This window comes from Streptomyces sp. TAA040, assembly GCF_000424845.1.
Genome location: NZ_AUKR01000002.1, coordinates 172,521 through 287,863, shown reverse-complemented (window position 1 = coordinate 287,863; position 115,343 = coordinate 172,521). Strand labels below are relative to the sequence as shown.

Sequence of the window (115,343 nt, the reverse complement as noted above, 5' to 3'; positions counted from 1 at the left end):
GGCCGCCGCCGCCTTGCGGCGCGCCTCCTCCTGGGCCTCCGCCACCAGCCGGTCCGCCTGCTCCGCGGCGTCGCCGAGTTTCTTCGCGACGTCCTTGCGGGCCTCGTCCCTGATCCCGTCGGCCTCCGCCCTGACCTGCTCGGCGGCGTCCCGGGCGGAGGTCTGCAACCGGTCCGACTCGGTTATGGCCTCCCCGACCGTGCGCTCCGCGAGGGCCTTGGCGGCGTCCGTCTCCTCCTCCGCGTCCCGGCGGAGCTTCGCCGCGTCCTGCTCGGCGGCGGCGCGCAGACCGGCGATCTCCCGCTCGGCCTGCTCGTGCAGTCCGGCCACCGAGTCCCGCACCTGCTGGGCGTGGTCCTCCGCGGCGGACACCAGCTCCGCGGACCGCTGCTCGGCCTCCTCGACCAGCCGGGCCGCCTCGGTCTGGGCCTCCTCCACCCGGCGACGGGCGGACGCCAGCAGCTCCTCGCTCTGCTCGCGGGCCTGGGTGCGCTCCCGGTGCGCCTCCTCGCGGGCGTCCGCCAGCAGGTCGTCCGCCTCCCGGCGGCGCCTGGCGGCCTCCTCCTGCGCGGCCGACAGCGCCTCGGCCGCCTCCGTCCCGGTCCGCTCCGCGGCGGCCGCCGCCTCCGCGCGCAACCGGTCGGCGGCCTCCTGGGCGTCCACGCGCAGCCGCTCCGCCTCCGCGGCGGCCTCGCTGCGCAGCCGGACGGCCACCGCCTCGCCCTCGGTACGGGCCTGCGAGGCGTCCGAGGCGGCCTCGTCCCGCTGCCGCTCGGCCTCCTCCTCGGCCTGCTGCTGGAGGGTGCGGATCCGCTCGGCCGACTCGGTGCGCAGCCGCTCCGCATCGGTGCGGGCATCCTCGCGCAGTCGCTCGGCCCCGGTACGGGCCGCGGTGAGCTGCTCCTCGGCGTCGGCGACGCGGGCGGCGGCCTCCTCGTGCAGCCGGCGCAGCTCCTCGGCAGCCTCCGTCCGGTGCTCCTCGGCCTGCTCCTCGGCCTCCTCGCGCAGTCGGCGTCCGGCCTCCTCCGCCTCCAGGCGGGTGCGCTCGGCCTGCTCCTCCGCCTCCGTGCGCAGCTCCTCGGCCGACGCCTGCGCCCGCTCCAGGGTCTCGTCCGCCTGGCGGCGCAGCGAGGTGGCCCGCTCGATCGCCTCCGTCCGGACCCGCTCGCCCTCCTCCGCGGCGGAGTTGCGGTTCTCCTCGGCGTCCGCCTTGGCCTGGTTCAGCAGCTCCTCGGCCCGGCCGGCGGCCTCCTCGATCTGCTGGACGGCGTCCTTGCGGGCCTCGGCCCGGATACGCTCGCCCTCCTCGACCGCCTCGGCGCGGAGCTGCTCGGCCTCGCCGCGCAGGCGACGGGCCTCCTCCTGGAGCTCGACGGTCTTGGCCCGGTACTCCTTGGTGTCGTCCTGGGCCGTGCCCTTGAGCTGCTCGGCGGTGTCGTGCGCCTCCGCCCGCAGCCGGTCGGACTCCTCCTCGGCCGCCTTGCGGAGACGCTCGGCCTCCTCGGTGGCGGCCCTGGTGGTGGCCCGTGCCTCCTCCGAGGCCTTGCTGACCATCTCCTCGGCGCTGCGGGCCGCTTCCGCGAGCTGGGCGGCGGTCTCCTCCGCCGACTTCGCCCGGGCGGTCTCCCGTGCCTCCGCGAGGATCCGCTCCGCCTCGGCGCGCGCGTCCGCGACCTTCTGCTCGGACTCCTCCTTCGAGGACTCCGTCTGCTTGGTGGCCTCGCCCACCATCCGGGCGATCTCGGTCTTCGCGGTGCGCTGCCGCTGCTCGTTCGCCGACTCGGCGTCCGCCAGCCGCTTGGCCGCGGCCTCCTTGGCCTCCTCGACCAGCTTGTCGGCCTCGGCGCGGGCCTCGCGGAGCGCCGTGTCGGCCTCCGACATCCGCTCCTCGGCCCGGCGGGCGAGCGCCGCCGCCTCCCGGCGGGCGGACTCCGACTCCGAGGCGGTGCTCGTCCGGAGCCGCTCGGCGTGGTCGGTTGCCTCCTGCGCCTGGTTCGACGCGGCGCTCAGCAGCCGCTCGGCGTCTGCGCGGGCGCGGCGCAGCAGCGACTCGGCCTCTGCCCTCGCCGCCTCCGCCTCGGCGTGCAACCGCTCCCGGGACTGCTCGGTGATCCGCTGCGCCTCGGTCCTGGCGGCATGCAGCGCCTGCTCGGCCTCGGCACGGGACTCGTCCATCAGCCGCCGGGCCTGGGACTCCGCCCGGGAGCGCAGCTGCTCCGCCCAGGCGACGTTCTCGTTGACGTGCGACTCCACGGTGGAGCGCCGTTCGGCCAGCTCCTGGTCGAGCTGCTGGCGCCGCCGGACAGCCTCGGCGTGCAGCTCGGCCTCCAGCCGGGACTGCGCCTCGGCCTGGTCCTGGTGCAGCCGCTGTGACTGGTTGCGGACGTCGCGCAGTTCCCGCTCGGCGTCGGCGCGCAACTGCTCGGCCTGCTGCTGGGCGTTCCTGAGCAACTGCTCGGCCTGCCCGGAGAGGCCGTCGTACCCGGCCGGGCGCGAGGCGAGACTGCGGCGCGCCTCGTGCAATTTGGCGCGCAGAACCTCGACCTGGTAGCCGAGGTCGTCGGCGTGGTCGACGGCCTTGTCCCGCTCCTTCTTCAGCCGATCCATCTCGGCTTCGAAGCGCGACAGGTGATCGTCAGCCTCGTAGCGGTCGTAGCCCCGCACTGCGCGGTCCCATCCGTCCCTTGGTCGACAAGGTGAGCTGAAATCTTCCGATGAGCGGCCCCGGAGAGGACGCCCCGACGAAATGGTGTCAGATCATCGGCGGTGTACGGAACGGGACCTGGCCGGCCCGCGACCGGCCGCCGCTCGGCCACTCTACCGATGTTCTCGCCGAACGGGCGCGCCGATCCGCCTGTTGGTGCCGGTCCCACCGCCTCCGCGCGACGAGGGCGGGACCGTCGAGGCGGGCGGGATCAGTGCGTCTGCCCGGTTGCGGGGGCCGAGGTGACCAGCTCGGTGAGCACTCCGTGACAGTCCTTGGGGTGCAGAAAGGTGATCCGGGAGCCCATCGAGCCGGTGCGCGGCTCGTCGTAGAGGACGCGTACGCCGCGCTCACCGATCGCGGCGGCATCCCCGTCCACGTCCGCCGTACCGAAGGCGATGTGGTGCACGCCCTCGCCGTTCTTCGCCAGCCACTTGGCGACCGTGGAGTGCTCGTCGACCGGCTCCAGGAGCTGAATCCAGGACGAGCCGCCGTCGTCGGTCCCGTTGGTCCTGAGCATGGCCTCCCGGACGCCCTGCTCCTCGTTGACCTCGGTGTGGAACACCTCGAAGCCGTAGGTGTCGCGGTAGAAACCGGCGGTGCGGTCCAGGTCGAAGCAGGCGATCCCGATGTGGTCGATTCGCGTCAGCATGGGACCAGGACACCCCGCCGTGCCCGGTTACGCAACGTGCGCACGGTCACACTCCCGGACCGGTGACCGCGTCGCCTACCGCTCAGTACGCTGGCGGTGCACCCTGATTAACCCTCGTTCACATCCTTCTCCGAAGGGGTCGCAGCATGACTGGCACGACCGGCACCACCTCAGTGATCGTCGCGGGCGCGCGCACGCCCGTGGGGCGTCTCCTCGGTTCGCTCGCGCCGTTCGGAGGCGCCGATCTCGGCGGCTTCGCGATCAGGGCCGCGATGGACCGGGCCGGGATCGCCGGCGACCAGGTCCAGTACGTGATCATGGGCCAGGTGCTCCAGGCCGGGGCAGGGCAGATCCCGGCGCGTCAGGCGGCCGTGAAGGCCGGCATCCCGATGAACGTACCGGCGCTGACCGTCAACAAGGTCTGCCTCTCCGGACTCGACGCGATCGCCCTGGCCGACCAGCTCATCCGGGCGGGCGAGTTCGACGTGGTGGTGGCGGGCGGCCAGGAGTCGATGACCAACGCCCCGCACCTGCTCCCCAAGTCCCGGGCGGGCTACAAGTACGGCGCGGTCGAGATGCTCGACGCGATGGCGCACGACGGGCTCACCGACTCCTTCGAAGGAGTGGCGATGGGCGAGTCCACCGAGAAGCACAACACCCGGCTGGGCATCGGCCGGGCCGAGCAGGACGAGATCGCCGCCGCCTCGCACCAGCGGGCCGCCGCCGCGCAGAAGAACGGCCTCTTCGAAGCCGAGATCACCCCGGTGGAGATCCCGCAGCGCAAGGGCGAGCCGGTGGTCTTCAGCCAGGACGAGGGCATCCGCGGCGAGACCACCGCCGAGTCGCTCGGCAGGCTCCGTCCGGCCTTCGCCAAGGACGGGACCATTACCGCGGGCAGTGCCTCGCAGATCTCGGACGGCGCGGCGGCCGTGGTGGTGATGAGCCGGGCGAAGGCCGAGGAGCTCGGTCTGGAGTGGATCGCCGAGATCGGGGCCCACGGAAACGTGGCCGGCCCCGACAACTCGCTCCAGTCCCAGCCGTCCCACGCGATCGAGCACGCTCTGAAGAAGGACGGCCTCGCGGTGGCGGACCTCGACCTCGTCGAGATCAACGAGGCCTTCGCCGCTGTCGCGGTCCAGTCGATGAAGGACCTCGGCCTGACCTCCGAGAAGGTGAACGTCAACGGGGGCGCCATCGCGCTGGGCCACCCCATCGGCATGTCCGGAGCCCGTATCGTGCTGCACCTCGCGCTGGAGCTGCGGCGCCGGGGCGGCGGCACCGGGGCCGCAGCGCTCTGCGGGGGCGGCGGCCAGGGCGACGCGCTCGTCCTGCGGGTGCCCGGCAGGTGATTTGGCCGTCCGGGGCCCGGGGGCGGCGCGGGGTGCGGCTCGCGCCGCCCCCGGGCGGTGCCGGGCGGTGGGAAGCGCGGCACGGGCAGCACAGCGGAACCGGACCGCCGGTGAACGGCGGTCCGACGTACGAGGAGCGCGGAAGCAGATGACGGTGGACGTCCCCCAGTTGGTGGAGCAGGCCCGTCAGGGCGGTCCCCGGGCGGTCGCCCGGCTGATCTCGCTGGTCGAGGGGGGCGCCCCGGAACTGCGCGAGGTGATGGCGGCCCTGGCGCCGCTGGCGGGCGGCGCCTACGTGGTGGGTCTGACCGGTTCGCCCGGGGTCGGCAAGTCCACCACCACCTCGGCCCTGGTCAGCGCCTTCCGCAGGCGCGGGAAGCGGGTCGGGGTGCTGGCCGTCGACCCGTCCTCGCCGTTCTCCGGCGGGGCGCTCCTGGGTGACCGGGTGCGGATGTCGGAGCACGCCTCCGACCCGGGCGTCTACATCCGCTCGATGGCCACGCGCGGCCATCTCGGCGGACTCGCCCGGGCGGCGCCGCAGGCGATCCGCGTGCTGGACGCGGCCGGCTGCGAGGTCGTCCTGGTCGAGACGGTCGGTGTCGGGCAGTCCGAGGTGGAGATCGCCGCCCAGGCCGACACCTCCGTGGTGCTGCTCGCCCCCGGCATGGGCGACGGCATCCAGGCCGCCAAGGCCGGAATCCTGGAGATCGGTGACCTGTACGTGGTCAACAAGGCGGACCGGGACGGTGCGGACGCCACCGTCCGGGAGCTGCGCCACATGCTCGGCCTCGGTGCCGCGAGGGGCCCGGACGACTGGCGGCCGTCCGTCGTCCGCACGGTCGCCAGCCGGTCCGAAGGGCTCGACGAGCTGGTGGCGGCACTGGAGAAGCACCGGAGCTGGATGGAGGAGCGCGGCGCGCTGACCGAACGCCGCGTCCGGAGGGCGGCCCGCGAGGTGGAGACCCTCGCGGTGACCGCCCTCCGGGAGCGCATCGCGGACCTCAGCGGCGACCGTCGGGTGGGGGAGCTGGCCCGCCGCATCGTCGCCGGGACGACCGACCCCTACGCGGCGGCGGACGAGTTGGTCGCCGGCGTCACCGAGAGCTGACTGACCTCAGCGGTCGTCGTGTTCGTCGCCGTCGTCCCCGTGCTCGTCCCGGTCGTCGTCCCCGTCCCGGTCGTCGCGGTCGTCGTCGCCGAGCACCGCGATCCTGCCGGAAGCCAGGTCGACGCGCAGCTCGCGGTCGTCGTCCTGGCCGTCGAACTCCACCTTCCAAGTGGTGCCGCGGTCGTCGAGCTCGATCTCCTCGATCGGACCGTCCGCCTTCCCCGCTGCCAGCCGGGCCGCGTCGCCGGCACCGTTCGAGGCCCCCGTGAGCAGCTTACGCACGTACTCCGCGTCCCGGCGGTCGTCATCGTCGTCGCGTTCGGCGCGGTTCGCGACGACCTCGCCGCTCGACCTGTCGATCTCTACCAGCCGCCAGCCGCCGTCCTTGCCGACGACGTCCACCTCCCACACCCGGCCGTCGTCCTCGCGCTCCAGCCCCGCGACCACTCCCGGCGCCTCCTCCAGGGCCCGCTGCACGGCCTGCGCGGCGCTCACCCGGTCCTCGACCGAACCGCTTCCGGCCCCGTCGTCGTCCGTGTCGTCGTCCCTGTCCGCGGCGCTCGCCGCCCGGAGGGTGCTCGGGGTGCCGCGGGCGCTGTCGTCCTCGGCCAGCGCCGTCCCGGCGACGACACCGCCCGCGATCACGCCGGCCGCGGCGAGGGTCGCGATGATCAGGTTGCGCTGCATGGGGTCCTCCCCTGTCGTCGTGCTGCCGGCCGGTTCTCCGGCCGGACGACCCCCACTCTCGCCAACCGTGGCTGAAGGCCTGCTGAAGCTTCCTGAAGACCTCTTCAGGAAGCTTCTGCCAGGCTTCGTCCCATGCGCATGCTGATCGTGGAGGACGAGCGGAGGCTCGCCGTCTCCCTCGCCCGGGGCCTCACCGCCGAGGGCTTCGCCGTGGACGTGGTGCACGACGGCCTGGAAGGGCTGCACATGGCCACCGAGAACCCGTACGACCTGGTCGTCCTCGACATCATGCTGCCGGGGATGAACGGCTACCGCATCTGCTCCGCGCTGCGCGCGGCCGGCGACGAGACGCCGATCCTGATGCTGACCGCCAAGGACGGCGAGTACGACGAGGCCGAGGGGCTGGACACCGGGGCCGACGACTACCTGACCAAACCGTTCTCCTACGTGGTCCTGCTTGCCCGGGTCCGCGCGCTGCTGCGGAGGCGGGGGAGCGGTGCCGCTCCGGTGCTGCGGCTGGGCGACCTCACCGTGGACCGGGCGGCGCACCGGGTGGAGCGCCGGGAACGGGCCGTCCAGCTCACCGCGAAAGAGTTCGCGGTCCTGGAGCACCTCGCCGTGCGGGCCGGCGAGGTCGTGTCCAAGTCGGACGTGCTGGAGCACGTCTGGGACTTCGCCTACGACGGCGATCCCAACATCGTGGAGGTGTACGTCAGCGCGCTCCGGCGCAAGCTGGGGCCGGACCTGATCGCCACAGTGCGCGGCGCCGGCTACCGACTGGTGGTCTCCGGTGGCTAGCGCCCGGCCGTCCCGGAGGGCGTTCGGCTCCGTCACGGCACGGGCGACGCTCGGCGCCACCGCGGTGGTGGCGCTGGCCCTGCTGGTCGCCGGGGCCGCGGTGCTCTCGCTCCTCCAGTCCAACCTGCTCCGCGAGGTGGAGCTGCGGGCCGAGGTCCGGGCCCGGGACGTCGCCGGGCAGATCGCCACCGACGTCGGCTTCGACGAGCTGTCCTCGGACGGGCCGGTCCAGGTGGTGGACGCCGAGGGCAGGGTCAGGGCCGTCAGCGAGGACCTGGAGTCGCTGACGGGCACCTCGACTGGCGCGGTCGTCCCCGTCCCCGCACCGTCCCCCACGCCGACACCGTCCCCGGGCGCCGGGAGCCCCACCGCGTCCCCGCCCGGCGGCGACCGGGACGAGGACGACGGCGACGACGAGGACGACGGCGACGACGAGGACGACGGCGACGACGAGAACGGCGACGACGACGAGGGTGACGACCGCTCCGGCATCGGGGTGGCGGGCCCCGGGGCGGTGGCGGGCATCGGCCCGGGCGAGGTCGGCGACCGGATCGACTTCCGGGACGGCACGGCCGTGGTGGACGGCGAGGAGCGGGACTACCGCTTCGCCGTCGCGACGGCGAGGACCCCGCGGGGCGAGGCGCTCACGGTGTACGCGGGAGCCGAGCTGGCCGTCGAGCAGGCTGCCGTCGGTACGGTCCGCACGGCGCTGCTGATCGGGTCGCCGATGCTGCTGCTCGTGGTGGCCGGCACCACCTGGCGGGTGACGCGGCGCGCGCTGCGCCCGGTGGAGGGGATCCGGCAGGAGATGGCCGAGATCACCCGCTCCGCCGACCTCTCCCGGCGGGTGCCGGAACCGGCCGCCGCCGACGAGGTGGGCAGGCTGGCCCGCACCACGAACGAGACGCTGGGTGTCCTGGAGGCCTCGGTCGAGCACCAGCGACGGTTCGTCGCCGACGCCTCGCACGAACTGCGCAGTCCGATCGCCTCGCTCCGCACCCAGTTGGAGGTCGGGGCGGCGCACCCCGAGCTGCTGGATGTCCCCGGGGCGGTGCAGGACACCGTCCGCCTCCAGGTCCTGGCGGCCGACCTGCTTCTCCTCGCCCGGCTGGATGCCGGCGAGGGCACCGCGGACCGGAGGGTGGAGCTGTCCGCCCTGGTCGGCGAGGAGGCGGCCCGCCGCGGTACGGACCGGGTCCCGGTGACGACGGCTCCGCTGGCGGCCGCGGAGACGACCGGCTCGTCCGGGCAGCTCGCCAGGGTGCTGGCGAACCTGCTGGACAACGCGCAGCGCCACGCGCAGAGCCGGGTGCGGATCTCGGTGCGCGGTCCGGCCGGGGGCCGGGTGGTGCTGGAGGTCGCCGACGACGGGGCCGGGGTGCCCGAGGAGGAGTGGGAGCGGATCTTCGAGCGGTTCGTGCGGCTGGACGACGCGCGGAGCCGGGACGACGGCGGTGCGGGGCTGGGGCTGGCGATCGCCCGCGAGGTGGCACGGCGGCACGGCGGCGAGCTGCGGGTCGGCCGTGCGCCGGAGGGCGGGGCCCTGTTCGTGCTGAGCCTGCCCGCCGCGGGCCGGGGCGGCGGGTCGCCGGAGCCGGGCGGCGCGGCGGGCGGGCCGGGCCCGGGGTGAGGCATGTGTCCGCCTCCCCGGTGCCGTCTGCCCGGGGTCCGCGCTCCCCGGGCAGGGCCGCGGGTCAGACGCGGCCGCGCTGGACGCGCAGATGGTCGGCGATCGGGGCGAGGGAGGCGCGCAGCTCCTCGAGCGCCTGCGGGGTCAGCATGTCGATGAAGTGCCGACGGACCGAGGCCACGTGGTGCGGGGCGATCTCCCGCATGGTGGTCCAGCCGTGCTCGGTCAGGACGGCGAACAGCCCCCGCTTGTCGGTGTCGCAGTGCTCCCGGCGGACCAGCCCGGCGTTCTCCATCCGGGTGATCTGGTGGGACAGGCGGCTCTTGGACTGGAGCGTGGCGCCGGCCAGGTCGCTCATCCGCATGCGGTGTTCGTCCGACTCCGAGAGGTTCACCAGGATCTCGTAGTCGTTCATGGTCAGCCCGTAGGGGTGCAGGTCCCTCTCCATCTGGTGCATCAGCAGGCGGTTGACGTCCAGGTGGGTGCGCCAGGCCCTTTGTTCGGTGTCGGTGAGCCAGCGGGTGCCCTCATCGGTGTCCATGGCACCGACTTTACCGAGCCCACGAGGGTGACCCGCCGGGCACTCCCTGTTGCTGCGGCACGTGGGCGGACTGCTGCTCGGCGAGCAGGTGCTCGGAGGACTGGAGCAGTACCGTGCCCGCTCCGGTGAACTCGAACTGGTGCTCCTCGCCGGAGGCGCCGCCGAGGCCGGTGAGGGCCCGCACGCCGCCGAGCACGCCGCGCAGGTACTGGTGGTCGTAGTGGTGGCAGGGGGACGGGCAGTCCGCCCAGCCGACCAGTGCCTGCGGGTCCACCCGGATCGGCGGTTCGACGAAGTGCACGGGCCCGTTGGAGGCGGCGACGAAGGTGCCGGTGCCGATCAGAGTGAGGAAGCCCGGGATGATCGACTGCTTCAGCGACAGGCCCGGATCGAAGGCGAGCAGGTTGCCGGACCTGATGGTGAGGTTGCCGTCGTCGAGGTCGTAGGAGTTGATGTCGAAGGCGCGGTCGGCGAGGAGCAACTTGCCCTTGCCCTGGGCGACCACCCAGCCGGCCGCGTGCAGCGGCGAGTGGAAGCTGCTCGCGACGAGTGCGTCGAGCGGTCCGTGGCCGACGCCGTTGAAGGTGATCTGCCCGTAGTAGGCGATCATCTTGCCCTTCTGGAGGAACCACTCGCCGTCCAGGGCCACGCTGAACGCGTAGGAGTTGGCGTTGTCGTTGTCCGGCAGGGTGTGGGAGTCGAAGACGACGGGAGCGTTCACGGGTCACTGCCTCCGGGCTTCACGAGGAACGGTGTGCTTCGGGCGGCCGCGGGGCGCGGCCGCCGGGTGGCGGCTCACAGCTTCTCCTCGCTGGCCTGTACGTAGACGGTGCCCTGCCCGGAGAGCTCCAGCTGGAACGCCTCGCCCGAGCCGCGGCCCACCATGTCCCGCCAGCCCAGGGCGCTGGAGAGCCGGTTGCGCAGGGTGCCGCGGTGGCCGACGTAGGCCTGCGGATCGACGTGCACCGGCCGGTTCGGGCCCACCGCGAGCTCCATGACGTCGCCGTGCGCGAGGACGGCGACCGACCCCCGGCCCTCCAGCGTGGTGGTGAAGAGCCCCTGCCCGGTGGCCTGGCCGCGGACCATCCCCCTCACCCCGCCCTGGGAGCCGAGGAAGACGGTGCCCTGCTGCAGCGAGCCCTCGAAGGCCAGCAGCCGGTCGGACTCGACGTGGAGCATGTCTCCGGCCAGGTCGATGAGGTGCACCTCGTGGCCGCCGTGGCCGAACATGACGGTGCCGTGGCCCTCGACCGTCATCAGCGGGGCGGCCTCGCCCCTGACCCTGCGGCCGATCGCGGACATCACGCCGCCCTGCCCGCCCATCAGGTCGGGGGTGAACGCGACCTCGCCGCGGTGGGCCAGCATCGCGCCGCGCTGGCTGTACACCCGCTGTCCGGGGACCACCTGCGCCTCGATCATCTTGGAGGTGATCCTGGTGAACGGCATCAGACCTGCCCTCCGACGGTGTTGCGCTCGCTGGGCTGCACGTAGACGAGCCCCTCGCCCTCGAAGCGGATCTGGAACGCCTCGCCCGAGCCCTCGCCGACGAAGGTGCGGAAGGTCACCCCGCTCTGGAACTGCTGGGTGAGCCGTCCGGTGTGCGCGACGTACGCGCCCGGGTCGACCTGGAGCGGGGCCTGCGCGGTCACCCGCAGGGCCAGGGCCGGGCCGGCGGACGTGATCGCCGCGGTACCGGTGCCCTCCACCGTGGTGGTGAAGAGACCGTTGCCCTGGGAGGCGCCGCGCAGCCCGGTGAAGGTGGTCCCGGTGCGCAGCCCGCCGTCGGTGCAGAGCAGGTTGCTCGCCTCCACGTGCAGTGTGTCGCCGGACACGGCCACCAGGCTGATGTCGCTCGCCCGGTCGGCCAGGTAGCAGGTTCCGTGCCCTTTCACCTCCATGACCTCCATCTGCTCACCGGTGAGGCGCCGGGTGACCATGCCGCGCAGGCCGTCCCCGCCGCCGGTCAGCTTCCTGAAGGCCATCTCGCCCTCGTAGGCGACCATCGACCCGTTCTTCGCCCGGACGGAGTCACCGGCGAGATCGACGGCGAGCACCTTGCTGCCCTTGCTGCCCTGAAATCTGAAGTCCGCCACGGCACCGAACTTACCCCGGTCGGGTGATTCCCCGGGAGGCTGCCACAATGGCGGTGCTTGTGCATTCCTTCACACATCCGAGGATGTCGTTGTGGACCTAAAGACCGCTTCCGCCCTCCGCCGGCTGCGGCTGATCTCCGCTCCCGAGGCCGTCTCCTTCCTGCTGCTGCTCGTCTGCTCGGTGCTGAAGCGCACGACCGAGTTCAACGCCGTGCCGGTGGTCGGCATGATCCACGGTGTGCTCTTCGTGCTCTACGTGTTGTTCTGGGCGGACGCGTGGAACCGTGCGAAGTGGCCGCTGCCGCGTGCCGCGCTGTACTTCGCGCTGTCCGTCGTGCCCGCCGGTGGCTTCTTCGCCGAGCGCATGCTCCGGCGCGAGTCGGAGTCCGGCGTGATCGCCGCCAGGGCGCGCCAGGAGGGCGTGGTGAGGTCGTGATCGTCGCCTTCTCCGTCACTCCGCTCGGCGTCGGCGAGGACGTGGCCGACCACGTCGCCGAGGCGGTCCGCGTGGTGCGCGAGTCCGGGCTGCCGCACCGCACGGACGCGATGTTCACCTCTCTGGAAGGCGGCTGGGAGGAGTGCATGGACGTGGTCCGCCGGGCGGTGGCCGCCGTCGAGGAACGGGCGCCGCGGGTCTCCCTCGTCCTGAAGGCGGACATCCGACCGGGAGTCACGGATGGACTAAGCAGCAAGGTCGAGGCCGTGGAGCGCCGACTCGCCTGACACCTGGTGATCGGGCCGTCCACGGCGCCGTGTTGCGTCCGTTCGGGGTCCCTCTCCGGTCGACACGGAGCGATATGTCATTTCTGCTGTGACATATCTGCTTTGTCCGACTGAGTGGAGGGACCCGTGCGGCCGGTGGCTTACGACTACGAGACCTACAGCCGTCTCGCCGGACCGCTCACCGAGCCGGACCAGCAGCCCTACCGAGTCCAGTACCGCAGCCTGCTCTCCACCGAGCCCCACCGGGTGCGCGCCGCGGTGCTGATGACCGCGGCGCCGCTGCTCTCAATGGTGCTGCTGCTCTGGCTGGTCTGGCCGACGCACTGGACGGACCGCTCCGGCGCCCCGGTCTGGCTGCTCGCCGCCGACTGGGTGATGCTCGCCTGCATCGGGCTGATCGAGCTCTTCCGGCTGGTGAACGTCGTCTCGGTGGCACACGCCACCATGGTCGCCAGGGACCCGGTGCCGGTACGGCCCGAACAGGGCACCCGGGTGGCCTTCCTGACCACCTACGTGCCGGGCAAGGAACCCCTCGGGATGGTCCGGGCGACCCTGGAGGCCGCCGTCGGGATTCGGCACGACGGCACGATGCACGTCTGGCTCCTCGACGAGGGGGACGACGCCTCGGCCCGGGCGCTCTGCGCGGAACTGGGCGTGCACCACTTCACCCGCCACGAGGTGCCGGAGTGGAACCGCGAGAGCGGCGTGCACCGCACCCGCTCCAAGCACGGCAACTACAACGCCTGGCTGGCTGCCCACGGCGGCGGCTACGACTTCTTCGCCTCGGTGGACACCGACCACGTCCCGCTGCCCGGCTACCTGGAGCGGATGCTCGGCTACTTCCGCGACCCGGACGTCGCCTTCGTCGTCGGCCCGCAGGTCTACGGCAACTACACCACCGCGGTCACCAAGTCCGCCGAGAGCCAGCAGTTCCTCTTCCACGCGCTGATCCAGCGGGCCGGCAACCGGTACGGCTCGCCCATGTTCGTCGGTACCAACAACGCCGTCCGGATCAGCGCCGTCCGCCAGATCGGCGGGCTGGTGGACTCGATCACCGAGGACATGGCCACCGGCTTCGAACTGCACCGCACCCGCAACCGGGCCACCGGCAACCGCTGGCGGTCCGTCTACACCCCGGACGTGCTGGCCGTCGGTGAGGGCCCGGAGTGCTGGACCGACTTCTTCAGCCAGCAGATGCGCTGGTCGCGCGGGACCTACGAGACCGTGCTCCGGCAGTACTGGCGCGGGCCGCACCGCTTCTCGCCGGGCACGCTCCTCAACTACTCGCTGATGCTCGTCTACTACCCGATGAGCGCCGTCACCTGGATGCTCGGCGCCTTGAGCTGCACGCTGTTCCTCTGGCTCGGCGCCTCGGGAACCCAGGTGTCCGCCGGCGTGTGGCTGATGCTCTACAGCGACGTCGCCGCCCTGCAGATCGGGCTGTACCTGTGGAACCGGCGGCACAACGTCTCGCCGCACGAGCCCGAGGGCTCCGGCGGCGTGGCCGGCATGGCCATGTCGGCCATCTGCGCGCCGATCTACGCCCGTTCGCTGGTCGCCGCCGTGTTCCGTCGGGCCTGCCGGTTCGTCGTCACCCCCAAGGGTGGCACCGCCAGTCCGGACCGGCTGAGCACCTTCCGCATCCACCTGTTCTGGATCGGGGCACTGGGCAGCGGCCTGGTCGCCTCGTTCGCCCTGGGCCACACCCACGTGGCCATGCGGACCTGGACCGTGCTGGCGCTGGTGATCTCACTGGCTCCGGTCACGATCTGGGGCTGCACCGAGTTCCGTGCCAGGCGCCGCGACCGGGTGCCGCGCACCGAACCGGAACCCACCCTCGCCGTCACCTCCAGCGGGAGCTGATCCATGCCGTACCGCCCCAGCACGCGCCTCAAGAAGACCCTGATGGGAACGGGTGTCACCCTCGTGCTCGCCGGGCTCAACGCCCCGGCCACGCTGGGCTTCGCCAAGGAGAAGATCCACGACTACCGAATAGCGCAGCCCGGCTACCGGGCCCAGTACGGTTCCTGGCAGGTGGTGGACCCGCCCCAGGAGTACCGGACCAACTCGATCCACGCCGCGCTGCTCCGGACCGGCAAGGTGCTGCTCATCGCCGGTTCCGGCAACGACGAGGAGCAGTTCGACGCGGGCACCTTCAACACCGTGCTCTGGGACCCCGCGGACAACTCCTTCTCCCGCATAGCCACCCCCGAGGACCTCTTCTGCGCCGGGCACTCGCAACTGGCCGACGGCAACCTCCTGGTGGCCGGTGGCACCGCCCGGTACGAGAAGCTCGGCGGGCAGGTCGAGCGGGCCGGCGGCGGCATGATCGTGAAGAACGAGAACCCCGACCGGCCGCACACCTTCCCCGAGGGCACCCGCTTCCGCTCCCCGGCCGGTGTCGAGTACACCTCCGCCTTCCCCGCACTGGTGCCGCGGGCCACCAAGACCAGCGACGAGGAGACCGGCGAGGTGACCGTCACCGCCGGTGAGACCCGGGTCTTCGTGGAGGCGGTGGAGAAGGGCGACGGCGCGGTGTCCGACGAGCCCGCGCAGTACGAGATCCTCGGCCTCAGAGGGAAGAACGCCGACAACCTCTACGGGCTCGCCGAGAAGCTCACCCTCGACAATCAGGACTTCCAGGGCATCAAGGAGTCCTACGAGTTCGACCCGGTCGCCGAGAAGTACCTGCCCGTGGACCCGATGGCCGAGGCGCGCTGGTACCCGACGCTCGTCACCCTCCCGGACGGCAAGGTGCTCTCCGTCTCCGGCCTCGACGAGATCGGGGAGGTCCTCCAGGGGCAGAACGAGATCTACGACCCGGAGACGAAGAAGTGGAGCGAGGGCCCGACCCGCTACTTCCCGACCTACCCGTCGCTCTTCCTCACCGAGGGCGGGAAGCTCTTCTACTCCGGCTCCAACGCCGGCTACGGGCCGGCGGACAAGGGCCGGGACCCGGGGATCTGGGACCTGGCCAAGAACACCTTCGACAAGATCGACGGGATGACCGACACCGACCAGCTGGAGACCTCCAGCTCGCTCCTGCTGCCGCCCGCTCAGGACCAGAAGGTGATGGTGCTCGGCGGTGGAGGAGTCGGCGAGTCCGAGAAGTCGACCGCCCGGACGGCCGTCGTCGACCTGAACGAGGAAAACCCTGCCTTCCGGAACGGCCCCCCGCTGCCGCAGGGCACGCGGTACCTCAACAGCGTGATCCTGCCGGACGACACCGTGTTCACCACGGGCGGTTCGGAGAACTACCGGGGACGCAGCGACAGCGACATCCTCAAGGCGCAGTTCTACGACCCCGAGCGCAACGAGTTCCGCCCGGCCGCCGACCCGGAGGTGCCGCGCAACTACCACGCGGAGGCGCTGCTCCTCCCGGACGGCCGGGTCGCGACGTTCGGCTCCGACCCGCTGTTCGGCGACAAGGCGAACACCCGGCTGGGCACCTTCGAGAAGCGGATCGAGATCTACACCCCGCCGTACCTGGAGGGGGAGCGCGGCGAGAACCGGCCGGTGATCGGTGACGGGCCGGACCAGCTGCGGCGCGGAGGGGAGGCCGTCTACGCCACCGAGCAGGCCGGCCGGGTCGCCGGCGCCCGGCTGATGCGGCCCAGCGCGGTCACCCACGTGACGGACGTCGAGCAGCGCTCGATCGAGCTGGACGTCCGGCGGGGCGACGGGCAGGTGACGGTCGGCGTCCCGGAGGACCGCTCGCTCACCCCGCCCGGCTGGTACATGCTCTTCCTCCTCGACGAGGAGGGCACGCCCTCGGAGGCGAAGTGGGTGCGGCTGTCCTGACCCGGCGCCCCGGCGCCGCTGCGTACTCCGGCGGTCCGGCGGTCCCTCGCGGGCCGCCGGACCGCCGACGTGTGGGACCGCGCCGGGTCAGCGGAGGTCGTTGCGGGCCAGACCGAGCGCGTACCCCGGCCGCCACTCGCCGGCCTGCGGACCGCCCCGGGACTCCCCGTCGGACTTCGCTGGGGCGCTTGACCCGCAGATACGCGTCCACCAGCCGCTTCGCCGGTCCGGGTGGTCGGCGCCGCTACCAGCGCCCGTCCCGGTGGGTTGCACCACCCGTCCCCGCGCCCGGTCAGCGGACCGTTGCCGTTGTGGCTGGTGTCGACCACGTCGTGCTTGCCGCCCCGTGCCGCCGACAGCCGGTTCCCGCAGGCCACCACCGTGGCGTCCGGCTGGAAACTGCTCACGTTGAGGGCGAAGCCGTCCGCCCGGGCCACGCCGGACCGGGTGAGCGGCTCCGCCAGCTCTCCCGGGCCGCTGATCTGGCTCGGGTTCCCCGCGCCGAGATACGTCTTCGTGTGCGGCTGGGCCCTCAGCCGGTCCACCGCCGCGGAGAGCAGCCACTGCCGCTCGGCCGCGTACCCGGCGGGAGTGCAGTTGTCGACGAGGTGCGGCGATGCGCCCGCCAGGCTCGCACGTCGGTCGCCAGGAGCGGCGGCGGGACATGGTCCGGCCGCCCGGATCGGCCAAACTTCGAGACGGGGCTGACCGGCATGTGGCCGGCCGGTATGGTCGGCGCCGTGCCGAAGCCGCTCAGTCTCCCGTTCGACCCGATCGCGCGCGCCGACGAACTCTGGAAGCAGCGATGGGGGCCGGCGCCCTCGATGGGCGCCATCACCTCCATCATGCGTGCCCATCAGATCCTGCTGTCCAAGGTCGACGCCGTGGTCAAGCCGTACGGCCTCACCTTCGCCCGGTACGAGGCCCTCGTGCTGCTCACCTTCGCCAAGGCGGGCGAGCTGCCCATGTCGAAGATCGGCGAGCGGCTGATGGTCCACCCCACCTCGGTGACGAACACGGTGGACCGGCTGGTGCGCTCCGGGCTGGTCGCCAAGCACCCCAACCCGAACGACGGGCGCGGGACCCTCGCGGTCATCACGGACCGGGGCCGCGAGGTGTGCGAGGACGCCACCCGGGACCTGATGGCGGTCGACTTCGGTCTCGACGTCTACGACGCGGAGGAGTGCCGGGAGATCTTCGCCCTGCTGCGGCCCCTGCGGGTGGCCGCCGAGGACTTCCGGGAGGGCTGAACGCCGGGCCCGGGGCGCCGGTGGGGTGCGACGGCGGTCCGGTTACGCTCGTGAGCCATGAAGTCCAATGTGCTCACCCGGTACCGGGTGATGGCTTACGTGACCGCCGTGTGGCTGCTCGTGTTCACCGGGTTCATCGTCTCCAAGTACGCGTTCGGGGTCGGGGACACCACGGTCGTCTCGCAGATCCACGGCGTCCTCTTCATCGTCTACGTGGTCTTCGCCTTCGATCTGGGCTCCAAGGCGCGTTGGCCGTTCGGCAAGCTGCTGTGGGTGCTGGCCGCCGGCTGCATCCCGGTCGCCGCCTTCTTCGTGGAGCGCAGGATCTCGGCCGAGGTCAAGCCGCTGGTCGAGCACGACGAGCACGACGAGCCCGCCCAGACCTGACGTCCGCGGACTCCGGTCCGCACGGCCGGGGCCCGCGCGCCGGGGCCCCGGCCGTGCGGGGCAGACCTGCCCCCCTGGTAAATAGTTGGACGTCCTAGTAAATTCGGGGGTATGGACGCTGACGCCATCGCAGAGGGCCGCCGACGGTGGCAGGCCCGGTACGACGCCGCACGCAAGCGGGACGCCGACTTCACCACGCTGAGCGGTGATCCGGTCGAGCCGGTCTACGGTCCGCGCCCCGGCGACACCTACGAGGGCTTCGAGCGGATCGGCTGGCCGGGGGAGTACCCGTTCACCCGGGGTCTGCACCCCACCGGATACCGGGGGCGCACCTGGACGATCCGCCAGTTCGCGGGCTTCGGCAACGCCGCGCAGACCAACGAGCGCTACAAGATGATCCTGGAGGCGGGCGGCGGCGGCCTGTCGGTCGCCTTCGACATGCCGACCCTGATGGGCCGTGACTCCGACGACCCGCGCGCGCTGGGCGAGGTCGGGCACTGCGGAGTCGCCATCGACTCGGCCGCCGACATGGAGGCGCTCTTCGCGGGCATCCCGCTGGGCGAGGTCACCACCTCCATGACCATCAGCGGCCCCGCGGTCCCGGTCTTCTGCATGTACCTGGTCGCCGCCGAACGGCAGGGCGTCGACCCGGCCGTGCTGAACGGCACCCTCCAGACCGACATCTTCAAGGAGTACATCGCTCAGAAGGAGTGGCTCTTCCAGCCCGAGCCGCACCTGCGGCTGATCGGCGACCTGATGGAGCACTGCGCCCGGGGCATCCCGGCGTACAAGCCGCTCTCCGTCTCCGGCTACCACATCAGGGAGGCCGGCTCCACGGCCGCCCAGGAGCTGGCCTACACGCTTGCCGACGGCTTCGGCTACGTCGAGCTGGGCCTCAGCCGCGGCCTCTCGGTGGACGAGTTCGCGTCCGGCCTCTCCTTCTTCTTCGACGCCCACCTCGACTTCTTCGAGGAGATCGCGAAGTTCCGCGCAGCCCGGCGGATCTGGGCCCGCTGGATGCGCGAGGTCTACGGCGCGAAGAGCGACAAGGCCCAGTGGCTGCGCTTCCACACCCAGACGGCCGGGGTCTCGCTGACCGCGCAGCAGCCGTACAACAACGTGGTGCGCACCGCCGTCGAGGCGCTGTCCGCCGTCCTGGGCGGCACCAACTCGCTGCACACCAACGCCCTTGACGAGACCCTCGCCCTGCCCTCCGAGCAGGCCGCCGAGATCGCGCTGCGCACCCAGCAGGTGCTGATGGAGGAGACGGGGATCACCAACGTCGCCGACCCGCTCGGCGGCTCCTGGTATGTCGAGCAGCTCACCGACCGGATCGAGGCGGACGCCGAGCGGATCTTCGAGCAGATCAGGGAACGCGGCGCCCGGGCGCAACCGGACGGCCGCCACCCGATCGGGCCGATCACCTCCGGCATCCTGCGAGGCATCGAGGACGGCTGGTTCACCGGCGAGATCGCCGAGGCCGCCTTCCAGTACCAGCGGGCGCTGGAGAAGGACGAGAAGCGGGTGGTGGGCGTCAACTGCCACACCGGCTCGGTCACCGGCGACCTGGAGATCCTGCGGGTGAGCCACGAGGTCGAGCGGGATCAGGTGCAGGCGCTGGGCGCGCGCCGGGCCTACCGTGACGACGCCGCGGTGCGCGCGGGTCTGACGAGGCTCGTCGAGGCGGCCCGGGACGACTCGAACATGATCGAGCCGATGCTGGCGGCGGTACGTGCGGAGGCGACGCTGGGCGAGATCTGCGACGCGCTCCGGGACGAATGGGGTGTCTACACCGAGCCGCCCGGCTTCTGACCGCCGCCCCCGCCCTCGCTGCCGTCCCCGTCGTCCCGGTCGCTGTCCCCGCCGTCCCCGTCGTCGGGGACGCGGTCGTGGTCCGGCGGGGCGGGGCGCGGTGGCGGGGCGGAGAGGGCGGGCAGTCCGCCGAGCAGCAGGGTGGCGAAGCGGCGGGTCCAGTCCTCGTCCACGGAGCGGGCGCTCACCAGTGAGCGGTGCACGACCGCCCCGGCGATCACGTCGAAGATGAGGTCCACCGTCCGCGCCGCCTCCTGCGGGTCCCCCGTGTCGGGTGGCAGCTCGCCGCGCTGCTGGGCCCGTCGCCGTCCGGTGAGCACCAGCCGCTTCTGCCGGTCGACAATCGCCACCCGGATCCGCTGCCGCAGGGCGGGGTCGGCGGTGGCCTCCGCGACCACCGCCATCAGCGAGGTCTTGGTCTCCGGGCGGGCCAGCAGTGCCGCGAAGGAGAGCACCACGCCTTCCACGTCGCTGCGCAGGCTCCCCTGGTCGGGCAATTCGAGCGCGTCGAAGAGGACGGCGACGGCGTCCACGACGAGTTCGCTCTTGCCGGGCCAGCGGCGGTAGAGCGTGGTCCTCGCCACGCCGGCCCGCACCGCGATGTCCGCCAGGGACAGCTTGGACCAGCCGATCTCCACCAGTGCCGAGCGAGTGGCGTCGAGGATCGCCGCATCGGCGGCGGCGCTGCGGGGGCGTGCCATCCGGGTGACTGTAGCCGGGATTCCGGGTTACGCTACGACACGTATCGGAATCACGCCGGAGGACGCCGGTGACCATGGCACCGATGCGGCAACCACAGGCCGGGTGGGGACCCGGCACACAACACCGCGCGGAGGGGGGAGACTGGTCCCATGCAGCCACGCAATATGTCCATGAGCGGAGTGGTCGACCTCGCCGCGGTGAAGGCGGCCGGGGAGGCCAAGCAGAAGGCGGAGGAGACCCGCGCCCAGCGGGCCGCCTCCGGTGATGAAGGAGGGGGCGTCGCCCTCTCCGGCCTGGTGATCGACGTCGACGAGGCCGGTTTCGAGCAGGACGTGCTCCAGCGCTCCGCCGAGGTGCCCGTCGTCATCGACTTCTGGGCGGAGTGGTGCGAGCCCTGCAAGCAGCTCGGGCCCGCACTGGAGCGCCTGACCCAGGAGTACGCGGGCCGGGTGCTGCTCGCCCGGATCGATGTCGATCACAACCAGGCGCTGTTCCAGCAGTTCGGTGTCCAGGGGATTCCCGCGGTCTTCGCGGTGATCGCGGGGCAGGCGCTGCCGCTGTTCCAGGGGGCCGCGCCCGAGGCGCAGATCCGCCAGGTCTTCGACCAGCTCGTTCAGGTCGCCGAGGAGCGCTACGGCATCGTCGGCATCCCGGTGGACCCGGACGCCGAGGCCCCGGAGCCGCAGGCCGCACCCGAGCCGCCGGAGGACCCGGCGCTCGCCGCCGCCCACGCGGCGCTGGACGCGGGGGATCTCGGCGGTGCCGTGCAGGCGTACCGCAACGTGCTGTCCGACAACCCCGCCAACGAGGAGGCCAGGCTCGGTCTCGCCCAGGCGGAGCTGCTCGACCGCGTGCAGGGCCTGGACGCCGCGCGGGTCCGCCAGGAGGCGGCCGACGCCCCGGCGGACGTTCCGGCGCAGCTCCGTGCCGCCGACCTGGACCTGGTCGGCGGCCATGTCGAGGACGCCTTCCTGCGGCTGATCGACGTGGTCCGGCGGACGGCGGGGGACGACCGGGAGAAGGCGCGGTTGCGCCTCCTGGAGCTGTTCGAGGTGATCGGCCCGGAGGACCCGCGAGTCGTGGCGGCCCGCGGTTCACTCGCCCGGGTGCTCTTCTGACCCCGGCCCCCTCCCGGGCTCCTTCGGGGACGGCCGCCTCCCGGACGGTCGCTTGACATGACGAATAACAGCGGCCGCGTTTTGCCAAAACTTGGCAATCGCGGCCGCTGCTACTTGCGGTAAGTGACCGCTTCCCCCTTCCTCCCCGGTCGTACCGGTTTGGTCCGCTTCCGGGGCGACCCCGGGCCGTCACGGCGGGTAGGCATGCGCCGACGCGCCTCGTGTCGCGGTCACCTTCTCGTTACTCGCAAGTAATGAACCCCTTGTGCCACCCGGGGTGGATGCAGCACGATCAGGCTCGCTCGGTCCTTTTCCGCCGCCCGGCAACCAGTCGGCGTCCAGCGGGACGGGAACCCCACCGGGCGACCCGGAGAGCACGCGTTCCCCGGTTCATCGGGCAGGGGGGTACTCGTCGCGGCGAGGCCTGTCCAGCCGGTCGCGCGAGAGCGCGGTCAGTGGTTGTCGCTCGGAGGTGATCGCCGGCAGTCCGGACGTGCTCTGCTCGTCCCGCGCGCTGGCGGCGCTCTCCCTTCCCGAGGACGTAGCACTTCTCCCATCCCCGCTCCGGTCGGTTCACCTCACACCCGCCCCGGGCCGGAGATGTACGTCCGAGAAGGAGGAAGTCATGGAGTCAGTGGCTCGTGGCGGAACCAGATGGAAGCGGTTCGCCGTCGTCATGGTTCCGAGTGTGGCCGCGACCGCGGCAGTGGGCATCGCTGTCGCCCAGGGGGCGTTGGCCGCGTCGTTCAGCGTCTCGGGCCAGCAGGCCAAGGTGGCCGTCGACCGGCTCGACGGCACCGGGTTCGTCCAGTACGGAGCCATCGAGAAGCAGCACGGGGGGAAGACCATCCCGGTCGCCGTGTCGGCGTTCCGGGATGCCGAGATCACCAACCTCTGCCAGTCGGTGGTCGTCCCGGTGCCCGGTTTCGGCGACGTGTCACTGATGCTGAAGGCGGGGCAGGGCAGCACGAAGGTCGAGGCGAAGAACCTCTACATCGACCTCGACCAGCTCGACGCGGACGCCACCTTCCGCAACATCGACATCGGTGTCGCGGCCGGGGACTCCTCGAAGGGCCCCGGGGTCAAGGAGGGCGACCAGACACTGCCCGGGTCGTTCGCCCAGCAGGCCGACTCGGCCACGCTGCTCAACGTCCGCCAGCGGGCCTGGGCCACCAGCGCGGGCACCTTCAAGCTCTCCGGTCTCAAGCTCAACGTGACCAAGGGCAAGAACGAGTGCTTCTGACGCATTGACGGGGGGAGCGGGGCGGGTCTCCGCTCCCCCGCGAAGCACACGGGGAACACCACACGAACAGTTCGGTCCGAGGGAGCTGCTGCATGAGTGCCGAGTCGCTGGGAGCGCGTGCGCGCGTCGGCCACTGGCGTGTCACCTTCCGCCACTGGCGCTGGCAGCGCCCGTTCTGGTCGGGGCTGCTGACACTGCTGGCCGGAATCCCCATCGTCTACATCCCGTACGCCGACCCCTCCCTGGAGGAGCTGTCCTTCCGGCTGGCCACCACCACCGGCTCCGGCTCGCTGATCATCGGCGTGCTGCTGGTCGTGCTGGGCCTGACCCAGTGGTTCCAGCCGCACGGCCGGGTCTTCGCCGGAGTGGCGGCGATCCTGCTGGCACTGGTCTCCCTGGTGGTCTCCAACTTCGGCGGGTACCTGATCGGTTTCCTGCTGGCCCTGATCGGCGGCGCCCTCGGCACCGCCTGGGCGCCCGGCACCCCTGGAGGCGGGCCGGCCCCGGTCTCGGCGCGCGCCGGCCTCGGTGCGGGGACCCGTCCGCTGCCCGGCTCGTTCGAGGGTCCCGGCCCGGTGACGCGGTTCGGGCCTGGCTCCGCCGATGAAACCGCCGGGCCCGGGGGCGCCGGTTCCGAGGGCACCGCGCCGGACGCGGAGCCCGGGTACGCCGGCCCGCGGACATCCGGCGGCCGGCCGACCGAACCCGCCGGGACGGCGGACGGCGAGCCGGGCCGGGTGGGCGGAGGAAGCCGTGCCGGGTGACCAGCGCCCCCGAACCGGGCCGCGGCACGCGGCGCCCCGCAAAACGCTGCTGACCCGACTGCACGTGCCGAGCGGACGGGCCGTCACGCTCGCCGCGATGCCGTCCGCGATGCTGGTGGGCATCGGGCTGATGCCGCAACTGGCCGCCGCCAAGCCCGTCCCGGACATCCCGTTCCGGGAGGGCCCCTGCGTCTCGGCCGCCGACAGGGACGCCGAGGAGGACGCCGAAGCCGGGCGCCCCGACGGCGGCGGCGACGAGGACGCAGGGGAGTCCGCGGACCCCTCATCCGAGGGCGACGACCCCTCGGACGGGGACGCCCGGGACGCCCCCTTTGGACCCGAGCCGTCGGACGGTGCGGACGCCCCCTCCGACGGAGGCGGGCAGGAGGACTCCGGCGGAGGGACCGGGCCGTCCCCTCGCCCGTCGAAGTCCGGGCCCTCCGGCTCCGAGGCCTCCGGCCCCGGCGGGGAGCCGGACGCCTCGCCGGGGCCCTCGGGGCCCTCGGAGTCGCGCGATCCGCTCGGCCCGCTGGGCCTCGGGGACGCTCTCCGGGACCTGCTGACCCCGGGGGACCGGGGCGGGCAGGACGCCGAGGGCTCCGCGGACGGTGGGGAGGGCGCGGACGTCCCCGACGGCGCGGACGTCCCCGACAGCGGCTCCTCCGCGGACGCGGAGCGGGACGGCGGGGCGGCCGAGGACGGGGGCACCGGCCGGGCCGCGGGTGACTCCGGAAGCGGGGCCGAGGACGGCGTAGGCGGTGCCGAGGAGCCCGCACCGGGGACCGGCGGCACCGGTGAGACCGCGCCGGGGGGTGGTGGCGCCGAAACCCCGCAGCAGGACGCGCAGGAGCCCGGGGACGCCGGTGCGTCCGAGGACGCCGGGGACGCCGAGGGGGCGGAGGGCGACGGCAAGGAGCCCTACCCCTGCCCGGACTTCGACGCGGAGGCGTTCGAAGGCGCCGGGTCCGAGGAGACGGCCGCGCTGGTCCCGGACACGCCGTGGCGGCTGGAGTCCTCGAAGCTCACCCTGGTCGGGCTCAGGTACCACGGCATCGTCCAGGTGCGGACCTGGAACGGCACCGAGAAGCGGGTCCTGAAGTTCACCTCGGAGTCGGTGGACATCAAGGACCTGCACCAACTGGTCGACGGGCCCGGCGGCACCACCCAGCACGTCGAGGCCGAGGAGGGCAGTACGTCCACCATCCGCGGCGGCACGGTGACGATGTACACCGAGCAGCTGACGGGCTCTCTGTTCGGGCTGATACCGATCACCTTCAGCCCGCGCACCCCGCCCCCGCTGGACGTGCCGTTCGCCTTCTTCACCGGCGTCGAGGTCGTCCAGGCCGGGCAGTTCGGCGGCACCCTGACGATCCCGGGCATGAGCATCAGCAACAGCGGGTGATGACCCCTGCCGGCGGCGGACAGCACCGGCACCGGCGAAGGGGCCCGGGGGCTTCCCCCGGGCCCCTTCGCCACGAGGGCGCCGCGTCCGTGCTGCCCTGGTCAGCCGTCCTGACCGAGGTGGAGCACCCGCACCATGTTGGTGGTGCCCACCACGCCGGGGGGCGAGCCGGCCGTCATGATCATGGTGTCGTTCTTGTTCCAGCGCTGGAGCTTCAGCAGCTCCTTGTCGACCAGGTCGACCATCGCGTCGGTGTTCTGCGCGTGCGGAACCACGAAGGTCTCCACGCCCCAGGTCAGGGTGAGCTGGTTGCGGGTGAGCGGGTCCTCGGTGAAGGCCAGGATCGACTGCTGCGTGCGGTAGCGGGAGAGCCGCCGCGCGGTGTCGCCGGACTCGGTGAACGCGACGAGCGCCTCCGCGCCGAGGAAGTCCGCCATCTCGCACGCGGCACGGGCCACCGACCCCCCCTGGGTACGTGGCTTCTTGCCCGGCACCAGCGGCTGCAGTCCGCGCGAGAGCAGCTCCTTCTCGGCCGCCTCGACGATCTTCGACATCGTCTTGACCGTCTCGATCGGGTACTGGCCGACCGAGGACTCCGCGGAGAGCATCACCGCGTCGGTGCCGTCCAGGATCGCGTTGGCCACGTCGGAGGCCTCGGCGCGGGTCGGCCGCGAGTTGGTGATCATCGACTCCATCATCTGGGTCGCCACGATCACCGGCTTGGCGTTGCGGCGGCAGAGCTCGATCAGCCGCTTCTGTACCATCGGCACCTGCTCCAGCGGGTACTCCACGGCCAGGTCCCCGCGGGCGACCATCACGCCGTCGAAGGCGAGGACGATCTCCTCCATGTTGTCGACCGCCTGGGGCTTCTCCACCTTGGCGATGACCGGTACCCGGCGGCCGACCTCGTCCATCACCCGGTGCACGTCGCGCACGTCCGCGGCGTTCCGCACGAAGGACAGCGCCACCATGTCGCAGCCCATGGCCAGGGCGAACTTCAGGTCGTCGACGTCCTTCTCGGACAGCGCGGGCACGTTCACCGCCGCGCCGGGGAGGTTGATGCCCTTGTGGTCGGAGATGACCCCGCCCTCGATGACGATGGTCCGCACCTGCGGGCCGTCCACCTCGACCACCTGGAGCGCGACGTTGCCGTCGTTGATCAGGATCGGGTCGCCCTTGGCGACGTCCCCGGCCAGGCCCTTGTAGGTGGTGCCGCAGATGGCCCGGTCGCCGGCGACGTCCTCGGTGGTGATGGTGAACTCCTCACCGCGGACCAGTTCCACCGGTCCCTCGGCGAAGGTCTCCAGCCGGATCTTCGGACCCTGGAGATCGGCCAGAACGCCGACGGCACGCCCCGTCTCCTCGGCGGCCTTGCGGAGGCGGCCGTACCGTTCCTCGTGCTCGGGCTGACTGCCGTGGCTCATGTTGAAACGGGCCACGTTCATACCGGCCTTGATCAGCGTCTTGAGCTGATCGGAGGAGTCGACGGCGGGGCCCAGGGTGCAGACGATTTTCGAACGGCGCATGAAAACGATCCTATCGGGTTTGTTCAGACGCAAAACGTACTGGGGTGACGCGGCTCACCGGTCAGGAGGCGACCAGGGCGTAGGCCTGCGCGGCGATCTCCAACTCCTCGTCGGTCGGCACCACCGCCACGGCGACCCGGGCGTACTCCGGGGAGATCAGCCGGGCCTCCTCGGAGACCGTCTCGTTGAGACCGGCGTCCACCGCCAGGCCCAGTTCCGCCAGCCCCTCCACGGCGGCCTGCCGCACCGGCGCGGAGTTCTCCCCGACGCCCGCGGTGAAGGCCACCGCGTCCACCCGGCCCAGCACCGCGCTGTAGGCGCCGATGTACTTCTTCAGCCGGTGGACGTAGATGTCGAACGCCAGCCGGGCCCGCTCGTCACCCTCGCCGATCCGGCGGACGATCTCCCTCATGTCGTTGTCCCCGCACAGCCCGACCAGGCCGCTGCGCTTGTTCAGCAGGGTGTCGATCTCGTCCGTCGACATCCCGGCGACCCGCCCGAGGTGGAAGACCACGGCCGGGTCCACGTCGCCGGAGCGGGTGCCCATGACCAGGCCCTCCAGCGGGGTCAGCCCCATGGAGGTGTCCACGCAGACGCCCCCGCGGACCGCGGAGGCCGAGGCGCCGTTGCCCAGGTGCAGCACGATGACGTTCACCTCGGCCGGTTCACGGTGCAGCAGCGCAGCGGTCCGCCGGGAGGCGTAGGAGTGCGAGGTGCCGTGGAACCCGTAGCGGCGGACCCGGTGCGCGTCGGCGGTCTCGACGTCGATGGCGTAGCGGGCGGCGTGCTCCGGCATCGTGGTGTGGAAGGCGGTGTCGAAGACCGCCACCTGCGGCACGTCCGGGTTGAGCTGGCGTGCGGTCCGGATGCCGCTGAGGTTCACCGGGTTGTGCAGCGGTGCCACCGGGACGAGCCGTTCGATCTCGGCCAGCACGGCGTCGTCCACCACGGTCGGCTCGGTGAACTGCTGCCCGCCGTGCACCACCCGGTGCCCGATCGCGGCCAGCTCCGGGGAGTCCAGCCCGATCCCGTCGGCGGCCAGCTCCTCGGCGACCGCCTTCAGCGCCGCCTCGTGGTCCGGTACCGGTTCCGAGCGCTCCCGCCGGTCGCCGTCCCCGGGGAGGTGCACCACCCGTCCGGTCTCCTCGCCGATGCGTTCCACCAGGCCCTCGGCGAGCCGGGCCCGGTCCCGCATCTCCAGCAGCTGGTACTTCACCGAGGACGATCCGGAGTTGATGACGAGTACGTGCGTGCCTGGCATGCTCAGGCGCCCCTTTCCTGGGCCTGGATGGCGGTGATCGCCACGGTGTTCACGATGTCCTGGACCAGCGCGCCCCGCGAGAGGTCGTTGACCGGCTTGCGGAGCCCCTGGAGGACCGGGCCGACGGCTACCGCGCCGGCCGAGCGCTGGACGGCCTTGTAGGTGTTGTTGCCGGTGTTCAGATCGGGGAAGACGAGCACGCTGGCCCGTCCGGCCACCTTCGAGTCCGGCAGCTTCGTCGCCGCGACGGACGGCTCCACCGCTGCGTCGTACTGGATCGGGCCGTCCACCAGCAGGTCGGGCCGGCGCGCGCGGACCAGCTCGGTGGCCCGCCGGACCTTGTCGACGTCCGCGCCAGAACCCGAGGAGCCGGTCGAGTAGGAGAGCATCGCGATCCGCGGCTCGACCCCGAACCGCGCGGCGGTGGTGGCCGACTGGACGGCGATGTCGGCGAGCTGCTCGGCGTCCGGGTCCGGGTTGACCGCGCAGTCGCCGTAGACCAGCACCCGGTCGGCCAGGCACATGAAGAACACCGAGGAGACGATCGACGCGTCCGGCTTGGTCTTGATGATCTCGAACGCCGGCCGGATGGTCGCCGCGGTGGAGTGCTCCGCGCCGGAGACCATGCCGTCCGCGATGCCCTCCTGCACCATCAGGGTGCCGAAGTAGGACACGTCGGCCACCACGTCGTGCGCCAGCTCGTAGGTGACGCCGCGGTGCGCCCGCAGGCGCGCGTACAGCTCGGCGAACCGCTCGCGCAGCGGCGAGGTCGCCGGGTCGACGACCCGGACGGTGGCGCCGGTGCCCTCCGGGATCTCGTCCGGTGCCAGCAGGTCGAGGTGCACTCCCAGGTCCGCGGCCCGCCGACGGACGCGGGCGTCCTCGCCGAGCAGCGTGAGATCGCAGATGTTGCGCCGCAGCAGCACCTCGGCCGCCCGCAGCACCCGTTCCTCGGTCCCCTCCGGCAGCACCACGTGGCGCCGGGCCGCGCGCGACCGCTCGACCAGCTCGTGCTCGAACATCATCGGGGTGACCCGGCCGGTGCGCACCACCGACAGCCGCTCGCTCAACAGTCCGGTGTCGACGTGCGCCTCGAACAGGCCCAGCGCGATCTCGGCCTTGCGCGGGTTGGCGGCGTTCAGCTTGCCCCGGAGGGTGAACAGCTCGCCCGCGGTCGGGAACGATCCGCCCGGCACCGCCAGCACCGGGGTGCCCGGAGCGAGGCGGGTGGCCAGCCGCATCGTCTCCGCACCGGGCCGCTCGTCCAGGGTGAGCAGCACACCGGCGATCGGTGGGGCTCCGGCGGAGTGCGCGGCCAGCGCGCCGATGATCAGATCGGCCCGGTCTCCCGGTGTCACCACCAGACAGCCCTCGGTGAGCGCGGGGAGGAACGTCGGCAGCATCGCGCCGCCGAACACGAAGTCCCGGCAGTCGCGGGCCAGCCCCGCCGGATCGCCCAGCAGTATGTCCGCCCCCAGCTCGTCCACGATCTGCTGGACGGTGGGCGCGGAGAGCGCGGGCTCCTCCGGCAGGACGTATACCGGCTCCGGCAGGTGCCGACCCAGTGCCCGCGCCGCCTCGACGGTGTGCCCGTCCCGCACCCGGTTGACGACGGTGGCGATCACCTCGCAGCCCAGCGAGGTGAAGGCGTGGTGCGCGTTGCGCACCTCCGCGACCACCACGTCCGCACTGCGGTCGAGGCCGGCCACGACGGGCAGGACGGCGGCGCCCAGCTCGTTCGCCAGCCGGGCGTTGAGCGCCAGCTCGGCCGGCAGCCCGGTGTCCGCGTAGTCGGTGCCCAGCACCAGCACCGTCTCGTAGTCGGCGGCGAGCCGGTGGAAGCGGTCCACCAGCACCGACACCAGCTCGTCGGTGCCCTGCTCGGCCTGGAGCGCGGCGGCCTCGTCGTATCCCAGGCCCACCATGGCGCCACGCGGCTGGGCCAGCCGGTAGCGGCTGCGCAGCAGGTCGAGCACCGGGTCCGGGCCGTCGTGGGCGAGTGGCCGGAAGACACCCACCCGGTCGACGCGTCGGGTCAGCAGCTCCATGACTCCCAGCTCGACCACCTGCCGGCCGTCGCCCCGGCCGATGCCGGTTACGTACACGCTGCGTGTCACGCGTGTGCCCGCCTTTCGTTCCTCGTCCGCGCCCGTCGTCTGTCCTGCGTCCTGCGTCCTGCGGCTGTCGTCCTGCCTGCCGCGACTGCCGCCCTACGTGCCCCGACCGTCGTCCTGCGTGCCGCGCACCGCGTTCCCGGTCCGCCGGTCCCGGGAGGGGCGGTGGCCGTCCGCGGCGCCGGTCCTCCGATTCCCGTGCCGCTGCCCGGGTACGCGCCCTGCTGCCGGGCGCCGACGCCGCCGCCCGGCTCCCGGGTGCCCCGGAGAGCGGCACGGAAATCAGCCCGGTCCGCACTCTTGACAGTACCCGCGACCCTGGATACGCGGTGCGGGGCGCCAGTGGACGGTCGGTACTGGCCGTGTTCAAGACATGAAACAATCCCCCCGCCCAGTCGGAACGTCCCCGATCAGGAGTAGCGATCAGCATGCGTATCGGAGTCCTCACCGCCGGGGGCGACTGCCCCGGCCTGAACGCCGTCATCCGATCGGTCGTCCACCGTGCGGTCGTGGACCGGGGGGACGAGGTCATCGGTTTCGAGGACGGGTTCAAGGGGCTGCTCGACGGCCGGTACCGCGAGCTGGACCTGAACTCGGTCAGCGGCATCCTGGCCCGCGGCGGCACCATCCTCGGTTCGGCGCGGCTGGAGCGCGACCGGCTCCGCGAGGCGTGCGACAACAGCGAGGAGCTGATGGGCCGGCTCGGGATCGACGCGCTCGTCCCGATCGGCGGCGAGGGCACCCTGACGGCCGCCACCATGCTCTCCGAGGCGGGACTGCCGGTCGTCGGGGTGCCGAAGACGATCGACAACGACATCTCCGCCACCGACCGCACCTTCGGCTTCGACACCGCCGTCGGTGTCGCCACCGAGGCGATGGACCGGCTGAAGACCACCGCCGAGTCGCACCAGCGGGTCATGGTCGTCGAGGTCATGGGACGGCACGCCGGCTGGATCGCGCTGGAGGCCGGCATGGCCGGCGGCGCGCACGGCATCTGCCTCCCGGAGCGCCCGTTCGAGATCGACGACCTGTGCAAGATGGTCGAGGAGCGCTTCTCCCGCGGGAAGAAGTTCGCGGTGATCTGCGTCGCCGAGGGCGCCCGGCCCACCGAGGGCTCGATGTCCTACGAGAAGGGCATCATCGACCAGTACGGCCACGAGCGCTTCATCGGCATCGGCAACCGGCTGGCCGGCGAGGTCGAGCGGCGGGTCGGCACCGAGGCCCGCCCGGTCATCCTCGGCCACGTCCAGCGCGGCGGCACCCCCACCGCCTACGACCGGGTGCTCGCCACCCGCTTCGGCTGGCACGCCGTCGAGGCGGCGCACCGCGGCGACTTCGGCCGGATGACGGCGCTGCGCGGCACCGACATCGAGATGGTGCCGCTCGCGGACGCGACTCGCGAGCTGAAGACCGTCCCGCAGTACCGGATGGACGAGACCGAGGCCGTCTTCTGACGGTCCCGCCCCGGGCCCGCGGCCCGGGAAGCGCCTCCGGCACTCAGGCGCCGGTGCGGCTGCCCCAGTGGTACAGGTGCTCGGGGCGGCCCTGGCCCCCGTAGCGCAGTGCCCGGTCCACCAGACCGCGCTCCGCGAGGTGCTCCAGATAGCGCCGGGCCGTCACCCGGGAGGCGCCGATGAGGTCGCCGACCCGGCTGGCGGACAACCCCTTGGGCGCCGCCTGCCGCAGGTGGTCGACGACCGCCTCCAGGGTCCGGTTGCTCATGCCCTTCGGCAGCGGGCCGCCGACACTGCCGCGCAGCGCGGCGAAGGCCCGGTCCACGTCCTGCTGCGCGGTGGCGTCGCCGTGGAGCACGAGGTGGCGCCGGTAGTCGGCGTAGCGCTCCAGTTTGTCGCGGAACGCCGCGAAGGTGAACGGCTTCAGCAGGTACTGCACCACGCCGTGCGCCACCACCGAGCGGACGATGTCCACGTCGCGCGCCGAGGTCACCGCGATCACGTCGGTGAAGTCGCCGCGGGCCCGCAGGGCCCGGCAGACGTCCAGACCGTTCATGTCCGGGAGGTAGAAGTCCAGCAGGATCAGGTCCACCGGCTGCCGCTCCAGGAAGTCGGGGACGGCCGCGCCCCGGTGCACCACCCCGGCCACCGCGAAACCCGGCACCCGCGCCGTGAACTGGGCGTGGGCGTCGGCGATGCGGGGGTCGTCCTCGACCACCAGTGTCTCGATCATCAGCGGGTCAGCTCTCCGGTCCACCTCGGTGCGGGCGCAGCCGCACGGTGAAGACGGCTCCGTCCTCGTCCGACACGTCGACGTCGCCGCCGTGGCGGTTGATCACCTGCTGCACCAGGGCCAGGCCGAGGCCCCGGCCCTGGGCGGACTCGGCCTGCTTCGTCGACCAGCCGCGGGTGAACATCGCGTTCAGCCGGCTGCTGTCCACACCTTGCCCCGAATCCGCCACGCGCACCAGCAGCACACCGTCGGAATCCGTGCGGACCGTCACCGCCACCCGGCGCGGCGGGTCGCCCGCGAGGGACGCGTCAATCGCGTTGTCCACCAGGTTGCCGACCAGGGTTACCAGGTCCCGCGCGGCGAACACGGTCTCGGCGACGGCGGTGTCCTCGGTGACGGTCAGCTCCACGCCCTTCTCTGCCGCCTGCGCGGCCTTGCCGAGCAGCAGAGCCGCCAGCGCGGGCTCCTCCACCTCGTCGGTCAGCCGGTCGGCGAGCTGCTGGGCGCTGGCCAGCCCCTCGGTTGCGAACTCCACGGCCTCGGCGGGACGGCCCAGCTCGATCAGGGTCACCACGGTGTGCAGCCGGTTCGAGGACTCGTGGGCCTGCGAGCGCAACGCCTCGGCGAACCCCCGGACCGAGTCCAGCTCACCCGCCAGTGCCTCCAGGTCCGTGTGGTCGCGCAGGGTGGTGACCGCGCCGAGCGGCCGCCCGTCCTTCGCGATGCGCTCCTGGTTGACCACCAGCACCCGGTCGCCGTACACGCACAGCTCGTCGTGCACCGGCTCGCCGGAGGCCAGCACGGTCCCCAGCGGGTCGTCGAGGTCCAGTTCCCGCACCGCGCGGCCCTCCGGGTGCGGCGGCAGTCCCAGCAACCGGGCCGCCTCGTGGTTGACGAGCGTCAGCCGGCCCTGCCGGTCCACGATGAGCAGCCCCTCGTGGACGTTGCGCAGCACGGCGTCGTGGCTCTCGTAGAGCCGGCTGATCTCGGCCGCGCCCAGCCCCAGCGTCTGCCGCCGCAGCCGCCGGCTGATCGCCCAGGATCCGGTCGCCGCCAGCACCAGCGCGCCGGTGGAGGTCAGTGCCACCGGTGCCAGCCGTCGCCGCACCTCGTCCCCGATCTGCTCCTGGAGGATGCCGATGGCGACCAGGCCGAGGACCCGGCCGTTCGACGCCTCGACCGGGGCGACCGCGCGGGCGGAGGGGCCGAGGGTCCCCTCGTACGTCTCGGTGAACGTCTCGCCGCGCAGGGCCGGGCGGATGGTGCCGATGAACCTCTCGCCCAGCTCGTCCGGGTTCGGGTGCGAGTAGCGGGTCCGGTCGGTGCCCATGAAGACGACGAAGTCGGTGCCGGTGGCCTCGCGGACGGCTTCGGCCAGCGGTTGGAGCACGGCCGAGGGTTTCTCTTCGGAGTAGGTGCGCTGCACCTCGGGCAGCTCGGCCAGCCCCGCCGCGAGGGTCCGCACCCGCCGCTCCGCGTCGGACTGGCTGTCGCGCCGCGCCTCCAGGACCACCAGCAGGGCTCCGGACCCGACCAGCAGCAGGATCACCGCGAGCTGAAGCACGAAGAGTTGCCGCGCCAGGCTCAGCCGATAGTGCATGGCAGGGATTCTCGCAGGTCAGGGCCGGAGCCGTGGAAGACCGCCCGGACGGTGGGGCGTCCGGGCGGACGGGGCCGTCCGGACGGGATGCGGGACGGGCGGGTCAGAACTCGATGCCGAGCGCCCATCCGCCGAGCAGCATCACCGTGCCGGTGATCAGCACCATGCCGATGATGTTCAGCCACAGTCCGGCCCGGACCATCTGCGGCATCGTCACGTACCCGGTGCCGAACACGATCGCGTTGGGCGGTGTGCCGACCGGCAGCATGAAGCTGCAGGTGGCGGCGAGCGCGGCCGGTGCGAGCAGCAGCAGCGGGTCGAGGCCGATGCCCACCGCCACGCCGCCGAGCACCGGCAGGAAGGTGGAGGCGGTGGCGGTGTTGCTGGTCAGTTCGGTGAGAAGCAGGATGATCAGGCAGACTGCGGCGATCAGGGCCACGGTGGGCAGTGAGCCCAGCCCGCTCATCCGGGTACCGATCCAGTCGCTCAGCTCGGTGTCCTGCACTGCCCTGGCCAGGCTCAGCCCGCCGCCGAACAGCAGCAGCACGCCCCACGGGATGCCGGCCTGGGCGGTGCGCCAGTCCATCGTCTGGAGCACGCGCCGCTTGAGCGAGACGGGGATGAGGAACAGGGCGACGACCGCGGTGATGGCGACCGCCTCGTCGGTGAGGTTCGCGGCGAAGGGCAGCACCGAGGTCAGTGCGGACCAGCCGGTGATCGGCTCCTTGAACACCCACAGCAGGGCGGCCGACACGAAGACGACGAGTACGTTCCACTCACCCCGGGACATCCGGCCGAGCTTGTCGATCTCCTCCTGGATGACCTTCCTCCCGCCGGCCACGTCGGTGAGTCTGGTCGGGTAGGCCACCCTGGTGAGGAACAGCCAGGCGATCACCAGGAAGACCGCGGCGAGCGGGACGCCGACCTTCATCCAGTCGGCGAAGGCGATGGTGATGCCGTAGTTCTGCTCGACGAAGCCGCTCATGATCAGGTTCGGTGGGCTGCCGATGAGCGTCCCGAGGCCGCCGATGGTCGCGGCGTAGGCGATGGCCAGCATCAGGCCTGTGGCGAAGTTCTTGGTGTCCTTGTCCTCCGCCAGGTCCGAGACCGGGCCGCCCTCGGTGACGACGGCCTCCGGGCCGGCGCTCTCGGTGCCTTCCCCGTCCGCGCCCTTGGCCCCGCCGGACTGCCGGGCGAGGACCAGGGCCAGCACACTCGTGCCGATCGGCAGCATCATCAGCGTGGTCGCGGTGTTGCTCACCCACATGCTGAGGAAGGCGGTCGCGACCATCACACCGAGGATCAGCTGCCTGGGCTTGGTGCCGATCGCCCGCATGGTGAGCAGGGCGATGCGCCGGTGCAGGTTCCACTTCTGCATCGCCAGCGCGATCACGAAGCCGCCCAGGAACAGGAAGACGGTCGGGTGCGCGTACGGCGCCGTCGCCTCGTCGATCGCCAGGACACCGAGCAGCGGGAAGGCGACGATGGGAACCAGCGAGGTCACCGCCAGCGGCAGCGCCTCGGTCATCCACCAGACCGCGACCAGCACCACCACGGCGGCGGTCGTGCGGGCGCCGGTGGACAGCGCGTCGTCCTGCGGCAGCAGGAAGTACGTGAGGAGCGCCAACGCAGGACCGAGCGCCCGGCCGATCCACACGCGGCGCGAGGACAGAAGCGTCTCGTCCGCTCCTGGTCGCTGCCCGGCCGAGGACTTCGCTCTCTCCTCGGACTGCTGGGTGTCCGTCGCCATGACCTTCCCTCCGAAACCTTGCGGCTACTTCGCTGTAACCGGTGTGGTGGGGAATGTGGCACGGCTCACCATCGCTGTCGCGCTTTTGTTCTTAACGGTCGCGGACGCGCGGCGCGTCCGGGGCGGCCACCGCTCGCGGCGGCCGCCCCGGACGGCGCCGGGCCTCCTCACTCCCGGTCGGAGGCGTCCAGCCGGAAGCCCAGTTTCATGCCGACCTGGAAGTGCGCGACCTGACCGTCCTCGATGTGCCCGCGGACCTGGGTCACCTCGAACCAGTCCAGTCCGCGCAGCGTCTCCGAGGCGCGGCCGACGCCGTTGCGGATCGCGGCGTCGACGCCCTCGTGCGAGGTGCCGACGATCTCCGTCACCCGGTAGGTGTGCTCGCTCACGGGGTGCCTCCCTGGTATGTGCGGTGCTGTGCGGCTCGGTGCCGTGCGGGTGGTGCTCCGGCGGTGCGGGGCCCGGGGAACCGGACCGCCCGGGGCGCGGACGGTCCGGTTCCACGGTGCCCCGGCTCCGCCGCTTCCGCACCCCGCGGGGCGCGGAAGCGGCGGCGGGCGGTTGCTTCCGGGCGCGGCACCCGGGCGGGCGGGTCAGGCCTGCCGGAGCCAGAGCGTGGCCAGCGGAGGCAGCGTCAGGGCGATCGAGGACGGACGGCCGTGGGCGCCGACCGGTTCCGCCGCCACCGGCTCGCGGTTGCCGACGTCGCTGCCGCCGTATGCCAGCGCGTCGGTGTTCAGCACCTCCCGCCAGGACGCGGCTCCGGGCGAGGAGGCCGGCACCCCGAACCGGTAGTCGTGCCGGACCACCGGCGAGAAGTTGCTCACCGCCAGCAGCGGGGAGCCGTCCGCGCCGTACCGCAGGAAGGCGAAGACGTTGTCCTCGGCGGCGTCGCCGCAGACCCAGGCGAAGCCGCCCGGGTCGGTGTCCCGCTCCCACAGGGCGGGGGTGCCGGTGTAGCGGCGGTTGAGGTCCCGTACCAGGTCGCGTACCCCGCGGTGGTCCGCCGCCGCGGAGTACGAGGGGTCCAGCAGCCACCAGTCGGGCCCGTGCGTCTCCGCCCACTCGGCACCCTGAGCGAACTCCTGTCCCATGAAGAGCAGTTGCTTGCCGGGATGGGCCCACATGAAGCCCAGGTAGGCCCGGTGGTTGGCGCGCTGCTGCCACCAGTCGCCCGGCATCTTCGAGACCAGCGCCCGCTTGCCGTGCACCACCTCGTCGTGCGAGATGGGCAGGACGTAGTTCTCGGAGTGGGCGTACACCATCGAGAAGGTCATCTCCCCGTGGTGGTACCTGCGGTGCACCGGCTCCTTGGCCATGTACTCCAGCGAGTCGTGCATCCAGCCCATGTTCCACTTCAGGCCGAAGCCCAGGCCGCCGAAGCCGCCGGGGCCGACGTGGTGGGTCGCGCGGGTGACGCCGTCCCAGGCGGTGGACTCCTCGGCGATGGTGACGACTCCGGGGCAGCGGCGGTAGACCGTCGCGTTCATCTCCTGGAGGAAGGCCACCGCGTCCGGGTTCTCCCGGCCGCCGTGCTCGTTCGGGCTCCACTGGCCGTCCTCGCGGGAGTAGTCCAGGTAGAGCATCGAGGCGACGGCGTCCACCCGCAGGCCGTCGATGTGGAACTCCTCGCACCAGTACACCGCGTTGGCTACCAGGAAGTTCCGCACCTCCTTGCGGCCGTAGTCGAACTCCAGTGTCCCCCAGTCCGGGTGCTCGGCCCGCTGCGGGTCGGGGTGCTCGTACAGCGGGGAGCCGTCGAAGCGGGCCAGCGCCCACTCGTCCTTCGGGAAGTGCGCCGGGACCCAGTCGACCAGCACCCCGATCCCCGCCCGGTGCAGGGACTCCACCAGGAACCGGAAGTCGTCCGGGCTGCCGAGCCGGGCCGTCGGCGCGTACAGGCCGGTGACCTGGTAACCCCACGAGCCGCCGAACGGGTGCTCGGCCACCGGCATCAGCTCCACATGGGTGAAGCCAAGCTCCTTCACGTAGGCGGGCAGCTGCTCGGCGAGTTCCCGGTACCCCAGCCCGGGGCGCCAGGACGCCAGGTGCACCTCGTAGACGGAGAACGGTGCCGCGTGCACCGGCCGTGCACTGCGGTCGGCCATCCACGCGTCGTCCTGCCACCGGTGGGTGGAGGTGTGCACCATCGAGGCGGTGGCAGGGGGGCACTCGCCGCGCCGCGCCATCGGGTCGGCCCGCATCGAGTGCCCGCCGTCGGCCCGGCACACGTCGAACTTGTAGAGCGCGCCGTCGCCGACGCCGGGCAGGAACAGCTCCCACACCCCGCTGGAGCCCAGCGAGCGCATCGGGCAGGCGGTGCCGTCCCAGTGGTTGAAGTCCCCGGCGATCCGCACGCCCAGCGCCTGCGGGGCCCAGACGGTGAACCGGGTACCGGCCACGCCCTCGTGGACCATGGGCCGGGCGCCGAGCGCGTGCCAGAGCTGCTCGTGCCGGCCCTCGCCGATGAGGTGCAGGTCCGTCTCGCCCAGCGCGGGCAGCAGCCGGTAGGCGTCGTCCGTCTCCAGCACGTCGTCCGGGCCGTAGCGCACCCGCAGCCGGTGGGGCGGGACGGCGTCCAGCGGCAGCACGCCGCCGAACAGCCCGTCGGCCTCGCTCAGCAGCGCGGCCCGCCCGCCGTCCGGCAGCAGCACCTCGACGGATTCCGCATAGGGCCGCAGGGCCCGGAACAGTACGCCGTCCGGGCCGGGGTGGGCGCCGAGGATGCTGTGCGGGTCGTGGTGCTCGCCGTGCAGCAGCCGGCGGCGCTCGACGGCGTCCAGCGGCGCCGCCGGACGCGCCTGGCGGGTCTCGGGGGCAGCGGCCCTGCGCGGTCCGGGCGCGGTGGCGCGCGGGGGCGACGCGGGGACGGAGGGGCGGAAGGTTTCCGGTACCTCGGAACGGGCGGTCACGGGACGGTACTCCCTGGGGTCGGGGGTGGTGCCGGTGCGGCGGACGGACGGCGGCTGCGGACAGCCGCGGAGGATCGGCGGACGGGGGCGCCGGACGGCGGCCGCGCGGCCGGGCCGCAGGGGCAGGCGCGGGCGGTCGGACGGGGCCGGGGGCGCGGCCTCATCCGCGGGTGGCGAGCCGCTGGGCGGCGGCCAGCGGGATCGGCAGCCAGTCCGGCCGGTGCCGGGCCTCGTACAGCACCTCGTAGACGGCCTTGTCCGTCTCGTAGGCGCGCAGCAGCGCGGCCTGCTCGCGCGGGTCGCTCCCGGCCGCCTCGGCGTATCCCGCGCAGTACGCGGCCCGGTTGGCGGCCGCCCAGCGGCGGGCCTGGGCCCCTGTCCCGCGCTGGCAGGCGGCGTAGTCGAAGGAGCGCAGCATTCCGGCGACGTCGCGCAGTGCCGGTTGCGGGCGGCGGCGTTCGGCGAGCGGCTTCGCCGGCTCGCCCTCGAAGTCGATCAGCGACCAGCCGCCCGGCAGGCCGGGGCCGGTCGGACCGAACAGGGCCTGGCCCAGGTGCAGGTCGCCGTGGACGCGCTGCACCGGGCAGCTCCCGCCGTCCCGGGCCAGGGCGGCCACCGCGTTGAACGCCTGCTCCAGTCCGGCGCGGCAGGAGCGCAACTGCGGGACGGCGGCCGCGACCGCCGCCAGCCGCTCCGTCATCCGCCCCGCCTCCTCGGCCAGGGGCGCCCCGCGCAGTTCCGCGGTGGGCAGCGCCTCGGCCAGTGCGGTGTGCACCTCGGCGGTGGCGCGGCCCAGGCCCCGGGAGCCGGCCGTGAAGTCCGATCCGTCGCGGAGTGCGGACAGGGCCAGCTCCCAGCCGTCGCCGGTGCCGGGCAGGAACGGCTGCAGGACGCCGAGTGTGACGGGGACGGGGTCGGCGGTCTCGAACCAGGCCAGCGGCGCGGGCACCCGGGTACTGCCGGTGCGGGCGAGCGCCAGGGGCAGTTCGAGGTCCGGGTTGGGCCCCGGGCTCACCCGCCGGAAGAGTTTGAGGATGCAGGAGTCCCCGTAGACCACAGAGGAGTTGGACTGCTCCGCCCGGAGCGGACGGGGCCGCAGGCCGGAGCCGATGGTGCCGCCCGGCTCGCGGACGAACCGCAGGGCGCCGAGCCGGCCGGGCGCGCGGAGGCGTTCCAGCAGCACGCCGGTCAGCCGGCCGTCGGGTACCGCGTCGTAGAGCGAAAGGCCGCGCAGCGGGCCGGCCGCCACCCGGCCGAGCAGCGCCGGGGCGAGCGCGGGCGGCAGCACCTCTCGCACCCCGAGCAGGAGTTGGTAGCAGTCGCTGCCCGACCCCTGCCGGGTGCGCACCAGCAGGTGCAGCAGGCCCGGCGTTCCGTCGCCGGAGCAGGGCAGCAGTTCGGTGGCCGAGGCGAGGGCCAGGCCGTCGAGCGGGCGGCCCTTCCCCGCGTACCAGCGCTGCCCGGGCAGCCACTGGCGCAGCAGCGGGGCGAGCGCACGCATCAGAGCGGGCTCCGCCGTTTCGGCGACGGCGACGCGGGGTGCGGAACCTTCCGGCGTGGCGGTCATGACGTCCTTCCCCCGGGCACACGAAAAGTACGCAGAGTGTCCCGGAATGCGGCAACGGCTGTCCGGCTGTGCGGGACGTGTTGAGGGGAGATCGACCGTGCGGCGGTGCTTCACTGGGCCACACGGGTGGTGCTGAGCAGTGCGGGCCGCGCGAGTGCTTCTAAGCGTGCCCGCCGAGGTCCGGTGGTAACCGGCCGGACCGCGGCGGGCACCCCCGTCGGGCTATCCGAGGGGTCTGACCGCCGTCGGCGGCTGCGGCACCGCCTCCTTGCGCAGCCGGAACCAGTAGAAGCCGTGCCCGGCGAGCGTGAGCAGATAGGGCAGCTCCCCGATGGCGGGGAAGCGCACCCCGCCGATCAGTTCCACCGGGTGCCTCCCCTGCCAGGGCGCCAGTTCCAGTTCGGTGGGCTGCGGGAAGCGCGAGAAGTTGTTCACGCACATCACCAGGTCGTCACCGCCGTCCGGCAGTCTGACCTCCCGCAGGAAGGCCAGCACCGCCGGGTTCGACGAGGACAGCTCGGTGTACTCGCCGAGTCCGAAGGCCGGGTTCTGCTTGCGGATCTCGATCATCCGACGGGTCCAGTGCAGCAACGAGGAGGGGGAACTCATCGCCGCCTCCACGTTGGTGACCTGGTAGCCGTGCACCGGGTCCATGATCGCCGGCAGGAACAGCCGCCCCGGGTCGCACGACGAGAAGCCGGCGTTGCGGTCCGGCGTCCACTGCATCGGGGTGCGCACCGCGTCCCGGTCGCCGAGCCAGATGTTGTCGCCCATGCCGATCTCGTCCCCGTAGTAGAGGATCGGGGAGCCGGGCAGCGACATCAGCAGCGCGGTGAACAGCTCGATCTGGTTGCGGTCGTTGTCCAGCAGGGTGGCCAGCCGCCGGCGGATGCCGATGTTGGCCCGCATCCGCGGGTCCTTGGCGTACTCCGCGTACATGTAGTCGCGTTCCTCGTCGGTGACCATCTCCAGGGTCAGCTCGTCGTGGTTGCGCAGGAAGACGCCCCACTGGCAGCCGGACGGGATGGCCGGAGTCTTGGCCAGGATCTCCGAGACGGGGTAGCGCGACTCCCGGCGCACCGCCATGAAGATCCGCGGCATGACCGGGAAGTGGAAGGCCATGTGGCACTCGTCGCCGCCCTTGGCGTAGTCGCCGAAGTAGTCGACGACGTCCTCCGGCCACTGGTTGGCCTCGGCCAGCAGGACGGTGTCCGGGTAGTGGGCGTCGATCTCCGACCTGACCCGTTTGAGGAAGTCGTGCGAACGCGGCAGGTTCTCGCAGTTGGTGCCCTCCTCGGCGTACAGGTACGGGACCGCGTCCAGCCGGAACCCGTCGATGCCGAGGTCGAGCCAGAAGCGCAGGGCGGAGATCATCTCCTCCTGGACCCGGGGGTTCTCGTAGTTGAGGTCCGGCTGGTGCGAGAAGAACCGGTGGAAGTAGTACTGCTTGCGGACCGGGTCGAAGGTCCAGTTGGACTGCTCGGTGTCCACGAAGATGATCCGCGCGTCGGCGTAGCGCGTGTCCTCGTCGTCCCAGACGTAGAAGTCGCCGTAGGGGCCCCCGGGGTCCTTCCGGGACTGCTGGAACCACTCGTGCTGGTCACTCGTGTGGTTCATGACCATGTCGATGATGACCCGGATGCCGCGCTGGTGGGCGGCGTCCACGAACTCCACGAAGTCGGCGAGGTCGCCGAACTCCGGGAGCACCGAGCTGTAGTCGGCGACGTCGTAGCCGCCGTCGCGGAGCGGTGACTTGAAGAAGGGCGGCAGCCAGAGGCAGTCCACCCCCAGCCACTGCAGGTAGTCGAGCTTGGCGGTGAGGCCTTTCAGATCGCCGACACCGTCGCCGTTGCTGTCCTGGAACGAACGCACCAGGACTTCGTAGAAGACGGCCCGCTTGAACCATTCAGGATCGCGGTCCTTGGCGGGCGTGTCCTCGAAGGTGTCGGGGACGGGCTCATTGACGCTCATCAAAGGGTGACCCTCCGGTCGGTGAGGACGGTCGCAGGGTCAAGACGTGCGCCGGGGCCGGAACATCGGCTCTGCCGGACTCCAGGCGCACGTAGTTGTCCCTGCCCCAGTGGTAGGTCTCGCCGGTGAGCTCGTCGCGCACCGGAAAGGGTTCGGCGCCACTTTCCTGCGCAGGGGTCAGCCCCGACGCCTGTAGTGCCGCCATGTCCAACGACACCGTCGCCTCGTGGGTGTGGTGGGGGTCCAGGTTCACGACCACCAGCACTGAGTCGGGGTACGGCACGTTGCTGCGCTTGGAGTAGGCGATGATCTGCTCGTTGTCGGTGCGGTGGAAGTGCAGCCCCCGTAGCTGCTGGAGCGCCGGATGCCGACGGCGCAACCTGTTGAGGGTGGTGATCAGCGGAGTGAGGGACCGACCCTCGCGGTCCGCGGCCTCCCAGTCCCGGGGACGGAGCTGGTACTTCTCCGAGTCCAGGTACTCCTCGCTGTCCGGGCGCACCGGGGTGGACTCGAAGAGTTCGTAGCCCGCGTAGACGCCCCAGGCGGGCGACAGGGTCGCCGCCAGCACCGCCCGGACCCCGAAGGCGGCCCGGCCGCCCTCCTGCAGGTAGGCGTGCAGGATGTCCGGCGTATTGACGAAGAAGTTGGGACGCATGTACGAGGCCGTCTCACCGGAGAGCTCGGTGAGGTACTCCGTCAGCTCCTGCTTGGTGTTGCGCCAGGTGAAGTAGGTGTAGGACTGCTGGAAGCCCACCTGGGCCAGGGTCCGCATCATCGCGGGGCGGGTGAAGGCCTCGGCCAGGAAGAGGACGTCGGGATCGCTCCGGTTGACGTCGGCGATCACCTTCTCCCAGAACACCACCGGTTTGGTGTGCGGGTTGTCGACGCGGAAGATCCGCACGCCCTTGGACATCCACAGCCGCAGCACCCGCAGCGTCTCCGCCACCAGGCCGGCGAACGCGCGCGGATCGCTGTCGAAGTCGATCGGGTAGATGTCCTGGTACTTCTTCGGCGGGTTCTCCGCGTAGGCGATGGTCCCGTCGGCGCGCGTGCGGAACCAGTTCGGATGCTCTTTCACCCAAGGGTGGTCGGGGGAGCACTGGAGCGCGAAGTCGAGCGCCACCTCCATCCGCAGCGCACGGGCCCGTTCGATGAAGTGGGCGAAGTCGGCGAAGGTGCCGAGCTCCGGGTGGATCGTGTCGTGCCCGCCGTCCGCCGAGCCGATCGCCCACGGCGAGCCGACGTCGGACGGGTCCGCGGAGAGCGTGTTGTTGGGGCCCTTGCGGTACGCCTCGCCGATCGGGTGGATCGGCGGCAGGTACACCACGTCGAATCCCATCGCCGCCACGGCCGGCAGCCGTTCGGCGGCCGTGCGCAGGGTCCCTGGGACGAGCCGCCCTGCGTCGTCGGTCCGCGCGCCCTCGGAGCGGGGGAAGAGTTCGTACCAGGAGCCGAACAGGGCTCGCCGCCGCTCCACGTTGAGCGGCAGCGCCTTGGAGGCGCTGACGAGTTCGCGCAGCGGGTGGCGGTCCAGCACCTCCCGCACCTGCGGGGTGAGGGCGGCGGCGAGCCGGGCGGCGACCGGGCGGTCGGTGGCACGCAGCGCGTCCACCACCTCCAGCACCACCGCCCGGCCCTCGCTCTTGGGCACGTCGGCGGCGGCCCGCTCGTGCAGGGCCGCCCCCTCGGTGAGGGTCAACTCGGTGTCCACGTCCGCGGGGAGCTTCACCGAGGCGTGCTGCCGCCAGGTGGCCAGCGGATCGCTCCAGGCCTCCACCGAAAAGGTCCACCGTCCCTCCACCTCGGGGGTGATCTCCGCGACCCAGCGGTCGGTGCCGGGGGCGGCCTCGTGCATCGGGATCCAGGGGCCGCCGCGGCCCGTCGGGTCGCGCAGCACCACGTTCGCGGCCACCGCGTCGTGCCCCTCCCGGAAAACCGTGGCGGAGACCTCGAAGGTCTCACCCACCACGGCTTTCGCGGCTCGCCGTCCACAGTCGACGAGCGGCTGGACGTCCAGGACGGGGATTCGACCGATCATGGGCTCACCTGGGGTTGGTACCGGGGGTTTCCTTCTTTGTATCCGCTCCGCCGGCTGATGGCTGGTTGCGGGCATGACCGCTCCTGTCCGGGTTCACTCGGCTGGGGGTCTCGCGAGGGCGCAGGAACGGAGCCTGCCCATCCGCCGGGGGCGCTTATTCCGGCATCAGGTGAACTACTCGTACGTAGCTGCGACGTCACGCGGGCGGGCGATATCCGTTCCCGGGACGCCCGGGCGCGCCGCTCGGCCGTCCGGGGTGCGCATATCCCGTAGTAGTACGACGAATGAGCACCATGCTGCCCTGTCCGCCTGCCCCCGAGGCGCTGAGCGAAGCCCCGATCCCCGCGAAGAGGGCGGCGCGGAGGGGCGCGCGTGAGAATTCCGAAACTTTCCGGAAGTGCGCCGGAATCGCGGCCGTACGGCGGAGGGGGAACCGTGCGCGGGTGAATGGCGGGCGTGCGGTCCGGCGACTGGCAGCCGAACAAAGCAGGTGACCGGTAAACCCGTCGAACCGGAAAGCGGATGAGCCGAAGAACCTCCGGATCGGAGAAGACCGGGCAAGGGGAAACCACGAAAGATCGAAAACGCGCGGAAAACGCCGAGGGATCGGCGAAGACCCCCGGAGAACGGCCGGACGCCGCTACCTTCGTGGGGTGAAGGCCATTCGTCGCTTTTCGGTGCGTCCCGTCCTGCCCGAGTCCCTACGACCGCTCAGCGACCTGGCGCGCAACCTGCGCTGGTCCTGGCACCCCGAGACCCGCGAGCTGTTCCGGTACGTCGACCCCGCCGGCTGGCAGGCCTGCGGCGCTGACCCACTGCAACTGCTCGGCACCCTCTCGGCCGACCGCCTCGCGGAACTCGCCCGCGACCGCGGGTTCCAGCGGCGGCTCGCCGTCGCCGCCGGCGACCTGCACGACTACCTGACCGAACCGCGCTGGTATCAGCAGGCGGAGGGGCCGCTGCCGGAGGCGGTCGCCTACTTCTCCCCGGAGTTCGGCATCACCGCCGCGCTGCCCCAGTACTCCGGCGGGCTGGGCATCCTCGCCGGCGACCACCTCAAGGCCGCCAGCGACCTCGGCGCCCCGCTGATCGGCGTCGGACTCCTCTACCGGCACGGCTACTTCCGCCAGTCGCTCTCCCGGGACGGCTGGCAGCAGGAGCGCTACCCGGTCCTCGACCCGGACGAACTCCCCCTGGAACTGCTCCGGGAGCCCGACGGCACCCCCGCCCAGGTGGTCCTCACCCTGCCCGGGGGCCGCGCGCTGCGCGCCCGGATCTGGCGCGCCGCCGTCGGCCGCGTCCCCCTGCTGCTCCTCGACTCCGACGTCGAGGAGAACGGCAGCGCCGAACGGAACGTCACCGACCGTCTCTACGGCGGTGGACGCGAGCAGCGCCTCCTTCAGGAGATGCTGCTCGGCATCGGCGGGGTCCGCGCCGTGCGCGCCCACTGCCGCCTCGGCGGCCACCCCGCCCCCGAGGTCTTCCACACCAACGAGGGGCACGCCGGATTCCTCGGACTGGAGCGGATCAGGGAGCTCGGGGCCGAGGGCGTCGGCTTCGACGCCGCGCTGGAGTCCGTACGGGCCGGCACGGTGTTCACCACCCACACCCCGGTGCCCGCCGGCATCGACCGCTTCGACCGCGACCTCGTGGCCCGGTACTTCGGAGAGGAGGGCGAGCTGCCCGGCGTCCCCGTCGACCAGGTGCTCGAACTCGGCCGGGAGACCTACCCGGGCGGCGCGCCGGAGCTGTTCAACATGGCCGTGATGGGCATGCGGCTCGCCCGGCGCGCCAACGGCGTGTCCACACTGCACGGCCAGGTCAGCCGGCAGATGTTCGCCGGCCTCTGGCCCGGCTTCGACCCGGAGGAGGTGCCCGTCACCTCCGTCACCAACGGGGTGCACGCCCCCACCTGGGTCGCTCCCGAGATCACCGCGCGCACCCCGCGCCTGCCGGACGGCGAACTGGGGGAACTGCGCCGCACCCTGCGCGAGCAACTGGTCCAGGAGGTACGGCAGCGGCTGCACGACTCCTGGCGGCAGCGCGGCGCGGCCCGCGCCGAGCTGGGCTGGGTCGACCAGGTCCTCGACCCCGACGTGCTCACGGTGGGTTTCGCCCGGCGGGTGCCGTCCTACAAGCGGCTCACCCTGATGCTGCACGATCGGAAGCGGCTGACCGAACTGCTGCTCCACCCCGAGCGCCCGATCCAGCTCGTCGTCGCCGGCAAGGCCCACCCGGCCGACGACGGAGGCAAGCGGCTCATCCAGGAACTCGTCCGGTTCGCCGACGACCCGAAGGTGCGGCACCGGATCGTCTTCCTGCCGGACTACGGGATGGGCATGGCCCAGAAGCTCTACCCGGGCTGCGACGTCTGGCTGAACAACCCGCTGCGCCCGCTGGAGGCCTGCGGCACCAGCGGGATGAAGTCCGCGCTCAACGGCGGCCTGAACCTCTCGGTGCTCGACGGCTGGTGGGACGAGTGGTACGAGCCGGACTTCGGCTGGCCCATCCCCACCGCGGACGGCTCCGCCGCCGACGAGGAGCGCCGGGACGCCATCGAGGCCGCCGCCCTCTACGAGGCGCTGGAGCAACAGGTGGCCCCCTGCTTCTACGACCGTCCGGAGCGCTGGCTGGACATGATCCGGCAGACCCTGCGCCGCCTCGGCCCCCGGGTGCTCGCGGACCGGATGGTGGGAGAGTACGTGCAGCGGCTCTATGCGCCGGCCGCCCGCGCCCACCGGGAACTCGGACCGGAGTCTGCCGCCGAGCTGGCCCGCTGGAAGGCCCGTGTCCGGGAGCAGTGGCCGCAGGTCGCGGTCGACCACGTGGAGGCCGCGGGACCGGCCACCGACTCGCTCGAACTCGGGGCGGCGCTCTCCCTGCGGGTACGGGTGCGCCTCGGCTCGCTGGAGCCCTCCGAGGTGGAGGTGCAGGCCGTCGCCGGACGGGTGGACCCCTCCGACACCCTCACCGACCCGGTGCAGGTGCCGCTCAAGACCACCGGCGGGCGGGACCTGGAGGGGCGCTGGCTCTTCGAGGGCCCGCTGGCGCTGGACCGCACCGGTCCGTTCGGGTACACCGTGCGGGTGCTGCCCGCCCACCGGCTGCTGTCCGACGGCACCGAGCTGGGACTGGCCGCCGTACCCGCGGAGAGCGGCGCCGCCGACGAGGCCGCCGGCGTCCTGCTGCGCTGACGCCGCCCGCGTCTTGTGCCCGCCCCCGCCGGGGGCGGGCACGGAATGCGGGGCGCCCGCCCGGGCCGGGGCGCCCCCCGTGCCCGGCGGGGCCCGGCGTCAGCGCACGCTCTGCCGCCAGGCCTCGTGCAGACGGGCGAACTCCCCGGACCGCGCCACCAGCTCCTGCGGGGTGCCGTCCTCGACGACCCGCCCGTCCGCCATCACCAGCACCCGGTCGGCGATCTCCACCGTCGACAGCCGGTGCGCGATGACGACCGCCGTCCGGCCGCGCAGCACGGTGTGCATGGCCTCCTGGACCGTCCGCTCGCCCGGGACGTCCAGTGAGGAGGTCGCCTCGTCCAGGATCAGCACCGCCGGGTCGGCCAGCAGCGCCCGGGCGAAGGAGACCAACTGCCGCTGCCCGGCCGAGATCCGGCCGCCCCGCTTGCGGACGTCGGTGTCGTAGCCGTCGGGCAGCGCGGCGATGAAGTCGTGGGCCCCGATCGCCTTCGCTGCCTGCTCCACGTCCGCACGCTCGGCGTCCGGTCGGCCGATCGCGATGTTCTCGGCGACCGTGCCGGAGAACAGGAACGCCTCCTGAGTGACCATCACCACCCCGCGACGCAGGTCGGTCGACGACAGCTCGCGCAGGTCCGTGCCGTCCAGCAGCACCCGGCCGGAGCTCGGATCGTAGAAGCGGGCCAGCAGCTTGGCCAGGGTGGACTTGCCCGCTCCGGTGGCGCCGACCACCGCCACCGTCTGCCCTGCGGGGATCCGCAGCGAGAACCGGGGGAGCACCTCGTCGCCGGTGCGGTAGGTGAACCGCACCTCGTCGAAGAGCACCTCGCGACCGGGACGGCGCGGCGCACGCTCCGGCAGCTCCCGCGGCTCGGCGGCCTCCGGAACCCCCGGCTCCTGAGCCAGCAGGCCGGCGATCTTCTCCAGCGAGGCGGACGCCGACTGATAGGAGTTCAGGAACATGCCCAGCCGGTCGATCGGGTCGTAGAGCCGGCGCAGATAGAGCACCGACGCGGCCAGCGCCCCGAGCCCGAGCCCGCCGTCCGCCACCCCGTACGCGCCCCACAGCACGATGCCCGCCACCGCCGCGTTGGCGGTGAGCCGGGAGGCCACCACATAGCGGGCCATCTCCAGGATGGAGTCGCCGTTCACCCGCAGATGGCGGCGGTTCAGCTCGCCGAAGTCCGCGTCGTTCGCGCGCTCCCGGCGGAAGGACTTCACCGGGCGGATGCCGTTCATCGTCTCCGCGAACTTCACGATCACCGCGGCGATGGCGGTGGACCGCTTGCGGTAGACCCGCATCGACCGGCGGCGGAAGTTGCGCACCAGGGCCAGCAGCGGCACGAAGGAGGCGATCGCCGCCGCGCCGAGCCCGAGATCCAGGTAGAGCAGCATCGCCGAGATGTAGAACACCGAGAGGGCGACCGTCAGCAGCTCCTGGAGGCCCTCGTCCAGCAGTTCGCGCAGCGCCTCCACGTCGGTGGTCGCCCGCGAGATCAGCCGGCCCGAGGTGTAGCGGTCGTGGAAGTCGACGCTGAGCACCTGGGCGTGCCGGTGAATCCTGCTGCGCAGCTCCAGCAGCACGTGCTGGCTCAGCCAGGCGGCCAGCCGGACGAAGCAGTACTGGAGCGTGCCCCCGAGCAGCGCGCACCCCAGATAGGCGCCCGCCACGAGCAGCAGCGGGCCCCAGTCGTCCGCCCGCAGCGCGGGTACGCCGCGGTCGATGGCGTAGGCGACCAGCAGGGGGCCGACCTGCACCACCGCCTGCTGGAGCAGCAGCGCGAGCGCCGCGATGCCCACCCGCGGGCGGTGGGGGCGCAGCAGCGAGCCCAGCAGCCGCCGCGGGGCGTCGGGCGGCGCGGGCAGGGCGTCCCGGTCGAAGGCGTCCGTCGCTCCACCCGTCGGCTCCCCGGCCGGCGGGGCGGCTCCCGCGGTGCCGCGCGGGGCGGCCGCGGGGGCCCTGGCGCCGGGGCCCCCGGCGCGGTCCTTCGGACCGGACGGGTCGGTCGTGGTGGTCACCGCTCCTCCTCGTGGGCGTCACCGGACATCAGGTGCCGGTACTCGGCGCTCTCCCGCAGGAGTTCGTGGTGCGAGCCGACGGCGGTGATGCGGCCCCCCGACAGCATCGCCACCCGGTCGGCCAGCAGCACCGTCGACGGCCGGTGCGCGATCACCAGCGCGGTCGTCGTCGTCAGCACCTCGCGCAGGGCGGCCTCCACCCGCGCCTCGGTGTTCACGTCCAGCGCCGACAGCGGGTCGTCGAGCACCAGGAACCGCGGTCGGCCCACCACCGCGCGGGCCAGCGCCAGACGCTGCCGCTGTCCGCCGGACAGGCTCAGCCCCTGCTCGCCGACCTGGGTGTCCACGCCGTGCGGCAGCGCGGACACGAAGCCGTCCGCCTGGGCGATCCGCAGCGCCCGGTGGAGGTCCTCCTCCTCGGCGCCCGCCGCGCCCATCAGGACGTTCTCCCGGACCGTCGCGGAGAACAGGGTCGGTTCCTCGAAGGCGACCGCGACCTTCGCGCGCAGCGCGTCGGTGCTCAGCGTGGCGATGTCGGCGCCGTCCAGCACGATCCGGCCGCCGGTCGTCGGGTGGAGCCGCGGCACCAGGGCGCTGAGGGTCGTCTTGCCGCTGCCGGTGGCTCCGACCAGCGCCATCGACTCGCCCGGCGCGATGTGCAGGTCCACGCCGTCCAGCACCGGCGGTGCGTCCGCCGGGGCGTCCGGGTACCGGAACCGGACCGAGTCGAACCGCAGGCCCCTGCCGTTGCCCGCGCCGTCCCGGGCCACCGGGGGTGCGGCCGGCCCGGCGTCGAGCGGGGTGTCCCGGGGCGCGGGGGCGTCCAGCACCTCGAAGTACCGGTCGGTGGCCGTCGCCGCCTCGTTGCTCATCGCCAGCAGGAAGCCGATGGACTCCACCGGCCACCGCAGGGCGAGCGCCGTGGTCAGGAAGGCGACCAGGGTTCCGGCCGACAGCTCGCCGTCCGCGACCTGCACCGTGCCCAGCACCAGGGCGGCGCCCAGCGCCAGCTCCGGCAGTGTCACGATCAGCGCCCAGATGCCCGCGAGCAGCCGGGCCTTGCGCAGCTCGGTGCCGAGCAGCCTCCCTGACAGGGCGCGGAACGCCCGCGTCTGGCTGCGGTGCCGGCCGAACCCCTTGATGATGCGGACGCCGAGCACGGCCTCCTCGATCACGGTCGTGAGGTCGCCGAGCTGGTCCTGCGCCTTCCTGGCCACCAGGGCGTAGCGCTGCTCGAAGAGCGAGCACAGCAGCACCAGCGGGAGCACCGGTAGCAGCACCACGAGGCCCAGCGTCCACGCCTGCGACAGCAGGATCACACAGCCGACGACGATCGTCACGCCGCTGACGACCAGGAAGGTCAGCGGGAAGGCGAGGAACATCCGGAGCAGCTGGAGGTCGGTGGTGGCGCGGGAGAGGAGCTGACCGCTGGCCCACCGGTCGTGGAACGCCACCGGCAGCCGTTGCAGGTGGCGGTACAGCGCGCCGCGCATGGCCGCCTCCACCCCGGCCAGCGGGCGGGCGACCAGCCACCGGCGCAGGCCGAACAGGGCGGCCTCGGCGATCCCGACGGCCAGCAGCACCCCGCCGCCCAGCCACACCCCGCCGGTGTCCCGGGCGGCGACGGGGCCGTCCACCAGCCACTTCAGCACGAGCGGGATGAGCAGCCCCGTGCAGGAGGCCAGGACGGCGACGAAGGCGGCGGAGAACAGCCGGACGCGGACCGGCCGCACGAACGGCCACAGGCGCAGCAGCGAGCGCACCGCCGAACGCTCCCCGCCGGGGCCTTCGGACGCGGCGCCGGACGGGCCCCCGGCCGGGGTGTCGGACGGGTCGGGCGCTTCGGCGGGCGGCCGGACGGCGGGTTCGGCGGGGGGTTCGGTGACGGCACTCATCAGCACCGAGACTACGGTTCGCCACTGACAGAGTTCACCGGGTTCTTCGACGTAGGTCCCCGGACCGAGAGCCGCCCCCGCGCGGCCCGGGGACGCCCTTCCCCCGGCGCGCGCCGGGGCACGCCCCTGCGGCGGTCATGCCGCTGCCCCGCCCCGGTCGGCGCGCCACAGCAGGACGCAGCGCGGCGGCACCGGGACGGTGTCCCCGGCCCGGTGCACCGTGCCGGGCGCCTCGCCCTGGTCCTCGCGAGAGGTGTCCACGACCAGCTCGTAGCCGTCCGCCCACGGCCCTCCCGGCAGAAGGAAGGAGAGGGGCGCGTTCCCGGCGTGCAGCAGCACCAGGAAGCTGTCGTCGGTCACCGGGCGGCCCACGGCGTCGCGCTGCGGGATGTCGCCGCCGGAGAGGTAGAGCGCGAGCGTGCTGCCGGGGGTGTACCAGTCGGCCTCCGCCATCTCCCGGCCGTCGGCGGTGAACCAGGCCAGGTCGCGGAGCCCGTCGCTCCCGTTGGGGCGGCCGGAGAAGAAGGCCCGCCGACGCAGCACCGGATGGGCGCGGCGCAGCCGCACCAGGCGGGCGGTCAGCTCGAACAGGGCCTGCCAGGCCGGGTCCTCCAGCAGCGACCAGTCCACCCAACCGGTCTCGTTGTCCTGGCAGTAGGCGTTGTTGTTGCCGTGCTGGGTGCGCCCCATCTCGTCCCCGGCGACGAGCATCGGCACACCCGTGGACAGCAGCAGCGTGGTCAGCAGGTTGCGCAGCTGGCGCCGCCGCAGCGCGTTCACCTCCGGCTCCGCGGTCTCGCCCTCGGCGCCGCAGTTCCAGGAGCGGTTGTCGTCGGTGCCGTCCCGGTTCTCCTCGCCGTTCGCCTCGTTGTGCTTCTCCTGGTAGCTGACCAGGTCGCGCAGGCTGAAGCCGTCGTGCGCCGTCACGAAGTTGATCGAGGCGTAGGGGCGCCTGCCGCCCCGGGCGTAGAGGTCGCTGGAGCCGGCCAGCCGGTAGCCGAGGTCGCGGACGTCGGGCAGCGCGCCGCGCCAGTAGTCGCGCACCGCGTCCCGGTAGCGGTCGTTCCACTCCGTCCACAGCGGGGGAAACGCGCCCACCTGGTAGCCGTCGGAGCCGACGTCCCAGGGTTCGGCGATCAGCTTGACCCGGCGCAGCACCGGGTCCTGGGCGATCACCGCGAGGAACGGGGACAGCATGTCCACGTCGTGCATGGAACGGGCCAGCGCGGCGGCGAGGTCGAAGCGGAACCCGTCCACACCCATCTCCTGCACCCAGTGGCGCAGCGAGTCGGTGATCAGCCGGAGCACCTGCGGCTGCACGACGTGGAGCGTGTTGCCGCAGCCGGTGTAGTCGGCGTAGCGGCGCGGGTCCTCGCCGAGGCGGTAGTAGCCGCGGTTGTCGATGCCGCGCAGCGACAGGGTGGGGCCCAGCTCGCCGCCCTCGGCGGTGTGGTTGTAGACGACGTCCAGGATCACCTCGATGCCGGCGGCGTGCAGGGCGCGGACCATCCTCTTGAACTCGCCGACCTGCCGGCCGCGGGTCCCGGTGGCGGCGTAGCCCGCGTGCGGGGCGAAGTAGCCGACGGAGCTGTAGCCCCAGTGGTTGCGCAGCCCGCGGCGCAGCAGGTGGTCCTCGTGGGCGAACTGGTGCACCGGGAGCAGCTCCACCGCGGTGACGCCCAGCCGGGTCAGGTGCTCGACGGCGGCCGGGTGCGCCAGTCCGGCGTACGTCCCGCGCAGTTCCTCGGGCACTCCCGGGTGCCGCATCGTGAAGCCGCGGACGTGCAGTTCGTACAGGACCGTGTCGGCCCACGGGGTCTTGGGCCGCCGGTCCTCGCGCCAGTCGTCGTCCGGCGGGTCGTCGGGGCCGCCGGCGGCGTCGCCCTCGTGGACGACGACGCCCTTCGGCACGCAGCGGGCCGAGTCGCGGTCGTCGCGGACCGTGTCGGCGAGCTCCTGCTGGGGCCAGTCGCGGACGTGGCCGTAGACCTCGGGCGGCAACGCGAACTCGCCGTCCACGGCACGCGCGTACGGGTCCAGCAGCAGCTTGGCCGGGTTCCAGCGGGCGCCCGACCACGGGTCCCAGCGGCCGTGCACCCGGTAGCCGTAGCGCTGGCCGGGACGGACGCCGGGGAGGAAGCCGTGCCAGATCTCGTGCGTGAGCTCGGCCAGCGGATACCGCGTCTCGGTGTCCTCCTCGTCGAAGAGGCAGACCTCCACGGCCTCCGCTCCGCCGGCCCACAGGGCGAAGTTGGTGCCCGCCGTCCCCTCGGGCCCGGCGCGGTAGCGGGCCCCCAGCGGTTGCGGGCTGCCCGGCCACACCGGGACGGCGGACGGGGAGCGGTCCGGCGCGCGGGGGGAGGGACGGCCGGCGCTCCGGGCGGGTGCGCCGGGCGCCGCCCGCGCCCGGTGCGCGGCGGCGCCGCGGGCGGCGCCACCGCCCGCGGGCTCCGGCGGGAGGCCGGTGAGCGGCCCGGCGGGGTCCGTCACGGGTGCACCGCCGGACGGGGGAGCGGCAGGCTGCGAGGATGCGGCGGGGCTGGGCAGGGCATGGGTCAGCCTCCTGCGGCTCGCTGGGCGGTTCCGGGCCGGGGCCGCCGTCGGACGGGAGGCCCTGGGGCGTCCGGCGTCCCGTGCCGTGCGCCGCCGTCACCGTTCTCGGGGGATTCTTCCCGCCCGGCCGTTCTCCTCACACGCCCGAGCGGCTCGTTCGCCGGTCACGGGAGCGTCCCGGGGCGCACGCCGACATCGACGCCCGCCGGTCGGCGTTCCCAACCGCCCCCGTCCTCGGCCCTCTTGCCGGGCGTTGCCGGCTCCCGCAGACCGCCGCCGGCCGAAGCGGCGAGCACGGACGCGCGGTTCCGCGCGCGGCCGTTCGGGTGAACCCCCGCCGGCCGCGTCGGCGCCGCTGGTAGGGGAAGGAACGGTGACATTCCCGGGGAGCCCACCGGGAGGACTCTGTGGGTTTCCGACCGGGACGATGCAGGTGACGCGGGCAACGGGACGTGCCGCACGCGGGCAGCGCGCGGAGACACCACCGCGCTGCTGGGCACGGCCCTGCTGGTCACCGCGTGCAGTGGCGGCGGGGGCCCTGCCGCGCAGGGCGACGGCGCGGACGGCGCCCGGGAGGCGAGGGGCGGCGCCTCGCGGGCAGCGGGGCGAGGTTAACGGGCGTTACCCTGCCGCCATGACTGTGAACCTTGAGGTAGCCGACGGCGTCGGGACCATCCGGCTGGACCGCCCGCCGATGAACGCGCTCGACATCGCCACCCAGGACGGCCTGCGCGACCTCGCCGCCGAGGTGGCGCACCGCGACGACGTGCGGGCCGTCGTGCTCTACGGCGGGGAGAAGGTGTTCGCCGCCGGAGCGGACATCAAGGAGATGCGCGCGATGGACCACGCCGCCATGGTGGGCAGGTCCCGCGGGCTCCAGGAGGCCTTCACCGCGGTGGCCCGGATCCCGAAACCGGTCGTCGCCGCGGTGGCCGGCTACGCGCTCGGCGGCGGCTGCGAACTCGCCCTGTGCGCCGACATCCGGATCGCCGGGGAGAACGCCAGACTCGGGCAGCCGGAGATCCTGCTCGGGCTGATCCCGGGAGCCGGCGGCACCCAGCGGCTGGCCCGGCTGATCGGGCCCTCCCGGGCGAAGGACCTCATCTTCACCGGCCGGCAGGTCAAGGCGGAGGAGGCGCTCGCCCTGGGCCTGGTGGACCGCGTGGTCCCGGCCGCCGAGGTGTACGCGCAGGCGCACGCCTGGGCCGCGCAGCTCGCCGCCGGCCCGGCGCTCGCGCTGCGGGCGGCGAAGGAGGCCGTCGACCACGGCCTGGAGACCGACATCGACACCGGTCTCGCGATCGAGCGCACGTGGTTCGCCGGGCTGTTCGCGACCGAGGACCGGGAGACCGGGATGCGCAGCTTCGTCGAGGACGGCCCCGGCAAGGCCGTCTTCCGCTGATCCCGTCCCGCCGGCCCCGCCCGTCCGTCCCCGCGGCGGGGACGGGGCGGCGGGGACCGGTCACAGGAAGTGCCGGAGCGGGTAGACGGCCGCCTCCTTGGCCCGCTGCACCAGCGAACGCCGCTTCCAGCGTCCCGGCTTGATGTGCACGCTCGCCGTCAGGTCCTCGTCGAAATGCCGGTCCAGCTCGGCGGTGAGCCCCTCGTCCAGCACGGTGAGCATCACCTCCTCGTCGTGGCCCAGGGAGCGCCGGTTGAAGTTCGTCGAGCCGACCAGGGAGGCGACTCCGTCGACGGTGATCACCTTCGCGTGCATCATCGTCGGCTGGTACTGGTAGATCCTCACCCCGCAGGCGAGGAGCTCCTCGTAGTGCTGCTGACCGGCGATCAGGCACACCCGCTTGTCGGTGTGCGGTCCGGGCAGCAGGATCTCCACCCGCACCCCGCGGCGTGCCGCCGCGCACAGCAGCTCGACGAAGTAGGTGTCGGGCGCGAAGTAGGCCGTGGCCAGCCGAAACCTTTCCTCGGCCGATTTCAGTACCACCCGGATCAGCGTCTGCATGTCCTGCCAGCCGAAGCTGGCCGAGCCGCGCACCACCTGGATCACGGCGTCGCCCGGGGACTCGTGCTCGACGAACCGGTCGCGCTCGTCGAAGAGCGCGTCGTCGCACTCGGCCCAGTTCTGCGCGAACGCGGCCGCGATGCCGTCCACCGCCGGGCCGCGCACCTCCACGTGGGTGTCCCGCCACTCGTTCTCGTTGCGGGCGTCGCCGCACCACTCCTCGGCGATGCCCACCCCGCCGGTGAACGCCACCCGCTCGTCGATCAGGAGCACCTTGCGGTGGCAGCGGTGGTTCTGCTTGAGGGGGGAGAGGTGGAGCGGCTTGCGGAACCAGGCGATGTGCACGCCCGCGCGCTCCATGGCCGCCAACTGGTCCTTCTCGATCGGTCTGCTTCCGAACCCGTCCAGCAGCAGCCGCACCCGGAGCCCGGCCTGCGCCCGTTCCGCGAGCGCGTCGGCGAACTGGGCGGCTATGTCGCCCTTCCAGTACACGAAGGTCATCATGTCCACGGTGTGCTCGGCGGACCGGATGCGGTCGAGCATCGCCGCGAAGATCTCGTCGCCGTTCCGCAGTACGTCGACGCTGTTGCCCTCGGTCGCGGCGATGCCGATGAGGCGCTCCAGCCGGCGCCGTATCCGCATGGCGCGCTCCGCCATCATCGGGGAGGACACCGGTCCGGTCGCCTCGGTGCGGTCGGCGGAGACGGCCGACCCGGTCGGGTCCTGGGTACTGGTCACGTGATCACCTGGCCGGCGGTTGCTCGACGGATACGAGCCGCGCGGACCCGTCCGGCGCGAGTCGGCGCAGCGTGCCGACTGTACCCGCACGGCCCCGGCGCACCCCGGGGCCGCCCGGCCCGGCGGCCCCGGGGTGCTTCCGGTCGCGGCCGGTGCCGCGGCCGGAAGCGGGGAGCAGGTCGCGAGCGACGGCGCGACCGGAAGCACCTCCGGGTGCTGGTGCCCGGCGGCAGCGGCGGCCGGCACCGGTGTCGCCGGAAGCAGTGGCGGCAGTGGTGATCGGCCGTCCCGTCGGCGGGGGCGCACTCGTTCGGGTGTCCGCGCGGCGTCCGGACGCCTTAGCCCAGCCTTAACGCAGCCTTAAGCGGTGACCGGCCCCTCGTCACTGGTGATCATTCGAGTACGGGATGTCATCGCAGGTGGGCGCGACGGAATCGAACGGCGGCTGCCGTCGGCATATGCGGCGACCCCGCTCGGTAGTCGTCCGCGGGCCCGAGCAATTGCACCGGACCGCCCACGGAGTGGGCGAAATCACGTCATGATGGAGCCATGGCGGGACTGGGAGACACGGCATCGCGGTTGCCTGCGCGCGGGGGAGCGGCGGCGGGAAGTGCCCTTGATCTGGTCGGCGACCCGAGTCTGGACGAGGTCCGCCTCCCCAACCGTCCCGAGTCCGCCGCCACCGCCCGCCGCCTCACCGAGGCCGTGTTCCGGGACAACTGGCGGCTGCCGGCCCAGCGCACCGAGTACGGAGTGTTACTCGTGTCCGAGCTCGTGGGCAACGCCGTCCGGCACACCGGGGCCCACACGTTCGGTCTGCGGATGTTCCGCCGCCGGGACCGGGTGCGGATCGAGGTCCGCGATCCGTCGCGCGGACTGCCCTGCCTGATGCCGGTGCAGGAGATGGACACCAGCGGCCGGGGCCTGTGGCTCGTGGAACGCCTGTCCGACCGCTGGGGCGTGGACCTCCTGCCCCGCGGCAAGACCACCTGGTTCGAGATGCGCACCACCGACCAGTGAGCGCGGCCCCTGCCGTCCGGTCCTTCCGGCGCGCCACCGCCCGGTGGGCCCGCCGCGACGCCGACGGCGCACCCGGACACAATGGCCGGGTGGACTACGCGGACCTGCTGACGCAATCGATGGCCGCCGCCCGGCCGGTGCTCGGCCGGGGCCAGCCGGCCGACTACATCCCCGCACTCGCCTGCGCCGACCCCTATGACTTCGGGATGGCGCTGGCGACCGTCGACGGCGAGGTGCACGGGGTCGGCGAGTGGCGCACGTCGTTCTCGGTCCAGAGCATCTCCAAGCTGTTCGCCCTGTCCCTCGCGCTCGCCCACGGCGGCACCACCCTGTGGCAGCGGGTGGCGCGCGAGCCGTCCGGCAACCCCTTCAACTCCCTGTTGCAGCTCGAATCCGAGCAGGGGGTCCCGCGGAACCCCTTCATCAACGCCGGTGCACTGGTGGTGACGGACGCGCTGCTCTCCCTGACCGGCGACGCCAAGGGCGCCGTGCTGGAACTGCTGCGGCAGGAGTCGGGGAACGAGGGCATCGCCGTCGACCCCGCCGTCGCCGCGTCGGAGGCGCGGCACGGGCACCGCAACGCGGCGCTGGCGCACTTCATGGCCTCCTTCGGGAACCTGCACAACCCGGTCGAGGACGTGCTGGCCCACTACTTCGGTCAGTGCTCGATCGCCGCCGACTGCCGCGACCTCGCGATGGCGGGCAGTCTCCTCGCCCGTCACGGCCTGCGGGCGGACGGCACCCGGCTGCTCGGGCGCGGAGACGCCAAGCGGATCAACGCCGTGCTGCTCACCTGCGGCACCTACGACGCCGCGGGCGAGTTCGCGTACCGGGTCGGGGTGCCGGGCAAGAGCGGCGTGGGCGGCGGCATTCTGGCCATCGTGCCGGGCCGCGGCGCGGTGTGCGCCTGGAGCCCCGGGCTGGACCCGGTGGGGAACTCGGTCGGGGCGATGGCCGCGCTGGAGGACTTCACGCACCGCTCCGACTGGTCGGTGTTCTGACGGCTCCCACTGAGAGCCCGCGGCGGGGTCCGGGGCGGCGGGCGTCCTGCGGCTGCGGGGCAACTCACCTAGCGCACCCGGCGCTGCCCCGCGCTCGCCCGGCGGCGCCGGTCGTTGCAGAGCAGGCACTTGCCCCACCCCGGCGGCAGCGGGTCGTCCGGGTCGTTCCAGAGCGGGTCGACGGCGCCGCGCGGGTGCTCCCGGCAGCCCGTGTCACCGCCGTGCTCGCCCTCCAGCGCGCGGACGCTGCTCAGCGCGCGGACGAGTGCTTCCGACAGTCCGGTCAACTCCTCCGTCGAGGGCGCCTCCTCCAGTGCGAAGGCGATATCGGAAGCGGTGTGCAGCGCGGACCGCAGTTCGCGGACGTCGGTGTGACTCATGCTGCCGAAGCCTACGCGTCGACGCCTGCCGCTCCCGGTGTCCGATATACGGAAACACGGTCTTCTCCACCGAACGCCTTTCGGTCAAGTTGGTCCGCGGTCATGACATGTTCACGTCCGTCCTGTCAGGCTTCCCACGGACGGCGTGCGGCGCCCCCCACCGCAACCTGCGGCACGCCGCCCTCCCCACCTCTGGTTCTGCCCGTCCGGCCGGTCCGGAGGCCGCCCGTCCCGGTGCCCTCCCCGTGGACCTGAGCCCCGAGCAGCGCGCGGACCTGATCCGCGCCGCGGAGGCGGACACCGCCGAGGCTGCCGAGCAACTCGGCCTGGGTGCCGAGGAGAAGCTGAAGGTCCGGGGACGTGGTCAAGAACGCCGACGGCGGCACCCACACCCGCTACGAGCGGACGTACGACGGACTGCCGGTGCTCGGCGGCGACCGCGTTGGCCAGCGGGCGAAGGACGGCACCACCCGGCGGGTGATTAGGGCCACCGCGGCCGAGATCGCCGTGGAGTCCACCCGGGCAACCGGCGTCCGAGAAGCCCGCGACGGCGAAGAGCAAGGGGAGCGTGGCACCGCGCACGGTGGTCTGGGCCGCCGTTGGCGATCCCGGACAACGGGCCCGCGGTGACCTCCGCCATCCCGGTCGGCGGGCTCTCCGGCAACGCGCCCTCGGACCTGAGGGTGGGCGTGGACATCGTGCACACCTACCGCGGCGACCTCGTCATCGACCTGATCGGCCCCAGCGGCACGAGCCACCGGCTCAAGAGCGCCGGCGGCGACTCCACCCCCGACGTCCACGAGACCTGGACCGTGAACGCCTCCGCCGAACCCGCCAACGGCACCTGGCGACTGCGGGTCCAGGACACCCACGCCCGCGACACCGGCCGCATCGACGCCTGGAGGCTCACCTTCCGAACCCCGCCCCGCCCCACCGGGCCGGGACATCCCGTCCGTCCCGCACCGCGCGGGCCCGTACCCCGGGAAGCCGTCCACCGGACGGGCCCGAGGTACGGGCCCGTCCGGTGCGGAATCCCCGGCTCCGCGGCCCCGCGCGGACGTGCGTCCGAAGCCGCCCGTGCCCGGACCGACCGTTCGCCGCATCGGGCGACCGCTCGTCGTGGGCTTCGGCAACCGCCGGACCCCGCGCCGCCGCCGTGGTAGCAAGGGCGTGCACGCGTACCGTTCGCGGACGGCCGGTGCGGCGCCCGCGCGAGGGCGGCAGCGCTTCGGCCGACCGCCGTCCTGCTGCTGACCGCTGAACGCGGTCGGGTCGCACAGTGGCGACTGCGACGGCTCGGAGACCGGGGCGATCCCCCACGGTCCGGGCCGGAACGGCGGAGCGGTTCCACCCGGGAATACCACCGTTGTTGACACAGTCCGCCCCGAGCGGTTGCTTCTCCAGCAGCATGGGCTTCTTCCGGCTCAACGGCCGTCGGAGGCTCGCTGGTCGACGGCGTCGGACGGCGAGGAGTCATTGGCTTGTCCCAGTACGGACCCCACTCGGGCAGCTCACCGGGCGAATCGGCCTTCCCCCGGCTGCCCGACGCCGAGCTGACCCAGTTCGTCCGGGCCGGCCCCGCCACCGCCCGCGGCGCGGCGGCCGACGAACTGCGCCGCCGCCACCTCCCGGCGGTCAGCCGCTACGCGGCCATCACCTCCCGCAGCGACTCCTCCGCACGAGAGCTCACCGAACGTGCCTTCGCGCTGGCCTTCCAGGAGGAGCGCCACGGCTCCGGGGAATGCGCCTGGCGGCTGCCTCTGCTGCTCGGCGTGCAGCGCGTGGCGGCGAGCTGGTCGGCCGCCGGCCGGGCCACCGAACTCGTCCCCGCGTTCGCCCACTGGATCGACGGCGTGCGGGCCGCCGGCTCCGGAGCGCCCCGGTTCGACGCGCTCAGTCCCATGCTCCGCGGCCTGCGCCGCCTGCCGCCGCGGAGCCGGATCGTCCTCTGGCACCACTTCGTCGAGCGCGACCCCGACGAGGTGGTGGGGCTGCTGCTGCGCACCGAACCGGACGCGGTGCCGGGTCTGGCGGAGAGCGCGCAGGACGCCCTGCGCGCCGCCTGCAGCCGGGCGCACCTGGCCGATAGCGGCAGCGAGGAGTGCCGCGCGTTCGGCCGGATCACCGAAGCCGTCGCGCGGTCCAACGGCACCCGCCACAGCGCCGACCTGGACCGTCACCTGGTCGGCTGCCCCACCTGCGCGGTAGTGCTCGACGACCTGCGGCGGCTCACGGAGAGCCCGCACACCGCGATGGCAGAGGGGCTGCTGCTCTGGGGCGCCCAGGAGTACGCCTCGCCCCTGCCGCCCCGCGGCGCACGCATCCGCATACCCGAGCGGCCCCGCCGCGCGCCGCTGGCCGCGGCGCCGGCATGCGCCGCACCCGGCCCCGAGCCGGTGCGCAGGACGCGCACCCACGCCGTGGCCAGACGCCCGCTGTCGGCACTCGCCCTGCCGCTCGGTGTCGCCGTCCTGGCGCTGTCCGCTCTCGGCACCACAGTCGCCCTGGTCAGCGGCGACGGCGACGGATCCGCTCCGGAACCCCCGCCGGTGACCGCCACGGTCACCGTCCCCGCGTCCCCCGACCCGCCCCCGGCCGACCCCTCGCCGGGCGAGCGGGACGGCACGTCCGTCCCCGCGCCCGGACCGACCGGCTCCGACTCCGACCGGGACTCGGCCGCGCACCCCGGCCCCCCGCAGGGCGACGCCTTCGGCCCGTTCGTCAACGCCGGTACGGACCTCTGCCTGGATGTCGACGGCCGGATCCCGGAGCAGCACCGGGACGTGGTGCTGCGGACCTGCGCGCCGGTGAGCACCCAGAAGTGGCTCCTGGACCACCGCGGCCTGCTGCGCAGCTACGCCGACCCCGACTTCTGCCTGGGCTCGCGCGGCGACACCGACAGCGGCTTCGGCCTCCACGCCTGCACGTCGGCGGCCGAGGAGCGGAACGAGGACGGGAACGAGGAAGAGAGCGAGGACGGGAGCGGCGCCGAGGACGGGGACGACACGGACCGGCCGGACGGGAACCTGCGGTTCGAGCTGGCCTCCGACGGATCGCTCCGTCCGTTCACCGAGCCCGGCTCCGCGGTCACGCCGGAGTCGCACGAGCCCGGCAGCCCGCTGCGCCTCGCCCGCGCCGACGGCGACAGCGACCAGCGCTGGCACGCCGGTCCCACCACCACCGGCACGACCACCGGCACCACCACCGCCGACTGAGCCCGCCCGGGTGCCCCGCGGTTCGGAGCGACGGCCGGCCGTCGTCCCGGCCGGGGGCGTGAGAACGCGTCGTCGGCGACCTGCCGCGCCGGGGCCGGAAGCATCAGCCACCGGAGTCCGGGCGCCCACGCTCAAAAGACGGTTCGCTGGGGGCACGTCCCTCAGCGCTCTCCACCGGGTTCCGGGAGCCATCCTGTCGCGTTGAAGCGGGCGGTGCAGCGGCCGAACAGTTCCCGGTCGAACGCGGGGCGCGACACGTCCGTCGTGGCGAGCGCGGCGTCGGTGGCTGCGGGGTCGAAGGTGAGGCCGCCCTCCGACCCGCCGCCGGTCAGTTCTGCGGCCAGCGTGCCGAGAAGCGGGAACGCCGCGTTGCCCGGGTCCGCGCCGATCCGGTCCAGCCATGCCTGCGGGGAGACCTCCGGAAGGTGGTGCCCCATGGCACGCAGCCAGTCCAGCGCCGTCTCCAGGCGCAGCAACCGACCTGCGGCGAGGTGGAAGGTCGGGTCGGCAGCCGCCGGGAGCAGGGACAGCGCCACCACGGCGTCGGCGACGTAGTCCACCGGTGCCAGGTCGAAGGCGGCGTCCACCCGGGAGGGCGCAGCCTGGGCCTGGATGCAGCCCTTGAGTATCAGCCACAGGTAGTCACCCTGCTGGCAGGCGCCGGTGCGGCTGTGCGCGGCGACACGGGTCGGTCGGTACACCGTGACGGGCAGTCCCCGTCGGCGGGCTTCTTCGACGAGCCCTTCGGCCACCCACTTGCTCCGGGTGTATCCGTGCTCCAGGGCCTCGGGCGGTCCCGTCGGGTGCTCCGGGCCGACCGGGGGCGCGTCCGTGCCCGCGTACACGCCCACGGTGGAGACGTGGTGGGTCGGGACGGTGCGGTGGCGCGCGGCCAGGCGGAGGATCTCGGTGGTGCCGCCGACGGTCGCTAAAGGGACTTTCACGTCTGCCCCAGGGAGGGTTCAGGGACTTCCCGCCGCGTAAGCAGGGAAGGCCCCGACCGCGCTGAAAGGTACGAACGCGCTGGTCAGGGCCTGTTTCCCTAGCACTCGATGATGTTCACCGCGAGGCCGCCGCGCGCGGTCTCCTTGTACTTGACGCTCATGTCGGCGCCGGTCTCCTTCATGGTCTTGATCGCCTTGTCGAGCGACACATGGTGCCGGCCGTCGCCGCGCAACGACATCCGGGCGGCGGTGACGGCCTTGACCGCGGCCATCCCGTTCCGCTCGATGCACGGGATCTGCACCAGGCCGCCGACGGGGTCGCAGGTGAGCCCCAGGTTGTGCTCGATGCCGATCTCGGCCGCGTTCTCCATCTGCTCGGGCGAGGCGCCCAGCACCTCGGCCAGCGCACCGGCGGCCATCGAGCAGGCCGAGCCGACCTCGCCCTGGCAGCCGACCTCGGCACCGGAGATGGAGGCGTTCTCCTTGAAGAGCATGCCGATCGCGCCCGCGGCGAGGAGGAAGCGCACCACGCCGTCCTCGTCCGCACCGGGCACGAAGTTGACGTAGTAGTGCAGCACCGCGGGGATGATGCCCGCGGCGCCGTTGGTGGGTGCGGTGACCACCCGGCCGCCGGCGGCGTTCTCCTCGTTGACGGCCATCGCGTAGAGCGTGGTCCACTCCATCGCGTGCGCCAGGTCGTTGCCCTCGGCGCGCAGTTGGCGGGCCGAACCGGCGGCCCTCCTGCGGACCCTCAGTCCGCCGGGGAGGTGGCCCTCCTGGCGCAGACCGCGGGCGACGCAGTCCTGCATGACCTGCCAGATCTCCAGCAGCCCGGCGCGGATCTCCTCCTCGGAGCGCCAGGCCTTCTCGTTCTCCAGCATCAGTGCGGAGATCGACAGCCCGGTCTCCCGGGTCAGCCGCAGCAGCTCGTCGCCGGTGCGGAAGGAGTGCGTCAGCGGGGTGTCGTCCAGCTTGATGCGGTCCTCGCCGACGGCGTCCTCGTCCACGACGAAGCCGCCGCCCACCGAGTAGTAGGTCTTCTCCAGCAGCGGACGGCCGTCCTCGTCGCAGGCGAGGAGCGTCATGCCGTTGGCGTGGTAGGGCAGCGAGCGGCGACGGTGCAGGACCAGGTCCCCGTCCGCGTCGAAGTCGATCTCGTGGGTGTCGCCGATCTCGGCGGCGAGCAGCCGGAGCCTGCGGGTGGCGCGGATGCGGGCGACGTCCTCGTCGGCCCGGGCGACGTCCACGGAGCGGGGGGCGTTGCCCTCCAGACCGAGGAGGACGGCCTTGGGCGTTCCGTGACCGTGCCCGGTGGCGCCCAGGGAGCCGAACAGCTCCGCGCGCACCGAGGCGGTCTGGGCCAGGACGCCTTCGTTCTTGAGGCGGACCGCGAACATGCGGGCCGCGCGCATCGGGCCGACGGTGTGCGAACTCGACGGGCCGATGCCGATGGAGAAGAGGTCGAAGACGGAGATGGCCACGGCGGCGACTCCTTTGTCTGCTCGTGGGTGGAGCGTAGGTGCCGGAAGGGGGCGCCCGGATCGCGGGCGGGGCGCACGGCCGCGCGTGCGGCCGGCGCCGGGGGAGCGGCCGGCGCCGGGGGAGCGGCCGGTGCCGGGGGAGCGGCCGGTGCCGGGGGAGCGGCCGGTGCCGGGGGAGCGGCCGGTGCCGGGGTGCCCGCGCGGGTGGACGGGCGCCCCGGCCGTGGTGTCCGCGGGAAGGTCCGCGGAGCCGGGCTCGGAGCCGCGTGCCGGAGCGGGGTCGCCGCCCCGGCGGGCTCGTGCGTCGGCCGGGTGTTCCGGGCTAGGAGCCCAGGCCGGGGTAGAGCGGGTGCTTCTCGGCGAGCGCGGTGACCCGGGCGGCCAGCTCCTTCGCCTTGTCCTCGTCGAAGCCGGGCAGCAGCGCCTCGGCGATGATGTCGGCGACCTCGGTGAAGTCCTCGGCGGTGAAACCGCGGGTGGCGAGTGCGGGCGTGCCGATGCGCAGGCCGGAGGTCACCATCGGCGGGCGCGGGTCGTTCGGCACGGCGTTCCGGTTGACGGTGATGCCGACCTCGTGCAGCCGGTCCTCCGCCTGCTGCCCGTCCAGCTCGCTGTTGCGCAGGTCGACGAGGACCAGGTGGACTTCGGTGCCGCCGGACAGCACGGAGACACCCGCGTCGACCGCGTCCTGGCGGGTGAGCCGCTCGGCGAGCAGTTCGGCGCCGGCCAGCGTCCGCTGCTGGCGCTCCTTGAACTCCTCGCCGGCCGCGATCTTGAAGGAGACCGCCTTCGCCGCGATGACGTGCTCCAGCGGACCGCCCTGCTGCCCGGGGAAGACCGCGGAGTTGATCTTCTTCGCGTACTCCTGTTTCGACAGGATGACGCCGCCCCGCGGGCCGCCCAGCGTCTTGTGGGTCGTGGTGGTGACCACGTCCGCGTACGGGACGGGGTTGGGGTGCAGCCCGGCGGCGACCAGGCCGGCGAAGTGCGCCATGTCCACCATCAGCAGCGCGCCGACCTCGTCGGCGATCGCGCGGAACGCGGCGAAGTCCAGCTGACGCGGGTAGGCCGACCAGCCGGCGATGATCAGTTGCGGACGGTGCTCGCGGGCCAGGCGCGCGACCTCCTCCATGTCGACCAGGTTCGACTGCTCGTCCACGTGGTAGGACACCACGTTGTAGAGCTTGCCGGAGAAGTTGATCCGCATGCCGTGGGTGAGGTGGCCGCCGTGGGCCAGGTCCAGGCCCATGATGGTGTCGCCCGGCTTGAGCAGGGCGAACATCGCGGCGGCGTTCGCCGAGGCACCGGAGTGCGGCTGCACGTTCGCTGCCTCGGCGCCGAACAGCGCCTTGACCCGGTCCCGCGCGATGTTCTCGATGACGTCGACGTGTTCGCAGCCGCCGTAGTAGCGGCGGCCCGGGTAGCCCTCGGCGTACTTGTTGGTGAGCACCGAACCCTGCGCCTCCAGGGAGGCGACCGGCGCGAAGTTCTCCGACGCGATCATTTCGAGTGTGGACTGCTGGCGGTGGAGCTCGGCGTCGACGGCGGCGGCGACGTCCGGGTCCACCTCGTGCAGGGAACCGTTCAGAAGCGACATCAGATTCCGATCCGATCGTGGTGTGCTGGAGGGTATGGGCTCAGTTGCCGGTGAAGGCGGCGTACTCGTCGGCGGAGAGCAGGTCGGCAGGCTCGCCGTCCGCCTTGACCTTGAACAGCCAGCCGCCCTCGAAGGGGGCGGAGTTGACCAGCGCCGGATCGTCCACGACGTCCTGGTTGATCTCGGTGATCTCGCCGGTGACCGGTGCGTACAGGTCGCTGACGGACTTGGTGGACTCGAGTTCACCGCAGGTCTCGCCCGAGGTGACCGAGTCGCCGACCTCGGGGAGCTGGACGTAGACGACGTCGCCGAGTGCGGAGGCCGCGTGCTCGGTGATGCCGACCGTCGACACACCGTCCTCGGCGGCCGACACCCACTCGTGCTCCTTGCTGTAGCGCAGATGCTGGGGGTTGCTCATGACTGAATTCTCCCGGATGAAGGGTGGGGGCTGTGAAACGGGTCTTGACAGGTGGGACGGGACGTCCGCTGCGGACGGCGGGCCCCGCGCGTCCGGACGCGCCGGGGCACCGGCCGCGGCGGGCCGGGGGTGCCTCAGCGGGCCCGCTTGTAGAAGGGCAGCGGGACGATCCGGTACGGCTCGTGGCTGCCGCGGATGTCGACCGCGACCGAAGCGCCCCCGGCGTCCGCGTCGTCGTGCCCGGCACGCGCGGCGTCCAGGTAGGCCATCGCGATCGGCTTGCCGAGGGTGGGGGAGGGGGCGCCCGAGGTGACCTCGCCGATCACCGTGCCGGCCGCGTCCACCACGGGGTAGCCCGCCCGGGGCACCCGTCGGCCCTCGGCGACCAGGCCGACCAGCTTGCGCGGCGGCGCGGTCGCGGCCTGCTCGGCGGCGGCCTCCAGAGCCTCCCGGCCGACGAACCTGCCCTCGTTGGTGGTCTTCTCGAACTTGACCACCCGGCCCATGCCCGCGTCGAACGGGGTGGTCGCGCGGGTCAGCTCGTTGCCGTAGAGCGGCATCCCCGCCTCCAGCCGCAGCGTGTCCCGGCAGGACAGCCCGCAGGGCACCAGCCCGGCCTCGCGGCCCGCCTCGGTGAGCGCCAGCCACAGCTTCCCGGCGTCCTCCGGCGCCACGAACAGCTCGAAGCCGTCCTCGCCGGTGTAGCCGGTGCGGGCGATCAGCGCGTCCACCCCGGCGACGGCGCCGGGGAGCCCGGCGTAGTACTTCAGCCCGTCCAGGTCCGCGTCGGTGAGGCTGCCGAGCACGGCGGCCGAACGCGGGCCCTGCACGGCGAGGAGGGCGCAGGCGTCCCGGTCGTCCCGGACAGCGGCGTCGAAGCCGGCCTGCCGGTCGGTCAGCGCGTCCAGGACCGTCTGCGCGTTGCCGGCGTTGGCCACGACCATGTACGTGTCCGCGGCGAGCCGGTAGACGATCAGGTCGTCCAGGATGCCGCCGCGCTCGTCGCAGATCATCGTGTAGCGGGCGCGTCCGACGGCGACCGCCGACAGGTTGCCCACCAGCGCGTGGTCGAGCAGCTCGGCCGCCTGCGGGCCGGTGACGGTGATCTCCCCCATGTGCGAGAGGTCGAACAGGCCGGCACGGGTGCGGACGGCGCGGTGCTCGTCGCGCTCGCTGCCGTAGCGCAGCGGCATGTCCCAGCCGGCGAAGTCGGTCATCGTCGCGCCGAGTGCGCGGTGCAGCGGGTCCAGAGCGGTACGGCGGGGGTTCTCGGGCATCTGTGGCTCCCAGGCAGGGGCGGACATGTCCTCCCCATCTGTCATCGGAACCTGAGAGGTTCGCCACAAGCCCGCGAGGGCCGTGGTTTGCACCTTGGGTGGGGCCGGAACGATCCGGCCCGCTTTTCAGATATGCCTCGCCTGCGCGGTACGGGGCCTGAGAGATTCAAGGGAGGACTTGCTCCTTCGGCGCCCTGCACCCGGTGCTCCGGGGGCTTCGGGACTCTCCCGCGCTGGTTCAAGCGGCCGTTATGGAGTTGGCGGCCTCATCATGACATGGGCGGCCGCTTCGGGGGGAGCCCGGACGGGGAACGGTTGCGGCAGGGGTCGGAGGGGCTATGACGGGAACCGAGGGGGCCGGCGTGATCCGGTACGAGACGACCGGTACGGCGGCGGACACGGCGGCGGAGCTCTTACTGCCGGGGCAGGCACCGCCGCCGGCGGTGGAGGGACAGCCGGGCGGACGGATGCTGCTGCCCGCCGGTGGGCCGCCCGCCGCCGACGGGGAGGGGCCGTGGCGCGCAGCCGCGCAGGAGGAGGCGAGCGCGCCGCCGGAGCCGGAGCGCGCGCGGGTGCTCGACCTGCGCGGCACCGCGGTCGCCGGCCCCGGGACCCTGCGCTGGCCGGCGGGCGACCGGGTGGTCGTCTCCGGGCTGCCCGGCAGCGGGAAGTCCACCCTGATGCGGCGGATGGCCGTGGAGTGCGGCGCGGTGGCGCGGATCGACTCGCAGGACGCCCGGGAGTGGTGGGCCGATCGGCTGCCCCCGCTGCTGCCCTACGCCTGCTACCGGCCGCTCGTCCGGGTCACGCACTACTGGCGGTTGTGGCGGGCCCTGCGGACGACCGGCAGCGTGCTGGTCCACGACTGCGGATCGCTGCCCTGGGTGCGCCGCTGGCTGGGGCGGGAGGCGCGGCGGCGCGGACTGCGTCTGCACCTGCTGGTGCTGGACGTCCCGCCGGTGCTGGCACTGGCCGGGCAGACCCAACGCGGCCGGACGGTTTCCGGGTGGGCCTTCGGCCGCCACCGCCGGGCCGTGGCCCGGCTGCTGGGACAGCTCGAAGCCGGACGGTTGCCGACCGGTTGCAGCTCCGCGGTGCTGCTCGACCGGGCGGTGGCCGCCGGGGTCCACACGGCGACCTGCACCGGTCCCGGCCGCCCCGCGGCCTGCTGCCGCTGAGCCCCGGACCGGTGGCGGCCACCCGACCGCCCGTCGCGTGGGCGACCGGCCCCGGCCGCCCCGGCCGTGCGGCCGGGACCCGGCCGTCCGGTCCAGAGCGCGTGACCGCCCGGACGGGCGCCGAGGTGCGGCGGCCCGTCCGGGCGGCGGTTCGTGAGCGGAGCGGTCCGGGTCAGCTCGGCGGTCCGGGCAGTCCGGTCGTCGGCAGGCCCGTGCCGGGGAGGTCGGGCACGTCCGGCGCCGGCAGGTCGCCGTCGAGCAGGGTTTCGAGCAGCAGCGCCACCACGGCAGCGATCGTCTCGTTGGCAGCCCCGACGACCTCGGTGGGGTCACCGGAGGCGACCGCCTCCAGCAGTGCGTCCACCGCGGCCTGCAGGTCCTCGGCCGCTTCGGCAGCGAGAGCCGCCGGGTCGGGGGCCGCGGCCCGGTCGCCGGCCTCCGGTGCCTCGGTGGCGAGCTTCCCGATGGCCTCGGTGAGCGCCGCCTCGTGTTCGGCGGCGTCGGCCGCCGGCAGGAGGCCGTCCTCGGCGGTGAGGACGGCCAGCAGCTCGGTGACCGGGGCGAGTACGCCGTCCATGCCGTCGAGCGTGGTCACTTGAGAGGCGAGCGCCTCGACGTCGGGGAGGGCGGCCCGAGCGGGCGGCGCCGCCTGCTCGGGGGCGGCCACGGCGGTACCGGCCGGGCCACCGGGCATCGCCGCCGAGGCCGCTCCGGCGGCGCCGAGGGTGAGTGCACCGGCCATCGTGGCGGCTACTGCGGTGGATACGACCGATTTCCTGCGCATGAGGGGATGTTCCTCCGATAAGCGGGTGATGTGGACGCTCCTCACTCTTCGCCCGGCATGCACCTGACGCAACCGGGCGGTCGCCGGGCGTGTGCATTCGGGTGACCGCGACGCCCGGCGGAGCACCGGGCGCGGGCGCCGCTAGGGTTTCTGCCATGACAGGTCCCCAGCATCCGCAGCACCCGCAGAACTACGGCCCCGGGCACGGCGGTGGCTGGCCGGGAAACGAACTGGAGGAGGCGCTGGCCGCCTCGGTGAACGTGCCCGGCGCCGGCGGGCGGCTGATGGAGGTGCTCGGGCGCAGCAGCGTCTGGGTGCCGCTGCCCGAGGGCGGCGGTCCGGACAGCCCCAGCATCGACCTGCCCACCGTGCAGTGGGAGGGCCGCCCGCACGTGCCGGTGTACAGCTCGGAGCAGCAGTTCCTCCAGTGCGTGCAGGTGCCGATGTCCTTCGCGGTGGTGCCGGTCGGCGAGTTCGCGCGCGGACTGCCCCCGCAGGTGGGGATGGTGGTCAACCCGGAGGGCGCGGTGGGCGCCCCGCTTCCGCCCGAGGCCGTGGCCGAACTCTGCCGGGAGGGCGCTGGCGGCGGCCTGCCCGGCGCGCCGACCGGCGCCCGGATGCGGCTGTTCGAGCCGGACTGGCAGGACGACCCGGTCGACTTCCTGGCGGCCGCTGCCGGTGAGTTCGCGACCGTCCCGCCCGTCCGTACCGCCCGGCGCGGACTGGCGAGCGCGGAGGGCGATCCCCCCGCGCTCTTCGTCGGCGTCGAACTGGAGTGGATGGGCGACGACGTGCGCCAGTCCGCGCACGACGCGCTGGCCAGGGCGCTGGGACGCGCCCCGGTGAAGTGGCCCGTGCAACTGGTCCTGCTGGACGCCGCGCAGGACCCGGTCGTGGAGTGGATGCGGCAGTGCCTGCGGCCGTTCTACGTCAAGGAGTCATGAGCACCTGTACCCGGACGGACACGAGTACCCGCCGAGGTCCCGCGGGCGGCTCGTAAGCTGGTTGGATGGCAGGGGGCGCATGCCGGTGCCCCCTGCGGTGGGCGAAGTGGCGAGAGGTGGACCGGGTGAGCGCGGGTGAGAGCGTCGAGCAGCTTCTGCGCCAGGTGTCACCGGGACGGTACGACGTCTATGAGGAACTGCTGCACCGGCTCGCGGACAGCCGCGTCTGGATGCTGCTGTGGCACGGGCGCTCCGGCGACCCGGACGCCCAGTACGGCAACATGGAGGTCGCCGGGCACGGTTACGCACCGTGCGTGACCTCGGCGCAGGAACTCGCCGCCTCCGGCTGGGACCGGGCGCACGAGACGGTCACCGGACGGGACGTCGCCGCGGCGCTGTACCCGGACCGCTGGGGCCTGTGGCTTGACCCGCACGCCCCGGGCGGCGGGCTCGGCATTCCCTGGCTGGACCTGCGCCGGGTGTGCGGCGGCCTGGAGCGGTTGCCCGCCGGCCCCCTGCGGATCAGTGAGCCGGCCCTGGAGATCCCGCAGTTCTACGCCCAGCTCGCCCACAACGCCCAGCGCACGCCCGCGATCCGCAGCCTGCGCAGGGCCTGGGTGCAGCCGGCCCTCGGTGTCGCCTACCTGGTGATCGGGCTGGACCTCTACGACGACGGCGACCGGTCGGTGGAGTCGGTCCGCGCGATGATGCACCAGTCGGTGGGGGCCGTCCCGGAGGGGCTGCCCGTCTCGACGGTCGCGATGTCCGACGCGTACGACCCGGTGGCGATGTGGCTGCGCGCCAACTCGCGGCCGTTCTTCGACCGTGACGCACACGGTGCCGCACCGGCCGCGGTGCCCGGCCACGGCTACGGCTACCCCCGGCCGTACTGACGTCACTGCAGGTAGCCGCCTTGCGATGTCCGAATGTTGGGTAATGCCCAACTAAAGCCCAACTCAAACCGGCGTCCGGGTCTCAGGTCGGTATCACCGACATGCGGACGGTTCTCACCGCTCTAAATGCACAGTAATGTGCGGGCGACCATATGTCGGAACCACCACTGCCCCCTGAGGTGGACATGCGAATGAAAAGATCCCGTGTCGTTCAGACGGTCGCGGCCGCCCTCGCGGTTGGCGTGATCGCCACTGGATGCAGCAGCGAGCGGGACGAGGAGAGCGCCGGCAGCGGTGCCAAGCCCTTCGTCTTCGGCGCTGCCGGCGACCCGGCTTCACTCGACCCGTCGATCGCGAGTGACGGCGAGACCTACCGCGTCACGCGCCAGGCCTTCGAGGCGCTGCTGACGCACGAGCCGGGCGGCACCGAGATCGTCGGCGGCCTGGCCGAGGAATGGTCGAGCAACGACGCCGGCACCGAGTGGACCTTCAACCTGCGCAAGGGGGTCAAGTTCCACGACGGCGAGGAGTTCAACGCCGAGGCGGTCTGCACCAACTACGATCGCTGGTACAACTGGGAGGGCACCTACCAGCTGGACGCCCTCTCCTACTACTGGCAGAAGGTCTTCGGCGGCTTCGCCGAGAACAGCAACGAGGACATCCCCGAGTCGATCTACGACGGGTGCACCGCCGAGGACGAGTCGACCGTCGTCATCAAGGTGAAGGAAGCCACCGCGAACCTGCCCGGCGGATTCTCGCTGCAGGCGCTGGCCATCCACTCGCCGAAGGCCATCGAGGCCTACGAGAAGGACCAGGCCTCCGGCGAGGGCGACGCGATCAGCTACCCCGAGTACAGCCAGGAGGCGGGCACCGTCGCCGGCACCGGGCCGTTCGAGGTCACCGAGTGGAACAAGGGCAACAAGGAAGTCACCCTTGAGAAGTTCGACGACTACTGGGGCGAGAAGGCGGGCATAGACACGCTCGTCTTCCGTACCATCGACGAGGAGTCGGCGCGCCGCCAGGCCCTCCAGGCGGGCAACATCCAGGGTTACGACCTGGTCGCCCCGGCGGACGTGGACACGCTCAAGAGCGACGGCTTCCAGGTCCCCGTCCGCGACGTCTTCAACCTCTTCTACCTGGCGTTCACCCAGGAGGCCAACTCCGCGTTGGAGAAGAAGGACGTCCGCACCGCGATCGCGCACGCCATCGACCGCGAGAACATCGTCAACACCCAGCTCCCCGAGGGGGGCAAGGTGGCCGACCAGTTCATGCCGGACACCATCGACGGCTACTCGGACGACGTCACCCAGTACGAGCACGACACCGACAAGGCCAAGGAGCTGCTCGCCGACGCCGGCGAGGAGGACCTGTCCGTCGAGTTCTGCTACCCGACCGAGGTCACCCGCCCGTACATGCCGTCCCCGGCGGACATGTTCGAGATCATGAAGGCCGACCTGGAGCGCGCGGGCGTCAAGGTCACCCCGAAGCCGATGAAGTGGACCCCGGACTACATCGACACCACCCGCGACGGTGGCTGCGAGATGTACCTCCTGGGCTGGACCGGTGACTTCAACGACGGCTACAACTTCATCGGGACCTGGTTCGGCGACTACCAGAAGGAGTGGGGTTTCCGCAACGACAAGGTCTTCGACGCGGTGAAGGAAGCCGGCGCCGAGCCCGTCCTGGAGAAGCGGATCGAGCTGTACAAGGACGCCAACGAGGTCATCATGGACTTCCTGCCCGGCGTGCCGCTGTCGGCCTCCCCGCCCTCCATCGCCTTCGCCGAGGACGTCAACCCGCCGAAGGTCTCCCCGCTGACGCAGGAGAACTTCTCCGAGGCGTCCTTCAAGTAAACGCACGTCACACCGCAGGGGGTCCGCCCGACCACGGCACGTCAGTGGTCGGGCGGACCCCTGTGAAGTGAGAACGAGACATCAGAAAGGGGCATTGCGGGGTGTTGCGTCTCATAGTCCGAAGACTGCTGCAACTCATTCCCACCCTGCTCGGCCTGTCGGTAGTGCTGTTCCTCTGGCTGAACCGGCTTCCCGGCGGCCCGGCGGCAGCGATGCTGGGCGAGCGGGCGACTGCGGAACAGAAGGCGAGGGTCGAAGAGGCCCTCGGCCTGGATCAGCCGGTGTGGGTGCAGTACGGCCGCTTCCTGAGGCGGCTCTCCGAGCTCGACCTCGGAACCTCCTCGCAGACCGGCCAGCCGGTCCTGGAGGAGTTCACCAGACGGTTCCCCGCCACGGTGGAACTCGGTATCTCCGCCATCGTCATCGCCATCCTCGTGGGCATCCCACTGGGCTACTTCGCCGCACGCCGGCGAGGCAGCTGGCTCGACGTGTCAGCGGTGTCCGGATCGCTGATCGGCATCTGCATCCCGGTGTTCTTCCTCGCCTTCATCCTGAAGGCCATCTTCGCCGTGCAGCTGAACTGGTTCCCGAGCTTCGGCCGCCAGAGCACCGGCATCAACGCCACGGAAGTCACCGGCTTCTACGTACTGGACGGACTCCTCACCGGGGAGTTCGACGCGAGCTGGGACGCGCTGACCCACCTGGTGCTCCCCGCCCTGGCCCTGGCCTCCATCCCGCTGGCGATCATCACCCGCATGACCCGGGCCAGCGTCCTCGAGGTGCTCGGAGAGGACTACGTCCGCACCGCCGAGTCCAAGGGACTCCGCCGGGGCACGGTGCGGATGCGGCACGTGCTGCGCAACGCCCTGCTGCCGGTGGTCACCGCGATCGGGTTGATGACCGGCGGGCTGCTCTCCGGAGCGGTGCTCACCGAGTCCGTCTTCGCCTTCGGCGGCATCGGCTCGTTCATCCGCACCGCGATCGACGGACGTGACTACCCGGTGCTGGTGGGCTTCATCCTGTTCATCGCGATGACCTATGTCTTTATCAACCTGCTGGTCGACCTGGCGTACAGCGTCATCGATCCGAGAGTGCGGGTGCACTGATGAGCCTTCAGACCACCAGGTCCAACAAGATCGACCGGCTCGCGGAGCTCACCGCGCAGCGCGAGACCACCACCGGGGCCAGCCTCTGGGTCGAGGCCATGCGCCGCATGCGGTCCAGCAAGATGGCCCTCATCGGTGCCCTCATCATCGCCGTGTTCGTGGTGCTGGCCGTCATCGGTCCGTGGGTCGCGCCCTACGACCCCACCGCGCAACTCTGGCGTGACGAGGTCTTCCGCAACCGGGGCCTGTTCATCGGCCCTCGGGGGGAGAACTGGTTCGGACTCGACCACCTCGGTCGCGACGAGTTCTCCCGCATGCTGGTCGGCGCCCGGCAGACGCTGCTCGTGGGCGTCGTCTCGACGCTGCTCGGGTTCACCGTCGGCGCCCTGATCGGCGGCGGCTCCGGCGCGGCGGCGACCCTGGGCGGGAAGATCGGACAGCGTGTCGACACCGTCGTCATGCGGTTCATCGACATGATGCTGGCGCTGCCCTCCCTGCTGCTCGCGGTGAGCATCGCAGCAGTGATGGGGCAGAGCCTCACCACGGTCATGATCGCCGTCGGTGTGGTCCAGATCCCCGTCTTCGCCCGGCTGCTGCGCGGCGCCATGCTCGCGCAGGGCGGCTCCGACTACGTTCTCGCCGCCCAGTCGCTCGGCGTGAAGAAGCGCCGGATCGTGCTCGCGCACGTGCTGCCGAACTCGCTCAGCCCGGTCATCGTGCAGGCCACCCTGAGCCTGGCGACCGCGATCATCGAAGCGGCCGCGCTCTCGTACCTCGGACTCGGCAACCCGGACGCGGCGGTGCCCGAGTGGGGTGTCATGCTCGCCAAGGCCCAGGAGTTCTTCGACAGCGCACCGATGATGTCGGTCTACCCCGCTGTGGGGATCATCATCACCGCCCTCGGCTTCACCCTGCTGGGCGAGGCCATGCGGGAAGCCCTCGATCCGAAACTGCGGAGCTGATGACATGTCGCTGCTTTCCGTGGACGAACTGACCGTCACCTTCACCGGACGCGGGCACCGCGACGTGCGCGCCGTCTCCGGCGTTTCCTTCTCCGTCGACCAGGGGCAAGTGGCCGGTCTGGTCGGGGAGTCGGGGTGCGGCAAGAGCGTCACCTCGATGGCCCTGATGGGCCTGCTGCCCAAGCGCGGCGTCACCGTCGGCGGCCGTGCCGATTTCGACGGCACCGACCTGGTGACCCTGAGCGACGCGCGCATGCGCGACATGCGCGGGTCGCAGATGGCGATGATCTTCCAAGATCCGCTGTCCTCGCTGAACCCGGTCATCCCGATCGGCCTCCAGGTCACCGAGATCCTGACCCGGCACCGGGGAATGAAAGGCCCGGCGGCCCGCAAGGAGGCCGCCGACCTGCTGGACCGGGTCGGGATCCCCGACCCGACCCGGCGGCTCAAGGAGTACCCGCACCAGCTCTCCGGCGGTATGCGGCAGCGAGCGCTCATCGCCATGGCGGTGGCCTGCGCCCCGCGTCTGCTGATCGCCGACGAGCCCACCACGGCCCTGGACGTCACCATCCAGGCGCAGATACTCGATCTGCTCCGGGAGCTGGTCGAACAGGAGGGCACCGGCCTGCTGATGATCACCCACGACCTCGGGGTGGTCGCCGGTCTGTGCGACGAGGTGAACGTGCTCTACGCCGGCAAGGTCGTGGAGTCCGCAGCTCGCCGTCCGCTCTTCGCGGAGCCGACGCACCCGTACGCGAACGGCCTGCTGGGGTCCATCCCCCGGTTGGACGCTCCGCGCCGGGAGCCGCTCAAGCCGATCCGGGGCTCCATCAACGACCAGATCGCCTGGGCCGACGGCTGCGCCTTCGCACCCCGCTGCGACCACTACACGCTGGAGTGCCTGGAGGGGACACCCGAGCTGACCGAGCCCCGTGCCTCCGGGCATCTGGTCCGCTGCGTCAACCCGGTGATGCCCGAGGGCGCCGCCGGACTGGAGAAAACGGAGGCCGGTTCATGAGCCTGCTCGAACTGGACGATGTGAAGGTCCACTTCCCGGTCAAGAAGGGGGTCGTCTTCGACCGCACGGTCGGGCACGTCTACGCCGTGGACGGGATCTCGCTGTCGGTGGAGTCCGGCCAGACCTACGGTCTGGTCGGCGAGTCGGGCTGCGGCAAGACGACGCTCGGCCGCGCCGTGTTGCGCCTGGTGGACATCACCGACGGTGCCGTCGTCTTCGACGGGACCGACCTGGCGAAGCTCCCCAACGAGGAGATGCGGCGCTACCGGCAGCGGCTCCAGATGGTCTTCCAGGACCCGCTGGGCAGCCTCAACCCCCGGCAGAACATCGAGTCCATCCTCTCCGAGGGGATGGAGGCGCACGGCATCGGTGCGAACCAGGAGGAGCGCCGCGGCACGATCAAGGAGATCCTGGCCAAGGTCGGACTGCCGGACAACGCGCTCTCCCGCTACCCGCACGAGTTCTCCGGCGGCCAGCGCCAGCGCATCGGCATCGCCCGCGCGCTGGTGCTGAAGCCGGACGTGATCATCTGCGACGAGCCTGTCTCGGCGTTGGACGTCTCGATCCAGGCACAGGTCATCAACCTGCTGGAGGAGCTCCAGCAGTCGATGGGCCTGACCTACCTGGTCATCGCGCACGACCTCGCGGTCGTCCGGCACATCTCGGACGTGATCGGCGTGATGTACCTCGGCTCCCTGGTCGAGGAGGCACCGAGCGACTCGATCTACGCCGAGCCGCGGCACCCGTACACCCGGGCACTGATGTCCGCGGTACCGGTGCCGGACCCGGAGGTGGAGGACAACCGGGAGCGGATCCTGCTCACCGGTGACCTGCCCTCGCCGGCCAACCCGCCGACGGGATGCCGGTTCCACACGCGGTGCCCGTGGAAGCAGGACACCCTGTGCGCCACCGACCGGCCCGTGCTGACCGACATCGGCGACGGTCACCGGGTCGCCTGCCACTGGGCGGCGGAGATCGCCGACGGCCGGATCCAGCGGTCCGCGCACTCCCAGCCGCACGCCCACGCGGGTCCTCCCTCGGAGGCCCACGCCTCCGAGGTGGCGGACGAGACCGGGGAGGCGGGCGGTTCCGAGGACAGCGCCGGTTCCGGGGACACGGGTAAGCGGGAGCAGGCTCCCGCGGTCTCGGAGTGACCACCTCGGAGTGACCGAGGGCGGAGACGTGCAGAACGGCCGGGCGGGCCACCGACGACTGCCGGTGGCCCGCCCGGCCGTCACGGCGTCCTGATCGGTGCCTCGTGGTGGGACTCGCCGTACGAGGGTGTGAGCCGGGCGGGGAGTGCCGAGGTCAGTCGCTGCCCTTCACCGGGCTGCTGCCTCCATGGCCTCGGCCGCTGTGTCCGGTGTCCCGCGTCGGCTGGTGAGCGCGCACGGCCTCGGCGTGACCGGGATCGATCCTGCAAGCGCCCCCTGTCGGAGGCCGAAGAACAAGCGGAGGTGACGCCTCACGGACTCGGCCCGGAAGGCCTCAGCCGCTCTCCTGCTCCTCCGAGCGGTGCGGGCGCGGCAGGTGCAGGCCGAAGAACATGGCGCCCAGCCGGAGGGCGAGCACCACACCGGCCGAGACCACCGTGGCGGGGGCCTGGGCGACGTCCAGCCGGTCCAGCACCAGGTAGCACAGCGCCCCGGTGAAGGCGGCGGTGGCGTAGACGTCCTCGCGGAGCAGCAGTGGAGGGAACTCCCCGCAGAGGATGTCCCGCACGACCTCGCCGGTGACGCCGGTGAGGACCGCCAGGATCAGGACGGCGAGCGGGGTCACCTCGGAGTCGAGGGCCGCGCGGGCGCCGATCACGGTGACGACGGCGAGCCCGACGGCGTCCACGAGCAGCAGCGAGCGGTGCGGGAGCCTCCGGAACCGCAGGTAGACCATCGTCGTGATGCCCACCCCGCCGACCACCGTGAGCAGGACCCAGTCCTGGGTCCAGTAGAGCGGGTCGCGGTCGAGGATGAGGTCGCGCAGGGTGCCGCCGGAGACCGCGGCGGCGAAGGCCAGCACCAGTCCGCCGAACGGGTCCATGTTGGCCCGGTGCGCGGCCAGTACCCCGCTCGCCGCGAAGGCGGAGAGACCCACCAGGTAGAGCACGTGCAGCATGCGGGGATCATGTCATCCCCTGCTGTCCCCGGCCCACCCGGCGCCGGTGTGCACCGGGGCGCGGTCTGTGTGCGCCGCCGGCGGGGGCGAGGGGCCGCCCGAGCACGACCCGGCACCGCGAACCGGTATAGTAAGGACGGTATAGTTATTGGTTGCGTGAGAAGGGCCGCCCTGCATGATCGAGATCCTCAACCCCTCCCAGGTCGCCCGGGCGAGGGACACCGGCGCCCTGGTGGCCGACATCCTGCAGACGCTGCGGCGCCGTAGCACGATCGGCACGAACCTGCTGGACATCGACCGGTGGGCGAAGGCGATGATCGTCGAGACCGGGGCGCTGTCCTGCTACGTCGACTACGCGCCGTCCTTCGGGCGTGGCCCGTTCGGCCACTACATCTGCACGGCCGTCAATGACGCCGTGCTCCACGGCCGGCCGCACGACTACACGCTCACCGACGGCGACCTGCTGACCCTCGACCTCGCCGTGTCGAAGGGGGGAGTCGCCGCGGACGCCGCCATCAGCTTCCTCGTGGGCGAGGCGGAACCCCCGGAGAGTGTGGCGATGATCGCCACGACCGAACGCGCGCTGGCCGCGGGGATCGCCGCCGCCGGGCCCGGCGCCCGTATCGGGGACCTCTCCCACGCGATCGGTACGGTCCTCGCCGAGGCGGGGTATCCGATCAACACCCAGTTCGGAGGACACGGGATCGGGTCGACGATGCACCAGGACCCGCACGTGGCGAACACCGGGCGGCCCGGCCGCGGGTACGTGCTGCGCCCCGGGCTGCTGCTGGCCCTGGAACCGTGGGTGATGGCGGACACCGCCGACCTGGTCATCGACGCCGACGGGTGGACGCTGCGCAGTGCGACGGGCTGCCGGACGGCGCACAGCGAGCACACGATCGCGGTCACCGAGGACGGCGTCGAGATCCTCACCCTGCCGAAGCAGACCCGGTCGTGAGGCTGTACCCGGGAGTGCGCCCGAGCCCGCGGGCCGGGTGACAGGGTGGGGCTACCGGTCGGTAATGAATGGTTGTACGGTTCTCCGCATGGACGAGGCACGCATCGGGGACAGTGAGTTCGACCGCGACACCGGACTCCGGGAGCAGGAACCGGGCCGGTACCGGATCGACCTGCCCGAGGGGTGGTCGATCGGCGGCGTGCTCAACGGCGGGTACCTGCTGGCCGTACTCGGCCGGGCCATGGGCGAGAGCCTGCCGCAGCCGCACCCGTTCTCCGTCACCGCCCACTACCTGTCCGCCACCCGCCCCGGAGCGGCGAGTGTCCGTACCGAGGTCGCCCGGCGGCGCGGGAGCATGGGAACCGCCTCGGCCTCGCTGGTCCAGCACACCGAGGAGGGTGCCGAGGTCGAACGAATCCGGGCCCTGGCCACCTACGGTGACCTCGACGCCCTGACCGACGAGGTCCGCACCGCCGCCAAGCCGCCGGAGCTGCCGCCGTACGAGACGTGCCTCAGCGCGCACGATGATCCGAGCGGCCGTCGCGTGCCGCCCATCGCCCAGCGCATCGACCTCAGGTTCGATCCCGCGACGGTGGGGTGGGCGGTGGGGGCCCCCAGCGGCCGAGGGGAGGTGCGGGCCTGGTTCGCCCTTGCCGACGGCAGGGAGATGGACCCGCTCTCCCTGCTCCTGGCGGTGGACGCGCTTCCCCCCACCGCCTTCGACCTCGGCGTCAGCGGCTGGGTCCCCACTGTCGAACTCACCGTCCACGTCCGTTGCCGGCCCGCGCCGGGGCCGGTCAGGGTGGCGGTCCGCACGCGCAACCTGGCGGGCGGGTTCCTGGAGGAGGACGCCGAGGTCTGGGACAGCCAGGACCGGCTCGTCGCCCAGTCCCGGCAACTCGCCCGCCTCCCCGCGCGCACCTGACGGCCTTTCCGGGTCCCGCCCTCTCGAAGCCGGCCCCGGTCGGTCGGCCCGGGGTCAGCCCGTGGCGGAGGGGGCCTGTCGGGCGGGGACGGTGGCGGCGATCGTGGCCGAGCCCACCACCCGGGTGCCGTCGTACAGGACGACGGCCTGGCCCGGGGCGACGCCGCGGACCGGCTCGGCGAACCGGACGCGGATCGCGTCGCCGTCGGGTTCGGCCCGCACCGCGGTCTCGCCGCCGTGCGCCCGGAACTGGGCGGTGTACTCGCCCGGCCCCCGCGGTGCGGTGCCGCACCAGCGCGGCCGGATCGCGGTCAGTTCCAGGACGTCCAGCGACTCCATCGGCCCGACCGTGACCGTGTTGTCCACCGGGGAGATGTCGAGGACGTACCGCGGCTTGCCGTCCGGCGCGGGGTGCCCGATCCGCAGCCCCTTGCGCTGGCCGATCGTGAAGCCGTACGCGCCCTCGTGGGTGCCGACCCGCCGGCCGTCCTCGTCGAGGATGTCGCCCTCGGCGGAACCGAGGTGCTTCGCGAGGAAGCCCTGGGTGTCGCCGTCGGCGATGAAGCAGATGTCGTGGCTGTCCGGCTTCCTGGCGACGGCCAGGTCGCGGCGCTCGGCCTCGGTGCGGATCTCGTCCTTCGTCGTGAGGGTGTCGCCGAGTGGGAACATCGCGTGCGCGAGCTGCCGCTCGTCGAGCACGCCGAGCACGTAGCTCTGGTCCTTCGCCTCGTCGCTCGCCCGGTGCAGCTCCCGGCGCCCGTCCGCGCCGCGCACCACCGTCGCGTAGTGGCCGGTGCACACCGCGTCGAAGCCCAGCGCCAGCGCCTTGTCCAGCAGCGCCGCGAACTTGATCTTCTCGTTGCAGCGCAGGCAGGGGTTCGGAGTCCGCCCCGCCGCGTACTCGGCGACGAAGTCGTCGACCACGTCCTCGCGGAAGCGCTCCGCCATGTCCCAGACGTAGAACGGGATGCCGAGCACATCGGCGGCGCGGCGGGCGTCGCGCGAGTCCTCGACCGTGCAGCAGCCGCGTGCGCCGGTGCGGAAGGACTGTGGATTGGCGGACAGGGCGAGGTGGACGCCCGTCACCTCGTGCCCGGCCTCCACGGCCCTGGCGGCGGCGACGGCGGAGTCCACCCCGCCTGACATGGCGGCGAGTACGCGGAGCGGCGTGGTCGAGTCAGTCATAGCGCTTCCAGGGTAAGGCAGGAGCCGCGGTCTGCTGCGGGTGCGGGTGCGGGTGCGGGTGCGGCTGTGCGGGCCGCGATCGGCTCCCGGGTCTCAGGAACCCGGGGGCGGTGGTCCGCGTTGGCCCTGTACGGGGGGCGGACACCGCCGGTGGCGGCGGGCGCACCGCCGGGGAGCGGACGACGGGACGCGCGGGCGGCCCGGGGAGCGGGGACGCATGGCGGCGCAGCCGCAGGAAAGACGCGGGCCGAGTCGGCGCGCACTGCTGATCGGCGGCGGGGCGGCCGCCGTCGCGGGCGGGGTCGGGTACTCCCAGCGCGAGGAGCTGTCCCGCTGGTGGTGGCGGATACCGGGCAACCACAAGCCGCGCACCGACGGCGAGGTGGACTACCCCGGCTCCGAGTGGGTGCCCGCCTCGACGGCGAACTGGCGCCGGGCGGACCGCCCGGACGACTTCACCATCGACCGGGTGGTGATCCACGTCATCCAGGGCGATTACGCCGCCGCGATCAGCGCCTTCGAGAGCCCCGCCCACCAGGCGGCGACCCACTACATCCTGCGCACCGAGGACGGCAAGGTGGCCCAGGCGGTGCGCGAACTCGACGTGGCGTACCACGCGGGAAACCGCGAGTACAACGAGCGCAGTGTCGGGATCGAGCACGAGGGCTTCGTCGACCAGCCGGAGTGGTTCACCGAAAAGATGTACCGGGCGTCGGCCCGGCTCACGGCCGACATCTGCGACCGTAACGACATCCCCCGGGACCGCGCGCACATCATCGGCCACCACGAGGTGCCGGGGGCGGACCACACCGACCCCGGCCCGCACTGGGACTGGGCCACCTACCTCCGGCTCGTGCGCGAGGTTCCGCCCGGCAGGGAGGCGGTGACCCGCGGGGGCGACGAGGGCTGACGGTCAGCTCAGCCCGGCCGACCTCGCCCGGGCCACGGCCGGGCCGATGGCCTCGGCCACGGCCTCCACGTCGGCTTTGGAAGAGGTGTGCCCGAGGGAGAACCGCAGCGTCCCGCGGGCCAGTTGCGGGTCCGCCCCGGTGGCCAGCACGACGTGGCTCGGCTGCGCCACCCCGGCGGTGCACGCGGAGCCTGTCGAGCAGGCGATGCCCTGCGCGTCGAGCAGCAGCAGGAGGGAGTCGCCCTCGCAGCCGGGGAAGGCGAAGTGCGCGTTCCCCGGCAGCCGGCCCTCGGGGGAGGGATCGCCGCCCAGGACGGCGTCCGGCACCGCGTCGCGGACGGCGGCGATCAGGGCGTCCCGCAGTGCGCCGGTGTCGGCGGCGAACCGGCCCTGCTGCGCGGCGGAGATCTCCGCGGCCACCGCGAAGGAGGCGATGGCGGGTACGTCCAGTGTCCCGGAGCGGACGTCCCGCTCCTGGCCGCCGCCGTGCAGCAGCGGCACCGGGGTCTGGTCCCGGCCGAGGACCAGAGCGCCGATGCCGTAGGGTCCGCCGACCTTGTGCCCCGACACGGTGGTCGCCGCCAGGCCCGACTCGGCGTGGTGGACCGGTACCTGCCCCAGCGCCTGCACCGCGTCCGCGTGCATCGGCACGGCGAACTCGGCGGCGATCGCCGAGAGTTCGTGCACCGGTTGCAGGGTCCCGATCTCGTTGTTCGCCCACATCACGGTGATCAGGGCGACGTCGTCCGGGTTCCGTTCCACCGCGGCGCGCAGTGCGTCGGGCTCGACCCGCCCGAAGGCGTCCACCGGGAGCCACTCCAGGCGCGCGCCCTCGTGGTCCGCCAGCCAGTGCACCGCGTCCAGCACCGCGTGGTGCTCGACCGGCGACACGAGGACCCGGGTCCGTGCCGGGTCCGCGTCCCGACGGGCCCAGTACAGGCCTTTCACCGCGAGGTTGTCGGACTCCGTCCCGCCCGCGGTGAAGACGATCTCGCTGGGGCGGGCTCCGAGTGCGGCGGCGAGCCGCTCGCGGGACTCCTCGACGGTGCGCCGGGCCCGTCGGCCGGCTCCGTGCAGTGAGGACGCGTTGCCGGTGACGGTGAGCTGCGCGGTCAGTTCCCGCACCGCCTCCGGAAGCATGGGGGTGGTGGCGGCGTGATCGAGGTAGGCCATGGTGGAGCAAGTCTACGAGCACCCTCCCAAAGGTCCGAGGGCGCACACCGGGGCGCACGTCGAGCGCACGGCGGCGCCCGCGCTCGTGATCGGTCCGCGGGCCGACAGGGTTCTCGTGGCGGCCGCCCCGGGTCAGCGGGCGGCGCGCGGCAGGTCCCGGGCCTGTGCGGGGTCGGTGAGCATCCCGAGCAGCTCACCGTGCCGCTCCAGCCGGTCCGGCAGTTCGTGCAGGGTGAAGGAGAGCTGCCCGGGCGAGGAACAGCCGGCGACCTCGTCCCAACCGATCGGTGCGGAGACGGACGGCGTACTCCGTGCGCGGACGGTGTAGGCGGTGGCGGTGGTCTTGGCGGCGTTGTTCTGGCTGTGGTCGATGAAGACCCGGCCCGGCCGCAGCCTGCGCTCCATCCGGTGCACGGCCAGCGCCGGGTCCTCCCGCTCCGCCTCGGCCGCCAGCTCCTTGGCGTACGCGGCGGTCCGGGCCGTGGGGGTCGGCCGCAGCGGCACCAGCAGATGCAGCCCCTTCGAGCCCGAGGTCTTCACTCCCGCGACCAGTCCGTCCCGTGCCAGGCGGTCGCGCAGGCGCAGGGCGAGCGTGCAGCACTCGACGATCCCGGCGGGTGGCCCCGGGTCGAGGTCCAGCACCAGCCGGTCGGCGACCGCGGGGGAGTCCGCGCACCACTGGGGGGTGTGCAGCTCCGCCACCAGGTTGGCCGCCCATACCAGCGAGGGCAGGTCGTTCAGCAGGACCTGCCGGGCGGTCGTACGGCCGGATCGCGGCACCTCGGCCGTCGTCACCCACTCGGGGGTGCCCGGCGGCACGTTCTTGGTGAAGAACCGCTGCCCCTCGGTCCCGTCCGGGTAGCGCAGAAAGCTCACCGGCCGCCCCACCAGGTGCGGGAGCAGGAGGGGGGCGCAGGTGGCGTAGTAGTGGAGCAGCTCGCCCTTGGTGGTGCCGTCCGGGTAGAGGACCTTGTCCAGATTGCTCAGGGAGAGCGTGCGACCCTCCACGACGGTCATCGGCGACATATCCTGAGAATCTCACGAAAACGCCCGCAACGGGCCCGGCCGTCGCCACCGGCGCCGCCCCGCGGCACGGTCGGGCGGGAGCCGTCGGCGGTCGTTCCGGGCGCCGTACCAGCGAGGAGGTGGTCCGTGTGCGTTCCCTCTGGAAGGGGTCGATCTCGTTCGGCCTGGTCAGCATCCCCGTTCAGCTCTACGGCGCCACCGAGAACCACAGCGTCAGCTTCCACCAGATCCACCTGGCCGAGGGCTGCGGCGGACGCATCCGCTACCGGAAGGTGTGCGAGATCGAGGAGGTCGAGGTCCCCTCGGAGGAGATCGGGAAGGGCTTCACCGACGCCGACGGCGACACCGCGGTCCTGACCGACGAGGACTTCGCCTCGCTCCCGCTGCCCACCGCCCGGACCATCGAGATCCTCAGCTTCCTGCCGGCCGAGGACATCGACCCGATCCAGCTGGACCGCGCCTACTACCTGGGGACGGACACGGCGTCCGCCGCCAAGCCTTACGTCCTGCTGCGCGAGGCGCTGGCCCGCACGGGAAAGGCAGCCATGGCCAAGTTCGCCCTGCGCGGCCGGGAGTCGCTCGGACTGCTGAGGGTCATCGACGACACGCTGGTGCTGCACTCGATGCTCTGGCCCGACGAGGTCCGCTCCGCCGGCACCCTCGCACCGTCCTCGGACGTGACCGTGCGGGACGCCGAACTGGCCATGGCGGAGACGCTGATGGACTCGCTGGGCGACCTCGACTGGAGCGAACTGCACGACGAGTACCGCGAGGCCGTCGAGGAACTGGTCGCCGCGAAGCTGCAGGGGCGGGAGCCGGCGGGCGTGACCGAGCGGCCCACCGGCGGCAAGGTGCTCGACCTGATGTCGGCGCTGGAGAGCAGCGTCGCCGCGGCCCGGGAGGGCCGTGACGGGGACGCCGCCACTGTGACGGCCATCGGCTCCGGGGCCCGCAAGGGCGGGAAGACGGCGGACTCCGGTGAGGACGGCGGCGCGGCGAAGGGGAGTGGTTCCGGGACGGGCGGCGGTGCGGCGAAGACGGGCGGGGCGAAGAAGGGGAGCGGTTCGGCGACGAAGGCGGGCAGGAAGAAGGCCGCCACGAAGACCGCCGCCACGAAGACCGCCGGGAAGTCCGGAGGGGGCGCGGCCGCGAAGACGGCGGTGGGCGGAGGAGGCGGTCGCAAGGCGGCCGGTACGGCCGCCGCGTCCCGTTCCGGCGCGAAGACCGCGCGCGGCGAGGGCGCTCAGCCTTCGAAGCGCGCCGCCTCCGCCGAACGGACGACGCGGGCGGCGGACGCGGGCAAGGGCTCTTCCACCGACCGGAGTGCAGGGAAGAAGGCGGCCCCGCGCAAGCGCGCCTCCTGACGCGGCCGACCGCTCAACTCCATTCGCAGCCGATGCCGTCCCCGTCCCGGTCGAGGTGCCTGCCGTACCCGGCGTCGCCGCTCCGCACCGGGGCTGCACCGGCGGCCTTCGCCGCGTCGCAGTTGGCGTAGTAGGCCGAGCCGCCACCGTCGCCGCCGCCTCCCGAGCTGCCCTCCGCGGGGCCGGCGGCGGGCTCCGCGGTCACCGTCTCCCGCACCGTCTCCCGGACGGTGACGGTGGCCGCCGGCTCCGGCTCGGCGGTCTCCGTGGCCGTCGCGGTGACCGTGGCCGTGGCCGTGGGGTGCGGCTGCGGCACGGCCACGTCGGTCGACCCGGCATCCGCCGATCCGATGCCGGTGCCGAGCAGGAAGGCGACACCCAGGGCGGGCAGGACGAACCGTTTGCGGGCCCATCTCGGCCCCGATGTCCCGGGCTGCGGAGGGCCGGGTGGTTCGGGTTGGTATGGGTTCGTCCGGGTCATGCGTCCCCCTCGCTCGAAACACGTGGGACGACGGTAGTTCCGGGCGTCGGAAAGGGGAGGAGCACTCAGGGACGCTGTGACGGTACTGTGACCGAGCGGTGGACCGGCTCCCGGGCCGTCACCCGTTCGCTGCGTGTCGCCCGGGGACCTGCGCGGCCTCCGCTGTGTGGTTCCCGGGCGGTCGGCGGGTCAGTCCCACCGCTCCGGGCCGCCGCCGCGCCACTCGACGAGGGCGGGATCGTCCAGGGCCACGTCGTGCTGGCCCAGTCCGGCCCGGCGCAGGAACTCCGTCAGGTCGGCCGGGCCGTTGGCCAGGCCGAGTATGGTGCCGTCGCGTGTGGTCACCCGGCGCCCGCCGGAGGGCGAGGGCGGGTGGACGATGATCGGTGCGCTCATGGGCCCAGGGTGCGGCACCCGGCCCGCTCCCGCACCCCCGGTCGTGCCGTTCGCCCGGCTCAGCCCCGCCGGACCGCCTCGACGGCGTCGAGCAGCAGGTTCCACGGGTAGGCCTCCGGGAGGGCCTGCCCGGGCGGTTCCGGCACGAAGCCGTCCGGCTCTCCGTACAGGACCCGTACCCCGGCCTCCCGCAGGGTGGCGAGCGAACGGTCGAACTGCGGGTGCGTGGCGAAGGTGTTGTTGACGCAGGGCATCGCGACCAGCGGCAGGCGCTTGCCCGTCGCCTCCGCGGCGGCGCCGGCGACGTAGTTCGGTGTCAGGCCGAGGGCCCAGGTGTTGACGGTGTTCAACGAGGCCGGAGCGACGGCGAGCACGTCCGGCCGGGGCCAGTCGTCGGCCTCACCGGGCTTGCGATAGTGGCTGCGCACCGGGTGGCCGGTCAGATGCGCGAGATCGGGCAGCCGGTCGTCCAGCCAGTCGCGTGCGGTGGGGGTGAGCCCGAGGCACACGTCCCACCCGCGCGCCCGGGCCGCGCGGATCGGCCGGTGCACGTACTGCACGGGCGGGGTGGCGCACCCGAGAAGGTGGAGAACGGGGGAGTCCATACCGGCAGTCCACCACGGGGGAGCGGGGCGCGCGGCCCGGCTCGCCCGGCCCGGGCGGAGGGGGGTCGGCGCCATCGGCGCCGGCCCGCCTGCCTCACTTGCCGTTCTCGGCCTGGAACATCCAGTGGTGCTTCTCCAGGTCTCCGGTGATGGAGATGAAGATGTCCTCGGTGACGGGGTCGGCCTTGCCGGTGGCCTGCATCCGCTCGCGCATCCGGGCCACGACGGCGCTCAGTGCGGCGACCATCGTCTCGACCGCGTCCGCGTCCTTCTGCCAGCCCTCGGGGGTCGTCGCGATCCCGCTGTCCTGGCCGACGGTCGCGGCTCGGCCGTCCGGCGGCAGTCCGAGTGCCGAGGCGCGCTCGGCGACGGTGTCCGAGTACTGCCGGGCGGTGTCGACGACATCGTCCAACTGGAGGTGGACCGTCCGGAAGCGGGATCCGATGACCGTCCAGTGGATCTGCTTGGCGACCAGGGACAGGTCGACGAGGTCGACCAGGGCGCCTTGCAGCGCCTCGCCCACGACCTTGAGATCCTGCTCCGGGAGTGTGCTCTTCACGGCGTACATCCGTTGACCACTTTCGCTGTCCGGTTGCTGTCCTTCTCGCCACCCAGCGTACGACTTGTTCCGTCGTGTCGCCCGCCTCCCCGGCCTGCTGCCGGGAGGCGGGGCGGCGGGCCGCCGCCGGGGGCGTCCGCCTTCCGCAGTACCCGCGACGCACGGTTCCTATCACCGCCGTCCGGATGGTCTGCGGTGATACGGCCCACGGGGCCGGGGGCCGGGGTCGCGGGTCGGCGTCGTGCCCGTCGCCGACCGGTCCGGCGTGGGGGCGCGACAGCGCGGGGCAACTTTCCACCTCGAAGCCCTTATGCATCGGGCGCCGGTGGCCTTTAATTCTCCCAGGACCCCGGGGATATCCGTCCTCGACGGGAAGGTGTCCCGCGGGTGCCGTAGCGGTACGGTCTCCTGCCCGGGAGGGAATGCGGCACGTCGGAGGTGGCGAATATGCCCCCGAGGGAATCGCCGGAATAGCCGGGCTTCCTCAACTCCCTTGACAACTCAACGGCTTGGAGCAGCCGGAAGGACGGCGATCGCCATCGATTCGTATGCGACGGTGGACGACGTCGTCAAAGCGGCACAGGAGTTCGAGCACCGGGACCCGGCACGTTTCCGGTTGAGCAGGGTCGGCACCTCGCGGGCCGGACGGCCGATGTGGCTCCTCTCGGTCGGCCACGGCCCCCGGCAGATCCTCGCCGTCGCCGGACCGCACGCCAACGAGCCGATCGGCCACCTCGCCGTGCTGCGCATGGCGGAGCGGCTGCCGGTGGAGAACATCGCGGACACCTGGAACTTCCTGCTCTGCCTCGACCCGGACGGCGCCCGCCTCAACGAACCCTGGCTCGCCGGGCCGCACACGCTGCCCCGCTACTTCCGCGACATGTTCCGGCCGTCCCCCGAGCAGCAGCCCGAGTGGCTGCCGGCGGACCCGGGGGAGGAGCCGCTGCCGGAGACGCGGGTGCTGCTGGACGTGCTCGACCGGCTCCGCCCCGCCGTGCAGTTCTCGCTGCACGCCGCCGACCTGGGCGGCGTCTTCATGCAGCTCAGTCGCCCGTTCCCGGGCGCGGCGGAGGTGCTGGGCGAGACGGCTGCGTCCTTGGGCCTGCCCTGCGACTCGGCTCCGTTCGACGCGTTCCACCTGCCCTCACCGCGGGCGGGCACCTTCGTGATGTCCGCGCCGGCGGTCTCCGCCTACGACCTCTCCGCGCGATCCACGTGGTTCTATCCTGCGGCGCGGCACGGCACCCTGACCGTGGTGCTGGAGGCGCCGCAGTGGGTGGACGAGTCGGTGGAGGACAGCCGTCCGTCGGCCGACCCGGACGGGGCCCGGGAGGAGGTCGTCCGGTTGCTGCGGCGGAGGGGCGAGCGCGTGGGCGCGCTGCTGGACGAGGCGATACCGCTGCTGCCCACCCCGCTCGGCCCGCTGGCCGCGGCCGCGGTGTCCACGACGGAGGCCTGCGCCGTCATCGCCCGCGAGTGGCTGGAGACGCCGGACGCGGGGGCCACGGTGGGCAACGCCGCCTCGCTGCGGATCTCCGCCCAGCGCATCCCCCTCCGTGCCGCGGCGATGCTGGCCCGCTCGCTCGCGACGGCCCCGGCCGGGAAGGCCGACCGGTTGCTGGCCGTCCTGCGGCAGTTGGTGGCGGAGTGGAGCGACGCCTTCACCGCAGAGGCCTTCGTCCCCGACGCCGACACCGGGGAGGCCGTCCCCGTCGGTGCGGCCGCCGCCGCGACCTCGGCAGCGGGGGCGGAACCGGTGCCCGGAGCCGCCGCGGACCCGGCCGGTCGGCCCCGCTGGGTGCCGGTGGAGGTCCAGGCGGAGCTCCAGGTGCGGACCATGCTGGGCCTGGTGGGGCTGCTCGCCGACCCGTGCGCGGGCGACCCGGTCGCCGGGCAGGTGCTGGACCGGGTGGCCGACCAGGGCCGGGCGGGCAGTCGGCGGTCCTCCTGCGCCAAGTGACCTCCGCACCGGCCGGGTTCCCCACCGGCCGGGCTCCGCATCGGGCGTGGCCGCGCGTCCCGGCCGGGGCCGGCGCGCGCGGCCACGGGGAGCGGCGGGTCAGGCGACGAACGTGCTGCTGAACGAGGTGTGGAGCCGCTCGAAATCCTCCAGGCACAGCCCGGTGCCCAGCGCCACGCAGCCCAGCGGGTCGTCCGCGACGATGACGGGCATCCCTGTCTCCCTCACCAGCCGGTCGTCCAGGCCGTGCAGCAGTGCCCCGCCGCCGGTGAGGACGATGCCGCGCTCCATGATGTCCGCGTAGAGTTCCGGCGGACAGGCGTCGAAGGTCGCCGTCACCGCTGCCACGATCTCCCGCACCGGGTGCTCCAGCGCCTCCAGTACGCCCGCGGTGGCCAGTTCGACGTACTCAGGCATCGAGGTGACCTTGTCCCGGCCGCGCACCGCGAGGGTGTCGGCGCGGCCGAGCGAGGTCTTGATCCCCTCCGCCGTGCGTTCGCCGATCGCGAGGGAGTGCTCCTTCTCGACATGGGTGGCGATCACCGCGTCCAGGGCGTCACCGGCCACCCGCACCGAACGGGACGTCACCACGCCGCCCAGCGAGATCACGGCGATCTCGGTGGAGCCGCCGCCGATGTCGACCACCATCGAGCCGCGCGCCTCGTGCACGGGCAGGCCCGCCCCCAGCGCCGCCGCCATCGGCTCGTCGATCAGGTGGACCGACCGGGCGCCGGCGCGGGCCGCCGTCTGGAGGACGGCCCGGCGCTCGACGTCCGTCACGCCGCTGGGCACGCAGACGATCACCCGGGGCGCGCGCCGGCGTCCGCGGGTGGCGCGGCGCATGAACTGCCGCACCATGCCCTCGGCCGCGTCGAAGTCCGAGATGACGCCGTCCCGCAGCGGACGGAGAGCCGTGATCGAGCCGGGGGTCCGGCCCACCGCGTCCTTGGCCTCGCGGCCGACCGCCAGCACCCGGCCGGACCGGGCGTCGACCGCCACCACCGAGGGTTCGTTGAGCACCACGCCGCGCCCCCGGGCGTACACCAGGGTGTTCGCGGTGCCGAGGTCTATGCCGATGTCCCGGGAACTGAACGATGCACTTCTGGCCATGTGCCGTGACCGCTACTTTCGTAATAATTGTCCGGAATGCTCTGCTGGGGAAGCTTACCCAGCAGAGCCGGAAAGTTGCGCGGTGTGGCTACGCGGATCGGGTAGGGGCCCCGGCGCGCCGCGGTGCTCGGCCCGGGACGACCGCCGCGGCCCGAGGCCGCGCGGGTTGGAGCGGAACGGCGGTTGCGGCGATGATGCCCGGATGGCTACTCATCTGATCACCGGTGCCGGCTCGGGCATCGGCGAAGCGCTCACCGAAGCACTGCTGGCCCGCGGCGACGAGGCGTGGCTGGTCGCGCGGGACGCCGGACGGGCGCGGCAGCTCGCGGAGCGGTTCGGCTCCGCGGGTGGCACCGTCCGCACGGTCGTGGGCGACCTGGCCGAGCCGGAGCGGCTCTCCTGGGCGCTGGGTCACCAGGCCCTGCCCGGGGAGCTGGACTCGCTGCTGCACGTCGCGGGCATCGTCGAGCTGGGGGCCGTCGGCGAGCTGACCGCGAAGACCTGGCAGGCCACCCTGGCGGCCAACCTGGTGGCCCCCGCCGAGCTGACCCGGCTGCTGCTGCCGCAACTGCGCCAGGGGCGCGGGCAGATCGTCTTCGTCAACTCCGGTGCCGGACTCAGCGCCGCACCCCGGTGGAGCGCGTACGCGGCGAGCAAGCACGGGCTCAAGGCGCTCGCCGACTCGCTGCGCGCTGAGGAGGCGGAGCACGGCGTCCGGGTGACCAGCGTCTACCCGGGGCGTACCGCGACCCCGATGCAGCTCAAGGTCCACCAGCAGGAGGGCCGCTCCTACGACCCGCAGCAGTGGGTCCCCGCCGAGGCCGTCGCCCGGACGGTGCTGACCGCGCTCGACATGCCCCGCGGCACCGAGGTCAGCGATCTGCGGATCCGTCCCGGCGGCCGGGGCCGGTAGCGGTCCGGGGGCTGCCTGCGGACTCGTAGGCTGCGGGGGTGAGTGACACGACGAGGTTCAGTTGGGGCAGGGCCGCCGCGAGCGGCATCGGATCGATGCCGGGCGGTGACGCGCGGGAGGCCGCGCGCACCGTCGTCGGCTCGCTGGAGGCGCTGCCGTTCCTGCCGGAGCTGCCCGCCCGCGGGCCCGGAGCGGACATGATCGGCCGCACCGCCGGGATGCTGGTGGAGCTGTACACCCACCTCCAGCCCAGCGGCTGGCGGATCGCCGACCGGCCGGGCCGGGACACCCGCCGCTCCCGGGCCTGGCTGCGCGAGGACCTGGACGCCTTCGAGGAGTTCGGGTACGGCCACCACGGCGCGGTGAAGGTCTCGGTCGTCGGCCCCTGGACCCTCGCCGCCGCGCTGGAGCGGCGCGGCGGCGAGGCGATGCTGGGGGACCCGGGTGCCTGCCGGGACCTGATCGCCTCACTCGCCGAGGGGGTGCGCGGGCACCTGGCCGAGGTGCGGCGGCGCCTCCCCGAGGCGCGTCCGGTGCTGCAACTGGACGAGCCCTCGCTGACGTCGGTCCTCACCGGTCGGGTGCCCACGGCCAGTGGCTACCGCACCCACCGGGCGGTGGACCGGGTAGCCGTGGAGGACGGGCTGCGCGCCCTGGTCGCCGCGGCGGTCGGGAGCGAGGTGGTGGTGCACTCCTGCGCCCCCGACGTGCCGTTCGGGCTGCTGCGCCGGGCCGGGGCCGCCGCCGTCTCCTTCGATGCGGCGCTGCTGACCGAGCGTGACGACGAGGCGCTCGGAGAGGCGGTGGAAGGCGGCACCGCGCTCTTCGCGGGCGTCGTCCCTGGTGTCGAGCCGTCCTCCGGAGGATTGTCGGACCCGGGCGGTAGCGTCATGGGGGTCAGGACGCTGTGGCGCAGGCTGGGGCTGTCACCTGAGCTCCTCGCGGAGTCCGTGGTGGTCACGCCGGCCTGCGGGCTCGCCGGGGCCGCGCCGGAGTACGCCCGGGAGGCGCTCGCACAGTGTGTCCGGGCGGCGAGATCGCTCGCGGACAACCCAGAGTGACGAGAGGAACGACGGTGGCTGCCGAACAGCACGCAGGTGCGCCCGCCGGGGCGCGCGAGGAGCACGCGCGTCTCGCCGAGCAGATCGAGGAGCACCGCTTCCGCTACTACGTGCGCGACGCCCCGGTCGTCAGTGACGCCGAGTTCGACCGGCTGCTGCGCGCCCTGCAGGAGCTGGAGGACCGGTATCCGGCGCTGCGCACCCCCGACTCGCCCACCCAGAAGGTCGCGGGTCAGTACGAGACCGAGTTCACCGAGGTGGCGCACCGCGAGCGGATGCTCTCGCTCGACAACGCCTTCGACGATGCCGAGCTGGACGCCTGGGCGGAGCGAGTCGCCAGGGAACTGGAGGGCCTGCCGCACCACTTCCTGTGCGAGCACAAGATCGACGGTCTGGCGGTCAACCTCACCTACGAGCACGGCCGGCTCACCCGGGCCGCCACCCGCGGGGACGGCCGCACCGGCGAGGACATCACCCCCAACGTCCGCACCCTCGACGGCGTGCCCGAGCGGCTGACCGGCGACGACCTGCCGGAGCTGGTCGAGGTCAGGGGCGAGGTCTTCCTCCCGATGGCGCGCTTCCAGGAGCTGAACGCCGGGCTGGTCGAGGAGGGCAGGGCGCCGTTCGCCAACCCGCGCAACGCCGCCGCCGGTTCGCTGCGCCAGAAGGACCCCAGAGTCACCGCCGGGCGGTCGCTGCGGATGCTGGTGCACGGCGTCGGCGCGCTGGAGGGCGCCTCGCTCGAACGCCTCTCGCACGCCTACGACCTGCTCAGGAGCTGGGGGCTGCCCACCTCCGACCACAACCGGGTGGTCGATTCGCTGGAGGGCGTGCGGCGGTTCATCGCGGACTCCGCCGAACGCCGGCACGCCCTGGAGCAGGAGATCGACGGCGCGGTCGTCAAGCTCGACGAGATCCCGCTCCAGGGCCGGCTGGGCTCCACCTCGCGGGCCCCGCGCTGGGCGATCGCCTGGAAGTTCCCGCCCGAGGAGGTCAACACCGAACTGCTCGACATCCGGGTCGGAGTCGGCCGGACGGGCCGGGTGACGCCGTACGCGGTGGTCGCGCCGGTCACCGTGGCCGGTTCGGAGGTGGAGTTCGCCACCCTCCACAACCAGGAGGTGGTGAAGACCAAGGGCGTGCTCATCGGGGACACCGTGGTGATCCGCAAGGCCGGTGACGTCATCCCGGAGATCCTCGGGCCGGTGGCGGACCTGCGGGACGGCAGCGAACGCGCGTTCGTGATGCCCGCGGAGTGCCCCGACTGCGGGAGCGCGCTGGGGCCCTCCAAGGAGGGGGACATCGATCTGCGCTGCCCGAACGCCCGCTCCTGCCCTGCGCAGTTGCGGGAGCGGCTGTTCTACCTCGCCGGCCGCAAGAGCCTGGACATCGAGCACTTCGGCTACGTCGTGGCCACCGCGCTCACCCAGCCGCTGGAGCCCGTCGAGCCGCCGCTGCGGGACGAGGGCGGCCTGTTCGACCTCACGGTCGAGGAGCTGCTGCCGATCAGGTCGCACGTACTCGATCCGGACTCCGGGCTGCCGAAGCGCGACCCGAAGACGGGCGAGGAGAAGGTCGTCACCCTGTTCGCCAACCAGCAGGACGAGCCGCGCAAGAACACCCTGGCGATGCTGGAGAACATCCGCGCGGCCAAGGAGCGCCCTCTGGCCCGGGTGCTCACCGGACTCTCGATCCGGCACGTGGGCCCGGTGGCGGCCGAGGCGCTCGCCCGGGAGTTCCGCTCCCTGGACCGGATCGCGGCGGCGGGCGAAGCGGAGCTCGCCGACACCGAGGGCGTCGGTCCGACCATCGCGGCCTCGCTCAAGGACTGGTTCGCGGAACCCTGGCACCGGGAAATCGTGGAGCGCTGGCGGGCCGCCGGAGTGCGGATGGAGGAGGAGGGCGGAGAGGACACCGGGCCCCGTGCGTTGGACGGCGTCACCGCGGTAGTAACCGGAACTCTCGATTCCCATACGCGTGACGCGGCGAAGGTGGCATTGCAGAATCTCGGCGCGAAAGTGACCGGATCAGTTTCGAAGAAGACTGGATTCGTCATCGTGGGGGAGAATCCAGGGTCTAAGTACGACAAGGCAGTTCAACTGAAAGTGCCGATTCTCGACGAGGCGGGATTCGCCGTTCTGCTGGCGGAGGGGCCCGAGGCTGCCGTCGCGGCAGCGGTGAACCCCGAGGAGCAGGAGCAGTGAGCCGCGCAGGCGCCCAGGTGCGCAGGGCCGCCGCCCCGGTCCCCTGAAGAGCCCTCCCGGGCCGATGCCGACCCGGGTGAGGAGCCGGCCCGCAGCCGGGGCAGGGCGGGGCCGCCCGCCTCCGCCGCGGGGCCGCGGCCGGGCAACCCCGCCCGTTCGCTGCCCTCCTGGCCCACGGCCGCCTACTGTGGGGACCGTGCGCCTGCCGTGGCGTGGGCACTCGACGGCCGTGAGAGGGACGCGCATGCAGCAGACACCACACGGGCGCAGGGCGAACGGGACCGCCCGGGCCCCCGGCCGCTCCGGCGCGGGCGACGCCGCCGAACCGGTGTCCCGCGCCCAGCGGCTCGCCGCGGCGCGGTTCCCCGGCCTCGCCGTGCTCGTGGTCGCCGCCTCCGCGGTCGTGCTGGCCCTCGGCGTCCACCGGGTGCTCGGCGGCGGCGACGCCTTATTCCCCGGAGGCACCGCCGGGTGGGCGCTCGCCGTGCTCACCGGCATCGTCGTCGGCCACCTCGTCGCGCTGGGACGCGACCGCTGGTGGGGCGGCACCGGATCGGGCGCGGCGCTCACTCTCGCCATCCTGCTCCTGTACGGGTGGGTTCCGGCCACCCTCGTCAGCCTCGCCGTCGTCGCCCTCGTCGGAGCCGCCCGGCACCGCCGCTGGCGGCAGGCTCTGATGCACGGGGCCGTCGACATCCTCGGTATCGGTGCCTCCGCCCTGACCATGGCCGCCTTCGGCACCCACCCCTCCGTGGAGAGCCCCTGGGTGCCCGTGGAGTGGCGTTGGTCCGCCGTGCCCGAGGTCCTCGTCGCCGCCCTGACCTACCTCCTCGTCACCCGGCTGCTGCTCTGGTACTGCCTCACCCCGCGCGGCGGTCTGCCCACCGTCACCCGCACCGCACTGCTGCGGCACGGCCTGGTCTGCGTCGCGCTGCTCGGCATATCGCCGCTGATCATCGTCGTCGCCGCGCACTTCCCCGTGGTGCTGCCGCTCTTCGCGGTCCCGCTGATGGCGCTCGACTCCACCCTGTGGATCGCCCGCGCCCGTGCCGAGGAGCAGTTGCGCGACCCGCTCACCGGCCTGCCCAACCGGCTCTGGCTGATGGAACGCAGCTGGGCCGCGCTGGAGGACGCCGACCGGCAGGGCGGCCGGGCGGCCCTGGTCCTCATCGACCTGGACCGCTTCCGTTCCGTCAACGACACCCTCGGGCACCTCGCCGGTGACCGGCTGCTGCTCCAGATCGCCGACCGGCTCCGGGCGGCGCTGCCGCGCGGAGCCGAGGCCGCGCGCCTCGGCGGGGACGAGTTCGCCGTCCTGCTGCCCCGGACCGACTCCATCACCAGCGCCAAGCGTTCCGCCCGTGAACTCGTCTCCGCCCTGGGCTCGCCGCTGGACCTGGACGGGCTGACGCTGGTGCTGGAGGCGAGCGCCGGACTCGCCGTCTTCCCCGAGCACGCCCAGGAGGCCGAGGGCCTGCTCCGCAGGGCCGACGTGGCGATGTACGACGCGAAGCGCGACCGCAGCGGGGTGGAGGTCTACGATGCCACCCGGGACGGCAACACCCCCGACCGGCTGGGGCTGCTGGGCGACCTGCGGCGTGCGCTGGAGGCCGGGGACGTCGCGCTGCACTACCAGCCCAAGGTGCGTTTCAACGGGGAGGTGGCCGGGCTGGAGGCCCTCGTCCGCTGGGTCCACCCCGAACGCGGACGGGTGCCGCCCGACGAGTTCATCGCGATCGCCGAGACCTCCGGCCTGATGCCCCGGCTGACCGAGTACGTGCTGGAGGAGGCGCTCCAGCAGGTTGCCGCCTGGCGGGCGGCGGGGCTGGTCGTCCCGGTGGCCGTCAACGTCTCCCCGCGCGACGTGCACAGCCCCGGGTTCGCCGGCGCGGTCGCCGCGCGGCTCGCCCGGCACGGTGTGCCGCCCTCCGCCCTGCAACTGGAGATCACCGAGCACGTGCTGCTGGAGGACCCGCAGCAGGCGGCCGTCACCCTGGCCGGGCTGACCGGGCACGGCGTGAGGATGTCGCTGGACGACTTCGGCACCGGCTACTCCTCGCTGGTGCACCTCCGGCGGCTGCCGGTCAGCGAGTTGAAGATCGACCGCTCCTTCGTGGCGCGGCTGGCCGTCGACGTGCAGGACGCCGAGATCGTGCGCTGCACCGTCGACCTGGCGCACTCCCTGGGCCTGCTGGTCGTCGCGGAGGGCGTGGAGGACGACGAGACGTGGGAACGGCTGCGGGACCTGGGCTGCGACGCCGTCCAGGGCTGGCTCGTGGCCGCCGCCATGCCGCCCGCCGAGGCGACCGCATGGCTCAGGGCGCGCGGCTGCTCCGCCGGGAGCCGGCAGCCCGCGCTGCCGGCGGGCGTCCCGGAGCAGTCGGCGCCGCCCGCGGGACGGCCGCGCGACGAGACCTCGGGACAGCCGGTGCAGTAGAGCCGGGGACAGCCGGCGCAGGAGGCCCCGGGAGCAGCCGGTGCAGGAGCCTGCCGGATGTGCCGCACGACCGTCCGGCCGCCGGGAAGGCCGCCGGGGCACGCTGTGGGTCGCGAGCGCACGCGGGCACCGGTGGTGGCGCGGACCGCCCGGCCGGGGCGCCGACCGGAAGGCGTGCGCGAGCCGCGGCCCGTGCGCCATAGGATTGGTGCGTTAGCCCGGAACACCCCTGAACCATCAGCCATGAACCCTAAGGATCGCTGCATGCCTGGCATCACGCGCGAGGAGGTCGCCCACCTCGCTCGGCTGGCGCGCCTGGAGCTGAAGGACGAAGAGCTCGAACACTTCGCCGGACAGCTCGACGACATCATCGGAGCGGTCGCCGCCGTCTCCGATGTCGCCTCCGAGGATGTACCTCCCACCTCCCACCCGCTGCCGCTGACCAACATCATGCGCCCGGACGAGGTCCGTCCGAGCCTGACGCCGCAGCAGGCGCTCTCCGGAGCCCCGGCGAGTGAGCAGCAGCGCTTCAAGGTGCCGCAGATCCTGGGTGAGGAGTGACCGACATGGCTGATCTGATCAAACTGACCGCCGCGCAGACGGCGGAGATGATCGCTTCCGGCGAGGTGACCGCGGTCGAGGTGACCGAGGCGCACCTGGCCCGTGCCGGGGCGGTCGACGAGAAGGTGCACGCCTTCCTTCACCTCGACCGGGAGGGCGCGCTCGCCACGGCGCGCGAGGTGGACGCCAAGCGGGCCCGCGGTGAACGGCTCGGCCCCCTGGCCGGCGTCCCGCTGGCGCTCAAGGACATCTTCACCACCGAGGGCGTGCCCACCACCGTCGGCTCGAAGATCCTCGAAGGCTGGCTGCCGCCCTACGACGCCACGGTCACCAAGCGTCTCAGGGACGCTGACGTGGTGATCCTGGGCAAGACGAACATGGACGAGTTCGCGATGGGCTCCTCCACCGAGAACAGTGCGTACGGCCCGACCGGCAACCCCTGGGACCTCACCCGGATCCCGGGCGGCTCGGGCGGTGGTTCGGCCGCCGCCCTCGCCTCGTTCCAGGCGCCGCTGGCCATCGGGACGGACACCGGCGGCTCCATCCGTCAGCCCGCCGCCGTCACCGGCACCGTAGGCGTCAAGCCGACCTACGGCGGGGTCTCCCGGTACGGCATGGTGGCCTTCTCGTCCTCGCTCGACCAGGGCGGCCCCTGCGCCCGCACGGTCCTGGACGCCGCCCTGCTGCACGAGGTCATCGGCGGGCACGACCCGATGGACTCGACCTCCATCGACGCCCCGGTGCCCTCGGTGGTCGAAGCCGCCAGGAGCGGCGAGGTCCGCGGCATGCGGATCGGCGTGGTGAAGGAGTTCGCCGGCGAGGGCTACCAGGCGGGGGTGATGCAGAGGTTCAGCGAGTCGGTGGAGCTGCTGCGCGAGCTCGGCGCCGAGATCGTCGAGATCTCCTGCCCGTCGTTCGACAAGGCGCTCGCCGCGTACTACCTGATCGCGCCGAGCGAGTGCTCCTCCAACCTGGCCCGCTTCGACGCGATGCGCTACGGCCTGCGGGTGGGCGACGACGGCACCCGGTCCGCCGAGGAGGTCACCGCCCACACCAGGGAGGCCGGCTTCGGCGACGAGGTCAAGCGGCGCATCATGCTGGGCACCTACGCGCTCAGCTCCGGCTACTACGACGCCTACTACGGTTCGGCGCAGAAGATCCGCACCCTGATCAGCCGGGACTTCGCCGAGGCGTTCGAGTCGGTGGACGTCCTGGTGTCGCCGACCACCCCGACCACCGCGTTCCCGATCGGGGAGCGGGCGGACGACCCGGTCGCGATGTACCTCGCGGACCTGTGCACCATCCCGTCCAACCTGGCCGGCAACTCGGCCATGTCGCTGCCCTGCGGTCTGGCACCGGAGGACGGGCTTCCGGTGGGGCTCCAGATCATCGCGCCGACCATGGCCGATGATCGCCTCTACCGTGTCGGGGCGGCCGTGGAGACCGCGTTCCAGGCACGGTGGGGACATCCGCTGCTTGAGGAGGCACCGTCACTGTGAGCAAGCTCGGCAAGGCCAAGGCCGTCAAGAGGAAGTCCCGGCCCGGCACCTACCTGTCCATCGGCACCTCGCTGTTCGGCGCGGTCAGCGTGGCCAAGCAGATCAAGCAGGCCCGCTTCGACCGCGACCGGCTCCAACTCGTCGACGCCGTCGTCTCCGCCGCCGCCATCGCCACCAGCATCGCGCTCCTGGTGCGCGAGCTGCGCCGGATGGCCGACGACGACGTCCTCGCGGACGACTGACGCGGACGATTCGAAAGGCACATTTCCGTGACTGTGATCGACCTGGTGTCGTACGAGGACGCGCTCGCCTCCTGGGACCCCGTCATGGGGCTGGAGGTCCACGTCGAACTCGGCACCGCGACCAAGATGTTCTGCGGCTGCTCGACCGCGCTCGGCGCGGACGCCAACTCGCAGACCTGCCCGACCTGCCTCGGCCTGCCCGGCTCCCTCCCCGTCGTCAACGCGACCGGGGTGGAGTCGGCGATCAAGATCGGCCTCGCGCTGAACTGCGAGATCGCCGAGTGGTGCCGGTTCGCCCGGAAGAACTACTTCTACCCGGACATGCCGAAGAACTTCCAGACCTCCCAGTACGACGAACCGATCGCCTTCGACGGCTACCTGGACGTCCAGTTGGAGGACGGCGAGATCTTCCGGGTGGAGATCGAGCGCGCCCACATGGAGGAGGACACCGGCAAGTCGACCCACGTGGGCGGCGCCACCGGCCGCATCCACGGCGCCTCGCACTCGCTGCTGGACTACAACCGCGCCGGTATCCCGCTGATCGAGATCGTCACCAAGCCGATCACCGGTGCCGGGGAGCGGGCCCCCGAGGTGGCGAAGGCCTACGTGGCGGAGCTGCGCGAACTCATCAAGGCGCTCGGGGTCTCCGAGGCGCGGATGGAAATGGGGCAGATGCGCTGCGACGTCAACCTGTCGCTGCGCCCGCACGGCGTGGAGAAGTTCGGCACGCGCAGCGAGACCAAGAACGTCAACTCGCTGCGGAGCGTGGAACGCGCCGCCCGGTTCGAGATCCAGCGGCACGCCGCTGTTCTCGGCGGCGGCGGGACCATCGTGCAGGAGACCCGGCACTTCCACGAGGAGGACGGCAGCACCACCTCCGGGCGGATCAAGGAGGAGGCGGAGGACTACCGCTACTTCCCCGAGCCCGACCTCGTCCCGGTCGCGCCGCCCCGGGAGTGGGTCGCGGAGCTGCGTGCCACGCTGCCCGAGCTGCCCCGGCTGCGCCGTAACCGGCTCCGTGAGGAGTGGGGCATCTCCGAGCACGAGATGCAGTCGGTCCTCAACGCCGGGGCGATCGACCTGATCGTGGCCACCATCGAGGCCGGGGCGCCGGCCGACCAGGCCCGCAAGTGGTGGATGGGCGGGCTGGCCCGCCGGGCCAACGAGACCGGGGTGGAGCCGGCAGCCCTGGCCATCACCCCCGAGCAGGTCGCCCGGGTGTGCACGCTGGTCGCTGAGGGCTCGCTGAACGACAAGCTGGCCCGGCAGACCATCGAGGGCGTGCTGGACGGTGAGGGTTCACCCGACGAGGTCGTCGAGAAGCGCGGCCTGAAGGTCGTCTCCGACGAGGGGGCCCTCGGTACCGCGGTCGACGAGGCGATCGCCGGGAACCCGGCGATCGCGGACAAGATCCGCGGCGGCAAGGTGGCCGCTGCCGGAGCCCTGGTGGGCGCGGTCATGAAGGCCACTCGCGGCCAGGCGGACGCGGCCCGGGTGCGGAAGCTGATCCTGGAGAAGCTCGGCGTCGAGGGCTGACGCCGACGGCGCCCGTCGGCGGTGTGCCGCCCCGCCCCTCCTGCGCAGGAGGGGCGGGGCAGCACACCGTCACAGGAGTCCCCCCCCCGCTCCCTTCCGGCACCTGCCGGGGAGCGGGGGGTACCGCCCTGGTCGGGGCGGGCGGTCCGGACGCTCAGACCTCGCCCTCCTCGGTCTCCGACTCCTCGACCCGCGGCTTCGGCGGCAGCACCGCGTCGACGCCGCCGGGCTGCGGGACGATCAGGGTGCAGCCGGACTCCAGGTCGATCGGGCCGCGGCCCGTCCCGTGGCTGCCCTCGACGACCCGGGTGTGCTCCAGTCTCTGACGCTCGTCCTCGGCGTACTTGCCGCCGGGGTGGAACAGGTTGTCCATGATGTCGAGCATGCCGTCTCCTCCCGGTGGGCGGCGCGGGCGGCCATGCGTCCGCACCTTCCCTTCAGGATACGGTCAACCGCACGATCCTGTCGTCACCCTCGGTCACGTCCCCGCGGCCGTCGGTGTTGCTGGTGACCAGCCACAGGCCGTCGTCCCCGTCGGAGACCACGGTCCGCAACCGGCCGTACTCGCCCTCCAGGAACGCCTCCGGACCGGCGACCGGCTCGGTGCCGTCCATCGGGATCCGCCAGAGCCGCTCGCCACGGAGGCCGGCCATCCACAGCGAGCCCTCCGCCCAGGCCAGCCCGCTCGGTGAGGCCTCGGCCGGCTCCCACTGCGCGACCGGGTCGGTGAAGCCCTCCTCGCCGGCCCTGCCCTCGACGTCCGGCCAGCCGTAGTTGCCGCCAGGTTCGACGAGGTTCAGCTCGTCCCAGGTGTTCTGCCCGAACTCCGAGGCCCACAGCCGCCCGGCGCCGTCCCAGGCCAGGCCCTGCACGTTGCGGTGGCCCATCGAGTGGACGACCGAGTCCTCGGCGAGGTTGCCGTCCTCGGGCGGACTGCCGTCCGGCTGCATCCGCAGGATCTTTCCCGCAGGCGACTCCTCGTCCTGCGACCGGCCGGTGCTTCCGGCATCGCCGGTACCGGCGTACAGCATCCCGTCCGGGCCGAAGGCGATTCGGCCGCCGTTGTGGACGGAGTTCTTCGGCAGGCCCTTGAACACCACGTCGGGAGCGCCGAGCTGCTGCCCCTCGGGCTTGTCCTCGTCGTAGAGCATCCGGACGATGCGGTTGTCCGAGGCGCTGGTGAAGTACGCGTAGACGTGCCCGTCGCCGTTGGTGGCGAGGCCGAGCAGGCCGCCCTCGCCACCGGGCTCCACTCCGCTCACCCGGCCGAGTTCCGTCTTCGCGCCCCCCTCGCCGGACACCCGGGTGATCCGGCCGGTGTCGCGGGAGGAGACCAGCAGGTCGCCCTCGGGCAGGGCGGCCAGGCCCCAGGGGGAGTCCAGCCCCTCCACGACCGTCCCGGAGACCTCGACCGATCCTTCGGCGGGCGCGGCCTCCTCCTGCCTCGTCGGGCGATCGCCGGGAGCGGCGTCCCCCTCGGTCTCCTGCGCCGAGGACGGGGGTGCGGAGGATTCGGCGGAGTCCTCGGAGGCCGGGCCGCCGGAGCAGGCGGCGGTGAGCAGCAGCGCGGCGGCAGCCAGCGCGGCGGTCGGACCGGAGCGTCGCACGGGGAATCCTCTCGTCGGAAGGAGCGTGTCGGCAGCACATCACATCGTCCGCCGCCGTGCCCGGCCCTGCGGCGGACGCGGGTGTCCCGCGGGTGCCCGTGCTCACTCCCACGAACCCTGCGCGGCGGGCAGCGAGCGGATCTCGGCGAGGTCCCCGGCGGTGAGCGAGAGGCGGGCCGCTCCGGCGTTCTCGACCGCCCACTGCGCCTTCTTCGTCCCCGGCACCGGGATCACCTGCGGGCCCTGCGCCAGCAGCCAGGCCAGGGCCACCTGGGCAGGGGTGGCGCACCCGTCCCCGTCGTGCCGGGCGTCCCCGTCGTGCTGTCCGTCCCCGCCGTGCCGGGCGTCCTGCCGGTGCCGCGCGGCGACCCGGCGCAGCCCGGCCACGATGGGCTGGTTCGCGGCCATCATCTCGGCGGTGAAGCGCGGATGGCGGGTGCGGAGATCCTCCCGCTCGAAGCCGCTGCCGGGCGTGAGCGTGCCGCTGAGGTAGCCGCTGCCGAGCGGCATCGCCGCCAGCAGGGCCACTCCGCGCTCCCCGCACCACGGCAGCAACCCGGTCAGTGCCTCGGGCGACCAGACGGACAGCTCCGCCTGCACCGCGCTGACCGGGAAGACCTGCTGGAGCCTGCGCAGCAGGGACACCGTGGCGCGGTGCGGCGCGGTCCGGGCCTGCCCCCGCCGGCCGCGGGCATCGACCGCGCACACGCCCAGCGCGCGCACCTTGCCTGCGGTGACCAGGTCGGCCATCGCCCCCCAGGTCTCCTCGACGGGCACCTCGGGGTCGGCCCGGTGCAGTTGGTAGAGGTCGATCACATCGGTCTGCAACCGGCGCAGCGAGGCGTCGCAGGCGCGTCTGACGTAGGCGGGGCGGCCGTCGGCGACGAGGTGCTGGTCGCCGACGAGAAGTCCCACCTTGGTGGAGAGGAAGACCTCGTCGCGCCGTTCCCTCAGCAGCCTGCCGAGCAGCAGCTCGTTGGTGAACGGCCCGTACATGTCGGCGGTGTCGAGCAGGGACACCCCGTGGTCCAGCGCGGCGTGCAGAGCGCGCAGCGAGCCCTCCCCGTGCTGCTCGGACGCGGTGTACCCCCACGTCATCGGCATGCATCCGAGACCTATCGCCCCCACGTCGAGCGCCGCGGCCCCGACGGTCCTGCGCTCCACCTCGCGGACACCCCTTCTCCCGGTTCCTGTCCCGGTCTCTCTCCCGGACCGCGCGCCGCTGCTGCTCGCGCCATCGCCCTGCCCCGGACCGTTGCAGCCCCCGCCCGAGCTGCCGCCCGCCGGACCGTCTCCGACGCCGCCCCGCTGCGGCCGGGGGCTCCCAAACTAACCGTTGCCGAGGGGCCCTTCCGCACCCCGTCGGCGGTGACGGCTTCCCCCACCGCACCGGCGCCCGCCACCGTGGTCCCCAACCGCCTCCCGCGGCGGCGCCGGACCCCCTAGCCTGTGCGCATGGCTGCTGACGTTTGGCTTCCGCTTCCGCCCGACCGCCTCTCGGACCTGCCGGGGGGCTACGACTACCGATTCTGGAACGGCCAGCCGGACTTCCCGGCCGACCCGGCGGACTGCGTGTTCTACACCGTCCCCTACATGAAGGGTCCGCAGGTCGCGGTGCGGCCGCTGGCCGAGATGCGCCGGGTGCGGGTGGTACAGACGCTCACGGCCGGGGTGGAGCACATGCTGCCCGCCGTCGGCGGGATGCCGACCGGCGCGGTGCTCTGCAACGCCGCCGGGGTGCACGACGCGTCCACCGCGGAGTTGGCGCTCACCCTCACACTGGCCTCGCTGCGCGGCATCCCCGAGTTCGTCCGGGACCAGGAGCGGGGGCGGTGGAACAGCGCCGTCCGCACCTCGCTCGCGGACAGGCGGGTGCTGATCGTCGGCTACGGCGGCATCGGCGCCGCGATCGAGGAGCGGCTGCTGCCCTTCGAGGTCGCCGCGGTGGACCGGGTAGCCCGCTCCGCCCGCACCGCGCCCCGTGGCCCGGTGCAGACGCTGTCGGCCCTTCCCGAACTGCTGCCGCGGGCGGACGTGGTGATGCTCGCCGTCCCGCTGACCGAGGAGACCAGGGGTCTGGTCGGCGCGGAGTTCCTGGGGCGCATGAAGGACGGGGCCCTGCTGGTCAACGTCGCCCGCGGCCAGGTGGTGGACGGCAAGGCGCTGCTGGCCGAGTTGACCGCGCAGCGGTTGCGGGCCGCGCTGGACGTCCTGGATCCGGAACCGTTGCCCGCGGACGATCCGCTGTGGCAGGCTCCGGGCATTCTGATCACTCCGCACGTGGGAGGGGCCAGTTCGGCGTTCCTGCCGCGGGCGGAGAGGTTGCTGGCCGAACAACTCCACCGGTTCGCCGCCGCGGAGTCGCTGCGGCACGTCGTCGCCACAACCCCCTGAGGGGCCGAGCCCCCGCCCGCCGGGTGCCGCGGGGCACGCTGCGGATGCGGGTGACTGCTCTCCGTGCCCGTGGAGCCGCTCACGGTCACGCTGTGTAGAGGGGCTATGTCCCTGTGTGACTGAGTTGGTGTATCGTCCGGACCGGGGAGACACCAGGACACCCAGGGGGGCGACGGGCGAATGCGCAGCCGACGGACGAACGGCCGGACCATGGACGGATGCCGGAATCGGCCCCCCTGTCCGGGGGTGGGCCGATGAGCACCCAGGGGGTCGCCCTCGTGCCCACCTGCCGCACCCCGGAGGGCGAACGGGTCGCGGTGCTTCCCCAACTCGCGCTGGTGGCTGCCTGCCTCGCATACGCCGTCGGCGCCGGCCTGGGCTGGGGGTCGCCGGAATTAGCCCACGTCATGGGCGACTTCGGTCTCAGCGCCGCGGCCTTCCTGGCCGGCGGGTCGTGCCTGCGGTACGCCTGGACGCATCCCGGCCGGTTCCGTCCCGCCTGGGTGCTGTTCTCGGTCTCCTCCGCGATGGCCGGACTGGGCAACGCGGTCTGGGGGTGGTACGAGGTGGTGCTGGGGCGCCCGGTGCCGATGGTCTCCCTGGCCGACTTCTGCTTCCTGCTGTTCGCACCTCCGGCGATCATCGGGTTGCTGGTGCTCGCCAAGCGGCCGGCGAACCGGGCGGGCTGGGTCTGCCTGGGGCTGGACGCCTGGCTGATCGGCGGTTCGCTGCTGACCCTGTCCTGGAGCCTCGCACTGGCGCACTCCGGCGTCTGGGAGGACGGCTCCGTCGCCCGGGCGGCCCTGCAACTCGCCTACCCGCTGCTGGACATCGTGCTGGTGAGCATGGTGCTCGCGCTGCACTTCCGGCGCCACTCGGTCCATCGCTCGGCCATCAACACCGCGGTCGGCGCCCTCGCCCTGACGGTGCTGTGCGACGCCCTCTTCACCTCGCCGCTGTTCCAGGCGCAGTACCGCTCCGGGCAGATACTGGACGCGGGTTGGTTCGCTGCGTCCCTGCTGCTCGCCTATGCGCCGTGGGTGCAGGCGCACACCGGCGGGGGCGCGCCGCCCCGCGTTCCCGGGGGAGCACCGCGGCGCACCGGGGCGGGCCGGCCGTGCGCCGCCGGGGTGCCGCACGGCGAGGGCGGCCCCGAGGGCTCCGACGAGGACGGCGGGGAGGGCCGACCGCTGGTGGGTTCGCTGGCCGCGGTGACGCCGTACCTGGCCGCCGCGGTGTGCACTCTGGGAGTGCTCTACCACTTCGCCGCCGGCCGCGCCGTGGACCACGTGGTGCTGCTGACCTCGGGCACGGTGGTGCTCGCCCTCGTGGTGCGGCAGGGCATCATGCTGATGGACAACATCCGCCTGACCCGCGAACTGGCCCAGAAGGAGAACCACTTCAGATCGCTGGTGCAGGGTTCGAGCGACGTGATCATGATCGCCTCCTGCGGCGGCGTGCTCCGCTACATCAGCCCCGCGGCCGTGGGCGTCTACGGCCGCAGGGCCGAGGAACTGGTCGGCTCCGAACTCTCCGCGATGCTCCACCCGGACGACCGCGGGCGGTTCCTGCACGAGGTGCGCCGGTTCCTTGCCGTGCCGCCGGAGCGGGAGGCCTCCCTGCGCGTCGAGTGCCGCTTCCGGCACGGCAGCGGCCGTTGGTTGAACGTCGAGTCCACCGTCAACCGCTACCAGGGCGGGCTCATCCTCAACAGCCGGGACGTCACCGAGCGGGTCCGGCTCCAGGCCCAGCTCCAGCACAACGCCTCGCACGACCCGCTCACCGACCTCCCCAACCGCGCCCTGTTCACCGAGCGCGTCCGGCAGGCGTTGACCGGGCGCCGGGGCGGCGACGGCACGGAACGAGACGCGGCGGTCCTCTTCATCGACCTGGACGGCTTCAAGGCGGTCAACGACACCATCGGCCACCAGGCGGGGGACGAACTGCTCGTGCACGCCGGACGGCGGCTGTTGGAGTCGGTCAGGTCCGGGGACACCGCCGCCCGGTTGGGCGGCGACGAGTTCGCCGCCCTGATCCTCGGCGACGGCTCCGGCGGCCGGGCGGAGCGGGAGATGCGCGTGCTGGAGATCGCCGACCGGCTGCGGCAGAAGCTCTCCGAGCCCTACTGGGTCGACACCGGAGGCACCGGCAACGAGGTGCGGGTCGCCGCCTCGATCGGGGTGGCCTTCGCCGAGCCCGGCGTATCCCCGGCGGCGCTGATGCGCAACGCCGACCTGGCCATGTACCGCGCGAAACAGGCGGGTAAGGGCCGGGTGGAGCTCTACGAGCCGCAGCTCCAGGCGGACGTGGTGCGGCGCTCGGAGCTCGCGAGCCGTCTGAGCAGCGCGCTGCACGACGGAGAGTTCGCGCTGCTGCACCAGCCGGTCGTCGACCTGGTCAGCGGGGAGGTGACGGCCGTCGCGGCCCAGGCCCGCTGGCGCTCCCCGCAGGGCATGCTCTTCACCCCCGCCGAGTTCCTGCACCGGGACCCCTCGGGTGCGCGCGGCACCGCGCCGGGTCCCGGGGCCGAGGTGGGCCGGCGGCTGCTGGCGGAGGCGGTCGCACAGGCCGCCGAAAGGTACCGCTGTGGGTTCACCACCCCGGTGTCGGTGCGGATGTCCGCGCGAAGGATCGTGGACCGCTCCATGGCGGGGCACACGGTCGAGTCGCTACTCACCCGGCACGGCCTCGCAGGGAGCGGTCTCGTGGTCGAGATCAGTGACCACGACGCCGAGGTGCCGATGGAGGAGCTGGAGGCCCGGCTCTCGGCGCTGCGCCGGCTCGGCGTCCGGATCACCCTCGACGGCTTCGGTGCCGGCTACGGAGCGGTGGCTGTGCTGCGCCGGCTGCCGGTGGACTGCCTGCGCCTGGACCGCGCGCTCGTCGAGGGACTGACCGAGTCCCCCCGGTTGCGCAAGATCACCGCGGGGATGCTGCGCATCGCCGAGGACCTCGGGGTGGCGTCGGTGGCCGAGGGCGTGGATCTGCCCGAGCAGGTCGGGATACTCCGTGCGCTGGGCTGCACCCACGCCCAGGGCATGGTCTTCGCCGGTGCGGTGGACGAGCACCGGCTGCGACGGGCGCTGACCCGGGGACGCTTCCCGGTGCCGGACGCCGCGCCGGCCGGCCCGGCGGCGCGCGAGGGCCGGTCGGTGGTGGCCGCCGGCTCGCTGCCGGTCCGCCGGGGAGGCGCGGCCGGTCCGGACCCGGTGACGCACCCACCACTCCGGTCACATAGTGAGACGTCCGTCCCACCCACTTGACACCCCCGGTCCGCCGGGAGGAAGGTCTGTTCCATGCGCACCCGAATTCTCGTACTTGGACAGCGCGTCTGCTGACCGGGGCCACCCGCACCCCGAGCACCACAGCGACGCGCTCCCCTCGCTTGCCTCACGGCACGAGGGGTTTTTTGTTGCACAAGTACCCCGGCACATCACGCCCGGTTACGTTAAAAACCAGCCAAACCGCTCCCGACCCGAGCGCCGCAGCAGACCGTTCAGCATCCTCAAGCGTCAGCACTCGCGAGTGCCGCCCCCGAGCGTCAACACCCTCACCTGAGCCGAGAAGAGAAAGCCGATGACCGAGCAGGCCTCCGGGACCCCGCGCCCGCAGCAGCCGCGGGCCCGTACCGGCGGACAGCCGCAAGCCGTCACCGTCGAGCACCTGACGGGTGCCCAGTCCCTCATCCGTTCTCTCGAGGAGGTCGGCGCCGACACGGTGTTCGGCATCCCGGGCGGTTCCATTCTCCCCGCCTACGACCCGATGATGGACTCCGACCGGGTGCGGCACGTCCTGGTGCGCCACGAGCAGGGGGCCGGCCACGCCGCCACCGGTTACGCGCAGGCCACCGGTCGGGTCGGCGTCTGCATGGCCACCTCCGGGCCCGGAGCGACCAACCTCGTCACCCCGATCGCCGACGCCCACATGGACTCCGTCCCGCTGGTCGCGATCACCGGCCAGGTGGCCTCCAAGGCGATCGGGACCGACGCCTTCCAGGAGGCGGACATCTGCGGCATCACGATGCCGGTCACCAAGCACAACTTCCTCGTCACCGACGCCGCCGACATCCCGCGCACGGTCGCCGAGGCCTTCCACATCGCCTCCACCGGACGGCCCGGACCGGTCCTCGTCGACATCGCGAAGGACGCCCTCCAGGCGCAGACCACCTTCAGCTGGCCGCCGACGCACGACCTGCCCGGCTACCGGCCCGTCACCAAGCCGCACGCCAAGCAGATCCGGGAGGCCGCCCGCCTGATCGGGGAGGCCCGTCGCCCGGTCCTCTACGTCGGCGGCGGCGTGCTCAAGTCCGGAGCCACCGCCGAGCTGAAGGTGCTCGCCGAACTGACCCGGGCGCCCGTCACCACGACCCTGATGGCGCTCGGCGCGTTCCCCGACAGCCACCCCCAGCACGTGGGGATGCCGGGGATGCACGGTGCGGTCTCCGCCGTCACCGCGCTGCAGAAGTCCGATCTGATCGTCGCCCTCGGAGCCCGCTTCGACGACCGGGTGACCGGCAAGCTGGACTCCTTCGCGCCGCACGCCAAGGTTGTCCACGCGGACGTCGACCCGGCCGAGATCGGCAAGAACCGCCTCGCCGACGTGCCGATCGTCGGGGACGCCCGGGAGGTCATCGCCGACCTGATCGTCGCCGTCCAGGGGGAGCACGAGGCGGGCACCTCCGGCGAGGCCGCCCGCAACGGCTACCAGGACTGGTGGCAGCAGCTCAGCCGCTGGCGGGACACCTACCCGCTCGGCTACGACACCCCGGACGACGGCTCGCTGGCGCCCCAGCAGGTCATCGAGCGGATCGGGCAACTGGCCCCGGCCGACACGATCTACGCCGCGGGGGTCGGGCAGCACCAGATGTGGGCCGCCCACTTCATCCGCTACGAGCAGCCGGCCAGCTGGCTCAACTCCGGTGGCCTGGGCACCATGGGCTACGCCGTGCCCGCCGCGCTGGGGGCCAAGGCCGGAGCGCCGGACCGCACGGTCTGGGCGATCGACGGCGACGGCTGCTTCCAGATGACCAACCAGGAACTGGTCACCGCGGCGCTGAACCACATCAACATCAAGGTCGCCATCATCAACAACGGTGCCCTGGGCATGGTCCGGCAGTGGCAGACGCTGTTCTACAACCAGCGCTACTCCAACACCGTGCTGCACAGCGGTCCTGACGCCGACGGCAAGCAGCCCTCGGCCGGCACCCGGGTCCCCGACTTCGTGAAACTGGCCGAGGCGATGGGTTGCGTCGGCATCCGCTGCGAGGACCCGGCCGACCTGGACGCGGTGATCGAGAAGGCGAACGCGATCAACGACCGCCCGGTCGTCGTCGACTTCATCGTCCACGAGGACGCGATGGTCTGGCCGATGGTCGCGGCCGGCACCTCCAACGACGAGGTCATGGCGGCCCGTGGCGTGCGGCCCGACTTCGGCGACAGCGACGACTGACAGCCCAGCGAGAGAGAACCCGACATGTCCAAGCACACGCTCTCCGTCCTGGTGGAGAACAAGCCGGGCGTCCTGGCCCGGATCACCGCCCTCTTCTCCCGCCGGGGTTTCAACATCGACTCCCTTGCGGTCGGTACCACCGAGCATCCCGACATCTCCCGGATCACCATCGTGGTGAACGTCGAGGACCTGCCGCTGGAGCAGGTGACGAAGCAGCTCAACAAACTCGTCAACGTCCTGAAGATCGTCGAACTGGACCCGGTCTCGGCCGTCCAGCGCGAACTCGTCCTGGTGAAGGTGCGCGCCGACAACGAGAGCCGCTCGCAGATCGTCGAGATCGTCCAGCTCTTCCGCGCCAAGACCGTCGACGTCTCGCCCGAGGCCGTCACGGTCGAGGCGACCGGCAGCAGCGACAAGCTGGAGGCCATGCTCAAGATGCTCGAACCCTTCGGCATCAAGGAGCTGGTGCAGTCCGGGACCATCGCGGTCGGCAGGGGCGCGCGGTCCATCACCGACCGTTCACTGCGCGCGCTCGACCGGACCGCATAGCGAGACCGGCAGTTCCCTCGGGGCCAACCGGCATACGGTGGCCCCGAGGGGTTCCCCCGCGGCCCCCGCGCCCGCTGCCGCACCGGCCGCAGGCGCGCACCGCGACCCGCAACCCACGCCCCACCGCAACAAGGAGACATTCGAAGTGGCCGAGCTCTTCTACGACGACGACGCCGACCTTTCCATCATCCAGGGCCGCAAGGTGGCGGTTCTCGGCTACGGCAGCCAGGGCCACGCCCACGCCCTCTCGCTGCGCGACTCCGGCGCGGACGTGCGGGTGGGCCTGCACGAGGGCTCGAAGTCCCGGGCCAAGGCGGAGGAGCAGGGCCTGCGCGTGGTCACCCCGGCCGAGGCCGCGGCCGAGGCCGACGTCATCATGATGCTGGTCCCGGACCCGATCCAGGCGACGGTGTACGAGGAGTCCGTCAAGGGGAACCTCAAGAACGGCGACGCCCTGTTCTTCGGCCACGGCTTCAACATCCGCTTCGGTTTCATCCAGCCGCCGGCCGGTGTCGACGTCTGCATGGTCGCTCCCAAGGGTCCCGGCCACCTCGTCCGCCGCCAGTTCGAGGAGGGTCGCGGCGTGCCGTGCATCGCGGCCGTCGAGCAGGACGCCACCGGCAAGGGCTTCGCCCTGGCGCTCTCCTACGCCAAGGGCATCGGCGGCACCCGGGCGGGCGTCATCAAGACGACCTTCACCGAGGAGACCGAGACCGACCTCTTCGGTGAGCAGGCGGTCCTGTGCGGCGGTGCCTCCGCGCTGGTGAAGGCCGGGTTCGAGACCCTCGTCGAGGCCGGCTACCAGCCGGAGATCGCCTACTTCGAGTGCCTGCACGAGCTCAAGCTCATCGTGGACCTGATGTACGAGGGTGGCCTGGACAAGATGCGCTGGTCCGTCTCGGAGACCGCGGAGTGGGGCGACTACGTCACCGGCCCGCGGATCATCGACGACCGCACCAAGGACGAGATGCGCAAGGTCCTCGGCGAGATCCAGGACGGGACCTTCGCGAAGAACTGGATGGCCGAGTACAACGCCGGCCTGCCGAAGTACAACGAGTACAAGAAGACGGACAGCGACAGCCTGCTGGAGAACACCGGCCGCGAGCTGCGCAAGCTCATGAGCTGGGTCGACGAAGAGGTCTGAACCGGCCGTTTCCGGCCGGGCCCCTGCGCGGGGGCCCGGCCGGGTGTGCACCGACGCCGGGACGTGGGTGCACCGTCGCAAGGGCGCGGGCCGCCGGGACGTCCGGGGCACCCGCGTCAACGCACCGCCGCACGGGATGCCCCGCCCGTGCCACCCGGGGTGCGCCCCTGCCACCGCCGTGCCTCACGTGCGAGTGATCCTTTGCCGCGAAGTGGGTCGGATGCCGGCACCCCGCCGATAGACTGCGGCCACCCAAGCGCGTCACAGGCTCACAGCGTCGTGCGTCTTCACGCGGCTGCAAACCTCCACCGCCTTCGGCCGTCGGGACGCGGCCGTTCGCAACGGACTAGTGAGGACTGAGACCGAAGTGAGCAAGCCCGTAGTACTCATTGCCGAGGAACTCTCCCCGGCCACGATCGACGCACTCGGCCCCGACTTCGAGATCCGGCAGTGCAACGGAGCCGACCGCGGCGAGCTGCTGAGCGCGATCGCGGACGTGGACGCCGTTCTGATCCGCAGCGCCACCAAGGTCGACGCCGAGGCGATCGCCGCGGCCGGCCGGCTGAAGGTCGTCGCCCGCGCCGGTGTCGGGCTGGACAACGTCGACGTCTCGGCCGCCACCAAGGCCGGCGTCATGGTCGTGAACGCGCCTACCTCCAACATCGTCACCGCCGCCGAGCTGGCCTGCGGCCTGCTGGTCGCCTCGGCCCGGAACATCCCGCAGGCGAGCAGCGCGCTGCGGCAGGGCGAGTGGAAGCGCAGCAAGTACACCGGGGTCGAACTCTCCGAGAAGACCCTCGGCGTGGTCGGGCTGGGCCGCATCGGCGTGCTCGTCGCGCAGCGGATGTCGGCCTTCGGCATGAGGATCGTCGCCTACGACCCCTACGTCCAGCCCGCCCGGGCCGCGCAGATGGGCGTCAAGCTGCTCACGCTCGACGAGCTGCTGGAAGTCTCCGACTTCATCACCGTGCACCTGCCGAAGACTCCGGAGACCCTCGGTCTCATCGGCGACGAGGCCCTGCACAAGGTCAAGCCCTCGGTGCGGATCGTCAACGCCGCGCGCGGCGGCATCGTGGACGAGACGGCGCTGGCCGCCGCGCTCAAGGAGGGCCGGGTGGCCGGCGCGGGCCTGGACGTCTACGCCAGCGAGCCCTGCACCGACTCCCCGCTGTTCGAGTTCGACCAGGTCGTCGCCACCCCGCACCTCGGTGCCTCCACCGGTGAGGCCCAGGAGAAGGCCGGTGTCGCGGTCGCCCGCTCGGTGCGCCTCGCGCTGGCGGGGGAGCTCGTCCCGGACGCCGTCAACGTCCAGGGCGGGGTCATCGCCGAGGATGTCCGCCCCGGGCTGCCCCTGGCCGAGCGCCTGGGCCGGATCTTCACCGCGCTCTCCGGCGAGGTGGCCGTCCGGCTGGACGTCGAGGTGTACGGCGAGATCACCCAGCACGACGTCAAGGTGCTGGAACTCTCCGCGCTCAAGGGGGTCTTCGAGGACGTCGTCGCCGAGACGGTCTCCTACGTCAACGCTCCGCTGTTCGCTCAGGAGCGGGGTGTGGAGGTGCGGCTGACCACCTCCAGCGACTCCCCGGACCACCGCAACCTGGTGACCGTGCGCGGTACCCTGGGCAACGGCGAGGAGATCTCCGTCTCCGGCACCCTGGCCGGTCCGAAGCACCTCCAGAAGATCGTCTCGGTCAACGAGCACGACATCGACCTCGGTCTCGCCGACCACATGGCCTTCCTGCGCTACGCCGACCGGCCCGGCGTGGTCGGGACCGTCGGCCGGATGCTCGGCGAGGCCGGTGTGAACATCGCCGGGATGCAGGTCTCGCGTGCGGAGGAGGGCGGCGAGGCGCTCGTCGCGCTCACCGTCGACGACACCGTGCCGGCGGCGGTGCTCGCCGAGATCGCCGAGGAGATCGGCGCCACCTCGGCTCGCGGCGTCGACCTGACGGACTGACGGCACCCCGGGGCCCGTGCCCGGCGGGGCCCCGTGAACGCCCCTGCGCCCGTCCCCGCCGGGGCGTTCACGCGCCCGCGGTGCCTACTGCCGCCCGGCGGCAGCAGGCACCGCTGCGCTCAGTGCCTTCGTTCCGGCGGGAGCGCGGCGCGCACCTCGGCGGTAGCGGCTACCAGGTTCCCGAGGGCGGCCCGGACCTCGGGCCAGCCGCGGGTCTTGAGGCCGCAGTCCGGGTTCACCCACAGCCTCTCCGGCGGGAGCGCCGCCAGCCCTTCGCGGAGCAGGGCCGCCATCTCGGCGGTGTCCGGCACCCGCGGTGCGTGGATGTCGTAGACGCCGGGCCCCGCCTCGCGCGGGTAGTCGGCCGCGGCGAGTTCCCGCGCGACCTGCATGTGCGAGCGGGCCGCCTCCAGGCTGACGACATCGGCGTCGAGCTTCTCGATGGCGTCGAGGACGTCTCCGAACTCCGCGTAGCACATGTGGGTGTGAATCTGGGTATCCGGACGCACCCCGCTGGTGGCGAGGCGGAAGGCGGCGGTAGCCCAGTCGAGGTACGCGGCCCGGTCGGCGAGGCGCAGCGGAAGGGTCTCGCGCAGCGCGGGCTCGTCGACCTGGATCACCGAGGTGCCCGCCGCCTCCAGGTCGGCCACCTCCTCGCGCAGCGCGAGAGCGACCTGTCGGGCCGTCTCCTCACGCGGCTGGTCGTCCCGGACGAACGACCAGGCGAGCATGGTGACGGGGCCGGTGAGCATGCCCTTGACCGGGCGGTCCGTGAGCGACTGGGCGTAGCGGGTCCAGCGGACGCTCATCGGCTCCGGGCGGGAGATGTCGCCGACGAGCAGCGGTGGGCGGACGTAGCGGGTGCCGTACGACTGGACCCAGCCGTGCCGGGTGGCCAGGCAGC

At 72.7% G+C, this 115,343-nt stretch carries 91 protein-coding genes, 3 pseudogenes and 1 riboswitch (2 of these 95 cut by a window edge); of the genes and pseudogenes, 50 read left to right on the top strand and 44 right to left on the bottom strand.

Features of this window, described 5'->3' with window-relative positions; genetic code table 11:
- Together scy and mce are read right to left on the bottom strand one after the other, a co-directional pair.
- Positions 1 to 2,664 carry the 5' portion of a polarized growth protein Scy gene (scy, locus tag H300_RS0103275; protein WP_028426292.1) on the bottom strand. Its footprint begins 768 nt before the window's first position, so the window shows 2,664 of its 3,432 coding nt (coding positions 1–2,664); the start codon lies at positions 2,662 to 2,664; its stop codon lies off the left edge, out of view.
- Positions 2,665 to 2,915: 251 nt separating this feature from the next.
- Positions 2,916 to 3,356 (bottom strand): methylmalonyl-CoA epimerase, encoded by a 441-nt coding sequence (mce, locus tag H300_RS0103270; RefSeq protein ID WP_028426291.1) that lies wholly within the window; start codon positions 3,354 to 3,356, stop codon positions 2,916 to 2,918.
- A gap of 146 nt (positions 3,357 to 3,502) precedes the next feature.
- On the opposite strand from mce, the gene H300_RS0103265 reads away from it, so the two are divergent.
- Complete coding sequence (locus tag H300_RS0103265; RefSeq protein ID WP_028426290.1) at positions 3,503 to 4,705, top strand: acetyl-CoA C-acetyltransferase; 1,203 nt, start codon at positions 3,503 to 3,505, stop codon at positions 4,703 to 4,705.
- A 148-nt stretch (positions 4,706 to 4,853) separates the two neighbouring features.
- A complete protein-coding gene (gene meaB, locus H300_RS0103260; protein WP_028426289.1) occupies positions 4,854 to 5,813 on the top strand; it encodes a methylmalonyl Co-A mutase-associated GTPase MeaB in 960 nt (319 codons plus the stop codon).
- A 6-nt stretch (positions 5,814 to 5,819) separates the two neighbouring features.
- Here meaB and H300_RS0103255 read toward each other — a convergent pair whose 3' ends face one another.
- Positions 5,820 to 6,500, bottom strand: a complete 681-nt coding sequence (locus H300_RS0103255; protein ID WP_028426288.1) for a PepSY domain-containing protein — start codon at positions 6,498 to 6,500, stop codon at positions 5,820 to 5,822.
- 132 nt (positions 6,501 to 6,632) lie between these two features.
- Between H300_RS0103255 and H300_RS0103250 the strand changes: the two genes are divergently transcribed.
- Complete coding sequence (locus H300_RS0103250; protein ID WP_028426287.1) at positions 6,633 to 7,298, top strand: response regulator transcription factor; 666 nt, start codon at positions 6,633 to 6,635, stop codon at positions 7,296 to 7,298.
- A gap of 64 nt (positions 7,299 to 7,362) precedes the next feature.
- A complete protein-coding gene (locus tag H300_RS24680) occupies positions 7,363 to 8,928 on the top strand; it encodes a sensor histidine kinase (protein WP_486583541.1) in 1,566 nt (521 codons plus the stop codon).
- A gap of 64 nt (positions 8,929 to 8,992) precedes the next feature.
- Here the strand turns inward: H300_RS24680 and H300_RS0103240 are convergent, their stop codons facing one another.
- The 4 genes from H300_RS0103240 to H300_RS0103225 all read right to left on the bottom strand — a co-directional run bounded on the left by H300_RS0103240 (position 8,993) and on the right by H300_RS0103225 (position 11,562).
- A complete protein-coding gene (locus tag H300_RS0103240; protein ID WP_028426286.1) occupies positions 8,993 to 9,469 on the bottom strand; it encodes a MarR family transcriptional regulator in 477 nt (158 codons plus the stop codon).
- A 10-nt stretch (positions 9,470 to 9,479) separates the two neighbouring features.
- Complete coding sequence (locus H300_RS0103235) at positions 9,480 to 10,190, bottom strand: AIM24 family protein (RefSeq protein ID WP_028426285.1); 711 nt, start codon at positions 10,188 to 10,190, stop codon at positions 9,480 to 9,482.
- A gap of 74 nt (positions 10,191 to 10,264) precedes the next feature.
- Positions 10,265 to 10,915, bottom strand: coding sequence for an AIM24 family protein (locus H300_RS0103230; RefSeq protein ID WP_028426284.1), 651 nt, complete (start codon positions 10,913 to 10,915; stop codon positions 10,265 to 10,267).
- Positions 10,915 to 11,562: an AIM24 family protein gene (locus H300_RS0103225; protein ID WP_028426283.1), complete on the bottom strand. Its 648-nt coding sequence runs from the start codon at positions 11,560 to 11,562 to the stop codon at positions 10,915 to 10,917. The genes H300_RS0103230 and H300_RS0103225 overlap by 1 nt, the downstream gene beginning before the upstream one ends.
- A gap of 91 nt (positions 11,563 to 11,653) precedes the next feature.
- Between H300_RS0103225 and H300_RS0103220 the strand changes: the two genes are divergently transcribed.
- From H300_RS0103220 to glxA, 4 genes are all read left to right on the top strand, one after another.
- Positions 11,654 to 11,998 carry a DUF3817 domain-containing protein gene (locus tag H300_RS0103220; RefSeq protein ID WP_028426282.1) on the top strand — a complete coding sequence of 115 codons (345 nt, stop codon included), beginning with the start codon at positions 11,654 to 11,656 and terminating at the stop codon, positions 11,996 to 11,998.
- The gene (locus H300_RS0103215) at positions 11,995 to 12,285 is read left to right on the top strand and encodes an MTH1187 family thiamine-binding protein (RefSeq protein WP_028426281.1); all 291 of its coding nucleotides are present in this window, start codon (positions 11,995 to 11,997) and stop codon (positions 12,283 to 12,285) included. The genes H300_RS0103220 and H300_RS0103215 overlap by 4 nt, the downstream gene beginning before the upstream one ends.
- Positions 12,286 to 12,411: 126 nt before the next feature.
- Positions 12,412 to 14,148, top strand: a complete 1,737-nt coding sequence (locus tag H300_RS24675) for a glycosyltransferase family 2 protein (RefSeq protein WP_051269381.1) — start codon at positions 12,412 to 12,414, stop codon at positions 14,146 to 14,148.
- A gap of 3 nt (positions 14,149 to 14,151) precedes the next feature.
- The gene (glxA, locus tag H300_RS0103205) at positions 14,152 to 16,086 is read left to right on the top strand and encodes a radical copper oxidase GlxA (RefSeq protein WP_028426280.1); all 1,935 of its coding nucleotides are present in this window, start codon (positions 14,152 to 14,154) and stop codon (positions 16,084 to 16,086) included.
- 87 nt (positions 16,087 to 16,173) lie between these two features.
- Here glxA and H300_RS29750 read toward each other — a convergent pair.
- A pseudogene (locus tag H300_RS29750) lies at positions 16,174 to 16,745 on the bottom strand (glycoside hydrolase family 6 protein); the annotation flags it as partial.
- Positions 16,746 to 16,826: 81 nt separating this feature from the next.
- Here H300_RS29750 and H300_RS0103200 point away from each other — a divergent pair.
- The 3 genes from H300_RS0103200 (at position 16,827) to icmA (ending at position 19,535) form a co-directional block, all read left to right on the top strand.
- Positions 16,827 to 17,336 carry a MarR family transcriptional regulator gene (locus H300_RS0103200; protein ID WP_028426279.1) on the top strand — a complete coding sequence of 170 codons (510 nt, stop codon included), beginning with the start codon at positions 16,827 to 16,829 and terminating at the stop codon, positions 17,334 to 17,336.
- Positions 17,337 to 17,393: 57 nt separating this feature from the next.
- Positions 17,394 to 17,723, top strand: coding sequence for a DUF3817 domain-containing protein (locus tag H300_RS0103195; protein WP_051269379.1), 330 nt, complete (start codon positions 17,394 to 17,396; stop codon positions 17,721 to 17,723).
- A 111-nt stretch (positions 17,724 to 17,834) separates the two neighbouring features.
- On the top strand, positions 17,835 to 19,535 hold the full coding sequence (gene icmA / locus H300_RS0103190; RefSeq protein WP_028426277.1) for a coenzyme B12-dependent isobutyryl-CoA mutase large subunit: 1,701 nt from the start codon (positions 17,835 to 17,837) through the stop codon (positions 19,533 to 19,535).
- A 112-nt stretch (positions 19,536 to 19,647) separates the two neighbouring features.
- Here icmA and H300_RS24670 read toward each other — a convergent pair.
- A pseudogene (locus H300_RS24670) lies at positions 19,648 to 20,236 on the bottom strand (TetR/AcrR family transcriptional regulator); the annotation flags it as partial.
- Positions 20,237 to 20,386: 150 nt separating this feature from the next.
- Here H300_RS24670 and H300_RS0103180 point away from each other — a divergent pair.
- The 4 genes from H300_RS0103180 to H300_RS24660 all read left to right on the top strand — a co-directional run bounded on the left by H300_RS0103180 (position 20,387) and on the right by H300_RS24660 (position 24,764).
- Entirely contained in the window at positions 20,387 to 21,355 is a 969-nt protein-coding gene (locus H300_RS0103180; RefSeq protein ID WP_028426276.1) for a tetratricopeptide repeat protein, read from the top strand.
- Between the two features lie 625 nt (positions 21,356 to 21,980).
- Positions 21,981 to 22,598, top strand: a complete 618-nt coding sequence (locus H300_RS0103175; protein ID WP_028426275.1) for a DUF6230 family protein — start codon at positions 21,981 to 21,983, stop codon at positions 22,596 to 22,598.
- A gap of 92 nt (positions 22,599 to 22,690) precedes the next feature.
- Positions 22,691 to 23,362 carry a DUF6114 domain-containing protein gene (locus H300_RS24665; protein WP_078515676.1) on the top strand — a complete coding sequence of 224 codons (672 nt, stop codon included), beginning with the start codon at positions 22,691 to 22,693 and terminating at the stop codon, positions 23,360 to 23,362.
- Positions 23,352 to 24,764, top strand: a complete 1,413-nt coding sequence (locus H300_RS24660) for an ICP22 family protein (RefSeq protein WP_037978946.1) — start codon at positions 23,352 to 23,354, stop codon at positions 24,762 to 24,764. The genes H300_RS24665 and H300_RS24660 overlap by 11 nt, the downstream gene beginning before the upstream one ends.
- Positions 24,765 to 24,865: 101 nt before the next feature.
- On the opposite strand, the gene pyk is transcribed toward H300_RS24660, so the two are convergent.
- The 3 genes from pyk to pta all read right to left on the bottom strand — a co-directional run bounded on the left by pyk (position 24,866) and on the right by pta (position 29,668).
- Positions 24,866 to 26,290 (bottom strand): pyruvate kinase, encoded by a 1,425-nt coding sequence (gene pyk / locus H300_RS0103160; protein ID WP_028426274.1) that lies wholly within the window; start codon positions 26,288 to 26,290, stop codon positions 24,866 to 24,868.
- A 61-nt stretch (positions 26,291 to 26,351) separates the two neighbouring features.
- Positions 26,352 to 27,551, bottom strand: coding sequence for an acetate kinase (locus H300_RS0103155; protein WP_028426273.1), 1,200 nt, complete (start codon positions 27,549 to 27,551; stop codon positions 26,352 to 26,354).
- Positions 27,552 to 27,553: 2 nt separating this feature from the next.
- Positions 27,554 to 29,668: a phosphate acetyltransferase gene (gene pta / locus H300_RS0103150; RefSeq protein ID WP_028426272.1), complete on the bottom strand. Its 2,115-nt coding sequence runs from the start codon at positions 29,666 to 29,668 to the stop codon at positions 27,554 to 27,556.
- A 425-nt stretch (positions 29,669 to 30,093) separates the two neighbouring features.
- On the opposite strand from pta, the gene H300_RS0103145 reads away from it, so the two are divergent.
- Complete coding sequence (locus H300_RS0103145; protein WP_028426271.1) at positions 30,094 to 31,119, top strand: ATP-dependent 6-phosphofructokinase; 1,026 nt, start codon at positions 30,094 to 30,096, stop codon at positions 31,117 to 31,119.
- Between the two features lie 43 nt (positions 31,120 to 31,162).
- Here the strand turns inward: H300_RS0103145 and H300_RS0103140 are convergent, their stop codons facing one another.
- The 8 genes from H300_RS0103140 to H300_RS0103105 form a co-directional block, all read right to left on the bottom strand.
- On the bottom strand, positions 31,163 to 31,852 hold the full coding sequence (locus H300_RS0103140) for a response regulator (protein WP_028426270.1): 690 nt from the start codon (positions 31,850 to 31,852) through the stop codon (positions 31,163 to 31,165).
- Between the two features lie 7 nt (positions 31,853 to 31,859).
- Entirely contained in the window at positions 31,860 to 33,452 is a 1,593-nt protein-coding gene (locus tag H300_RS0103135) for a sensor histidine kinase (protein ID WP_028426269.1), read from the bottom strand.
- A 103-nt stretch (positions 33,453 to 33,555) separates the two neighbouring features.
- Positions 33,556 to 35,202, bottom strand: a complete 1,647-nt coding sequence (locus H300_RS0103130) for a DASS family sodium-coupled anion symporter (RefSeq protein WP_028426268.1) — start codon at positions 35,200 to 35,202, stop codon at positions 33,556 to 33,558.
- 167 nt (positions 35,203 to 35,369) lie between these two features.
- Positions 35,370 to 35,591 (bottom strand): dodecin, encoded by a 222-nt coding sequence (locus H300_RS0103125; RefSeq protein ID WP_028426267.1) that lies wholly within the window; start codon positions 35,589 to 35,591, stop codon positions 35,370 to 35,372.
- A gap of 204 nt (positions 35,592 to 35,795) precedes the next feature.
- Positions 35,796 to 38,114: a 1,4-alpha-glucan branching enzyme gene (gene glgB / locus H300_RS0103120; protein ID WP_199779121.1), complete on the bottom strand. Its 2,319-nt coding sequence runs from the start codon at positions 38,112 to 38,114 to the stop codon at positions 35,796 to 35,798.
- Between the two features lie 160 nt (positions 38,115 to 38,274).
- Positions 38,275 to 39,681, bottom strand: a complete 1,407-nt coding sequence (locus tag H300_RS0103115; RefSeq protein ID WP_028426265.1) for a maltokinase N-terminal cap-like domain-containing protein — start codon at positions 39,679 to 39,681, stop codon at positions 38,275 to 38,277.
- Positions 39,682 to 39,903: 222 nt separating this feature from the next.
- Positions 39,904 to 41,652, bottom strand: coding sequence for a maltose alpha-D-glucosyltransferase (gene treS, locus H300_RS0103110; protein ID WP_028426264.1), 1,749 nt, complete (start codon positions 41,650 to 41,652; stop codon positions 39,904 to 39,906).
- On the bottom strand, positions 41,639 to 43,690 hold the full coding sequence (locus H300_RS0103105; RefSeq protein ID WP_028426263.1) for an alpha-1,4-glucan--maltose-1-phosphate maltosyltransferase: 2,052 nt from the start codon (positions 43,688 to 43,690) through the stop codon (positions 41,639 to 41,641). Before H300_RS0103105 ends, treS begins: the two co-directional genes overlap by 14 nt.
- 653 nt (positions 43,691 to 44,343) lie before the next feature.
- On the opposite strand from H300_RS0103105, the gene glgP reads away from it, so the two are divergent.
- Complete coding sequence (gene glgP / locus H300_RS0103100) at positions 44,344 to 46,884, top strand: alpha-glucan family phosphorylase (RefSeq protein WP_028426262.1); 2,541 nt, start codon at positions 44,344 to 44,346, stop codon at positions 46,882 to 46,884.
- A gap of 99 nt (positions 46,885 to 46,983) precedes the next feature.
- Here glgP and H300_RS0103095 read toward each other — a convergent pair whose 3' ends face one another.
- The 3 genes from H300_RS0103095 to glgX all read right to left on the bottom strand — a co-directional run bounded on the left by H300_RS0103095 (position 46,984) and on the right by glgX (position 53,288).
- Positions 46,984 to 48,903, bottom strand: coding sequence for an ABC transporter ATP-binding protein (locus tag H300_RS0103095; protein WP_028426261.1), 1,920 nt, complete (start codon positions 48,901 to 48,903; stop codon positions 46,984 to 46,986).
- Positions 48,900 to 50,798 carry an ABC transporter ATP-binding protein gene (locus tag H300_RS0103090; protein ID WP_051269423.1) on the bottom strand — a complete coding sequence of 633 codons (1,899 nt, stop codon included), beginning with the start codon at positions 50,796 to 50,798 and terminating at the stop codon, positions 48,900 to 48,902. The genes H300_RS0103095 and H300_RS0103090 overlap by 4 nt, the downstream gene beginning before the upstream one ends.
- Positions 50,799 to 50,933: 135 nt before the next feature.
- The gene (gene glgX, locus H300_RS24655) at positions 50,934 to 53,288 is read right to left on the bottom strand and encodes a glycogen debranching protein GlgX (RefSeq protein ID WP_078515675.1); all 2,355 of its coding nucleotides are present in this window, start codon (positions 53,286 to 53,288) and stop codon (positions 50,934 to 50,936) included.
- Between the two features lie 697 nt (positions 53,289 to 53,985).
- On the opposite strand from glgX, the gene H300_RS0103080 reads away from it, so the two are divergent.
- Entirely contained in the window at positions 53,986 to 54,753 is a 768-nt protein-coding gene (locus tag H300_RS0103080; protein ID WP_028426259.1) for an enoyl-CoA hydratase-related protein, read from the top strand.
- 60 nt (positions 54,754 to 54,813) lie between these two features.
- Here H300_RS0103080 and H300_RS0103075 read toward each other — a convergent pair whose 3' ends face one another.
- A complete protein-coding gene (locus H300_RS0103075; protein WP_051269421.1) occupies positions 54,814 to 55,974 on the bottom strand; it encodes a cardiolipin synthase B in 1,161 nt (386 codons plus the stop codon).
- A gap of 627 nt (positions 55,975 to 56,601) precedes the next feature.
- On the opposite strand from H300_RS0103075, the gene H300_RS0103070 reads away from it, so the two are divergent.
- Together H300_RS0103070 and H300_RS0103065 are read left to right on the top strand one after the other, a co-directional pair.
- Positions 56,602 to 57,072, top strand: coding sequence for an ATP-binding protein (locus tag H300_RS0103070; protein ID WP_037978944.1), 471 nt, complete (start codon positions 56,602 to 56,604; stop codon positions 57,070 to 57,072).
- A gap of 89 nt (positions 57,073 to 57,161) precedes the next feature.
- Positions 57,162 to 58,073: a glutaminase gene (locus H300_RS0103065; RefSeq protein ID WP_028426256.1), complete on the top strand. Its 912-nt coding sequence runs from the start codon at positions 57,162 to 57,164 to the stop codon at positions 58,071 to 58,073.
- Positions 58,074 to 58,141: 68 nt separating this feature from the next.
- Here H300_RS0103065 and H300_RS0103060 read toward each other — a convergent pair whose 3' ends face one another.
- A complete protein-coding gene (locus H300_RS0103060) occupies positions 58,142 to 58,453 on the bottom strand; it encodes a hypothetical protein (RefSeq protein WP_028426255.1) in 312 nt (103 codons plus the stop codon).
- A 360-nt stretch (positions 58,454 to 58,813) separates the two neighbouring features.
- Here H300_RS0103060 and H300_RS32095 point away from each other — a divergent pair, with 360 nt between their 5' ends.
- From H300_RS32095 to H300_RS0103040, 3 genes and pseudogenes are all read left to right on the top strand, one after another.
- A complete protein-coding gene (locus tag H300_RS32095) occupies positions 58,814 to 59,083 on the top strand; it encodes a hypothetical protein (RefSeq protein WP_028426253.1) in 270 nt (89 codons plus the stop codon).
- A pseudogene (locus tag H300_RS32090) lies at positions 59,053 to 59,367 on the top strand (proprotein convertase P-domain-containing protein); the annotation flags it as partial. The gene H300_RS32095 and the pseudogene H300_RS32090, both read left to right, overlap by 31 nt.
- A gap of 567 nt (positions 59,368 to 59,934) precedes the next feature.
- Positions 59,935 to 61,668, top strand: a complete 1,734-nt coding sequence (locus tag H300_RS0103040) for a ricin-type beta-trefoil lectin domain protein (RefSeq protein WP_028426251.1) — start codon at positions 59,935 to 59,937, stop codon at positions 61,666 to 61,668.
- A gap of 161 nt (positions 61,669 to 61,829) precedes the next feature.
- On the opposite strand, the gene H300_RS0103035 is transcribed toward H300_RS0103040, so the two are convergent.
- The 5 genes from H300_RS0103035 to gcvT form a co-directional block, all read right to left on the bottom strand.
- Positions 61,830 to 62,612, bottom strand: coding sequence for an SDR family oxidoreductase (locus H300_RS0103035; protein ID WP_028426250.1), 783 nt, complete (start codon positions 62,610 to 62,612; stop codon positions 61,830 to 61,832).
- 98 nt (positions 62,613 to 62,710) lie between these two features.
- Positions 62,711 to 64,093 carry an L-serine ammonia-lyase gene (locus tag H300_RS0103030; RefSeq protein ID WP_028426249.1) on the bottom strand — a complete coding sequence of 461 codons (1,383 nt, stop codon included), beginning with the start codon at positions 64,091 to 64,093 and terminating at the stop codon, positions 62,711 to 62,713.
- A gap of 322 nt (positions 64,094 to 64,415) precedes the next feature.
- Positions 64,416 to 65,690: a serine hydroxymethyltransferase gene (locus tag H300_RS0103025; protein ID WP_028426248.1), complete on the bottom strand. Its 1,275-nt coding sequence runs from the start codon at positions 65,688 to 65,690 to the stop codon at positions 64,416 to 64,418.
- 40 nt (positions 65,691 to 65,730) lie between these two features.
- Entirely contained in the window at positions 65,731 to 66,108 is a 378-nt protein-coding gene (gene gcvH, locus H300_RS0103020; protein WP_028426247.1) for a glycine cleavage system protein GcvH, read from the bottom strand.
- A 134-nt stretch (positions 66,109 to 66,242) separates the two neighbouring features.
- Positions 66,243 to 67,385 (bottom strand): glycine cleavage system aminomethyltransferase GcvT, encoded by a 1,143-nt coding sequence (gene gcvT, locus H300_RS0103015; protein WP_028426246.1) that lies wholly within the window; start codon positions 67,383 to 67,385, stop codon positions 66,243 to 66,245.
- 136 nt (positions 67,386 to 67,521) lie between these two features.
- A riboswitch (glycine riboswitch) is annotated at positions 67,522 to 67,626 on the bottom strand.
- Positions 67,627 to 67,852: 226 nt separating this feature from the next.
- Between gcvT and H300_RS24650 the strand changes: the two genes are divergently transcribed.
- Positions 67,853 to 68,563 carry an AAA family ATPase gene (locus tag H300_RS24650; protein ID WP_486583540.1) on the top strand — a complete coding sequence of 237 codons (711 nt, stop codon included), beginning with the start codon at positions 67,853 to 67,855 and terminating at the stop codon, positions 68,561 to 68,563.
- 172 nt (positions 68,564 to 68,735) lie between these two features.
- On the opposite strand, the gene H300_RS24645 is transcribed toward H300_RS24650, so the two are convergent.
- Positions 68,736 to 69,347 carry a hypothetical protein gene (locus H300_RS24645; protein ID WP_158678309.1) on the bottom strand — a complete coding sequence of 204 codons (612 nt, stop codon included), beginning with the start codon at positions 69,345 to 69,347 and terminating at the stop codon, positions 68,736 to 68,738.
- Positions 69,348 to 69,502: 155 nt separating this feature from the next.
- On the opposite strand from H300_RS24645, the gene H300_RS0103000 reads away from it, so the two are divergent.
- From H300_RS0103000 to H300_RS24640, 7 genes are all read left to right on the top strand, one after another.
- Positions 69,503 to 70,291 (top strand): enhanced serine sensitivity protein SseB, encoded by a 789-nt coding sequence (locus H300_RS0103000; protein WP_028426245.1) that lies wholly within the window; start codon positions 69,503 to 69,505, stop codon positions 70,289 to 70,291.
- 125 nt (positions 70,292 to 70,416) lie between these two features.
- Positions 70,417 to 71,184, top strand: a complete 768-nt coding sequence (locus H300_RS0102995; protein ID WP_028426244.1) for an enhanced serine sensitivity protein SseB C-terminal domain-containing protein — start codon at positions 70,417 to 70,419, stop codon at positions 71,182 to 71,184.
- A gap of 185 nt (positions 71,185 to 71,369) precedes the next feature.
- A complete protein-coding gene (locus H300_RS0102990) occupies positions 71,370 to 73,037 on the top strand; it encodes an ABC transporter substrate-binding protein (RefSeq protein ID WP_028426243.1) in 1,668 nt (555 codons plus the stop codon).
- A gap of 101 nt (positions 73,038 to 73,138) precedes the next feature.
- Positions 73,139 to 74,143: an ABC transporter permease gene (locus H300_RS0102985; RefSeq protein ID WP_028426242.1), complete on the top strand. Its 1,005-nt coding sequence runs from the start codon at positions 73,139 to 73,141 to the stop codon at positions 74,141 to 74,143.
- Entirely contained in the window at positions 74,143 to 75,105 is a 963-nt protein-coding gene (locus H300_RS0102980; RefSeq protein WP_028426241.1) for an ABC transporter permease, read from the top strand. The genes H300_RS0102985 and H300_RS0102980 overlap by 1 nt, the downstream gene beginning before the upstream one ends.
- Positions 75,106 to 75,109: 4 nt before the next feature.
- Positions 75,110 to 76,123 carry an ABC transporter ATP-binding protein gene (locus tag H300_RS0102975; RefSeq protein ID WP_028426240.1) on the top strand — a complete coding sequence of 338 codons (1,014 nt, stop codon included), beginning with the start codon at positions 75,110 to 75,112 and terminating at the stop codon, positions 76,121 to 76,123.
- Entirely contained in the window at positions 76,120 to 77,277 is a 1,158-nt protein-coding gene (locus tag H300_RS24640) for an oligopeptide/dipeptide ABC transporter ATP-binding protein (protein ID WP_078515673.1), read from the top strand. The genes H300_RS0102975 and H300_RS24640 overlap by 4 nt, the downstream gene beginning before the upstream one ends.
- Positions 77,278 to 77,611: 334 nt before the next feature.
- Here H300_RS24640 and H300_RS0102965 read toward each other — a convergent pair whose 3' ends face one another.
- Complete coding sequence (locus tag H300_RS0102965; protein ID WP_028426239.1) at positions 77,612 to 78,235, bottom strand: trimeric intracellular cation channel family protein; 624 nt, start codon at positions 78,233 to 78,235, stop codon at positions 77,612 to 77,614.
- 175 nt (positions 78,236 to 78,410) lie between these two features.
- On the opposite strand from H300_RS0102965, the gene map reads away from it, so the two are divergent.
- Positions 78,411 to 79,193 (top strand): type I methionyl aminopeptidase, encoded by a 783-nt coding sequence (gene map, locus H300_RS0102960; protein WP_028426238.1) that lies wholly within the window; start codon positions 78,411 to 78,413, stop codon positions 79,191 to 79,193.
- An 88-nt stretch (positions 79,194 to 79,281) separates the two neighbouring features.
- Entirely contained in the window at positions 79,282 to 80,118 is an 837-nt protein-coding gene (locus tag H300_RS0102955; RefSeq protein ID WP_028426237.1) for a thioesterase family protein, read from the top strand.
- Positions 80,119 to 80,172: 54 nt separating this feature from the next.
- Here H300_RS0102955 and mnmA read toward each other — a convergent pair whose 3' ends face one another.
- Positions 80,173 to 81,303, bottom strand: a complete 1,131-nt coding sequence (gene mnmA, locus H300_RS0102950) for a tRNA 2-thiouridine(34) synthase MnmA (protein ID WP_028426236.1) — start codon at positions 81,301 to 81,303, stop codon at positions 80,173 to 80,175.
- A 217-nt stretch (positions 81,304 to 81,520) separates the two neighbouring features.
- Between mnmA and H300_RS24635 the strand changes: the two genes are divergently transcribed.
- Positions 81,521 to 82,213 carry a peptidoglycan recognition protein family protein gene (locus H300_RS24635; RefSeq protein WP_051269373.1) on the top strand — a complete coding sequence of 231 codons (693 nt, stop codon included), beginning with the start codon at positions 81,521 to 81,523 and terminating at the stop codon, positions 82,211 to 82,213.
- A 3-nt stretch (positions 82,214 to 82,216) separates the two neighbouring features.
- Here the strand turns inward: H300_RS24635 and H300_RS0102940 are convergent, their stop codons facing one another.
- Both H300_RS0102940 and ligD read right to left on the bottom strand, forming a co-directional pair.
- Entirely contained in the window at positions 82,217 to 83,386 is a 1,170-nt protein-coding gene (locus tag H300_RS0102940) for a cysteine desulfurase family protein (RefSeq protein ID WP_028426235.1), read from the bottom strand.
- A gap of 132 nt (positions 83,387 to 83,518) precedes the next feature.
- A complete protein-coding gene (gene ligD / locus H300_RS0102935; protein ID WP_028426234.1) occupies positions 83,519 to 84,412 on the bottom strand; it encodes a non-homologous end-joining DNA ligase in 894 nt (297 codons plus the stop codon).
- A gap of 128 nt (positions 84,413 to 84,540) precedes the next feature.
- On the opposite strand from ligD, the gene ku reads away from it, so the two are divergent.
- Positions 84,541 to 85,776: a non-homologous end joining protein Ku gene (ku, locus tag H300_RS0102930; RefSeq protein WP_028426233.1), complete on the top strand. Its 1,236-nt coding sequence runs from the start codon at positions 84,541 to 84,543 to the stop codon at positions 85,774 to 85,776.
- 13 nt (positions 85,777 to 85,789) lie between these two features.
- Here ku and H300_RS0102925 read toward each other — a convergent pair whose 3' ends face one another.
- The 4 genes from H300_RS0102925 to H300_RS0102910 all read right to left on the bottom strand — a co-directional run bounded on the left by H300_RS0102925 (position 85,790) and on the right by H300_RS0102910 (position 87,826).
- Positions 85,790 to 86,257, bottom strand: coding sequence for an excalibur calcium-binding domain-containing protein (locus tag H300_RS0102925; protein ID WP_028426232.1), 468 nt, complete (start codon positions 86,255 to 86,257; stop codon positions 85,790 to 85,792).
- A gap of 189 nt (positions 86,258 to 86,446) precedes the next feature.
- Entirely contained in the window at positions 86,447 to 86,653 is a 207-nt protein-coding gene (locus tag H300_RS0102920) for a hypothetical protein (protein WP_028426231.1), read from the bottom strand.
- 59 nt (positions 86,654 to 86,712) lie between these two features.
- Entirely contained in the window at positions 86,713 to 87,258 is a 546-nt protein-coding gene (locus H300_RS0102915) for a flavoprotein (protein ID WP_028426230.1), read from the bottom strand.
- A 94-nt stretch (positions 87,259 to 87,352) separates the two neighbouring features.
- Positions 87,353 to 87,826 (bottom strand): Dps family protein, encoded by a 474-nt coding sequence (locus H300_RS0102910; protein ID WP_028426229.1) that lies wholly within the window; start codon positions 87,824 to 87,826, stop codon positions 87,353 to 87,355.
- A gap of 547 nt (positions 87,827 to 88,373) precedes the next feature.
- On the opposite strand from H300_RS0102910, the gene H300_RS24630 reads away from it, so the two are divergent.
- Entirely contained in the window at positions 88,374 to 89,777 is a 1,404-nt protein-coding gene (locus H300_RS24630) for a M14 family zinc carboxypeptidase (protein WP_051269371.1), read from the top strand.
- Between the two features lie 99 nt (positions 89,778 to 89,876).
- On the opposite strand, the gene H300_RS0102900 is transcribed toward H300_RS24630, so the two are convergent.
- The gene (locus H300_RS0102900) at positions 89,877 to 90,887 is read right to left on the bottom strand and encodes a rod shape-determining protein (RefSeq protein WP_028426228.1); all 1,011 of its coding nucleotides are present in this window, start codon (positions 90,885 to 90,887) and stop codon (positions 89,877 to 89,879) included.
- A 202-nt stretch (positions 90,888 to 91,089) separates the two neighbouring features.
- Here H300_RS0102900 and H300_RS0102895 point away from each other — a divergent pair, with 202 nt between their 5' ends.
- The 8 genes from H300_RS0102895 (at position 91,090) to gatB (ending at position 101,340) form a co-directional block, all read left to right on the top strand.
- Positions 91,090 to 91,800, top strand: coding sequence for an SDR family oxidoreductase (locus H300_RS0102895; protein ID WP_028426227.1), 711 nt, complete (start codon positions 91,090 to 91,092; stop codon positions 91,798 to 91,800).
- A 95-nt stretch (positions 91,801 to 91,895) separates the two neighbouring features.
- Positions 91,896 to 92,861 (top strand): methionine synthase, encoded by a 966-nt coding sequence (locus H300_RS0102890; RefSeq protein ID WP_051269369.1) that lies wholly within the window; start codon positions 91,896 to 91,898, stop codon positions 92,859 to 92,861.
- A gap of 14 nt (positions 92,862 to 92,875) precedes the next feature.
- A complete protein-coding gene (gene ligA, locus H300_RS0102885; protein ID WP_028426225.1) occupies positions 92,876 to 95,065 on the top strand; it encodes an NAD-dependent DNA ligase LigA in 2,190 nt (729 codons plus the stop codon).
- A gap of 244 nt (positions 95,066 to 95,309) precedes the next feature.
- On the top strand, positions 95,310 to 97,502 hold the full coding sequence (locus tag H300_RS0102880; RefSeq protein ID WP_078515671.1) for a bifunctional diguanylate cyclase/phosphodiesterase: 2,193 nt from the start codon (positions 95,310 to 95,312) through the stop codon (positions 97,500 to 97,502).
- 264 nt (positions 97,503 to 97,766) lie between these two features.
- Positions 97,767 to 98,063 carry an Asp-tRNA(Asn)/Glu-tRNA(Gln) amidotransferase subunit GatC gene (gene gatC / locus H300_RS0102875; protein ID WP_028426223.1) on the top strand — a complete coding sequence of 99 codons (297 nt, stop codon included), beginning with the start codon at positions 97,767 to 97,769 and terminating at the stop codon, positions 98,061 to 98,063.
- A 5-nt stretch (positions 98,064 to 98,068) separates the two neighbouring features.
- Positions 98,069 to 99,562: an Asp-tRNA(Asn)/Glu-tRNA(Gln) amidotransferase subunit GatA gene (gatA, locus tag H300_RS0102870; protein ID WP_037978939.1), complete on the top strand. Its 1,494-nt coding sequence runs from the start codon at positions 98,069 to 98,071 to the stop codon at positions 99,560 to 99,562.
- Positions 99,559 to 99,804: a hypothetical protein gene (locus H300_RS0102865; protein ID WP_028426221.1), complete on the top strand. Its 246-nt coding sequence runs from the start codon at positions 99,559 to 99,561 to the stop codon at positions 99,802 to 99,804. Before gatA ends, H300_RS0102865 begins: the two co-directional genes overlap by 4 nt.
- 27 nt (positions 99,805 to 99,831) lie before the next feature.
- The gene (gene gatB / locus H300_RS0102860; RefSeq protein ID WP_028426220.1) at positions 99,832 to 101,340 is read left to right on the top strand and encodes an Asp-tRNA(Asn)/Glu-tRNA(Gln) amidotransferase subunit GatB; all 1,509 of its coding nucleotides are present in this window, start codon (positions 99,832 to 99,834) and stop codon (positions 101,338 to 101,340) included.
- A gap of 154 nt (positions 101,341 to 101,494) precedes the next feature.
- Here the strand turns inward: gatB and H300_RS0102855 are convergent, their stop codons facing one another.
- The 3 genes from H300_RS0102855 to H300_RS0102845 form a co-directional block, all read right to left on the bottom strand.
- The gene (locus H300_RS0102855; protein WP_028426219.1) at positions 101,495 to 101,725 is read right to left on the bottom strand and encodes a DUF6191 domain-containing protein; all 231 of its coding nucleotides are present in this window, start codon (positions 101,723 to 101,725) and stop codon (positions 101,495 to 101,497) included.
- Between the two features lie 52 nt (positions 101,726 to 101,777).
- The gene (locus tag H300_RS0102850; protein ID WP_028426218.1) at positions 101,778 to 102,947 is read right to left on the bottom strand and encodes a PQQ-dependent sugar dehydrogenase; all 1,170 of its coding nucleotides are present in this window, start codon (positions 102,945 to 102,947) and stop codon (positions 101,778 to 101,780) included.
- A 102-nt stretch (positions 102,948 to 103,049) separates the two neighbouring features.
- Positions 103,050 to 104,111, bottom strand: coding sequence for an aldo/keto reductase (locus H300_RS0102845; RefSeq protein WP_028426217.1), 1,062 nt, complete (start codon positions 104,109 to 104,111; stop codon positions 103,050 to 103,052).
- Positions 104,112 to 104,402: 291 nt separating this feature from the next.
- Here H300_RS0102845 and H300_RS0102840 point away from each other — a divergent pair, with 291 nt between their 5' ends.
- From H300_RS0102840 to serA, 6 genes are all read left to right on the top strand, one after another.
- Positions 104,403 to 105,341 carry a 2-hydroxyacid dehydrogenase gene (locus H300_RS0102840; protein ID WP_028426216.1) on the top strand — a complete coding sequence of 313 codons (939 nt, stop codon included), beginning with the start codon at positions 104,403 to 104,405 and terminating at the stop codon, positions 105,339 to 105,341.
- 254 nt (positions 105,342 to 105,595) lie between these two features.
- Positions 105,596 to 108,604, top strand: coding sequence for an EAL domain-containing protein (locus H300_RS0102835; protein WP_037978937.1), 3,009 nt, complete (start codon positions 105,596 to 105,598; stop codon positions 108,602 to 108,604).
- Positions 108,605 to 108,917: 313 nt separating this feature from the next.
- Positions 108,918 to 110,789, top strand: coding sequence for an acetolactate synthase large subunit (locus tag H300_RS0102830; protein WP_028426214.1), 1,872 nt, complete (start codon positions 108,918 to 108,920; stop codon positions 110,787 to 110,789).
- 24 nt (positions 110,790 to 110,813) lie between these two features.
- Complete coding sequence (gene ilvN / locus H300_RS0102825) at positions 110,814 to 111,338, top strand: acetolactate synthase small subunit (protein WP_028426213.1); 525 nt, start codon at positions 110,814 to 110,816, stop codon at positions 111,336 to 111,338.
- A gap of 145 nt (positions 111,339 to 111,483) precedes the next feature.
- A complete protein-coding gene (gene ilvC, locus H300_RS0102820) occupies positions 111,484 to 112,482 on the top strand; it encodes a ketol-acid reductoisomerase (protein ID WP_028426212.1) in 999 nt (332 codons plus the stop codon).
- Positions 112,483 to 112,849: 367 nt separating this feature from the next.
- Positions 112,850 to 114,439 carry a phosphoglycerate dehydrogenase gene (gene serA, locus H300_RS0102815; RefSeq protein ID WP_028426211.1) on the top strand — a complete coding sequence of 530 codons (1,590 nt, stop codon included), beginning with the start codon at positions 112,850 to 112,852 and terminating at the stop codon, positions 114,437 to 114,439.
- A gap of 119 nt (positions 114,440 to 114,558) precedes the next feature.
- Here the strand turns inward: serA and metE are convergent, their stop codons facing one another.
- Positions 114,559 to 115,343, bottom strand: partial view of a 5-methyltetrahydropteroyltriglutamate--homocysteine S-methyltransferase gene (gene metE, locus H300_RS0102810; RefSeq protein ID WP_028426210.1) — the 3' portion only. 1,543 nt of this gene lie beyond the right edge of the window; 785 of the gene's 2,328 nt are visible here — the last part of the coding sequence; its start codon lies beyond the right edge, outside the window; it ends in the stop codon at positions 114,559 to 114,561.

Bases quoted from the DNA above. Each gene is read 5' to 3' on its own strand.
- H300_RS0102980 (WP_028426241.1), top strand. From the start codon at position 74,143: ATGAGCCTTCAGACCACCAGGTCCAACAAGATCGACCGGCTCGCGGAG.
- H300_RS0103180 (WP_028426276.1), top strand. From the start codon at position 20,387: ATGCAGCCACGCAATATGTCCATGAGCGGAGTGGTCGACCTCGCCGCG.
- gcvT (WP_028426246.1), bottom strand. From the start codon at position 67,385: ATGCCCGAGAACCCCCGCCGTACCGCTCTGGACCCGCTGCACCGCGCA.
- H300_RS0102955 (WP_028426237.1), top strand. From the start codon at position 79,282: ATGGACGAGGCACGCATCGGGGACAGTGAGTTCGACCGCGACACCGGA.
- mce (WP_028426291.1), bottom strand. From the start codon at position 3,356: ATGCTGACGCGAATCGACCACATCGGGATCGCCTGCTTCGACCTGGAC.
- H300_RS24640 (WP_078515673.1), top strand. From the start codon at position 76,120: ATGAGCCTGCTCGAACTGGACGATGTGAAGGTCCACTTCCCGGTCAAG.
- H300_RS24650 (WP_486583540.1), top strand. From the start codon at position 67,853: ATGCTGCTGCCCGCCGGTGGGCCGCCCGCCGCCGACGGGGAGGGGCCG.
- gcvH (WP_028426247.1), bottom strand. From the start codon at position 66,108: ATGAGCAACCCCCAGCATCTGCGCTACAGCAAGGAGCACGAGTGGGTG.
- H300_RS0102855 (WP_028426219.1), bottom strand. From the start codon at position 101,725: ATGCTCGACATCATGGACAACCTGTTCCACCCCGGCGGCAAGTACGCC.
- ligD (WP_028426234.1), bottom strand. From the start codon at position 84,412: ATGTCGCCGATGACCGTCGTGGAGGGTCGCACGCTCTCCCTGAGCAAT.
- H300_RS0103130 (WP_028426268.1), bottom strand. From the start codon at position 35,202: ATGGCGACGGACACCCAGCAGTCCGAGGAGAGAGCGAAGTCCTCGGCC.
- mnmA (WP_028426236.1), bottom strand. From the start codon at position 81,303: ATGACTGACTCGACCACGCCGCTCCGCGTACTCGCCGCCATGTCAGGC.
- H300_RS0103195 (WP_051269379.1), top strand. From the start codon at position 17,394: ATGAAGTCCAATGTGCTCACCCGGTACCGGGTGATGGCTTACGTGACC.
- H300_RS0102835 (WP_037978937.1), top strand. From the start codon at position 105,596: ATGAGCACCCAGGGGGTCGCCCTCGTGCCCACCTGCCGCACCCCGGAG.
- H300_RS0103255 (WP_028426288.1), bottom strand. From the start codon at position 6,500: ATGCAGCGCAACCTGATCATCGCGACCCTCGCCGCGGCCGGCGTGATC.
- H300_RS0103000 (WP_028426245.1), top strand. From the start codon at position 69,503: ATGACAGGTCCCCAGCATCCGCAGCACCCGCAGAACTACGGCCCCGGG.
- H300_RS0103105 (WP_028426263.1), bottom strand. From the start codon at position 43,690: ATGATCGGTCGAATCCCCGTCCTGGACGTCCAGCCGCTCGTCGACTGT.
- H300_RS0102940 (WP_028426235.1), bottom strand. From the start codon at position 83,386: ATGGCCTACCTCGATCACGCCGCCACCACCCCCATGCTTCCGGAGGCG.
- icmA (WP_028426277.1), top strand. From the start codon at position 17,835: ATGGACGCTGACGCCATCGCAGAGGGCCGCCGACGGTGGCAGGCCCGG.
- H300_RS0103070 (WP_037978944.1), top strand. From the start codon at position 56,602: ATGGCGGGACTGGGAGACACGGCATCGCGGTTGCCTGCGCGCGGGGGA.
- H300_RS0103230 (WP_028426284.1), bottom strand. From the start codon at position 10,915: ATGCCGTTCACCAGGATCACCTCCAAGATGATCGAGGCGCAGGTGGTC.
- H300_RS0103135 (WP_028426269.1), bottom strand. From the start codon at position 33,452: ATGCACTATCGGCTGAGCCTGGCGCGGCAACTCTTCGTGCTTCAGCTC.
- H300_RS0103240 (WP_028426286.1), bottom strand. From the start codon at position 9,469: ATGGACACCGATGAGGGCACCCGCTGGCTCACCGACACCGAACAAAGG.
- gatC (WP_028426223.1), top strand. From the start codon at position 97,767: ATGCCTGGCATCACGCGCGAGGAGGTCGCCCACCTCGCTCGGCTGGCG.
- H300_RS0103025 (WP_028426248.1), bottom strand. From the start codon at position 65,690: ATGTCGCTTCTGAACGGTTCCCTGCACGAGGTGGACCCGGACGTCGCC.
- pyk (WP_028426274.1), bottom strand. From the start codon at position 26,290: ATGCGCCGTTCGAAAATCGTCTGCACCCTGGGCCCCGCCGTCGACTCC.
- H300_RS0102895 (WP_028426227.1), top strand. From the start codon at position 91,090: ATGGCTACTCATCTGATCACCGGTGCCGGCTCGGGCATCGGCGAAGCG.
- H300_RS0102880 (WP_078515671.1), top strand. From the start codon at position 95,310: ATGCAGCAGACACCACACGGGCGCAGGGCGAACGGGACCGCCCGGGCC.
- meaB (WP_028426289.1), top strand. From the start codon at position 4,854: ATGACGGTGGACGTCCCCCAGTTGGTGGAGCAGGCCCGTCAGGGCGGT.
- H300_RS0103075 (WP_051269421.1), bottom strand. From the start codon at position 55,974: ATGATGGCGGAGCGCGCCATGCGGATACGGCGCCGGCTGGAGCGCCTC.
- H300_RS0102925 (WP_028426232.1), bottom strand. From the start codon at position 86,257: ATGACCCGGACGAACCCATACCAACCCGAACCACCCGGCCCTCCGCAG.
- H300_RS0102915 (WP_028426230.1), bottom strand. From the start codon at position 87,258: ATGGACTCCCCCGTTCTCCACCTTCTCGGGTGCGCCACCCCGCCCGTG.
- H300_RS0103175 (WP_028426275.1), top strand. From the start codon at position 21,981: ATGGAGTCAGTGGCTCGTGGCGGAACCAGATGGAAGCGGTTCGCCGTC.
- map (WP_028426238.1), top strand. From the start codon at position 78,411: ATGATCGAGATCCTCAACCCCTCCCAGGTCGCCCGGGCGAGGGACACC.
- H300_RS0103090 (WP_051269423.1), bottom strand. From the start codon at position 50,798: ATGAGTGCCGTCACCGAACCCCCCGCCGAACCCGCCGTCCGGCCGCCC.
- treS (WP_028426264.1), bottom strand. From the start codon at position 41,652: ATGAGCGTCAATGAGCCCGTCCCCGACACCTTCGAGGACACGCCCGCC.
- H300_RS24635 (WP_051269373.1), top strand. From the start codon at position 81,521: ATGGCGGCGCAGCCGCAGGAAAGACGCGGGCCGAGTCGGCGCGCACTG.
- H300_RS0102990 (WP_028426243.1), top strand. From the start codon at position 71,370: ATGCGAATGAAAAGATCCCGTGTCGTTCAGACGGTCGCGGCCGCCCTC.
- H300_RS0102830 (WP_028426214.1), top strand. From the start codon at position 108,918: ATGACCGAGCAGGCCTCCGGGACCCCGCGCCCGCAGCAGCCGCGGGCC.
- gatA (WP_037978939.1), top strand. From the start codon at position 98,069: ATGGCTGATCTGATCAAACTGACCGCCGCGCAGACGGCGGAGATGATC.
- H300_RS0103140 (WP_028426270.1), bottom strand. From the start codon at position 31,852: ATGATCGAGACACTGGTGGTCGAGGACGACCCCCGCATCGCCGACGCC.
- H300_RS0102910 (WP_028426229.1), bottom strand. From the start codon at position 87,826: ATGTACGCCGTGAAGAGCACACTCCCGGAGCAGGATCTCAAGGTCGTG.
- H300_RS0103145 (WP_028426271.1), top strand. From the start codon at position 30,094: ATGCGTATCGGAGTCCTCACCGCCGGGGGCGACTGCCCCGGCCTGAAC.
- H300_RS0103080 (WP_028426259.1), top strand. From the start codon at position 53,986: ATGACTGTGAACCTTGAGGTAGCCGACGGCGTCGGGACCATCCGGCTG.
- H300_RS0103060 (WP_028426255.1), bottom strand. From the start codon at position 58,453: ATGAGTCACACCGACGTCCGCGAACTGCGGTCCGCGCTGCACACCGCT.
- H300_RS0102890 (WP_051269369.1), top strand. From the start codon at position 91,896: ATGCCGGGCGGTGACGCGCGGGAGGCCGCGCGCACCGTCGTCGGCTCG.
- H300_RS0103265 (WP_028426290.1), top strand. From the start codon at position 3,503: ATGACTGGCACGACCGGCACCACCTCAGTGATCGTCGCGGGCGCGCGC.
- H300_RS24645 (WP_158678309.1), bottom strand. From the start codon at position 69,347: ATGCGCAGGAAATCGGTCGTATCCACCGCAGTAGCCGCCACGATGGCC.
- H300_RS0102975 (WP_028426240.1), top strand. From the start codon at position 75,110: ATGTCGCTGCTTTCCGTGGACGAACTGACCGTCACCTTCACCGGACGC.
- H300_RS0103155 (WP_028426273.1), bottom strand. From the start codon at position 27,551: ATGCCAGGCACGCACGTACTCGTCATCAACTCCGGATCGTCCTCGGTG.
- H300_RS0103250 (WP_028426287.1), top strand. From the start codon at position 6,633: ATGCGCATGCTGATCGTGGAGGACGAGCGGAGGCTCGCCGTCTCCCTC.
- H300_RS0102920 (WP_028426231.1), bottom strand. From the start codon at position 86,653: ATGAGCGCACCGATCATCGTCCACCCGCCCTCGCCCTCCGGCGGGCGC.
- H300_RS24665 (WP_078515676.1), top strand. From the start codon at position 22,691: ATGAGTGCCGAGTCGCTGGGAGCGCGTGCGCGCGTCGGCCACTGGCGT.
- H300_RS0102965 (WP_028426239.1), bottom strand. From the start codon at position 78,235: ATGCTGCACGTGCTCTACCTGGTGGGTCTCTCCGCCTTCGCGGCGAGC.
- H300_RS0103115 (WP_028426265.1), bottom strand. From the start codon at position 39,681: ATGACCGCCACGCCGGAAGGTTCCGCACCCCGCGTCGCCGTCGCCGAA.
- ilvN (WP_028426213.1), top strand. From the start codon at position 110,814: ATGTCCAAGCACACGCTCTCCGTCCTGGTGGAGAACAAGCCGGGCGTC.
- glxA (WP_028426280.1), top strand. From the start codon at position 14,152: ATGCCGTACCGCCCCAGCACGCGCCTCAAGAAGACCCTGATGGGAACG.
- H300_RS0102900 (WP_028426228.1), bottom strand. From the start codon at position 90,887: ATGGCCAGAAGTGCATCGTTCAGTTCCCGGGACATCGGCATAGACCTC.
- H300_RS0102840 (WP_028426216.1), top strand. From the start codon at position 104,403: ATGGCTGCTGACGTTTGGCTTCCGCTTCCGCCCGACCGCCTCTCGGAC.